General features: G+C 60.5%; 91 protein-coding genes and 4 pseudogenes (1 of these 95 only partly in view). 40 read left to right on the forward strand and 55 right to left on the reverse strand.

The window, feature by feature from the left end; translation table 11 throughout:
* From DOU54_RS23455 to DOU54_RS23465, 3 genes and pseudogenes are all read left to right on the forward strand, one after another.
* Positions 1 to 248, forward strand: partial view of a peptide ABC transporter substrate-binding protein gene (locus DOU54_RS23455; protein ID WP_113731868.1) — the final stretch only. 1,462 nt of this gene lie to the left of the window's left edge; the window shows 248 of its 1,710 coding nt (coding positions 1,463-1,710); its start codon lies off the left edge, out of view; its stop codon occupies positions 246 to 248.
* A gap of 142 nt (positions 249 to 390) precedes the next feature.
* Positions 391 to 1,401: an ABC transporter permease gene (locus DOU54_RS23460; RefSeq protein ID WP_004445267.1), complete on the forward strand. Its 1,011-nt coding sequence runs from the start codon at positions 391 to 393 to the stop codon at positions 1,399 to 1,401.
* Positions 1,394 to 1,930: pseudogene (locus DOU54_RS23465) on the forward strand (ABC transporter permease); the annotation flags it as partial. The gene DOU54_RS23460 and the pseudogene DOU54_RS23465, both read left to right, overlap by 8 nt.
* Before the next feature lie 61 nt (positions 1,931 to 1,991).
* On the opposite strand, the gene DOU54_RS23470 reads toward DOU54_RS23465, so the two are convergent.
* A protein-coding gene (locus tag DOU54_RS23470; protein ID WP_113731869.1) for an IS3 family transposase occupies positions 1,992 to 3,130 on the reverse strand; the annotation gives its coding sequence in 2 pieces (ribosomal slippage) (positions 1,992 to 2,872 and positions 2,872 to 3,130; 1,140 coding nt in all).
* 42 nt (positions 3,131 to 3,172) lie between these two features.
* Between DOU54_RS23470 and DOU54_RS23475 the strand changes: the two genes are divergently transcribed.
* The gene (locus DOU54_RS23475; protein WP_286079963.1) at positions 3,173 to 3,601 is read left to right on the forward strand and encodes an ABC transporter permease; all 429 of its coding nucleotides are present in this window, start codon (positions 3,173 to 3,175) and stop codon (positions 3,599 to 3,601) included.
* Between the two features lie 72 nt (positions 3,602 to 3,673).
* On the opposite strand, the gene DOU54_RS23480 is transcribed toward DOU54_RS23475, so the two are convergent.
* The 14 genes from DOU54_RS23480 to DOU54_RS23545 form a co-directional block, all read right to left on the reverse strand.
* Positions 3,674 to 4,024, reverse strand: coding sequence for a ribbon-helix-helix domain-containing protein (locus tag DOU54_RS23480; protein ID WP_065117712.1), 351 nt, complete (start codon positions 4,022 to 4,024; stop codon positions 3,674 to 3,676).
* Between the two features lie 69 nt (positions 4,025 to 4,093).
* Positions 4,094 to 4,660, reverse strand: a complete 567-nt coding sequence (locus DOU54_RS23485; protein WP_072493061.1) for a DJ-1/PfpI family protein — start codon at positions 4,658 to 4,660, stop codon at positions 4,094 to 4,096.
* Positions 4,661 to 4,757: 97 nt separating this feature from the next.
* Entirely contained in the window at positions 4,758 to 6,152 is a 1,395-nt protein-coding gene (locus DOU54_RS23490; protein WP_072493062.1) for an amidase, read from the reverse strand.
* A gap of 53 nt (positions 6,153 to 6,205) precedes the next feature.
* Positions 6,206 to 7,027, reverse strand: coding sequence for an ABC transporter permease (locus DOU54_RS23495; RefSeq protein ID WP_022562774.1), 822 nt, complete (start codon positions 7,025 to 7,027; stop codon positions 6,206 to 6,208).
* Positions 7,024 to 7,974 (reverse strand): ABC transporter permease, encoded by a 951-nt coding sequence (locus DOU54_RS23500; protein ID WP_113731870.1) that lies wholly within the window; start codon positions 7,972 to 7,974, stop codon positions 7,024 to 7,026. Before DOU54_RS23500 ends, DOU54_RS23495 begins: the two co-directional genes overlap by 4 nt.
* Before the next feature lie 194 nt (positions 7,975 to 8,168).
* Positions 8,169 to 9,704, reverse strand: coding sequence for an ABC transporter substrate-binding protein (locus DOU54_RS23505; RefSeq protein ID WP_035207069.1), 1,536 nt, complete (start codon positions 9,702 to 9,704; stop codon positions 8,169 to 8,171).
* A gap of 211 nt (positions 9,705 to 9,915) precedes the next feature.
* Complete coding sequence (locus tag DOU54_RS23510; protein WP_113731871.1) at positions 9,916 to 10,818, reverse strand: LysR family transcriptional regulator; 903 nt, start codon at positions 10,816 to 10,818, stop codon at positions 9,916 to 9,918.
* Positions 10,819 to 11,073: 255 nt separating this feature from the next.
* On the reverse strand, positions 11,074 to 11,823 hold the full coding sequence (locus tag DOU54_RS23515) for an ABC transporter ATP-binding protein (RefSeq protein WP_037091442.1): 750 nt from the start codon (positions 11,821 to 11,823) through the stop codon (positions 11,074 to 11,076).
* Positions 11,820 to 12,656 (reverse strand): ABC transporter ATP-binding protein, encoded by an 837-nt coding sequence (locus tag DOU54_RS23520; protein ID WP_034496847.1) that lies wholly within the window; start codon positions 12,654 to 12,656, stop codon positions 11,820 to 11,822. The genes DOU54_RS23515 and DOU54_RS23520 overlap by 4 nt, the downstream gene beginning before the upstream one ends.
* The gene (locus DOU54_RS23525) at positions 12,653 to 13,585 is read right to left on the reverse strand and encodes an ABC transporter permease (RefSeq protein WP_113731872.1); all 933 of its coding nucleotides are present in this window, start codon (positions 13,583 to 13,585) and stop codon (positions 12,653 to 12,655) included. Before DOU54_RS23525 ends, DOU54_RS23520 begins: the two co-directional genes overlap by 4 nt.
* Positions 13,582 to 14,649, reverse strand: coding sequence for an ABC transporter permease (locus tag DOU54_RS23530; protein WP_004445291.1), 1,068 nt, complete (start codon positions 14,647 to 14,649; stop codon positions 13,582 to 13,584). Before DOU54_RS23530 ends, DOU54_RS23525 begins: the two co-directional genes overlap by 4 nt.
* Positions 14,650 to 14,667: 18 nt before the next feature.
* Positions 14,668 to 16,308 carry an ABC transporter substrate-binding protein gene (locus DOU54_RS23535; RefSeq protein WP_113731873.1) on the reverse strand — a complete coding sequence of 547 codons (1,641 nt, stop codon included), beginning with the start codon at positions 16,306 to 16,308 and terminating at the stop codon, positions 14,668 to 14,670.
* Positions 16,309 to 16,358: 50 nt separating this feature from the next.
* Positions 16,359 to 17,414, reverse strand: coding sequence for a dipeptidase (locus DOU54_RS23540; RefSeq protein ID WP_004445294.1), 1,056 nt, complete (start codon positions 17,412 to 17,414; stop codon positions 16,359 to 16,361).
* Positions 17,415 to 17,618: 204 nt separating this feature from the next.
* Positions 17,619 to 18,329 (reverse strand): phosphoribosyltransferase, encoded by a 711-nt coding sequence (locus tag DOU54_RS23545; protein ID WP_113731874.1) that lies wholly within the window; start codon positions 18,327 to 18,329, stop codon positions 17,619 to 17,621.
* A 209-nt stretch (positions 18,330 to 18,538) separates the two neighbouring features.
* Between DOU54_RS23545 and DOU54_RS23550 the strand changes: the two genes are divergently transcribed.
* Positions 18,539 to 19,711 (forward strand): M20 aminoacylase family protein, encoded by a 1,173-nt coding sequence (locus tag DOU54_RS23550; protein WP_193603448.1) that lies wholly within the window; start codon positions 18,539 to 18,541, stop codon positions 19,709 to 19,711.
* Positions 19,712 to 19,927: 216 nt separating this feature from the next.
* Positions 19,928 to 20,629: a DNA helicase gene (locus tag DOU54_RS23555; protein WP_113731875.1), complete on the forward strand. Its 702-nt coding sequence runs from the start codon at positions 19,928 to 19,930 to the stop codon at positions 20,627 to 20,629.
* A gap of 45 nt (positions 20,630 to 20,674) precedes the next feature.
* On the opposite strand, the gene DOU54_RS23560 is transcribed toward DOU54_RS23555, so the two are convergent.
* The 8 genes from DOU54_RS23560 to DOU54_RS23595 all read right to left on the reverse strand — a co-directional run bounded on the left by DOU54_RS23560 (position 20,675) and on the right by DOU54_RS23595 (position 29,319).
* Complete coding sequence (locus DOU54_RS23560; RefSeq protein WP_113731876.1) at positions 20,675 to 22,471, reverse strand: adenine deaminase; 1,797 nt, start codon at positions 22,469 to 22,471, stop codon at positions 20,675 to 20,677.
* A complete protein-coding gene (locus tag DOU54_RS23565) occupies positions 22,468 to 23,388 on the reverse strand; it encodes a nucleoside hydrolase (RefSeq protein ID WP_113731877.1) in 921 nt (306 codons plus the stop codon). Before DOU54_RS23565 ends, DOU54_RS23560 begins: the two co-directional genes overlap by 4 nt.
* Positions 23,389 to 23,390: 2 nt before the next feature.
* Positions 23,391 to 24,416, reverse strand: coding sequence for an ABC transporter ATP-binding protein (locus tag DOU54_RS23570; RefSeq protein ID WP_004445301.1), 1,026 nt, complete (start codon positions 24,414 to 24,416; stop codon positions 23,391 to 23,393).
* Positions 24,409 to 25,188 carry an ABC transporter permease gene (locus tag DOU54_RS23575; protein WP_004445302.1) on the reverse strand — a complete coding sequence of 260 codons (780 nt, stop codon included), beginning with the start codon at positions 25,186 to 25,188 and terminating at the stop codon, positions 24,409 to 24,411. The genes DOU54_RS23570 and DOU54_RS23575 overlap by 8 nt, the downstream gene beginning before the upstream one ends.
* Positions 25,185 to 26,012, reverse strand: a complete 828-nt coding sequence (locus DOU54_RS23580) for an ABC transporter permease (RefSeq protein ID WP_004445303.1) — start codon at positions 26,010 to 26,012, stop codon at positions 25,185 to 25,187. Before DOU54_RS23580 ends, DOU54_RS23575 begins: the two co-directional genes overlap by 4 nt.
* A 172-nt stretch (positions 26,013 to 26,184) precedes the next feature.
* On the reverse strand, positions 26,185 to 27,207 hold the full coding sequence (locus DOU54_RS23585) for an ABC transporter substrate-binding protein (protein WP_113731878.1): 1,023 nt from the start codon (positions 27,205 to 27,207) through the stop codon (positions 26,185 to 26,187).
* Positions 27,204 to 28,265, reverse strand: a complete 1,062-nt coding sequence (locus tag DOU54_RS23590) for a LacI family DNA-binding transcriptional regulator (RefSeq protein ID WP_004445307.1) — start codon at positions 28,263 to 28,265, stop codon at positions 27,204 to 27,206. The genes DOU54_RS23585 and DOU54_RS23590 overlap by 4 nt, the downstream gene beginning before the upstream one ends.
* 133 nt (positions 28,266 to 28,398) lie before the next feature.
* Positions 28,399 to 29,319: a LysR family transcriptional regulator gene (locus tag DOU54_RS23595; RefSeq protein ID WP_022562789.1), complete on the reverse strand. Its 921-nt coding sequence runs from the start codon at positions 29,317 to 29,319 to the stop codon at positions 28,399 to 28,401.
* Positions 29,320 to 29,415: 96 nt separating this feature from the next.
* On the opposite strand from DOU54_RS23595, the gene DOU54_RS23600 reads away from it, so the two are divergent.
* On the forward strand, positions 29,416 to 30,603 hold the full coding sequence (locus DOU54_RS23600; protein ID WP_113731879.1) for an acyl-CoA dehydrogenase: 1,188 nt from the start codon (positions 29,416 to 29,418) through the stop codon (positions 30,601 to 30,603).
* A gap of 87 nt (positions 30,604 to 30,690) precedes the next feature.
* Here the strand turns inward: DOU54_RS23600 and DOU54_RS23605 are convergent, their stop codons facing one another.
* Positions 30,691 to 32,757, reverse strand: a complete 2,067-nt coding sequence (locus DOU54_RS23605; protein ID WP_113731880.1) for a TonB-dependent receptor — start codon at positions 32,755 to 32,757, stop codon at positions 30,691 to 30,693.
* 294 nt (positions 32,758 to 33,051) lie between these two features.
* On the opposite strand from DOU54_RS23605, the gene DOU54_RS23610 reads away from it, so the two are divergent.
* On the forward strand, positions 33,052 to 33,828 hold the full coding sequence (locus DOU54_RS23610) for an IclR family transcriptional regulator (RefSeq protein ID WP_113731881.1): 777 nt from the start codon (positions 33,052 to 33,054) through the stop codon (positions 33,826 to 33,828).
* Here DOU54_RS23610 and DOU54_RS23615 read toward each other — a convergent pair.
* Entirely contained in the window at positions 33,825 to 35,132 is a 1,308-nt protein-coding gene (locus DOU54_RS23615; protein ID WP_113731882.1) for an NtaA/DmoA family FMN-dependent monooxygenase, read from the reverse strand. The two genes, DOU54_RS23610 and DOU54_RS23615, sit on opposite strands and share 4 nt — an antisense overlap.
* Before the next feature lie 214 nt (positions 35,133 to 35,346).
* Here DOU54_RS23615 and DOU54_RS23620 point away from each other — a divergent pair, with 214 nt between their 5' ends.
* From DOU54_RS23620 to DOU54_RS23650, 7 genes are all read left to right on the forward strand, one after another.
* Positions 35,347 to 36,147 carry an ABC transporter ATP-binding protein gene (locus DOU54_RS23620; RefSeq protein ID WP_113731883.1) on the forward strand — a complete coding sequence of 267 codons (801 nt, stop codon included), beginning with the start codon at positions 35,347 to 35,349 and terminating at the stop codon, positions 36,145 to 36,147.
* On the forward strand, positions 36,144 to 37,157 hold the full coding sequence (locus DOU54_RS23625) for a FecCD family ABC transporter permease (protein WP_006698352.1): 1,014 nt from the start codon (positions 36,144 to 36,146) through the stop codon (positions 37,155 to 37,157). The genes DOU54_RS23620 and DOU54_RS23625 overlap by 4 nt, the downstream gene beginning before the upstream one ends.
* Entirely contained in the window at positions 37,154 to 38,218 is a 1,065-nt protein-coding gene (locus DOU54_RS23630) for a FecCD family ABC transporter permease (RefSeq protein ID WP_113731884.1), read from the forward strand. Before DOU54_RS23625 ends, DOU54_RS23630 begins: the two co-directional genes overlap by 4 nt.
* A gap of 22 nt (positions 38,219 to 38,240) precedes the next feature.
* Positions 38,241 to 39,194: an ABC transporter substrate-binding protein gene (locus tag DOU54_RS23635; protein ID WP_113731885.1), complete on the forward strand. Its 954-nt coding sequence runs from the start codon at positions 38,241 to 38,243 to the stop codon at positions 39,192 to 39,194.
* A 233-nt stretch (positions 39,195 to 39,427) separates the two neighbouring features.
* Positions 39,428 to 40,267, forward strand: a complete 840-nt coding sequence (locus DOU54_RS23640) for a siderophore-interacting protein (RefSeq protein ID WP_022562799.1) — start codon at positions 39,428 to 39,430, stop codon at positions 40,265 to 40,267.
* The gene (locus DOU54_RS23645; protein WP_034496885.1) at positions 40,260 to 40,538 is read left to right on the forward strand and encodes a phosphopantetheine-binding protein; all 279 of its coding nucleotides are present in this window, start codon (positions 40,260 to 40,262) and stop codon (positions 40,536 to 40,538) included. Before DOU54_RS23640 ends, DOU54_RS23645 begins: the two co-directional genes overlap by 8 nt.
* Positions 40,539 to 40,599: 61 nt before the next feature.
* Positions 40,600 to 43,434, forward strand: a complete 2,835-nt coding sequence (locus DOU54_RS23650) for a condensation domain-containing protein (protein ID WP_113731886.1) — start codon at positions 40,600 to 40,602, stop codon at positions 43,432 to 43,434.
* Positions 43,435 to 43,545: 111 nt separating this feature from the next.
* On the opposite strand, the gene DOU54_RS23655 is transcribed toward DOU54_RS23650, so the two are convergent.
* Together DOU54_RS23655 and DOU54_RS23660 are read right to left on the reverse strand one after the other, a co-directional pair.
* On the reverse strand, positions 43,546 to 44,892 hold the full coding sequence (locus DOU54_RS23655) for a condensation domain-containing protein (RefSeq protein WP_113731887.1): 1,347 nt from the start codon (positions 44,890 to 44,892) through the stop codon (positions 43,546 to 43,548).
* 15 nt (positions 44,893 to 44,907) lie between these two features.
* Complete coding sequence (locus DOU54_RS23660; protein WP_113731888.1) at positions 44,908 to 49,407, reverse strand: amino acid adenylation domain-containing protein; 4,500 nt, start codon at positions 49,405 to 49,407, stop codon at positions 44,908 to 44,910.
* A gap of 81 nt (positions 49,408 to 49,488) precedes the next feature.
* Between DOU54_RS23660 and DOU54_RS23665 the strand changes: the two genes are divergently transcribed.
* The 8 genes from DOU54_RS23665 (at position 49,489) to DOU54_RS23700 (ending at position 58,915) form a co-directional block, all read left to right on the forward strand.
* Positions 49,489 to 50,664 (forward strand): isochorismate synthase, encoded by a 1,176-nt coding sequence (locus tag DOU54_RS23665; RefSeq protein WP_113731889.1) that lies wholly within the window; start codon positions 49,489 to 49,491, stop codon positions 50,662 to 50,664.
* Between the two features lie 17 nt (positions 50,665 to 50,681).
* On the forward strand, positions 50,682 to 52,307 hold the full coding sequence (locus DOU54_RS23670) for a (2,3-dihydroxybenzoyl)adenylate synthase (RefSeq protein WP_113731890.1): 1,626 nt from the start codon (positions 50,682 to 50,684) through the stop codon (positions 52,305 to 52,307).
* Between the two features lie 91 nt (positions 52,308 to 52,398).
* Positions 52,399 to 53,268, forward strand: coding sequence for an isochorismatase (locus tag DOU54_RS23675; RefSeq protein WP_113731891.1), 870 nt, complete (start codon positions 52,399 to 52,401; stop codon positions 53,266 to 53,268).
* A gap of 13 nt (positions 53,269 to 53,281) precedes the next feature.
* Positions 53,282 to 54,037, forward strand: coding sequence for a 2,3-dihydro-2,3-dihydroxybenzoate dehydrogenase (gene dhbA / locus DOU54_RS23680; protein ID WP_113731892.1), 756 nt, complete (start codon positions 53,282 to 53,284; stop codon positions 54,035 to 54,037).
* Positions 54,038 to 54,067: 30 nt separating this feature from the next.
* A complete protein-coding gene (locus DOU54_RS23685; RefSeq protein WP_113731893.1) occupies positions 54,068 to 54,781 on the forward strand; it encodes a 4'-phosphopantetheinyl transferase family protein in 714 nt (237 codons plus the stop codon).
* A gap of 128 nt (positions 54,782 to 54,909) precedes the next feature.
* Positions 54,910 to 56,823 (forward strand): PhoX family protein, encoded by a 1,914-nt coding sequence (locus DOU54_RS23690; protein ID WP_113731894.1) that lies wholly within the window; start codon positions 54,910 to 54,912, stop codon positions 56,821 to 56,823.
* 225 nt (positions 56,824 to 57,048) lie between these two features.
* Entirely contained in the window at positions 57,049 to 57,990 is a 942-nt protein-coding gene (locus DOU54_RS23695) for a LysR family transcriptional regulator (protein ID WP_113731895.1), read from the forward strand.
* 169 nt (positions 57,991 to 58,159) lie between these two features.
* Entirely contained in the window at positions 58,160 to 58,915 is a 756-nt protein-coding gene (locus DOU54_RS23700; RefSeq protein WP_035206999.1) for an SDR family NAD(P)-dependent oxidoreductase, read from the forward strand.
* Between the two features lie 155 nt (positions 58,916 to 59,070).
* Here the strand turns inward: DOU54_RS23700 and DOU54_RS23705 are convergent, their stop codons facing one another.
* Complete coding sequence (locus DOU54_RS23705; protein WP_113731896.1) at positions 59,071 to 60,666, reverse strand: ABC-F family ATP-binding cassette domain-containing protein; 1,596 nt, start codon at positions 60,664 to 60,666, stop codon at positions 59,071 to 59,073.
* Positions 60,667 to 60,993: 327 nt separating this feature from the next.
* Between DOU54_RS23705 and DOU54_RS23710 the strand changes: the two are divergent.
* Both DOU54_RS23710 and DOU54_RS23715 read left to right on the forward strand, forming a co-directional pair.
* A pseudogene (locus tag DOU54_RS23710) lies at positions 60,994 to 61,467 on the forward strand (acyl-CoA dehydrogenase family protein); the annotation flags it as partial.
* Positions 61,468 to 61,518: 51 nt separating this feature from the next.
* Positions 61,519 to 62,079, forward strand: coding sequence for an NAD(P)H-dependent oxidoreductase (locus tag DOU54_RS23715; protein ID WP_034497585.1), 561 nt, complete (start codon positions 61,519 to 61,521; stop codon positions 62,077 to 62,079).
* Positions 62,080 to 62,437: 358 nt separating this feature from the next.
* Here the strand turns inward: DOU54_RS23715 and DOU54_RS23720 are convergent, their stop codons facing one another.
* On the reverse strand, positions 62,438 to 63,211 hold the full coding sequence (locus tag DOU54_RS23720) for an SDR family oxidoreductase (protein ID WP_113731897.1): 774 nt from the start codon (positions 63,209 to 63,211) through the stop codon (positions 62,438 to 62,440).
* A gap of 87 nt (positions 63,212 to 63,298) precedes the next feature.
* Between DOU54_RS23720 and DOU54_RS23725 the strand changes: the two genes are divergently transcribed.
* Entirely contained in the window at positions 63,299 to 63,916 is a 618-nt protein-coding gene (locus tag DOU54_RS23725; protein WP_006698382.1) for a TetR/AcrR family transcriptional regulator, read from the forward strand.
* Positions 63,917 to 64,030: 114 nt separating this feature from the next.
* On the opposite strand, the gene DOU54_RS23730 is transcribed toward DOU54_RS23725, so the two are convergent.
* Positions 64,031 to 64,483: a hypothetical protein gene (locus tag DOU54_RS23730; RefSeq protein WP_113731898.1), complete on the reverse strand. Its 453-nt coding sequence runs from the start codon at positions 64,481 to 64,483 to the stop codon at positions 64,031 to 64,033.
* 426 nt (positions 64,484 to 64,909) lie between these two features.
* Between DOU54_RS23730 and DOU54_RS23735 the strand changes: the two genes are divergently transcribed.
* Positions 64,910 to 65,632, forward strand: a complete 723-nt coding sequence (locus tag DOU54_RS23735; RefSeq protein ID WP_113731899.1) for a DUF72 domain-containing protein — start codon at positions 64,910 to 64,912, stop codon at positions 65,630 to 65,632.
* Between the two features lie 87 nt (positions 65,633 to 65,719).
* Here DOU54_RS23735 and DOU54_RS23740 read toward each other — a convergent pair whose 3' ends face one another.
* The 7 genes and pseudogenes from DOU54_RS23740 to DOU54_RS23770 all read right to left on the reverse strand — a co-directional run bounded on the left by DOU54_RS23740 (position 65,720) and on the right by DOU54_RS23770 (position 75,319).
* Complete coding sequence (locus tag DOU54_RS23740) at positions 65,720 to 66,019, reverse strand: hypothetical protein (RefSeq protein WP_004445373.1); 300 nt, start codon at positions 66,017 to 66,019, stop codon at positions 65,720 to 65,722.
* A 464-nt stretch (positions 66,020 to 66,483) separates the two neighbouring features.
* A pseudogene (locus DOU54_RS23745) lies at positions 66,484 to 67,784 on the reverse strand (HlyD family type I secretion periplasmic adaptor subunit).
* 2 nt (positions 67,785 to 67,786) lie between these two features.
* Positions 67,787 to 69,538, reverse strand: a complete 1,752-nt coding sequence (locus tag DOU54_RS23750; protein ID WP_108081655.1) for a type I secretion system permease/ATPase — start codon at positions 69,536 to 69,538, stop codon at positions 67,787 to 67,789.
* A 396-nt stretch (positions 69,539 to 69,934) separates the two neighbouring features.
* Positions 69,935 to 71,365, reverse strand: a complete 1,431-nt coding sequence (locus tag DOU54_RS23755; protein ID WP_279873460.1) for an NAD-dependent succinate-semialdehyde dehydrogenase — start codon at positions 71,363 to 71,365, stop codon at positions 69,935 to 69,937.
* Positions 71,366 to 71,867: 502 nt separating this feature from the next.
* Positions 71,868 to 72,872: pseudogene (locus tag DOU54_RS23760) on the reverse strand (amidohydrolase); the annotation flags it as partial.
* 78 nt (positions 72,873 to 72,950) lie between these two features.
* Positions 72,951 to 74,291 carry an LLM class flavin-dependent oxidoreductase gene (locus tag DOU54_RS23765; protein WP_113731901.1) on the reverse strand — a complete coding sequence of 447 codons (1,341 nt, stop codon included), beginning with the start codon at positions 74,289 to 74,291 and terminating at the stop codon, positions 72,951 to 72,953.
* A gap of 23 nt (positions 74,292 to 74,314) precedes the next feature.
* Positions 74,315 to 75,319 carry an LLM class flavin-dependent oxidoreductase gene (locus DOU54_RS23770; RefSeq protein ID WP_193603449.1) on the reverse strand — a complete coding sequence of 335 codons (1,005 nt, stop codon included), beginning with the start codon at positions 75,317 to 75,319 and terminating at the stop codon, positions 74,315 to 74,317.
* A 302-nt stretch (positions 75,320 to 75,621) separates the two neighbouring features.
* Between DOU54_RS23770 and DOU54_RS23775 the strand changes: the two genes are divergently transcribed.
* Positions 75,622 to 76,071 (forward strand): RrF2 family transcriptional regulator, encoded by a 450-nt coding sequence (locus tag DOU54_RS23775; RefSeq protein WP_004445456.1) that lies wholly within the window; start codon positions 75,622 to 75,624, stop codon positions 76,069 to 76,071.
* A 30-nt stretch (positions 76,072 to 76,101) separates the two neighbouring features.
* Here the strand turns inward: DOU54_RS23775 and DOU54_RS23780 are convergent, their stop codons facing one another.
* The 5 genes from DOU54_RS23780 to DOU54_RS23800 form a co-directional block, all read right to left on the reverse strand.
* Entirely contained in the window at positions 76,102 to 77,046 is a 945-nt protein-coding gene (locus DOU54_RS23780) for an acyl-CoA dehydrogenase family protein (protein WP_044459201.1), read from the reverse strand.
* Positions 77,047 to 77,094: 48 nt separating this feature from the next.
* On the reverse strand, positions 77,095 to 77,640 hold the full coding sequence (locus tag DOU54_RS23785; RefSeq protein ID WP_113731903.1) for a flavin reductase family protein: 546 nt from the start codon (positions 77,638 to 77,640) through the stop codon (positions 77,095 to 77,097).
* A 180-nt stretch (positions 77,641 to 77,820) separates the two neighbouring features.
* Positions 77,821 to 78,990 (reverse strand): FMNH2-dependent alkanesulfonate monooxygenase, encoded by a 1,170-nt coding sequence (gene ssuD, locus DOU54_RS23790; protein ID WP_113732090.1) that lies wholly within the window; start codon positions 78,988 to 78,990, stop codon positions 77,821 to 77,823.
* A 167-nt stretch (positions 78,991 to 79,157) separates the two neighbouring features.
* A complete protein-coding gene (locus DOU54_RS23795; RefSeq protein WP_004445462.1) occupies positions 79,158 to 79,355 on the reverse strand; it encodes a hypothetical protein in 198 nt (65 codons plus the stop codon).
* Positions 79,356 to 79,544: 189 nt separating this feature from the next.
* Positions 79,545 to 80,147 (reverse strand): alpha/beta hydrolase, encoded by a 603-nt coding sequence (locus tag DOU54_RS23800; RefSeq protein WP_064263464.1) that lies wholly within the window; start codon positions 80,145 to 80,147, stop codon positions 79,545 to 79,547.
* A gap of 396 nt (positions 80,148 to 80,543) precedes the next feature.
* Between DOU54_RS23800 and DOU54_RS23805 the strand changes: the two genes are divergently transcribed.
* A complete protein-coding gene (locus DOU54_RS23805; RefSeq protein ID WP_113731904.1) occupies positions 80,544 to 81,614 on the forward strand; it encodes an LLM class flavin-dependent oxidoreductase in 1,071 nt (356 codons plus the stop codon).
* A gap of 57 nt (positions 81,615 to 81,671) precedes the next feature.
* On the opposite strand, the gene DOU54_RS23810 is transcribed toward DOU54_RS23805, so the two are convergent.
* The 3 genes from DOU54_RS23810 to DOU54_RS23820 all read right to left on the reverse strand — a co-directional run bounded on the left by DOU54_RS23810 (position 81,672) and on the right by DOU54_RS23820 (position 85,595).
* On the reverse strand, positions 81,672 to 82,850 hold the full coding sequence (locus DOU54_RS23810) for an acyl-CoA dehydrogenase family protein (RefSeq protein WP_006698431.1): 1,179 nt from the start codon (positions 82,848 to 82,850) through the stop codon (positions 81,672 to 81,674).
* Positions 82,847 to 83,878 carry an ABC transporter substrate-binding protein gene (locus DOU54_RS23815; RefSeq protein ID WP_035206899.1) on the reverse strand — a complete coding sequence of 344 codons (1,032 nt, stop codon included), beginning with the start codon at positions 83,876 to 83,878 and terminating at the stop codon, positions 82,847 to 82,849. Before DOU54_RS23815 ends, DOU54_RS23810 begins: the two co-directional genes overlap by 4 nt.
* A 109-nt stretch (positions 83,879 to 83,987) precedes the next feature.
* A complete protein-coding gene (locus DOU54_RS23820) occupies positions 83,988 to 85,595 on the reverse strand; it encodes an ABC transporter substrate-binding protein (RefSeq protein WP_037091315.1) in 1,608 nt (535 codons plus the stop codon).
* A 269-nt stretch (positions 85,596 to 85,864) separates the two neighbouring features.
* Between DOU54_RS23820 and DOU54_RS23825 the strand changes: the two genes are divergently transcribed.
* From DOU54_RS23825 to DOU54_RS23855, 7 genes are all read left to right on the forward strand, one after another.
* Positions 85,865 to 86,854, forward strand: coding sequence for an ABC transporter permease (locus DOU54_RS23825; protein ID WP_004445474.1), 990 nt, complete (start codon positions 85,865 to 85,867; stop codon positions 86,852 to 86,854).
* The gene (locus DOU54_RS23830; protein WP_004445477.1) at positions 86,851 to 87,846 is read left to right on the forward strand and encodes an ABC transporter permease; all 996 of its coding nucleotides are present in this window, start codon (positions 86,851 to 86,853) and stop codon (positions 87,844 to 87,846) included. Before DOU54_RS23825 ends, DOU54_RS23830 begins: the two co-directional genes overlap by 4 nt.
* Positions 87,843 to 88,841 (forward strand): ABC transporter ATP-binding protein, encoded by a 999-nt coding sequence (locus tag DOU54_RS23835; RefSeq protein WP_006698434.1) that lies wholly within the window; start codon positions 87,843 to 87,845, stop codon positions 88,839 to 88,841. Before DOU54_RS23830 ends, DOU54_RS23835 begins: the two co-directional genes overlap by 4 nt.
* Positions 88,819 to 89,754: an ABC transporter ATP-binding protein gene (locus tag DOU54_RS23840; protein ID WP_006698435.1), complete on the forward strand. Its 936-nt coding sequence runs from the start codon at positions 88,819 to 88,821 to the stop codon at positions 89,752 to 89,754. The genes DOU54_RS23835 and DOU54_RS23840 overlap by 23 nt, the downstream gene beginning before the upstream one ends.
* Before the next feature lie 18 nt (positions 89,755 to 89,772).
* Entirely contained in the window at positions 89,773 to 90,828 is a 1,056-nt protein-coding gene (locus DOU54_RS23845) for an aldo/keto reductase (RefSeq protein WP_004445482.1), read from the forward strand.
* A gap of 68 nt (positions 90,829 to 90,896) precedes the next feature.
* Entirely contained in the window at positions 90,897 to 92,135 is a 1,239-nt protein-coding gene (locus DOU54_RS23850) for an acyl-CoA dehydrogenase family protein (RefSeq protein WP_113731905.1), read from the forward strand.
* A gap of 31 nt (positions 92,136 to 92,166) precedes the next feature.
* Positions 92,167 to 93,138: a LysR substrate-binding domain-containing protein gene (locus DOU54_RS23855; RefSeq protein WP_113731906.1), complete on the forward strand. Its 972-nt coding sequence runs from the start codon at positions 92,167 to 92,169 to the stop codon at positions 93,136 to 93,138.
* Positions 93,139 to 93,154: 16 nt separating this feature from the next.
* Here the strand turns inward: DOU54_RS23855 and DOU54_RS23860 are convergent, their stop codons facing one another.
* The 8 genes from DOU54_RS23860 to DOU54_RS23895 form a co-directional block, all read right to left on the reverse strand.
* Complete coding sequence (locus DOU54_RS23860) at positions 93,155 to 94,507, reverse strand: LLM class flavin-dependent oxidoreductase (RefSeq protein WP_064263473.1); 1,353 nt, start codon at positions 94,505 to 94,507, stop codon at positions 93,155 to 93,157.
* A 39-nt stretch (positions 94,508 to 94,546) separates the two neighbouring features.
* Entirely contained in the window at positions 94,547 to 96,142 is a 1,596-nt protein-coding gene (locus DOU54_RS23865; RefSeq protein WP_113731907.1) for an ABC transporter substrate-binding protein, read from the reverse strand.
* 38 nt (positions 96,143 to 96,180) lie between these two features.
* Positions 96,181 to 96,531 carry a DUF3088 domain-containing protein gene (locus DOU54_RS23870; protein WP_006698441.1) on the reverse strand — a complete coding sequence of 117 codons (351 nt, stop codon included), beginning with the start codon at positions 96,529 to 96,531 and terminating at the stop codon, positions 96,181 to 96,183.
* A 442-nt stretch (positions 96,532 to 96,973) separates the two neighbouring features.
* Positions 96,974 to 98,563, reverse strand: coding sequence for an ABC transporter substrate-binding protein (locus DOU54_RS23875; protein WP_113731908.1), 1,590 nt, complete (start codon positions 98,561 to 98,563; stop codon positions 96,974 to 96,976).
* 33 nt (positions 98,564 to 98,596) lie between these two features.
* Entirely contained in the window at positions 98,597 to 99,796 is a 1,200-nt protein-coding gene (locus tag DOU54_RS23880; RefSeq protein ID WP_113731909.1) for a M20 aminoacylase family protein, read from the reverse strand.
* Between the two features lie 90 nt (positions 99,797 to 99,886).
* On the reverse strand, positions 99,887 to 101,071 hold the full coding sequence (locus DOU54_RS23885) for an LLM class flavin-dependent oxidoreductase (RefSeq protein ID WP_035206880.1): 1,185 nt from the start codon (positions 101,069 to 101,071) through the stop codon (positions 99,887 to 99,889).
* Entirely contained in the window at positions 101,062 to 101,955 is an 894-nt protein-coding gene (locus tag DOU54_RS23890) for an NmrA family NAD(P)-binding protein (RefSeq protein WP_113731910.1), read from the reverse strand. Before DOU54_RS23890 ends, DOU54_RS23885 begins: the two co-directional genes overlap by 10 nt.
* Before the next feature lie 7 nt (positions 101,956 to 101,962).
* Entirely contained in the window at positions 101,963 to 103,030 is a 1,068-nt protein-coding gene (locus DOU54_RS23895; RefSeq protein WP_113731911.1) for an ABC transporter substrate-binding protein, read from the reverse strand.
* A 347-nt stretch (positions 103,031 to 103,377) separates the two neighbouring features.
* On the opposite strand from DOU54_RS23895, the gene DOU54_RS23905 reads away from it, so the two are divergent.
* The gene (locus tag DOU54_RS23905) at positions 103,378 to 104,685 is read left to right on the forward strand and encodes an NtaA/DmoA family FMN-dependent monooxygenase (RefSeq protein ID WP_113731913.1); all 1,308 of its coding nucleotides are present in this window, start codon (positions 103,378 to 103,380) and stop codon (positions 104,683 to 104,685) included.
* A gap of 77 nt (positions 104,686 to 104,762) precedes the next feature.
* Here the strand turns inward: DOU54_RS23905 and DOU54_RS23910 are convergent, their stop codons facing one another.
* Positions 104,763 to 105,791 (reverse strand): LLM class flavin-dependent oxidoreductase, encoded by a 1,029-nt coding sequence (locus DOU54_RS23910; protein WP_113731914.1) that lies wholly within the window; start codon positions 105,789 to 105,791, stop codon positions 104,763 to 104,765.
* Positions 105,792 to 106,204: 413 nt separating this feature from the next.
* On the opposite strand from DOU54_RS23910, the gene DOU54_RS23915 reads away from it, so the two are divergent.
* The 3 genes from DOU54_RS23915 to DOU54_RS23925 all read left to right on the forward strand — a co-directional run bounded on the left by DOU54_RS23915 (position 106,205) and on the right by DOU54_RS23925 (position 109,667).
* The gene (locus tag DOU54_RS23915) at positions 106,205 to 107,353 is read left to right on the forward strand and encodes a mandelate racemase family protein (protein WP_006698448.1); all 1,149 of its coding nucleotides are present in this window, start codon (positions 106,205 to 106,207) and stop codon (positions 107,351 to 107,353) included.
* Positions 107,354 to 107,358: 5 nt separating this feature from the next.
* Positions 107,359 to 107,988: an SGNH/GDSL hydrolase family protein gene (locus DOU54_RS23920; RefSeq protein ID WP_113731915.1), complete on the forward strand. Its 630-nt coding sequence runs from the start codon at positions 107,359 to 107,361 to the stop codon at positions 107,986 to 107,988.
* 80 nt (positions 107,989 to 108,068) lie between these two features.
* Positions 108,069 to 109,667 (forward strand): ABC transporter substrate-binding protein, encoded by a 1,599-nt coding sequence (locus tag DOU54_RS23925; RefSeq protein WP_004445506.1) that lies wholly within the window; start codon positions 108,069 to 108,071, stop codon positions 109,665 to 109,667.
* Between the two features lie 390 nt (positions 109,668 to 110,057).
* On the opposite strand, the gene DOU54_RS23930 is transcribed toward DOU54_RS23925, so the two are convergent.
* Positions 110,058 to 110,528, reverse strand: a 471-nt coding sequence (locus DOU54_RS23930; protein WP_286079955.1) for an ABC transporter ATP-binding protein, incomplete at its 5' end; no start/stop codon positions are given.

Consider the following 110,528-nt stretch of genomic DNA (forward strand, 5'->3'; position numbering starts at 1 on the left):
AGAATATTCCGCGTTACTGCAACCCGGAATTCGACAAGCTTGTGGGTGAACTCTCCAAGACCGCCGACCTTGCCAAGCGTGCGGAGATTTCCAAGCAGCTCAACGACATGCTGACGGAGGAAGGCGCGCATATTCCGCTCATCCACCGCGGCAGCGTTTCCTCGCATTCGCTGACGCTGGAAGGCGTGCGCATGAATGCCTGGGACTCGGAACTCTGGAACGTCGCGGACTGGTCCCGCGAGAAGTAACACGCAGATGCGCCGGCTTCTCCCCCGGAGAGGCCGGCCTTCTGCATGCCCCTGGACCATGTTCTGAAGACACATTTGCCGCGTTAAGGCGAAATAGCTCCCAATTTTCGCTCTGCCGCGCTCTGGGTCTGGAGAGTTTCAGATGTTTACCTTTACGCTCCGGCGGCTAGCCTTTGCCGTTCCGACGTTGCTCGTCATCAGCTTCGTCATCTTCGCGCTGCTTGATCTCGCGCCCAACGATCCGACCGGCGACCTTCCCCTCACCATCCCGCCTGAAGTGCGTGAGCAAATCCGCGCCTCGCTTGGCCTCGACCAGCCCTTCTTCATCCGTTACCTGATGTGGCTGCAGCAATTCTTCATCAACGAGCCGCTGAACCTCTTCGAAAAGCTGACCGGCTGGCAGATCGGCGATGGCAGCCGTATGCGGGTGCTTTCCTGGGCGACACGCAGCCCGGTGGTCGATCTCGTCATCCAGCGCATGCCGCAGACACTGTGGGTGGTGGGCCTTGCCTATCTCTTCGGTGCGCTGCTGGCGATCCCGATCGGAGTGATCTCCGCCTACAAGCAATATTCGATCTTCGACCAGATCGGCACTTTCGTCTCCATGGTCGGTTATTCGGTGCCGACCTTCTTCACCGGCGTGCTGCTGGTCGTCATCTTCAGCTCTTACCTGCAATGGTTCCCTTCAGTCTACGACACCAATCTGAGGGTCACGGACTGGGCGAGCTTCGTGGCGCAGGTGAAGCAGATGTTCCTGCCGGTGCTGGTCCTGACGCTCTATAACGTCTCGCAGATCAGCCGCTTCGTGCGCGCCTCCATGCTCGACAATCTGCATCAGGATTACGTGCGCACCGCACGCGCCAAGGGCGTGAAGGAAAAATCCGTGCTGCTCATCCACGTGCTGCGCAACAGCCTCATCCCGGTCGTAACGGTTATTGCGCTTGGGGTGCCGACCATCTTCTCCGGCGCCATCATCACCGAGCAGATTTTCCGCGTGAACGGGCTTGGCCAATTGCTGATAACAGCCGTTCAGGGGGCGGATATTCCGCTGGTTCAGACGCTGACCTTCATCTTTGCGGTGCTGATCGTGCTCTTCAACCTGATTGCCGACGTGCTTTACGGCATTCTCGACCCGAGGATCCGCTATGACTGACGCCACCATTACAGCGCCGACGGTTGCGGCCACCCCCACGCAATCCGCCCTTGCCGATATCTGGAAACAGTTTCGCGTTCACAAGGGCGGCGTGGCGGGGCTCTTGGTCTTTGTCTTCATCCTGCTCGCGGTCTATGTCGGGCCTTATATCCACACCGTTGCTCCGAACGCCATCAATGTGAAGGCGCGCAACCAGTGGCCGTCGCTGGCGCATCCCTTCGGCACCGATAATCTTGGCAAGGACATGCTGGCGCAGGTCCTGGCCGGCGGGCGCATTTCACTTGCCGTCGGCATCACCGCGATGCTGCTGGCTCTGTTCCTCGGCACGCTGGTGGGTGTTCTATCAGGTTATTTCCGCAGACTGGACGGACCCTTGATGCGCCTCACCGACCTGTTCCTGGCGCTACCGCTTTTGCCGCTGCTGCTCGTCATCCTGATGCTGTTTCGCGACACGCTGCGTGCGGCCTTTGGACCGGAGACTGGCATCTTCATCCTGATCGTCTTCGTGATCGGGATAACCAGCTGGATGAGAGGTGGCTCGGTTTGTCTGAACAGTTTCGGGCTTTTTGTTAAGTGGATTTCCGCCTCGATTATGCTGCCACCATCATTGGTGCCAGCGCGTTGAAGTAGGCCTGATCCGGCGTCTGCCGGTCAAGGGATGAATGTGGGCGTCGGCTATTGTAAAAGGTCAGATAGCGGCCGATGCCAGCGCGGGCCTCGGACACTGTTTTATAGGCATGGAGGTAGACTTCCTCGTATTTGATCGAACGCCAGAGCCGCTCGACGAACACGTTGTCCCGCCACGCACCCTTGCCATCCATTGAGATGGCGATTTCCGCCTTCTTCAGCACCGCCGTGAAGTCCACCGAGGTGAACTGCGATCCCTGGTCCGTATTGAATATGTCGGGTCTGCCATAACGGGCCAGCGCTTCCTCGACTGCTTCGATGCAGAAGGCTGCCTCCATCGTGATCGACAGCCGCCACGACAGAACCCTCCGACTGAACCAGTCCACAACGGCGCAGAGATAGACGAATCCGCGAGCCATCGGAACATAGGTCAGGTCCATCGCCCAGACCTGGTTGGGCCTTGTAACCGCCAGCTTGCGCAGGAGGTAGGGATAGATTTTGTGCCCAGGTGCCGGTTTCGACGTGTTCGGGCGACGGTAGATCGCCTCGATGCCCATCTTCTTCATCAGCGTGGCGACGTGCCGCCGCCCAGCCTCCAGCCCTTCTCCCCTCAGTAGCCCTTGCAACATCCGACTTCCGGCAAAGGGGTAGTCAATATGCAGTTCGTCGATCCGGCGCATCAGAGCCAGATCGCCCTCAGACACCGGACGAGGCAGATAATAGACACTGCCACGGCTGAAGCCGAGAAGCTTCGCTTGGCGCACGACGGATAGCTTATGCTGGCGGTCGATCATTTCTTTCCGCCCAGCAATCCCGCCTTGCCGAGCGCACCGGATAAAAAATCGTTCTCCAGTGTCAATTCGCCGATCTTGGCGTGCAGTGTTTTGACATCGACGGTTGGACCCGCCGGTTCCGCCTTCGCTTCATCACCGAAAACGCCTGTCGCCCCCTCAAGGAGCTGGTCTTTCCACTGTTTGATCTGGTTGGCGTGCACGTCAAACTGCTGGGACAACTCCACCAGCGTCTGTTCGCCTCGAATAGCGGCAAGCGCCACCTTTGCCTTGAAAGCCGGGCTGTGGTTCCGGCGCGGTCGTCTCGTCATGGTATCTCCTGTTCACGGCATCTAAGCCGAAGTCAGGCAGAAATTCCACTTATCCCCGCTGTTCAAATTTCCCGAGCCAGCTCTATGCATACAGCCCGCATCGTGCGCGGTGATGTGCTGACGATCAAAAGCCAGGAATTCATCATGGCTGCGAAATCGAGCGGCATGCGCGAATACCGCATCATCCTCAGGCATATTCTGCCGAATGTGCTGAGCTCGATCATGGTCTCCGCCACGCTCGGCATCGCTGCCGCCATCATCACGGAATCCGCCCTCTCCTTCCTCGGTCTCGGCTTCCCCTCCGACTTTCCGACCTGGGGACGGCTGCTGTTCGACGGCGCGAACTTCCTGCAACTGACGCCCTCGCGCGTGTTGTGGCCGGGGCTGGCGATTTCGCTGACGGTTCTGAGCGTGAATTACATCGGCGATGCCGTGCGCGATGCGCTTGATCCGCGGGCGCTGAAGAGCTAAACGCTTCCCTCATCCCTGTGCTAGTCACAGGGATGAGGTTGAGCGTATCGCGGCACAAAAGCGGGACGCGTCCTAGTGATAATTCACCTTTTCTGCATCCAGAATGCTGTCCGCATCCAGCGCCGCAATCGGAATATCTGTCCGCGCCGGAATATCTCCGGAAAGCTGAAGCGCGAGATAACGCCCGCAGCAGACCCGCAGGAATGAGGTGAAATTGCCGAGATCGTGCCCGGCATCGATCGATTCATTATAAAGCTTGGCGATGAGCTGCACGCTGTTCATGCCGTCGCGCCGCGCGATCTCGTCCAGCGTCGTCCAGAAAAAGTTCTCAAGCCGGACACTGGTGACCATGCCATCGATGCGGAGCGACCGCGTATGGCTTTCCCAGAGCGTCGGGTCTGCCTTGATGAAGAGCTTGCACATGGTTTCCTCCCTCACCACGCCTGAGATATAGGCGGAAAACAGGGCCGGAAAAAGCCCCGTTCGCCGGTCTTATTTACCGAGCACCGCCATGAACTGCGAAAGCCAGGCGGGATGGGCGGGCCATGCGGGTGCCGTCACCAGCTTCCCGTCGGTCACCGCCGCATCGATGGCGATATCGGCATAGGTGCCGCCTGCCAGCTCAACCTCCGGGCGGCAGGCGGGATAGGCCGAGCAGGTGCGGCCCTTGAGCACACCCGCAGCCGCCAGCAATTGCGCGCCATGGCAGACGGCCGCGACAGGCTTGTCTGCCTCGAAGAAATGTTTCACCGCCGCCAGCACGTCCGAATTGAGCCGCAGATATTCCGGCGCACGGCCACCCGGAATGACCAGCGCATCGTAATCCGCCGGTTTAATATCGGCGAAGGTGGCATTGAGCGCAAAATTATGGCCGCGTTTTTCCGAGTAGGTCTGGTCGCCCTCGAAATCGTGGATGGCCGTGGCGATGGTCTGGCCCGCCTTCTTGCCGGGGCAGACGGCGTGCACCGTGTGGCCGACAGCGAGCAGCGTCTGGAACGGCACCATGGTCTCGTAATCCTCGGCGAAATCACCGGTGATCATCAAAATCTTCTTCGGCATGTCTGCTCCTCCCGTTTTCGAATGCCTTTTGGCACCCTAACAGGAGGGATCGACGTGCGGGTATTATGGCAATACTACATGCCCGATAAAGGAGATATCAGCCGGCCGGCGGCTCCGGCCAGCGCCGGACGCCACCACCCCAATCCTCGAAAGACTTGGACAGTTTGAGCACGAATAGATCCTGGTAACGCGGACCGACGATCTGCAGGCCGATGGGCATGCCGGATGTGGAGAAGCCGCAATTGATCGAGGATGCGGGCTGCTCCGACATGTTCCACGGCACGGTAAAGGCGATATGTTCGAAGGGCCGTGCAGGATCGTTGGTGGGAGAAGCCCAGTCGGCAGGATAGGAGACGATGGGGTTAACGGGTGAAATCACCACATCAACGGACTGCATCAACCGCCCGCAAACTTTACGCATTTCCATGGTCTGGTTGAAACCGAAAACGGCACGCGCGCCGGAAACATCAGCACCCTTTTCCGCCCATTCGTGAATATAGGGAAGGATCGCGGCACGACGATCCGCGCTCAACGCCACCATGTCGCCCCAGAACTTCGCCCGCCAGAAATCATCCAGCCCGTCGAGCATCTCACGCGTCAGCACCGGCTCGACCGGGATGACAATGGCGCCGGCCGCCTCGAACAGTTTTGCAGCCGCGACAACGGCGTCGCGCACCTCTTCGTCCAGCGGCAGGCCGCAGCCCGCATCCAGCATCAGTCCGATTTTCAGGCCTTTCACATCAATATCGAGGTCCATCCAGTCGATGCTGTTCGGCGGCAGCGATGTGCCGTCGCGCCAGTCCGGCCGCGAAAGCGTTGCCATGGCATAAGCCGCATCAACGACCGTGCGCGTCATCGGCCCGGCACAGCGGCCGGTATAATAGGGATCAACCGGGATACGACCCTGGCTCGGCTTGAAGCCGAAGAGGCCCGTCCACCCCGCCGGCAATCTTACCGAGCCGCCAATATCCGTGCCGATATGCAAGGTGCCGTAACCCGCAGCACCGGCCGAAGCAGCACCGGCGCTGGAGCCGCCGGGATTCTGGCTCGGGTCCCACGGGTTGCGGCTGAGCTTATGGAAGCTGGAAAGGCCGGAAGAGAGCATGCCGTAATCCGGGCACGTCGTCTTGGCATAGATAATCGCACCATCCTCACGGCAACGGGCGGCCACCGGCGCGTCTTCAACCGCGGGCAAAAGCTCCACCGCCCTGGTGCCGAGCGGCACAGGATGGCCTTTCGTGGCGATGAGTTCCTTCAGCGAGACCGGAATTCCATCGAGGGCTCCCAGCGTTTCACCCTTTTGCCAGCGCTCCGTCGAGGCCAGCGCCTGCCTGCGCGCATCCTCCGGATCATAAGCGTAAAGGGCGTTCACGACAGGCTCGAATGCCTCGATACGCGCCTCCACCGCCTGCCAATATTCCGATGGCGAGAGTTTCTTTTCCCGGTAAAGCGCCAGAATTTCGAGCGTGTTGAGGTGTATGAGATCGGTCATGGCATCGTCTCGTCAGAAAAACAGGAAATAGGGGCGATATCGGCGTGAAGCGGTCAGCTTGTATCGCGCGGGTCCAGCAGGTCGCGCAGGCCATCGCCGAGAAGATTGAGGCCGAAGACGGCGAGCGCAATGGCAAGGCCGGGCATGATGGCAAGCCAGGGCGCCGCACCGAGATAGGTCTGGGCGTCGGCCAGCATCCGCCCCCAGGTGGCGGCGGGCGGCGGCATGCCGAGACCGAGGAAGGAAAGGCCTGCCTCCGTCAGTATTGCAAGACCCAGCTGGATCGTCACCTGCACGATGATCTGGTTGGAAATATTCGGCACGACGTGCAACATCGTGATCTTGGCGCGGTTCTGGCCAATGCTTGTGGCGGCGGTGATGTATTCCCGCGCCCAGATTTGTAAGGCCGCCCCCAGCGTCAGTCGCGCAAAGACCGGCACCATGAAGGTGGCGATGGCGATGATGGCGGTAAAGCGTCCCGTGCCGATGAAAGCGCCGAGCATCATGGCCGACAGGATGGGCGGCACGGCGAAGATGATATCGCAGATGCGCATGACGACGGTTTCGGTAAAGCCGCGCAGCGCCGCGACCGTGACGCCGATCGCCGTGCCGATAAAGGCGCCAATGGCGACGGCGGCAATGGCGGTGGAAAGCGAGTTCCACGCACCGGCCATCAGCATGGAGAGCACATCGCGGCCGAAATGGTCCGTGCCAAGACCGCCATAAACAAAAGGCGATTTCAGCTTTTGCACGATCTGCATCTTGGTGGGCGAAACCGGTGTCCAGACCAGCGACAACAGCGCGACGGCCACGAGGAAGGCCGTGACGGCAATACCGATAACGAAGGCCGGGCGGCGGCGGGTAAATCGCATCATCGCGCACCTGCCCGCAGTCTCGGGTCGATGAAGAGATAGGCTATATCGACCACGAAATTCATGATGATGACCAGCGCCGAGAAGAACAGCACGACGGACTGCATGACGACGATATCCCGCTGGGTCAGCGCCTGATAGGCAAGCCGGCCAAGGCCCGGCAGGTTGAAAACGTTTTCCACCAGCACCGCACCCGCAATGAGGAAGGTGAACTGCAGGCCGATCATGGTGACGACGGGGATCATCGCGTTCGGCACCGCATGCCGCCACAGCGCCACCCGCTCGCTCAGGCCCTTGGCCCGGGCGGTGCGGACGAAATCCTCGTTCATCACTTCAAGCACGGCGGAACGGCAGACGCGGGTGAGAACGCCGGCCTGCGACAGCGCAAGAGCGACCGCCGGCAGGATAAGCGCCGTGAGACCCGCTGCAAAGCTTGGCGACCAGCCGGGAAAACCGCCAGCCGGCATCCAGCCGAGCGTGGTGGAAAAGACGATGATGAGCAGCAACCCGACCCAGAAGCCCGGCACGGCAATGCCCACATGGGAAAACAGCCCGGCCGCGAAATCCAGCGCCCCGTTGCGGTTCCTCGCCGCCGCTACGCCGAGCGGGATGGCGATAGTGACGGACAGGCAGACGGCCAGCAGCGCAAGCGGCAGCGTCACGGCCAACCGCTCGACGATCAGGCCCGCCACCGGCACGCCATAGGTATAGGATTGTCCGAGATCGCCGTGGAAGACGCCAGCAAGCCAGTGGATGTAGCGCAGCAGCAGCGGCTGATCGAGACCCATCTGCTTTTGCAGCGCGGCCAGCGTATCCGGACTGGCCGAGGTTCCCAGCATGATGGCGGCCGGATCACCCGGCAACAGGCCCATGACAAGATAGATGATGAGCGAGACGGCAAACAGCGTGATGACGAGGCTTACGAGACGCCGGATGAGGATGGCTAACATCTGGCATCTGCTCCTTGCGATACTTTACGCGCGACGGCTGGGAAGCTCCACACTCTCCCGTCATGCCGGACTTGATCCGGCATCCAGCCGACGCGCGTCTGCGCGGCGGAGGGAGCCTTTTCAGCCCAAGGACTTGGGCTGGCAGGATGCCGGATCAAGTCCGGCATTACGGAAGACACGAGTATCGTCAAACGTCACTCTTCCCAATGCACATCCGTCAGCACATTCGAGGGAATGGGCTCGTTTTCCCACAGCCCTTTCACCTTCTTGTCCCAGACCCCGAGCTTCGGCATCACGAACAGGAACAGCGCCGGCACATCTTCGGCGAGGATTTTCTGGGCGTCGCCATAAAGCTTTTCCTGCTCTGCCGCATCCGCCGTCTTTTCGACACTGGCGATGACCTCGTTGAAGGCCGGGTTCTTGTAGTTGAAATAATAGGGATCACGGGAGTAGATATCGATATCCATCGGCTCGGCATGGGCGACAATGGTCATGTCGTAATCCGCACCCTTCAGGACGTCCGCCACCCATTTGGCCGGAAATTCCGTGGTCTCGATGGTCATGGTCACGCCGATTTCAGCCAGCATCGCCTGCAGGATTTGCGAGGTGCGCTGGGCATAGGCCATCTGCGGGGCCTTGATGGTGAAGCTGAAACCGTCCGCATACCCCGCTTCGGCAAGCAGCGCCTTGGCCTTATCGATATCATAGGGATGAACGCCCGTCGTATCGATGTATCCGCGATCATTCGGCGTATAGTGACTGCCGATGGCCGTTCCGAAACCGGACCATGCACCCTCGATGACGGTGCCACGATCCACCGCCATCATCAGCGCCTGGCGCACGCGCTTGTCGCTGAAGGGCTTGCGGGCGCTGTTCATGCCCGCCACGACCTTCAACTCGGTATTGCCGACGAAGGTGCCGAGGCGGGCATCGCCGTCAAACGAGCTCATCAATTCCGGCGCACCGAATTCCGGGAAGGCGTCGATATCGCCGGATTTCAGCGCCGCCGCCTGCGCCTGCGGATCGGAAACGAAACGGAACGTCGCCTTTTCCAGCTTTACCGACACGGCCTTGTCCCAATAGGCGGCGTTCTTCTGCAACTCCACCTTGTCGCCCTTGGCCCAGTTCACGAATTTGAACGGGCCGGTGCCGACGGGCGTGGTGCGGTTGGTCTCTGCGCTCTTGGGCGCGACCATGACGGAGGCCGGCCAGCCGAGCCAGTAGATGAGGCTGCCGGCGGGCTGCTTCAGCTTCAGCACCAGCGTGTCGGCATCCGGGGTCTCGATGCTGTCGATCGCCGCAAAGAAGCGTTTCTGCGGATTGACGGAGGCTTCGCCACGCGCCCGGTCCAGCGAGAACTTCGCGACGGAGGAATCGAACGCCTCGCCGTCATGGAAGGTGACACCCTTGCGCAGCTTGAAGGTGTAGGTCTTGCCATCAGGGGAAATTTCCCAGCTTTCGGCGAGCTGCGGCTTCACCTTGCCCTTGCTGTCGATGGTGACGAGACCTTCGAAAATATTCTGCCAGGTGACCTGACCGATGGCGACGGGAGCGGCAATGGTCGGATCGAGACCGGTCGGCTCCACCGTCATGCCGAGCGTCAAAGCGGTTTTCGCCGCAGCTTCGGCCTCAGCAATCGAGAGCGGCAGAAAGAGCGCCGTGCCGAGAGCAAGCGCCAGCGCGGTACGGCGCGAGAGCTTCGCCGCCTGCGAAAGATAGGTACGTGGCATCCTTTAGTCCCCTGTCTGGCGGCCGGGGCATTTTTGCCCTTCAAAAGACCACCCGTTGCAAAAAGAGTGTCATGTTGCAGGCGCACACACAATCATGATTTTTGTGTGCTCCGTGTAGCTAAAATGGCTACACGGGAATGCGGGTGAAAATCAACCTTGGTGGGCAATTCCGGGAACGTCTCCGGTTCCTCGCCCCGCCGAGGAGAAGAAACTATCCCGCAGTCGCCTCACGCATGAAACGCTCGATGAAATCGGCAAGCTTGGAAGCTGCGAAGGACAATTGCCTGTCGGGCGCTACACAGAGGTCAATCTGGGTGTGGATATCCTTCTTGCCGGAGAGCGGAACGGCGACCATCTGGCCGCTACGGATTTCGCGCGCCACCGAAAGCGCCGGCAGCAGCGTGGCCGCGGCGTGGCCCAGCACCAGCTCTTTCAGCATTTCCAGCGAACTGGTGATGAAAACGGGGTCAAGTTCGATATCCGCCTCGGCAAAAAGCGTATCGAAGGCCTGACGCGCGGCAAAACTCTTGTCCGGCAAGGCAAGTGGCAACCCGGCCAGTTCCTTCAGCGACACCTCCGGCTGACCGGCAAGGGCATGACCGGCGGGAAAGATCGCATCGTAATTGATGCGCGTGCGCGAGCGCACCTTGACCCCGGAAACCTTTGGCGCAAACAGGCTGACGACGAGGTCTGCTTCCGCAGCTCCCAGCGCTTCCATGGCTTGGCGCGCACTTGTGATATGGACCTCGAAACGCAGCTTCGGATATTTGAGGCTGAACTGCGCCAGCACCGGCGCCAGAAGGTTGGCCACTGTAGCGCCATTGGCGTAAATCGTCACCCGGCCGCGCTGCAGGCCTTTCAGATCGTCGATCAACTGGTGCACATGGTCGAGTTCGCGCAGCGTCTTGCCGGCGCGGGCGGCCAGCAGCTCGCCCGCCGCCGTCAACTTCACGCCACGGCTGGAACGCTCCACCAGGGGGGAGCCGAAATAATATTCGAGATTTTCGATCTGCCGGCTCACCGCCGTCGGCGCCACATTCAGGTTTTCCGCCGCGGCGCGCATGGAATTGGTGCGGACGAGTTCATCGAAATACATCAAGGCGCGCAATTGCATGGGTGGTACCTTGTTCGGATATGCGGGTTTGGCGGGCCAGCATATCACCGTGGCGCGATGAGAGAATACGTCACCGGAGAAGATCGCCTGTGTAACGAAAGATCGCCGCTTGTTTCTCCCGCCGGGGAGAAGGTGGCGCGCAGCGCCGGATGAGGGGGCCACGTCGGAGATTTACGGAGAGCTTACCCCCTCATCTGCCCCGTTCGGGGCATCTTCTCCCCCTCGGGGAGAAGAAAAGGAGGCACCCCTACCCCATTACGTCCGCTTGAAACCCTCGCTCGCCACCAGCAGCTGCCTCGTGTAATCCGCGCTGAACTCGCGGCTTTCCAGCGCCTCGGCCTCCAGCATTTCCACCACCTTGCCGCTTTTCATCACCGCCAGACGGTCGCACATGTGGCTGATTACGCCGAGATCGTGGCTGACCATGACGAAGGTGAGGTTACGATCCTTGCGGGCCTGTTCCAGGAGGTTCAGGATTTCAGCCTGAATAGACGCATCAAGCGCCGAGGTCGGCTCATCGAGCAGCAGGATTTTCGGCTCGACGATCAGTGCGCGGGCAATGGCGATGCGCTGGCGCTGGCCGCCGGACAGCTGGTGTGAATAACGGAAGCGGAAACCGGAACCGAGGCCGACTTCGTCCAAAGCGCGGGCAATGCGCTGTTCGCGATTGTCGAGACCATGGATGACCAGCGGCTCGAGCAGCAGCGCATCCACCGTCTGGCGCGGGTGCAGTGAACCGTACGGGTCCTGAAACACCATCTGCACATCGCGGTAAAAGCTCTTGTCGCGGTGCTTGCCCGAATAGGAGCGCCCGGCCACCATCAACGAACCTTCATCGAAATGGTTGAGGCCGGCGATGGCACGCAGCAGGGTCGATTTACCGGAACCGGATTCACCGACGATACCGAAGGATTCACCCTCGGCCACATCGACGCTGACGCTGTCGAGCGCGATGTAACCGTCGAAATCCACCACCATGTCTCTGATGGAAAGAACTGTGCTCATGCGCGCCACTCCGGCTTGCGTTCCAGAACGGGCAGCGGATGCCGGTGGCCACCAATTTGCGGCAGACAGTTCAACAGGCCCTGCGTATAGGGATGTTTCGCTTCCTTGAGGTTAGCGGAAGCAAGCTCTTCCACCACCTTGCCGGCATACATGACGAGAACCCGGTCGCAGAAAGAGGAAACGAGCCTGAGATCATGGCTGACGAAGATCAGCCCCATGCCGCGATCGCGCACCAGCTTGTCGAGAATGTCGAGCACTTCCAGCTGCACGGTCACATCGAGCGCCGAGGTCGGCTCGTCGGCGATCAGCAATTCCGGGCCGCAGACGAGCATCATGGCGATCATGACGCGCTGGCCCATGCCGCCGGAAACTTCGTGTGGAAAGAGATCGAAGACGCGCTCGGGATCACGGATCTGCACCGCCTCCAGCATGGCAAGCGTGCGCTGGCGCGCTTCGCTGGAGCCAATCTTTTCGTGGGTACGCAGCGTTTCCATGATCTGGCGGCCAATGGTCATGACCGGGTTCAGCGAATATTTCGGATCCTGCAGGATCATGGCCATACGCTTGCCGCGCATGAGCCGCCGCTCTTTTGCCGACGCCTTGAGCAGGTCGATATCGCCAAACCGCAGCGTATCGGCCTCGATCCGGGCATTTTTCGGCGTCAGACCCATGATGGCGCGGCCAGTCTGCGACTTTCCGGAGCCGGATTCGCCGACGATGCCGAGGCGCTCGCGCCCCAGCGTGAAGGACACGCCGCGCACCGCCTCCACCAACCCGGTGCGGGTCGGGAAGGAAACGCGCAGGTTCTCAACCGTCAGAAGAGACGCACTCATTGGCCCGCCTCCTTGGGATCAAGCGCATCGCGCAGACCATCTCCCAGAAGGTTGAAACCGAGGCTGACGATCAGGATCGCAATACCCGGCATGGCAGCCACCCACCATTGATCGAGAATGAAACGCCGTCCCGACGCGATCATGGCACCCCACTCCGGCAGCGGCGGCTGTGCGCCAAGGCCGAGGAAACCGAGGCCCGCAGCAGTGAGGATGATGCCGGCCATATCGAGCGTGACACGCACGATCAGCGACGACATGCAAAGCGGCATGACGTGTTTCAAGACGATGCGGAAGGGTGACGCGCCCATGAGCTTCACCGCGGCGATAAAATCGGAATTGCGGAAGGTCATGGTTTCAGCGCGGGCGATGCGCGCATAGGGCGGCCATGAGGTGACCGCGATGGCGAGCACCGCATTTTCAATGCCAGGCCCGAGCGCCGCAACCAGCGCCAGCGCCAGAACGAGCTTCGGAAAAGCGAGGAAAATATCGGTGATGCGCATCAGAACCGCATCCACCCAGCCGCCGGCATAACCCGAGACTGTGCCGACGATGAGCCCGATGGGTGCGGCGATGATGGCCACCAAAAGCACGACGAACAGGGTCAGGCGCGAACCGTGGATGAGGCGCGAGAGAATATCACGGCCCTGATCATCGGTGCCGAGCAGATAACCGGCAGTGCCGGGCGGCAGAAGCCGGGCATTGCGCAGATCGCCCTGCACCGGATTATGTGGCGCCAGCACATTGGCAAAAATCGCCACGAACAGCAGCGCGATGATGATGCCAAGGCCAAGCAGCGCCAGCCGGTTTTCCGAAAAGCGCCGCCAGATCACATAGGAGCGGCCAAGCCGTGCCTGCCTGCGCGAGGCCGGCCGGTCGGAGAGCAGCCATTCGCGGCTATAGGGTTTGAGTGTATCGGTCGAAATCGTCATCGGCTGCGCGTCCTTGGATCGAGCGTCCGGTAAAGCAGATCGGAGAAGAGATTGATGCCGACGAAGATGGCGCCGATCACGATCGTGCCGCCGAGAACGGCGTTCATATCCGCATTCTGCAGGGAATTGGTGATGTAGAGGCCAAGCCCCGGCCAGGCGAAGATGGTTTCGGTCAGCACCGAACCTTCCAGCAGACCGGCATAGGAGAGCGCAATCACGGTCACCAGCGGCACGGCGGCGTTGCGCAGTGCGTGGAACCAGATGATGCGCGTTTCCGAAAGCCCCTTGGCGCGGGCCGCGACGACATATTCCTGGGCGAGCTCGTTCAGCATGAAGGAGCGCGTCATGCGACTGATATAGGCCAGCGAGAAATAACCGAGCAGCGAGGCCGGCAGGATGATGTGGCGGAAAAGATCCCACAACACGTCCCATTGCCGCTGCCAGATGGCGTCGATCAGGAAGAAGCCAGTGACCGGCGTGAAGGTGAATTCATAGACGATGTCCATGCGCCCGGGATAAGCCACCCATTGCAGCCGGGCGTAAAACACCAGCAGCGCCAGCAGGCCGAGCCAGAAGATCGGCACGGAATAACCGATAAGGCCGATGACACGCACGACCTGGTCGGCGAAGCTGCCGCGCTTGACGGCCGCGAGAACGCCGAGCGGAATGCCGAAAACGGCGCCGATGATCGTGCCGATCGTGGCAAGTTCGATCGTCGCCGGGAACACCCGCTTGATGTCCTCCATCACAGGATTGGTGGTGAGGACGGAGGTGCCGAAATCGCCCGAAAGCGCCTGCTTCAGATAGATAAAGAACTGCTGCCAGAGCGGCAGGTTGAGGCCGAGCTGCTCACGGACGCGCTCGACCACATGCGCAGGCGCGCGGTCGCCGACGATCGCCAGTGCGGGATCGATCGGCACCACGCGGCCAATGAAAAATGTGACCGCCATCAGCCCCAGAAAGGTGGTGATGACGGTGACGGCGAAGCCGAGAATGGCCTTCGCGCGGGCGTTGGCACGGCGTTTGCCCTGCCTCGCCCGGCTGTTTGCTTCAACGATGCTCAAGAGACCGATCCTTCCGGATCATTCCTTGGAGATCGGATAGACATAGTTGGTGTCGAAGCTCGGTCCGAGCTTCAGGCCCTTGAGCTTGGCGGAATAACCGGCCACTTCCGTCTGCTGGAAGATGATGACGAAGGGACCCTTCGCCAGAACTTCCTTCTGCAGGTTTTCATAGATGGCGGCGCGCTTGGCGCTGTCCTTTTCCAAGAGAGCAGACTGGGTTTCCTTGGTCAGATCAGGAACATCCCAGGCATTACGCCAGGCCAGCGTCTTGTTCTTGCCTTCATCCGAATTGTCGTAGTTGATGGTGAAGGTTTCCGCATTCGAGTTCGGGTCGAAATAGTCCGAACCCCACTGGCCGATGTAGATATCGTGCGTGCGGGCGCGATATTTGGTCAGCGTCTGCTTACCGTCGCCGGGGATGATTTCGAGCTTGATGCCGGCCTGTGCCAGCGTCTGCTGCACGCTTTCGGCAATGCCCGTCACCGGCTGGGTGTTGCGCACATCCATGGTGACGGTGAAGCCGTCCTTCAGACCGGCCTTGGCGAGAAGTTCCTTGGCCTTGGCGACGTCAAGCTTGTAGGGGTTCTCATCAAGCGCGCCAAGCTGGCCCTTCGGCAGGAAGGTCTGATGGACTTCGCCAATGCCCTTGATGATCGTCGCGCCGATCGCGTCATAATCGACGAGATATTTGAACGCTTCGATGACCTCAGGCTTCTTCAGGTTCTCGTTCTTCTGGTTGAGGCTGAAATAATAAACGGTGCCCTTGGGCGCGGAGGTAACGGCAAGGCCTTCCTTCTTGGAAACGGCTTCCATATCGCCGGGCTCAAGGTTACGGGCAACATCGATATCGCCGTTTTCAAGCGCCAGACGCTGGCCGGAGCTTTCCTTCATGTGACGATAGACGACCCGCTTCAGCTTCGGCTTCTCACCGTAGTAGTTCGGGTTGGCCTCCAGAATGACGGCTTCGTTGGCCTTCCAGCCAAGGATCTTGTAAGGGCCGGAACCGGCATAACCGGTCTTCAGGAACTCGTTGCCGAAATCCGTGTCGTATTTGTAATCGGCGCTCGGCGTGACCGACTTCGCCTTTTCGGTGATGAGCTTCTTGTCCACCACCGAAGCGACGGTTGCGGTGAGCACGTTCAGCACGAAGCTCGGCGCATAGGGCTTGTCGACGGTCAGCACGAAGGTGTTCGCGTCCGTTGCCTTCGCCTTTTCGGTAACGTTGTCGCCCTTCAGGCCGAACTGCGTCAACAGGAATGCCGGCGACTTGTCGAGCTTGACGGCGCGTTCGAAGGAGAAGGCAACGTCATCAGCGGTGACCGGATTGCCGGAGGCGAATTTCAGGCCGGATTTCAGCTTGAACGTATAGGTCAGGCCATCCTCGGAGGTCGCCCAGCTTTCGGCGAGATCACCGACAACCTTGGACGTGTCGTTGAGATCGATGGAAACGAGCTTGCTATAGGTGTTGCCGGTGACTTCAGCGGCAGACAGTTCGAAAGCCTCACCCGGATCGAGCGTGATGATGTCGTCGATGGCGAAACCTTCCACCAGCGTATCGGCCGGCGTGGCGGCAAAAGCATGCGGGGCAGACAGCATCATCAGCGACAGGGCAGCGCTGGTGCTGAGGATACGCATGGATTTGTTGAGCGATTTGATCATAGGATCTCCCCTTTTGTTATGAGATTGATTTGGTTCGCTTAAACTGTTTATCAGGCCGCTTCGTGCCAAGCCTGGGACAAGACGCGCAGCCAGTTTTCCCGGCATATTTTAGCAAGTTCTCCATCACCGTAGCCCGCCGATTTCAGCGCCGCAACCAGATTGTGGTTGCCGCTGGCATCAGCAATTCCGACAGGTACCGTCGCACCGTCGAAATCCGATCCGAGCGCCACACAGTCGATGCCCATACGCTCCACCATATAGTCGATATGGCGCACCATATCGGAGAGCGGCGTATCCGCGATATCACGCGCATCGGCACGCAGCATGGTCACGGCGTAGTTGAGGCCAACCAGCCCGCCGCTTTCCTTGATGGCATCCATCTGTCTGTCAGTGAGATTGCGGGCGACCGGAGTGAGCGCATGCGCATTGGAATGGCTGGCGATCAGCGGCTGGTTGGTGGTCTTGGCCACATCCCAGAAGCCTTTTTCGGTGATATGCGCGAGATCGATGAGAATGCCGAGGCGGTTGCATTCCTTCACCAGCGCAAAACCGGCATCGGTAAGACCGGGCGCGGTATCGGGCGACATGGGATAGGAGAAAGGAACGCCATGGCCGAAAATATTGTGCCGGCTCCACACCGGGCCGAGCGAACGCAGACCGGCGGCGTAAAACACCTCCAGCGCATCGAGATCGGCGCCGATCGCCTCGCAGCCTTCCATATGCAGCACGGCGGCGAAGATATCCTCGGCAAAGGCCTTGCGGATATCCGCCGTGGAGCGGCAGAGCCGCCACGCTCCAGCGCGATCGAGCCTCAGCGCAATCGCCGCCTTTTCCATCGCGATATCGAGCGAAGGCAGTCGCTCGAGCGGCGTGGCGAGCGGCGTATCGTAATGGCCGTTCTCGTCCGGTTCCTGCAGAATCAGATCGCCGGACGGGATATAGATCGCGCAGATACCGCCGCCGAGCCCGCCTGCCCGTGCGCGCGGACCATCGATATGACCTTCCCGAGTGCCGTTCTTGAATTCGGCCACGGGATCAGCACCGGCCTTGCTGTTGCGCCACAACCGAAGCAGCACATCATTATGACCGTCAAACACTGCATGCATGGGAAGAAATTCCAGTCATCGAAACAATAAACGGGGCAGGCAGACGCCGGGATGACACCGCGCGAAAGCAAGCCGGCGCGTTATCAGCCGACCGCTATTGTCTGTCAGCCGCGATCTTAGGACGATCTATTCGAGCTTCGCAAGATACAAATTAGGCAGCGGTGAATTTATCACCACTTGCCTTTTGACGGAATTTGCGTTTCGTCAGGCGCGCCAGCCATCTTCCGCTTTGGTCAGCAGCGGCGTCCCGAAAACACCCCTCACCCGCTCCGGCCATTCCGGCCCGAAAGCGGCGATTTTTTCCCGCCAGCGATCCGATTGCAACATGGCTGCGCCGATGACGGCGGGGTTGATGCCGGAGGCGGTGAGTAGCGCAAGGCCCGACAGGATGGAACTGCCGCTGGAGATCACGTCATCCACCAGCGCCACCCGTCTAGCCTCGATGAGCGGCAGCATGCGCGGATCGACATAAAGCCTTTTTTCCTGCTTCGTGGTGATGGAGGACATCGGCACCGACAGCTCCTCCAGATACCAGAATTTGCGCGAGGTGCCGAGCGGCACGTAACGGGAATGGCCCAGATGGCGGGCAACGGCGGCCGCAAGCGTCAGGCCGAGCGTCGGCAGGCCGATAACGACATCCGGCTTGAAGGGAAGAAGCTTTGCGGCAAGATCGGCGGCCAGCGCCTCCAGAACCTCGAAGGAAGCCTGGTTGACGATGAGTGATGCGAGTGCGTGCTCTCCGTCCGCAAGCGGCCGTATGGGCAGACAGATCTGCCTTCCATCATCCAGTTCCGCCGGAAAAAATGTGGAATATGCGCCTGCTGTTTCGAAGCTCCGGGGCGGATGGATCTGCTGCCAGAACTCATGCGGCGCGGCGGGAGACGGGGCGATGGCGGGCGATGCTGGTGACGGCATCTGTTTTCCTTTCAGAACGGAGATGGCGCATGGCGGAGACGGTTTTCGGTCGCGCCAATCCCGTTCGGCAGATTTATCATTTTAGCAACCACAGAGACGCTGCGGGTTCATTTCATTGGCTTTTTCCGTTAGAAGAGAAAAAAGCAACAGGCATTTGGACAAACCCACCTATGACGCGGGTTTTTCCCACATTCAAGGACAAGCTTCCCATGAGACTGCTGGACCGGATCGGCGAGGACCTGCCATTCCTGACGGAACTCCGTCATGATCTGCACGCGCATCCGGAACTGGGTTTCGAAGAGGAAAGAACGAGCGCCATCGTCGCCGATCTGCTTGAGCGCGCCGGGCTGAAGGTGCACCGCGGTCTCGGCGGCACCGGCGTGGTCGGCACGCTGCAGGTGGGCAACGGCACGCGCAGCATTGGTCTTCGCGCAGACATGGATGCCCTTGCCATGCCTGAGGTCCCAGACCGCCCCTACAAATCGAAATTCCCCGGCAAGATGCATGCCTGCGGCCATGACGGCCACACCGCCATGCTGCTGGGTGCGGCGCGTTACCTCGCAAAGACCCGCGATTTTTCCGGCACCGTGCATTTCATCTTCCAGCCGGCCGAAGAAGGCCGTGGCGGCGCAAAAAAAATGGTCGAGGACGGGCTTTTCGAGCTGTTCCCCTGCGATGCGGTCTATGGCCTGCACAATATGCCGGGGCTGGGCATCGACGAAATGGCGGTGGTGGAAGGACCGCAGCTTGCCTCGTCGGACAGCTGGCGCGTCACCTTCAAGGGCGTCGGCACCCACGGCGCGAAGCCGCATCTTGGTCGCGATCCTGTAGCGGCGGCCGGCACCTTCCTCGCCTCGCTGCAAACTATCGTCGGCCGCGTGGTCGACCCATTGCAGCCGGCCGTGGTCAGTGCCTGTTCGGTGCAGGCAGGCGACCCCAAGGCACTCAATGTGATCCCAGATCTCGTCGAAATCGGCGGTACCGCGCGCGCCTATGCACCTCAAGTGCGAGACCAGCTGGAGGCGGAAATCGGCAGGCTGGCCAGGGGCACGGCGGCAATGTTCGGCATCGAGGCAAATTACGAATTCATCCGCCGCATTCCGCCCGTCATCAACGACACGGACGCGACGAAACGGGCGCTCCGGGCAGCCAAAACCGTCTTCGGCAACAAAGCGCGCACCGCCTTTCCGCCCTCGACCGCCGGCGACGATTTCGCCTTTTTCGCGGGCGAAGCCTCAGGCTGCTATGTCTGGCTCGGCAACGGCCCGGCGGTGGACGGCGCACTGCACCACAACACCTCCTACGACTTCAACGATGCGGCCATCGTGCCGGGCGCAGCTTTCTGGGCGACGCTGGTGGAGCAGGAACTGGCGGCGGAGTAAATCCATCTTGTTCCCTGCTGTTTTTCGACCGGCAACATCTCAGACACTTGTGGCGAATCATCGGGCGCGGTAGCTTTCAGACATAGGCTGGACCCACGCCTCCCCCCTCCTTTCGGGGAAGCATTCGACATGCCGGGTAATCTCATCATCGAACCATCTGTTCGGGCATTCGCATAAGGAGGGATTGCGTTTTGAACCCGCAATAGAGGTTTTGTGATGAAGCTTTCCACTCCGATTTTCCAATTGAAGCGACGGGCCAGACTTATGGTCCGGAATAATGCCATCCCCCTTCACGAAGCGCTGGACCAGATCGCGTGCGAGGAAGGATTTGCAGCCTGGAGCCTGCTTTCCGCTCACGTTGCGGCTGGCTCTTTGTCCAAAGACCTGTTCTCGCGCATCGTGAATGGCGACATGCTCCTGCTCGCCGGCCGCCCGGGCCAGGGCAAGACAGCGCTTGCTTTTGAGCTTCTGCGGGCGGCAGCCGAAGACGGACGGCAGTCCATTTTATTCACGCTCGAAATGACCGAGCAACAGGTACGAAAACGCACCGGGCAACACGCAGGCGCTCAGAGAGAAGTCGAGATCGTGACATCGGACGAGATATGCGCGGACTACATGATCCGTTACCTCTCGCCAGCCAGATCCGGCACCTTCGCCGTAATCGATTATCTGCAGTTACTCGACCAGCAGCGCCATAAGCCGGACCTGTCGCAACAAGTCACCGTTCTTGCAGAATTCGCAAAAAAGACTGGCGTTATTTTCGCGTTCATATCGCAGATTGACCGCTCATTTGATCCGCAAATCAAACGAGTTCCCGATATGCGCGATATCCGCCTTCCCAACCTGCTTGATCTGGGCCTCTTCACTAAAGCCTGCTTTCTGCATAACGGCGAAGCGCAACTTCACAATGTGAACTGAGACGCACGGGCTGCTGCGACGGTGCCGTCGCGGCAGGCCGTGGCGTTAGTACTTTAAAACCGCCATCACCGGGCTCTCCATCACCTGTCCCGTCAGCACGTCGGCGATGCCCATATCCGTCTGGTGCGGGCCGATATTGCAGGCGAGCGTGGCCCCGAAGCAGGCCTTGAAGACGAGATAGGGCGGCTGCCATTCCACCACCCTGCCAACGGCTTCGCGCAGTTCCTCGAAAGCCTTTGCAACTTCTTCAAGTGCCGCATCGGAAACGAGGCCGGAGAGCGGCAGCGGCAGAAGTGCAGTTACCTTACCTTCGGAGGCGACGGCCATACCACCGCCTGCCGCTATCACCGCATTGGCGGCGAGCGCCATGTCTTCTTCATTGCCGCCGAAAACGGTGAGGTTATGGCTGTCATGCGAGACCGTTGTGGCGAAGGCGCCGTTCCAGTCTCCCCAGCCGGTGAGGAAGCCAGTGCGGGTGACCGGTTCGGACTTGCCGTGGCGGTGGGTGACGGAGATCATCGTCGCACCTTCGGGCGGAACGACGAAACCATCTCTCACCTCGGCCTCCACCTCGCCCCATTGCGTGAAGCGCGGGCGGTCGATGGTGGCGAGGCGCACCCTCGCGCCTTCGGCAGCAACCCGAAAATCTTCGGTCACGCGCAGCGGCAGCTTCATCGAGCCTTCGAGCGCCGTCGTATCACAGGCGGGCACGTCCACAAGCATATGTCCGCCTTCCGCAACCGTCCTGCCCCCGGCGAGGACGTAACGGGCGGCGAAACCGCTCAGGTCCTCGAAGATAACGATATCGGCACGACGGCCGGCGGCGATGAGCCCGAGGTCAGGACGCCCAAGTCTTTGGGCGGCATTGAGCGTTGCGGCGCGCAGTGCCCATTCGGCTTTCAGGCCATAACGGACAAGGCGGCGCACCACATCATCCAGCCCGCCGCCATTAAACAGGTCATCCGGAAAGACATCGTCCGTGCACAGCGTCACGGTCTGCGGCAGGTGGCCCAGCGCGTTCAGCGCTTCCACGAATTCCGGCAGCAGGTGGTCATGCGAGCCGCGCAGCTCAATGGTCATGCCGGCCCGCAGTTTCGCCATGAGATCTTCGCCCGAGACCAGCTCGTGATCGGACGAGACGCCCGCCGCCATGAAGGCGTTGAGATCGGCGTCCTTGAGGCCGCGCGCATGGCCGCAGACCAGTTTCTCCGAGGCAAGCCCGGCCTGTACGATGCCGCTCATGCGCGGATCGCGCTCGATGACGCCGCGCATGTTCATGATTTCCGCGACACCGCCGACCTGGGGCCATGACAGGATATCGGCGAGAATGGCGGCGTCGAAATCAGCTCCGCCGCGTTCCAGCCCAGGCGCGGAAGGCACGCATGAGGGCGCCAGGAGAACGGCACGCAGCGGCAGGTTTTCGATTGCCTTCGCCGCCCAGCGCACCCCTTCGACGCCATGCACATTGCCGAACTCATGCGGATCCCACACGATGGTGGTAACGCCGCGGGCGACAACCGCTGCCGCATAGGCAGCCGGTGTGACCATCGAGCTCTCGATATGCATATGTGTGTCGATCAGACCCGGCGAGACATACCCGCCGGCCGCATCGATGATTTTTGCAGCATCTTTGCGGCTTGCCGGTTCGTGCACGCTGGCGATCAGCGCACCGACAATTCCGATATCGGCAGGGCGCAGCTCACCGGTTACCACATCCACCAATGTTGCACCGGTGATGAGGATGTCGAAAGGCGCATCGCCGCGCGCGGCGGCAACGGCGCGGGCGCGGAGCGCATCATCGCCGAGATCGGCAGGTTCGCATGCGGTGAGGTTCGCGTTCATCGGGCGGCCTCCCGGCGCAGCGCCTCAAGAATAACCGTCCTCGCACCGTCGGCATCCAGCGTGTCAGCAAAATGCGCGTTGAATGTTTGCGCTTTCTCCGCACGCGGCTCGACCACCGTTCTGCCCCGCGTCAGCGTCGCCTGAAGCTCGACATCTATCCGTGCGTGACGCCAGCCGATTAGGCCAGAGGCGAAGGCAACGGCAGCGACGGGATCGTAAAGTGCCATGCCTGGTCTGCCGCGACGGGTGGCGATGCCGATGAAACCATCAAGCAGATCGGCGATCAGCCCGGCATTCCTGCCGCCCGCATTGCGGATCGGCAGCACGTCGGCGGGCGAAGCGGTAACCTTGCGGCAGGCGTCCAGATCGACCATACGCAACGGCAGGCCATGGGAGAGCACGATGGCCAGCGCTTCCGGATCGGCAAAGGCGTTGAATTCGGCCGAGGCCGTGTGATTGCCGCTCGTCACGCCGCCACCCATCCAGGTGAGGTCGGAAATTCTCGCGGCAAGATCAGGCCGGGCGAGGCACAGGGCGGCAATATTGGTGAGCGGACCAAGCGCGAGAATGCGCCTCTCGCCCTCCCCCTCCAGCCAGGCGCAGAGAGCGGCGAAGGCATCGCTTTTCGGCAAGGCCGCGGCATCCGGCAGGCTTTGGCCGACGGTCGGGATGCCGTTTTCGCCCAGAATGCACTGCGCCGTTTCAAGTGCACCCAACACCGGCATGGCGCGGCCCTGATGGATCGGCATCGACCAGCCAAAAGCGGCAACCGCACCCGCGGCATTGTCGCAGACGGCCTGAAGCGTCGCATTGCCGAAGACCAGCGAGATGCCGTCTATGGCGAGACCCGACGATTGCACCACCAAGATGGCGGCGATATCGTCAAAGCCCATATCGGTATCGATCCAAACACCCATGATCAGTTGAATACCTTGAGGCTCGCCGCCTTTTCGACCGGCAGGTCGAAGGCAAGCGTATCGCCGATTGCGTGGGAGGTCAGGGCCGCGTCGGTTTCAGCCTTGATGGGCCCGAGCGGTGTGTCGAGCAGATATTCGCGGCTGTTGCCGGCGAAGGATGTGCCGCGCACGGTTCCCTGGAAAGGACCTGAACCGAGGGTGACCATGCGCGGCCGCCAGGCCAGTCCGGATGCTGAAAGGACTGGTCCGGGAAGCGGTGTTGTGCCGTTGGCGGTTTTCAAAGCCCCGCCTTGAAGGGCGAAGATGTTTTCGAAGCCGACGAAGTCGGCCACGAAGGCGGAAACCGGCGCGTTGTAAATCTCTTCCGGCGTGCCGATCTGCTCAATCTTGCCGCCCTTCATGACGACAATGCGGTCGGCAAGCGCGAGCGCCTCGATCTGGTCATGGGTGACGAAGATCATCGTGACACCCGTCTCCTTCTGCACGCGCTGCAGTTCGGTCCGCATTTCAAGACGCAGGCGGGCGTCGAGATTGGAGAGCGGCTCATCGAGAAGCAGCACTTTCGGCTCCATGACCATGGAGCGTGCCAATGCCACGCGTTGCTGCTGGCCGCCCGATAGTTCCGCCGGCTTGCGTGAGGCGAAATTGGACAGGCCGACCGACTTCAGGCCGGAGGCGACCTTGTCCTCCAGCGCCTTGCCGCTCATTCCCTTGAGTTTCAGGCCGAAGGCGACGTTTTCATAGACCGTCAGATGTGGGAAGAGCGCATAGGACTGGAACACCAGCCCGACGGCGCGTTTGTTGGCCGCAACGCGGGTAATATCGGCGCCATCGAGATTGATCCGCCCGGCAGCCACCGGCATCAGCCCGGCGATGGCGCGCATCGTCGTGGTCTTGCCGCAGCCGGAGGGCCCGAGAAGTGCGAGCAATTCGCCCTTGCGGATATCGAGATCGAGATCCTTGACGGCGACATTGCCGCCATAGGCGAGCGAGATTTTTTGCAGTGAAAGATAATTTGCGTCAGACATAACGGGAGAACCCCAGGAAACGTTCGGCCATGAAAACGATGCCGATGGAAAGGAAGGCGAGCAGCGAGGAAAGGGCGGCCACGGAAGGATCAAAGACGATTTCCATGTAGCCCAGCATGTCGATAGGCAGCGTGCGCACGCCGGGACCGGACAGGAACAGCGACACAGGCACCTGGTTGAAACTCGTCACGAAACCGAGAATGAAGGCCGACAGGATGCCGCCGCGGATATTCGGCAGCACAACGCGGAAAAATGCGCCAAGCCGCGACGAGCCGAGCAGCACCGCCGCCTCCTCGATATCGGAGCGCAGATTGTTGAGGCTGGCCGAAACCACGCGCACCGCATAGGGCAGGATGAGCGCGGTGTGGGCGAGAAACAAAGCAAGCGTGATGCCGATGCCGAAGGGCACGACGAAGTAACGCAGCAGCGCAAGACCCACGATAATGCCCGGCACGATGATCGGCGCGGACACGATGGTGCGCACCGTCTCGCTAAAGGGCAGTTTGTAGCGCGACATGGCGTAGGAAGCGGGAATGCCGAGAATGAGCGCCGTAAACGTGCCGCCGATGGCAAGGAACATCGACATCGCAAAGCTCTCGCGGAAGCTTTCGACCGTAAAGACCTTCGCGATCCACTTCAGCGAAAAGCCCTGCGGCGGAAAGGCGAGCGTATCCCCGGCCGAAAACGAGGCCGCAACGATGATGAGAAACGGCCCGATGAGGAAGCCGACGACAAGCAGAAGCGTGAGCGGAATGAAGAGCTGCCGGGTCATTTCTTGTTCCTCGCAGTGGCGATGCGCTTCAAGAGGATATTGGCGGCAAAGCTCATGACAATCAGGATGAAGGCGATGACGCTGGCGGCGACGAAATTATTGGAAACCGTGACCTGCTGGTAAAGCAGGGTTTCCAGCATCAGCACCTTGGACCCGCCGAGAATGGCGGGCGTGATATAGGCGGTCAGCGAACCGGTGAAGACCAGCGTGCCGCCGACGACGAGCCCTTCCCGGGTGAGCGGCAGGATGACCTTCCAGAACACCTGAAACCAGTTGGCGCCGAGAACGCGGGCAGCAGCGATCGTATCCTTCGGCATGTTCTCCAGCGCGCTGATGAGCGAGATGATCATCAATGGCAGGAACAGTTGCAGAAGGCCGATGAAGACGGCCGTTTCGGAAAACAGGATGCGGATTGGCCCGTCGCTGAGGCCCACCGCCTGCAGCGCCTGGTTGACGATGCCGGTTCTGCCGAGAATGACGATCCAGGCATAGGTGCGGGCGACCGGCGAAATCATCAGCGGCAGCACGACGAGGTTGACCACATGGCCCTTCCTGGCCGGCGACAGGTTGACGATGGCGAAAGCCGCCGCGTAGCCCACCACCGCCGAAACGACGGTGACGAGCGCGCCGAGCTTCAGCGTGCGCAGGAAAACCGTCTGGTTCAGCGGATCGGAAAAGAAAGCGCCATAGGCCGACAATGTCCAGCCGTCAGCGGTGCGAAAGCCTTCCGACAAAAGCATGAAGACCGGCACGAGAAAGACCGCCGCCGCGAAAATTGCGGCGGGCAAGGCAAGCGCCAGCGCTTCGGCCCGGTTCTGAAACATATGGCATTCTCCGGTCTTGAAATTCCGCCGGCTACTTTTGGCGGAGGACTTGTTCATTTGGCGTCAGTGGGTGCCGGCATATCGATCTCCCCCCTTGTGGGGGAGATGTCCGGCAGGACAGAGGGGGGTGACGTGCGCCAGCACGTAACCCATTCCCGCCCCTTCGAGCTTGTTACTGCCCCACCTTGGCGTTCCACTCCGACAGCCACTTGTCGCGGTTATCGAGCGTTACGTCGGAAGGAATGAGCTGCAGGCTGCGGGCGGTTTCATCGCCATAGGTGATGTTGTTCGCCACCTCGTCGGAAACCTTGACTTCCCTGTTGGTCGGGCTGTCCACCAGCTTTTCCGCCAGCGCCTTCTGGACGTCGGTCGAGAGCCAGAAATCCATGAATTGCAGCGCAAGGTCCTCGTTCTTCGTGCCCTTCGGTACAACGAGCACGTTCATGCCGCCGGTCTGGCCTTCCTTGGGCGTTGCCCAGGCGAGCGGCAGGTCGAGCTTGGTGAAAGGCGCCCAGGAGAAGCGGCCGATCGGCGCTGTCCAGATTTCCTCCTGCTGCATGAGCTGCACCAGCTGCGAGGACTTGACGTAGAAGGTGACGATATCGTCCTTCTTTTCGCCCACGGCCTCGATGGCGCCGGCAAGATCGGGCGTGTCCTTGCCGATGGCCTTGCCCAGCATGTAAAGCGCCGGCGGGCCCTGGTTGGTGGTGACATTCGGGAAGGCGACGTGGTCGACGATACCGTCCTTCAAAAGATCGGCCCAGCTGTCGATCTTCATCTTGTCGGTGCGGTAGACAATCGACGTGGCGTAGAAATTGACGCCGACGCTCATGCCATCGCCATTCGGGTCCTTGGCGATGTCATAGAGCTTTTCAATATTTGGAACCTTGGAAGCATCGATCTTCTGGATCAGGTCCTTGCGGGTGGCCGACAGCGCATCGGCCATGGAGACGATGGCGAGATCGACGACCGGGCTGGCCTTGTTGGCCTCCATCTTGGCCAGACGCTCGACGCTGTTGCCGGTCTCGACGACGAGCTTGCAGCCGCATTTCTGCTCGAAGGGCGTATAGACCAGTTCCTTGAATTCATCCTGCGCGAAGGCGTAGACCGAGATCGTCAACGTCTTGTCCTGGGCCTCAGCGGCTCCCATCGTCAGCATCAGGGCGGCGCCCGATGCGAGAATGATCTTTTTCATGGTGTGAGTTCTCCTGCTGTCGTGTTCTTGGCTTCAATCGCATCATGCTTTGTCTTGCCGGTGGAGCCGCGCATGATCAGCGCCATCGGTACTTTCGAAACATCCGCCGTGACGTCGACCGCGCCCCCGTTTTCTCCGGCGCCATCGATCGCGCGCAAAAGCGCGCCAACGGCGAGATCGGCGATGCGGCCCATATCCATGCGCATGGTCGTCAAGGGCGGGGTGACCACGGCAGAAAAGATAAGATCGTCGAAGCCGGTGACACTCGCCTCTTCCGGCACCTCGATTCCCGCGCGCTGCAATTCGGTCAGCACGCGCAGCGCGTGCAGATCGGATACGGCGGCAAAGGCCGTGAAACCTTCGGCAACTTTCTCCGCAAGGCCCAGCCGGCAGCCCGCGCCACCGGCCTTTTCAATGCCATCGATCCAGAGCGTCTGGGCCAGGCATGTTTTGCCGAGACCATCGCGAATGCCGCCGAGACGGTCATTCTGAACATTGGAATCCCTGTTCTTGCCGACCAGCACCACCTTGCGATGGCCGAGGCTCGCAAGATATTCACCCACCTGCCGGCCGCCATCCCAATGGTCGGCAGCAACGGTATTTCCCGGTGTCGACGGGCTGTCGATGACGGCCACCGGGCAATCAACGCCGGAAATGCGTGTGCCACGTCGGGGAACGACCACCATGCCGTCCACCCCGCGCTCGATCAGCCGGTCGATCGCATCCGTCTGCATGGCGATCTCACCGCGCGCATCGGCGATCAGCACGCCATAACCCGCGTTGACAGCCGCCTTCTCGATGGCCTGCGCAATTTGTGGAAAGAGAGGATTGGCAATATCGGGCAGGACGAGCCCGAGAACGCCCGACCTGCCGGTGCGAAGCGCCCTGCCCGCCGAACTCGGCACATAGCCCAGCTCGCTCGCCGTCTTGCGGATACGTTCCACCAGTTCGGGCGAAACGCGGCCCTTGCCGGACAGCGCATTGGACACGGTTGCCACCGACACGCCGAGTGCCGCTGCTATCGCGCTCAGATTGGTGGCAGGTCGTGACGACGCCATAATGGTCCGGAAGGGCTGATTAAACGTTTAATCACGATAATCGAGGCGCGAACCGCTGTCGAGTCCTGCGCTGGCAAAATAGGGCGAAAAGCTGGGCACAAAGGTTAAATGCCCGAAAAAAGAGCGATTATTTTTACGCGCTCTGGGTACTGGCTGCGCGATAAGCCTCCACCTGACGCACCAGCCAATCTCGAAACAGGACGACCGGGACGTGGTTGGCGCGTGAAAGCGGGGCCACCGCGTAATACGAGCTCGGGCTTCTGGCCTGATGATCGAAGGCTTTGACCAGCTGCTTCGATTTCAACTCGTTATCGATGAGGAAGAGCGGCATCAGCGCGACGCCGAGGCCGGCGATGCAGGCCTGCGCAACGCTGGAAAACTGTTCGAAGCGCATGCCCTGCGGCAAGACGAGTGACAGGCCGAGGCTTTCGAACCAGTGGCCCCATGCGCCCGGCCGCGAGGCCATGTGCAGCAATGGCAGGGCAGCGATGTCTTCTCCCTTTTCCACCGGATGAACGCTGAGGAACTGCGGGCTGCACACCGGCGCCACCATTTCATGCATCAGAAAGGTGCTTTCCGCGCCCGGCCAATCGGCCTGGCCGATATGGATTGCCATATCCAGCTGCTCACGCTCGAAATCGAACTGGCCGATGCGGGTCGCAAAATTGATGGTGATCTCCGGGTGGTTCGCCACGAAATCCGGTATACGCGGCAGAAGCCAACGGGTGCCGAAGGTGGGCAGCATGGCGAGGTTGAGCGTATTGCCATGCGTTTTGGTCATGATCTGCAGCGAAGCTGAGCGTATCTCGCCGAGCGCTGCCGCAATCGATTTTGCGTAGATCTGCCCCTCCGCCGTCAGCGCCACGCCGCGTGCGCCGCGGTCGAAGAGCCGCACGCCAAGCTGTTCTTCCAGTGACATAACCTGCCGGCTGATTGCCCCCTGCGTCAGCGCCAGCTCATCTGCGGCGGCGGAAAAGCTGCCGAGACGGGCAACGGAATCGAAAGCGGCAAGCGCACTTGTGGATGGCAGGAGTTTGCGGCTGAGAGATGTCATGAGCCATTACTATATGTAATGCAAAAATGAGTAAACATGGCTTGTGCCATCCGGGCTGAATACGAATAATCCTGCCAGCAAATCCGGAGGCATAAAGTGAGCGAACGCGTAGCATTCAATTGGCAGGATCCTTTCCTGCTCGAAGACCAACTGACTGACGACGAGCGGATGATACGCGACGCCGCGGCCGCCTTCGGCAAATCGGAGCTTCTGCCGCGTGTCTCCGAAGCCTATCTTTCTGAAACCACCGAGCCGGAACTGTTCCGCCTGATGGGCCGGCAAGGCCTTCTCGGCGTTACCCTGCCGGAAGAATATGGCGCGGCGAATGCGAGCTATGTGGCCTATGGTCTCGTGGCCCGCGAGGTGGAACGGATCGACAGCGGTTACCGCTCGATGATGAGTGTGCAGTCCTCGCTCGTCATTCACCCGATCTTCGCTTACGGTTCGGATGAGCAGAAGAAGAAATACCTGCCCGGCCTCGTCTCGGGCGAACTGATCGGCTGTTTCGGCCTCACCGAGCCGGATGCCGGCTCCGATCCGGGCGGCATGAAGACCCGTGCTGAAAAGATCGAGGGCGGTTATCGTCTGCGCGGTTCGAAAATGTGGATTTCCAACGCACCGATCGCCGATGTCTTCGTGGTCTGGGCCAAATCCGAAGCCCATGACAACCAGATCCGCGGTTTCGTGCTCGAAAAGGGCATGAAAGGCCTCTCAGCACCGAAAATCGGCGGCAAGCTTTCGCTGCGCGCCTCCATAACAGGCGAAATCGTCATGGATGGCGTCGAAGTCGGCGAAGACGCGCTGCTGCCCAACGTGTCCGGCCTGAAGGGCCCCTTCGGCTGCCTCAACCGCGCCCGCTACGGCATTTCCTGGGGCGTCATGGGCGCTGCCGAAGATTGCTGGTTCCGTGCCCTGCAATATGGTCTCGACCGCAAGCAGTTCGGCAAGCCGCTTGCCGGCATGCAGCTTTACCAGAAGAAGCTCGCCGACATGCAGACCGAGATCGCGCTCGGCCTTCAGGCATCGCTGCGCGTCGGCCAGCTGATGGACGAGCACAGGATGGCGCCGGAAATGATTTCCATCGTCAAGCGCAACAATTGCGGCAAGGCGCTGGATATCGCCCGCCAGGCCCGCGACATGCATGGCGGCAACGGCATCCAGATCGAATATCACGTCATGCGCCACGCGCAGAACCTCGAAACGGTCAACACGTATGAAGGTACGCATGACGTGCACGCGCTGATCCTCGGCCGGGCCCAGACGGGCATTCAGGCGTTTTTCTGAGGGTTATGGACCGTAGCGGTTCCGTCAAGAAAGAGGCCTCCGAAGATCGCTTCGAAGGCCTTTTTCTTTTCGAGCTCAGGTGACGGCTCAGAATGTGCCGCGCACCCCGATGCCGAACATGCGCGGTTCGGTCATGCTCGCCTCGATGCCGCCGATGCCGCGGTTTTCCTTCATAAGGGTCGGCGCGCGCTCGTCGAAGACGTTCTTGACGTAAGCGTAGAACTCGAGTTCGTCCTGGAACTTGTAGCTCGCCCGCACATCCGCGATCGTGTAGGGATCGATCGCATAGACGGCCTTGTTGTCCGTATCGGAATAATAGCCGTCGAGATGGCGGACCTGCCCGGACACGGTGAACTTGTCCGTCACGTCCCAGCTTGCGCCGACGGTGAAGCTGTATCCCGGCGACTTGGCGAACTCCTTGCCGACATAGGCGGCATTGCTGGAAATCTCGTCGATCTTCGTCTTCAGCAGACCGGCGCTGGCTTTCAGCGTGAGATTGTCGAGCACCCGATAATCCGCGCCAATTTCAAGACCATAGGCATGGGCTTCTTCTGCGTTAACGGTGTAGGATTCGCTGATGCCGGTGGAGACGACGACCGGTACGTTAAACTGGGCGTTCTTCATGTCCATGTAGAACAGATTGCCGTTTACCGTCAGTGTGTCATCGAGCAGGCTGGCGCGGGTGAACACTTCGTAGTTCCAGATGGTTTCCTTGTCGAAGCTCCGCCATTTGCTGGTGGTCAGGTCAAATGCGACGCCGCCGGGATTGTACCCGCGGCTGACAAGACCGCCGACAGTCCAATCATCATTGATGGCATAGGCGAGAGACGCCTTGGGAAGGATTTCAGAGAAGGTTTCGTCATAATTGACCGAACTTCTGCTGGTGGCGCTGTGCGTCCGGTAACCGGCGCGCTGAATCTGGTCCTGCTGGTAGCGCAGGCCACCCGTCAGGGTCCACTGGTCGGTCAGCCGATAGCTCAGCTCGCTGAAGAGGCCGAGATTGTCCTTGGTGTCGCTGAAGCGAGAGGTGCCGCGCAGATAAAGCACCTCGTCGGCTTTCGTGTGCGCATAAAAAATGCCGGCGACACCGCTCAGAACATCCTCCTGATCGCCGAAGGTGACGCGCGTTTCATGCGACGTGTTCCTGAGATCGACATCGGCGTCGCCGTTGTTGGCGATGCCGACCCGGCGTTTGGCGGTGGAGTCGGAAAACTGGGTCTGGTTGAACAGTTTCACGCCGTTCTCGAAATCGTAATTGATGTCGAGAATGCCCGTATTGGTATACTGGCTGAAATTCGGCATCGTCGTGGTGATGTGGTTGAGATCTTCGAAGGGACGCGACGCCGCTTCCTGGCTTGGCCGGTTGGAGGCGTTGTAGGAATAGGTCAGCTTTGTGGAAAGACCGGGAATTTCAGACGGTTCCCAAAGAAGCTTGAAGCGACCGTTGAATTCCTTGAAGTTTTGGTCCGTTCCCTCATGCGCAAAGGCGGAATTGATGTAATCGATGAAGGTATCGCGGCCGGAATAATCGATCGCCATGCGCGCCGCCAGCTCGTCTTCGATCAGCGGGCCGGAAAAGGCGAAGGAACCGCGCTTCTGGTGATAGTTGCCGATTTCCGCCTGATAGCTGGCTTCCGGCGTAAAGGTCGGGTCCTTGGTGTTGACAAGGATGGCGCCGGCAATGGCGTTGGCGCCCTGCGAGGTCGTCTGGGGCCCGCGGAACACCTCGATGGTGTCGACATCCCATATGGACGTCGCCCCGTAGATGAACTCGTTATACCCGAGATAGTGACCGTCCACATTGATCGTCGCGCGCGGCACCGTACCGGTGAAGAAGGCGATGGAGCCGGTATTCGGGCCCTGCGTGTCCTGTCCGCGAATGATGGGGGCACTGACATTGTCGGTGTAGACGACGTTCGGAATATCCTTGAGCGCTTCGGATACGGTCGGATCGCCGGTCTTTTCCTTTTTGATCTCCTCGGCGGTTTTGACTGACACCGACGAGGCCGTGTTCTTCATGTCGCGCGCCACTTTTTCACCGGTCACGACAATCGGCTTCAACACGGTCGTCCCTGCTGTATCAGCCTGCTGATCCTGACCGACAACCGGCGTCACGAACAATGTCGCCAACGTCAGAACACTGACCCCGCTCATCAAACGGCCGTTAGAGCTAAACCCCATCATACACCCCAACTAAACATGAGTATTAAAGTCATATTCAAGTAACGGAAGCGTTATCCGTTTCGCAATAGAGAATGCGTTCCGTATTGCGGATAAGCAGGCTTCCGTAACGGGATGTGCCATATTTACAACAAAGTTTAAGGGACCGCCTTTTCCGCCATGGCAGCCCGGCCAGAGAAGCTATTGAAAAGGCTGAAGACAGCCATTCCGATTTTCGTCGCAATGCGTTAGGCATTCTCGAAAGAGTGGGGCACGACCTTGAACGCCATGGATGACGAAACCGAAGAACGCCCGGAAAACGAAGGTGAAAAGCGCTCGCCGCTTATTCAATCCGTATCGATTGCGGCGCGGTTTCTTAATCTTCTCTCCAGGTCCGATACGGGGCTGGCGCTTGGCGAACTTGCTAAACGCGCCGGCACCGGTCGCTCCACCGCGCATCGTTACATGCAAAGCCTCGTGCGGGAGGGACTGGTGATACAGGACCCCGCAAGCGGCAGTTACGATCTCGGCCCCGCAGCGCTGGGCATCGGCATCAGCGCCCTCCGACGAATCAACCCGGTCGAAACCGCCGGACGTGAGATGAAGGCGCTTGCCGCGCAAATCGGCGCCAGCTGCGGCGTGGCGATCTGGACCGAGCGCGGCCCGACCGTGGTGCGGTGGGCGCGAAGCGCCAGCTTTTCCATCAGCACCGTCGCTCTTGGCGATGTTCTGCCGCTGGACAACAGCGCCTGCGGTCTGGTTTTTCAGGCTTATCTGCCACCAGACAGGGTGGCTGCCGTGCGCAGGCTGCAACCACCCGCCTTTCGCGGCTCTCCTCCTGCTGCCGGCATTCTCGAAACCATCCGCGAGACGGGCGGCGCCGAACTCAATGAACATCTGTTCTCCGCCCTGACGGGCAAGGCGGCGCCGGTTTTCGATGCCCAGGGCGAACTCTGTTGTGTCGTCACCACCGTCTCTTTCGTGGCTACCGCCGAAGCGGAACGGCATTTTTCGCGACTGATCGAGGCCGCCCGGCAGGCAACCGCCGAATCCGGCGGCGGCTAGACACCTTCGGCCAGATGCTCCGCAAGGGTGCGGCCGGAATAGGCGGTGCGGAAAAGCCCGGCATCGGCAAGTTTCGGCAACAGCCGCTCCAGCACCAGCCGCATGGATGCCACCGAGCCGCCGGGCACCGCGACAAAACCGTCGATTGCCCCTGCGGCCACCCATTCACGGATGCCCTTAAAGGCATCTTCAACGGTGCCGACGATCTGCCAATGGCCGGATCCCATTACCTCCGGCCGCCGCAGTAATTCCGCAACACTTAGCGTCTCCCGCTCTATCAGCCTGCGCAGCAGTCCGGCATGGGTGCGGCTTCGCGGTCTTTCGGGCGGCGGCGGCAGGTCGGAAGCGGTGACCACCCGCGTGAGCGGCCAGTCGGTGAGGTCGAGGCCCGTCATGTCGAGAACCGACGCCAGGGTTCGGGCGCGGTTGGCGCGGGCATGGGTCTCAGAAAAGAGTTCAAGCGCCTCCTTGCCGCTATCCGCCAGATATAGGCTGAGGCCCGGCATCAGCTTCACCCCGTCAGGCTCACGGCCATGTCCTTCGGCGCGCCGCCGTAAGTCCGCCCTCAGTTCGATGGCTGCCTGCATGTCCGGCGTGGAAGCAAAGACTGCGTCCGCCACCGAAGAGGCAAAATCGCGCCCCTCGGGAGACGCACCGGCCTGCACCAGCGGAATGCGGCTGGCGTGGGCTGGCAGGTTGAGCGGCCCTTTCACACTGAAATGCCTGCCCTCATGCGCTACCGGGCGCACCAGCGAGGAATCGGCAAATCGCCCGCTTTCCCTGTCGAGTTTAAGGGCTTCATTTGGAAAACTCGCCCAGAGCTGCTGCACGACCTGCGTGAATTCGGCGGCGCGTCCATAACGCTCCTGCGGTGACGGCATTTCTCTCAGGCCGAAATTTTCGTGCCCCTCCAGTGCCGTGACGATGTTCCACCCGGCCCTGCCATTGCTGAGCCAGTTCAACGACTGAAGCTGGCGGGCTACCACATAGGGCGGCAGAAATGTGGTCGATACGGTGGACAACAGGCCGACATGGCTCGTTTCCCGCGCAATGGCCGAAAGAAGCATGGTCGGGTCCATGCTGGCAAATCCGCCGCCGGTTTCCAGCCCCTCGGTGCGGAGGAAAAGCGTGTCCGGCCGGAACACGAAATCCACATGCGCAGCTTCCGCGCGCTGTGCCAGATCGACGAAATAATCGCTGGAAAATACCCGGTTTATATCGCTGTCGGCTCGACGCCATGCTTCGCCGCTGAGCCAGGTTGGGGCCAGCGACATGCCCACATGAAGTTTGGCTGCGACTGACATGATGCACCTCGACTGAAATATCCGGCAAGAAAACCGCGCGTTGAATCGGCAAATTTCGATTTGTGGAGAGTTTTACTATAGTTTAGTGTCGCTTCAAGACCAGAGTGTCGCGCCCGTCGGGGACGAGCCCGTCTCCCGAAGGTTCGATATTAAGATTCAAAGACTTATAATCCTCATGTGGCGTCTCGACGCATGAGCGCATGACTAACAGGAGTTGTATCCGGTGCTTGACGCCACGGACCTTCACGCCAGCTATGGCCACTTTCCCGTCCTGCGAGGGCTTTCTTGCCGCTTCCACAGCGGTCGCGTCACGGCGCTGGTTGGCCCCAATGGCTGTGGCAAGTCGACGCTGTTGAAAACCATCATGGGTTTCGTGCCTTTGTCATCGGGCGCGATAAGGCTTGGCGAGCGTTCGCTGGGCGACATCAGACGCAGGGATCTCGCGCGCCGCATCGCCTATCTGCCGCAGGAATGCCATTGCCCCGACTATATGACGCTCGGCGAGTTGATCGAGCTTGCCGGTTATGCACGCTACGGCCTTGCCGGCGGCCCGAGCGAGCGTGACCGGGCGCTTTTCGCCGGGGCGCTGAAGACAGTCGGGCTGGAGGACAAGGCGAGAGCGCAGGTCAACATGCTTTCCGGCGGGCAGCGCCAGCGCGCCTTCATCGCCATGGTGCTGGCGCAGGATACGGACGTGATCCTGATGGACGAGCCGGTCAACCATCTCGACATGAAATATCAATATGCCGTTCTTGGCCTTGTGCGCGAGCTGACCGACAGGCACGGCAAGACCGTTATCGTCGTGCTGCACGATCTCAACCTCGCCGCCACTTTCGCCGACGACGTCATCATGCTGAAGGCCGGGCAGGTTCTGGCATCAGGGCCGGTAGCAGACACGGTCACACCCGAAAATGTCGCCGAAATCTTCGACCTCGAAGCCGATATATTTTCCAGACTGGGGCGGCTCATCTGCGTGCCCCGGCTGGAACGACAGGAACAGGCCATTCCGGCATGATCGCGAAAATAACGCTGATCCTTGCCGCGGCGCTGTTGCTGGCCGCCATCCTCGCCGTCAATCTGTTCGTCATGTCCGGCGACATGCCGCCTGCCGAAGTCATGGCGACGCTCTGGCGCGGGGAGGCCGATAGCTATGAACAATCGGTGCTCCTCTATCAGCAAATTCCACGGTCGCTGATTGCCATCTATGTGGGCGCCACAACCGCCGTCAGCGGCTGCGTGCTGCAGGGGCTTGCCCGCAATCCCCTCGCCTCGCCCTCGACCCTTGGGCTGAATGCCGGAGCGACGCTTTTCGTGATCGCCGGCGCGCTGCTGTTCGATCTCTCTGCTGAGGCACAGGGCCTTGCCGCGCTTGCGGGCGCCGGCTTCGGTTTTGCCGCCTGCTTCGTTGTCGCGCGTCTCGCCGGGCGGGTGAACGATCCGCGCGGTCTGTCGCTCATCCTTTCCGGAGCGCTGGTTTCCATGCTGCTGATCGGCGTGACAAACGCCCTGCTTCTTTCCAACCCCACGCGTCGGGCCGAATTCCTGAGCTGGGTTGGCGGCAATATCAACCATGTCTATATCGAACGGCTCACCGATTTCTGGTGGATCGGCGCCATTGCAATGGTGATTTTGCTATCGGTCGCGCGGCCGCTGACGCTCGTTCTGCTGGGCGCGGAAAAAGCCGCTTCCGCAGGCGTGAATGTCACGCGTATTTCCCGGCTCGCACTGTTTGCCACCATGCTGGCGTCAGGCTCGGCGGTAGCGATCTGCGGCCCGATCGGGTTCGTCGGCCTTATCGTGCCACATATGATCCGGCCGCTGGTCGGCGTGAATTTCACGCTTGCTTTGCCGGCCTCCGCGCTTGTCGGCGCGAGCATCTGTGTGCTGGCCGATCTTGGCGCGCAAACCCTGTTTGCGCCCTACGTGGTCAATACCGGGCTGTTCATGGACCTGCTTGGCGGCCTCGTTTTCATCGTCATCGTCAAGCGCTTCTATCTGTCGCCTTCGGCAAGGGGGCTATCGTGAAACGGGATTTCGCCACAGACGGGAAAGCCGTTCTCAGGTTGCCCGGCGGGCTGCAGATCGGCATCGGCAATCTGACGGCCGGCCTGACGCTGGTTGCGCTGGCGTTGACGATCGCCGCCGTGTCCGTCAGCCTCGGCAATACCGAAACGGGCCTTATTGATCTCCTGCACGGGTTTGCCGGCGGGCATCTCGGCGATGATCAGGCCTATGCGCTGTGGACGGTACGGCTGCCGCGCATCCTGCTCGGCTTCATGGCTGGCTGGAGTGTGGCGCTGGCAGGCGCGATGCTGCAATCCGTCGCGCGCAATCCGCTCGCCGATCCCGGCCTGTTCGGGCTGAGCCAGGGGTCGATGACCACCATCATGCTGCTTCTGGTGCTGGTGCCGACGGCCCCCAAGACGCTGGTGGCTCTTGCGGCTGTCGGCGGAGGCCTGGCCGTGGCCTTCCTTTTGATCGCGCTTGTCGGGCGCGAACGCTCGAGCGGCCTTGCCATATTGCTGATGGGCATCGCAATTGAGTCGGCGCTTTCCACTGTCTCATCGGTGCTTCTGCTCTATACGCCAGCCGAGACCTCGCTTTCGCTGGCGGACTGGATGGCAGGTTCGCTGTTTCAGGCAAGCTGGCCGACCATCATCGTTTTTGCTCCCCTCTTTGCAGCAAGCCTTGCCGGCATTTTCCTCATTGGCCGGGCGCTTGCCGTCTTCGATCTTGGCAGCGAGATGGCCATGGCACTCGGAGAAACCGTCAGGCATTCGCGACCGCTCGTCATTGTGTTTGCGGTAATTCTAAGCGCCTCCTCCGTTACCGCCGTCGGCCCGCTGACATTTCTCGGCGTCATCGCCCCGCATCTCGCCACCTTCGTTTCGCCCGCCGTCGGCCGCGCCAGGCTTTTCCTGTCGGGGCTTACCGGCGGCATTCTGGTGGTCGCCGCCGATACGCTCTCGCGCGGGCTGGTGGCGGATGTGCCGATGCCGATTGGCCTTGCTCTGACGCTGATCGGCGTGCCGCTCTTCATCCTCACGCTGCGCCTGCAGGCGTTGCGCAGAACCAACGCTCACTAATATATCGAATAAAGGGAATGCCATGCGAATTGCCATCCTCGTCGCCGCACTTCTGGCCGCCGGAACGAGTCTCGCCGCCGAGCGCAGCGTGACCGATGCCGCCGGCCGCACCGTCTCCGTTCCGGAAAAGCCGCAGCGCATTGTCGTCATGCACGAGCCGCTTCTGGGCGTGCCGCTGATGGATCTTGGCGCTGATGTGGTCGGCGCCTATGGCCGCAACAGCGACGGCAAATTCGCAACCGCCGTCGATTTCGTTGATACCGTTCTTGGCGAAGGCCACGCGAAACCGAAGGGTTTCGGCGCTGTCGGCCAAATCGACCTCGAAAAGCTGCGGGCGCTGCAACCGGAACTCATCGTCGCCACGGAAATGGACAGCGGCAAGGCCGAACAGCTCTCCACAGTCGCACCGGTCTATCTGCAAAAGGCAAGCGCTGGCAAAGCCTATGGCTTCAGCGTGGAGGAAGACCTTGCAGGTCTGGTCGGGCGAAGCGATGTCTTCGCTGAGCGTCGGAAGATTTATGACACCAAGCTCGCCGCCGTCAAAAAGACGCTGGGTGAAGATATCAACGGCAAGACTTATCTCGCGATCCTGCTGACGGACCAGATCAACGCCGTGGGGAACATGTCCGGCGCGGTGCAGGCAATAGAGGATCTCGGTTATGTCAGGCTGAAGATCGACAGTACCGCCTCTTCGGGCGGAATGGGCTCGACCCTGATGATGCCGCTGAGCGCCGAAGCATTCGGCAAGCTCAATCCCGATCTGCTTGTGGTGATGAACAGCTATACCAGCCCAGCCCGCGGCGAGGCGGGAACCCGCGCCGCGCTTGGAAAGATCATTCCCGGCTGGGAGCGTTTCGTAAAACCGGCACGCGAGAAAAGGATTGTTTTCCTCGATTCCACCAGGGTGACGACGCCTTCAATTCCGAGCGCGCTCCATACATTGGATGAAGTGGAAAGCTGGGCGGGCCGCCGCTGACCACCTTTCTGCCCGACAAATCCCGGCACGATCACGTGCCGGGCATAAACTTGAGTTTTCGAAGAAACTTATATTGCCGGGGCGGAAACCGCCTGTTATGGTCCGCGCATCTTGACGCAACGACGCCGGAATATCGCGCCGGACGAGAACCCCAACGCGCGATCATCCGGCACGCCGACCCGGGACAGCGAGACCGCCGAACCCGTCGGCGTCATCCCAGGAAAGACAGCAGCATGAGCATGCCAGAAACCATGGATTCCGCCCTTCCGGACCGCACTCCCAAACGCCACCGCCACGCCGTGAAGCTGCGCGCGCTGGACGTGGCGCGGACCGAAAAACTCAGCCGGTCCATGGTACGCATCGTGCTGACCGGGCCGGAACTGGAGGGCTTTACGAGCCTCGGTTTTGACGACCACGTCAAAATGTTCTTCCCCCAGCCCGGCCAAACCGAACCGACCCTGCCGGTGATCGGCCCGAACGGCATTGAATTCCCGGAAGGCGCGCCGCGGCCGCTGGCGCGTGACTACACGCCGCGCAGCTTCGATGCCGAAAAAGGCGAACTCGCCATCGATTTCGCCACCCATCACGATGGCCCGGCCAGCAACTGGGCGAAGAGCGCGAAAGTTGGTGACAAGGCGTGGATCGCCGGCCCACGCGGTTCCTTCACCGTTCCCTTCACCTATGACTGGCACCTGCTGATCGCCGACGATACCGGCCTTCCCGCGCTGGCACGGCGACTGGAGGAGATGCCTGCCGGCACACCCGTCGTGGCGTTGATCGAAGTCGAGACGGAGGCGGACCGGCTGGAGCTCGTAACCAGGGCGGACGCATCGATAGTCTGGATAACGCAGAGGCCGGACAACGGAACCGACCAGGACGCATTAACGAGCGCCCTGCGCCAGCTCGAACTGCCAAAGGGCGATTTCTTCAGCTGGGTCGCCTGCGAATCGAAGACCGCAAAGGCGGTTCGCGCCCTTCTGGTCGAGGAATTTGGCGCCAACCCCAAATGGACCCGTGCTTCCGGCTACTGGCGGCGCGGCGCGAGCGGCGTTCACGATCATTTCGATGAGTAACCCGGCAATCACGACGGCTGCCATGCGGGATGCGGAAGCGATTATGACGCAACTCAGAGCCCTTCTCGCAAGGGTTCTGGAAGATGAAGTGCGCGATATCGAACCGGGGGACAACCTGTTCGGCTATGGACTTCATTCGCTTGCCCTCATGCGCCTGATGCAGCCGCTTTCACAGCTTGCGGGAGCGCGGCTCGCTTATGACGATCTGGCCCGGCGGCCAACGCTTGCCGCGTGGCAGGCACTCATCGAACGGTCGCGCGCGGGACATTGATCCCGCGAACCGGCACGTTTCGCGCCGGAGCGCGATTTCCGACTATACCAAGGAGAGGACCATGGCAGCAGACAACACACGTATGCTCGCACGTCGCATCGAAGAAGGCTTCGACAACGAAGGGGAGGCCCCGCCGAGCCAATATGAGGAACGGGTCTGGTTCGAACAGTTTCAGGATCCCGATCAGGTTTTTCGGCAGCTTCTCGCCTATCGGATCGGTGAAGAATGCGATCTGCTGCGTCTAACCTCGGCACTGAAGACGGTTTGTGAGGTCTGGCCCGAGCTTCGTGCGCGCTTTGCCTTTGGCGAGGACGGTACGCTTGCCAAGAGTATTGAGGCTCCATCCGCATCCATCGTGCAGCTGCTGCATGTCCCCTCGGCAGAGGAGGCACTGATTTTGCTGCACGACCTTCAGGGGAGGCCCTTTGATGCCGAGACCGACCCGCCTTTCCAGGCCGTCGTGCTTTTGAGCGAAGGTGAAATCCTGCTGGCATTTCTGGTCCATGCCCTGCTGGGCGAGGTCCTCTCGCCGCAGATCCTGCTGGACGGTATTACGGCGGCCTATGCCGGTGGAACGCCGAAACCGCTTTCGCCGCGTGCGGTCGAAAGTGACAGCGTCGACCCGCTTCCGCTTGGCTGGCTGCAACGTCCGGCCACCGGCTCGACCGTCGTGGCGCTGCGGCAGAACACAATTGACAGGCCTGCGAGCCATAGCCATGGCGTCGACCTTGCGGCTTCCCTGCTCGGCCTCCACAGCTCCACGGCTGCAAACGCGATCCTCGCGCGTGCCGGATCGCGTTTTGCACTTTTCCTGGCAAGAAACGGTGGCCCCGAAACAGTAACCCTTCGCCTGCGGCCCGGCCTCGGCACAGCCACACCGATTTCAGCCGAGGCCGTGGCGCGGATAGCGATCACCCGCGACCAATCGCCCGAACAGGCTGAAAATGCCGTGCTGTCAGGGCTGGAGCAACGAACCGACAATGGAGGCGCAAAGGTCACCTTAACGCTGCAGGCGCTTGCAACACCTGTTCAGGCCATATCGGAACATGGTCTTCACTTCGAGCACCTGCCCCTGCCCTCCCTGCAATCCGGCCTCGGCCTGACACTTGCCGTCGGGCCGACGGCCGCGGGCGAAATCCGCCTCGAATTGACGGGCGGCAGGGAAACATCGCCGCATGCGACGGCCTTCCTCCTGGAGCGCTTCGTCAGCCATCTTGAAGGCGGCACGGATTTTTCCGAGGTCGTCCCTCAAGACACCGCGGCAGCACCGCAGCAGGCAGCCCTTTCGCCCAGTGCGTCCGCTCAGAAGGACGACACCGTCGAAACGATCCTCGCCGAGTTCCGTGATGCGCTCGTCTCACCCGACATGGGGCCGGATGACGATTTCTTCGATTTCGGTGGCCATTCGCTGATCGCGACCCGCATCATCGGCCGCCTTCTCGCCAATCACGGCATCGAGCTGCGCTTCAACGATCTGTTCAGCTACCCGACCGCCGCCACGCTCGCAAAACAGGCGACGCGGCTCGCAACCGCTGCGCCTGCGCAGGCGGACGCGACGGCGAGCGGCTCGCTGACCGCGCCGCTTTCGCTGGCGCAGATGTCGCTCTGGAAAGCCTATGCCGCTTTCGGTTTCGGCGAAATCTTCAACATTCCCTTCGCGCTCGATTTCCTCGATCCCGTCGATGAGACCGCCTTCGAATGTGCCTTCCTCGACATAATCGAGCGCCATCCTGGCCTGCGGACCCATTTCTACGTCGAAAACGATATGGTTCTGCAGAGGATCGTGCCAATGCATGATCTGCCCGGTTACAAATGGTTCTGGACCAGCGAAGAAAGCGAAGGGGTGGACCGCCACGCCGAGGCTGGCTGGCGCTTCGATCTGGCGCGCGAACTGCCGATGCGGCTGCGCTTCCTGCGCGACCCCCACACCGGCCGTCAGGTGCTTTCCTTCCTCTTCCATCACATCGTGCTGGACGAATGGTCGGTGAACCTGATGATGGACGAGCTGACCGAGGCTTACCGGGCAAGGGCGACGGGCATGGCCCCGGTCTTTGCGACCAGACCAGCCCCGTTCCACGAATTTGCAAGACAACAGGTCGCGTCAGGCGTCAATTCCAGCCACCTTGCCTACTGGACCGATATGTTGCGGGATGCGCCGAAAGGCCTTACCCTCAACGGACAGGAAAGCACACCGCACGAGGCATCGCAGGACGAAGCACCGGCGGGCGGCTGGATCGAGTTCAAGCTGGAAAAACATGTCAGCGACGGGCTTTACGCCATTGCCAGGCAGAACAGCGCCTCGCTGTTCAACGTGGTCTATGCCGCGATTGCCGCATCGCTGCGCCATCTCGGCGGGCTGAGCGATCTCGTGGTCGGCACCTCGGCTTCGGGCCGCACCGACAGCAATTATTTCGATACGATCGGTTATTTCACCACGGTCGTCGCCCACCGCGTTCGTTTCACGGAAACGATGACCGTCGGCGAACTGATTTCCTCGGTGAAGAACACCATCAATGGCTCGCTGGAACACAGCGAAATCCCGATCGATCTCGTGGAGGAAGCACTGGGCATGACGCCGGGTCGCGACCATTTGTTCGAGGTCTTCATCCAGATCCACGCCAAGAACAAGCTGAACGGCGCCCTTGCGGGGCCGGATGGCAGGGCGGTGGAATTCCGCCAGATCGATCCGGACAAACACGAATCCATGCTGGGGCTGCAGTTCGAGGTAATGGAAGAGACGATCGGCGGCGATCGCTCCATTCGCGTGCTGATGAGCTACCGTTCGGACCGTTACGGACCTGAGGATGTCGAGCGGCTGCGCAGCACCACCAGCGGCATCTTCAGCCGTTTTGCGGAAACCGGCGCTTCGGACCGCGTGCTGACGACGCTCGCCTGAGCCGGACCTGCCAAGGAAAACCCGGCTTCGCCTGACGGAGCCGGGTTATTTGTCTTTGAACGCTGATGAGAATGTCCTGGCGCGGCCCCTGCATCCGCACGCCGTCATACCTCAGACCGCCAGGCGGAACGCCGTGGACGCCTCCACCGCCGCAAGCGCCAAGGCCTCCTCGCGCAGCATGGCATCGAGGAACAATGGCAGCTCTTTACGGTAGCGGGCGAAGTCTCCCGCTTGTGTCAGCGCCGAGTCCGCATCGATGTGCAGGTTCAGTTCGCTGCCGTCATCTTCACCACGGAAGGTAAGGTTGAACCCGTCGCCGGGACCATTCGCCAGAATGTGCCTGGCAACGGTGAGCCCGGCAAACACCGGCGCGCTGAACGGCAGGACATTGATGAGCGGCGAGAAGAAGAAGCGCCGGCCTTTCGGTATTTCCCGGTCGGCGGCGATCTGTTCAATACGGTAGCGGCCGTGCAGGCGCTGCTTCCGCAGATTGGCGGCGTTGCGCGTCAGAAATGCGCCGACGCCCTCTCCAGGCTCGATGGTGAGGTGGAACGGCAGGATGTTGACGAGCATGGCCGGCATATGCGCGCCGACACTGCCCCAGCGGCTCATGAAAGGCAGCCACAGTGTCAGGACATCACGATCCGGACGGGGCAGCACCCGGTGGAGATAAAGACCGGAAAGCAGCACCAGAAGATCGGGCCAGCCAATCTCCAGTGCGCCGGCCAGTCGTTGCAACCGCGTGCTGAAACCGGGCGGCAAGGCCGCATCCGCATGCAGGCCACCGCCGCCATAATCCTCGCAATCCTTGTCCAGCACCGGCAGATCGGCGGGTGCGGCGAGATAGGCTGTCCAAAAATCGCGATCCTTTTCGAAACGCCGGCTCCGCTTGTAGGCTTCCTCTTCCGCCAGGAAATCGCCGAAGGGGTGAAAATCCGGACCCGCTTCACCCTTGCCGCAATAGTGCCCGTAAAGCTGGCCGCAGCGCTGCTCCACCAGCGTCAGCCCATAACCATCAACGACGATATGATGAGCGCGGATATACCAAAGGTAACGATTATCGGCGATACGGTAGAGGAGCTGCGCCGAGAGCCTGTCGGCCGTGAGATCGAGCCGCGCTTCCACATCCGCGTTCATGCGCCGCAAAGCCTCCTCCAGCGGAGCGGGATTGCCGCGGAGATCGACAAGTTTCACAACCGGGGCATGGTTTGGGTCGCAGCATTGCTGCGGCGTCTCGCCATCATCGCCGACGCGGAAGCGGATAGACAGGACTTCTGATTCGCGTACGGTGCGTGTGATCGCCTGAAGGAGCGCGCTTTCATTCACCGCGCCGGAAAGATCGATGTAATGGGCGACGGTTGAAACCGGTTCGTCGGGATGGAAGGAAAACTCCTCCCAGAAATCGAGTTGCGGCTGCGTCAGTGGAAGCCAGCCGCCGGCGGGATCGATATGCGCCATCTGTTTTTCCTTGCACTATTTTCGTTGCCGGGCGCGACGTGCCACCCGAAATGATGGGATATACGCCGCCCGTACGGCCATGAGCGACGTCACCTGCCTGGCGTTGCGGCACCGCAAAAGCTGCTGCGGTGTCAGGTCAACACCGAAGACAGCGCGAATTTCGGCCGAGACGGTTTTCAGGTGCGACGGCAAAAGTCCGAGCGCCAGCAGGTCGCTGTCTGCATCCACATTTGCCGGCATTTTACCCAATACGCTGAGATAGATATCCAGCACCCGGCGGTCGCCGTGATCGACGTCGGGAACCACAGAGGCGGAGAATTTTGCCGGTTCCGCGTCAGCCGTTCCACCGGTCAAGAGTTCACGGGCGCGACGGCGGTCGGGCTTGCCATTTGCCGAAAGCGGCAGATCGTCAACCTTGAGAAACCGGCCGGGCACATGCGATTCCGGCAGATGCCGGCGGGCAAAGTCGCGCAGTTCGGCAGTGGTGAGTTCGAGGCCGGGTGCCGTGACATAAAGCACGCCGATGGCCGCCTCGCCCTTTTGCTCGGCACCGTAATCCACCACCAGAACCCTCTGGAGAGAAGGGTGGCGGATCAGCTCGTTTTCCACATCCGGCAGCGAGACGCGCACGCCCCGCACCTTGACGTAACCGTTGACACGGCTCGCGAACATGATCTTGCCATCCGGCCGGTAGCGGCCACGGTCCCCGGTTCGGAAGGCGCGCACGCTGTTTCCCTGCGGATCGGTAATCGTCACGAAATCCGTCTGGGTAATCGCGCCGTCTTCGAGATAGCCGATCGCGACATTCACGCCGGCCGTATGGATGCGGCCAACGACGCCCGCCGGGCAATGGCCGCCGTGATCGTTGAGGACGAAATAACGATTGGCGGGCAGCGGGTGGCCATAGGGCACGGCCGCCACATCTTCCGCAACAATCTCGTGCCAGATGCTCCAGATCGTCGTTTCCGTTGGCCCGCCGAGCGATATCAGCCGCAGGTCAGGCTTCAGCCGGCGAAGCTCTTCTATGATAACAGGCTTGATATAGTCCCCGCCCTGCGCGACAAGCCGGAGCGACGATAGCTGGGTACCACGGCGGCAGGCGAGAAGCATTTCGAGGATGGCAGGCACGGAGCACCACAGCGTGACACCATGTTCTGCGACCAGCTCGTTCCAGCGCACCGCATCCTTTTCCTCTCCGGGTTCCGGCAGCACCAGCGTCGCCCCTGCAACGAGCGCGCCGAAAACATCAAAGACCGACATGTCGTGATGCAGCGGGGTGACCGAGATGAATACGTCGCGTTCCGTCACCGCCCATTCCGCCAGCGTGCCGCCAATGACATTGACCGTGGCGCGGTTGGAAAGCACGACGCATTTCGGTTTGCCTGTCGTGCCAGACGTGTAAAGAAAATAGGCAGGCCCCTCGCTTCGGGAAAGCGCCGCTAACTCCGCCATGGAGACCGGTGCGCCAGCCGGAGCGGGTGTGGACAGAAGCACCGCCGGATCGACAGCTTGGAAACCTTGCGGAACGCGGCGGGCGACGATGAGCGCCGGGCGGCAATTGGTCAGCAGATACTGCAGGCGATCGTCGGGTGAACCGGCGTCGACCGGCACCCAGACCGCCCCCATCAGGGCCGCGGCGAGCGTGATCGCCGTGTGTTCGGGGCTACGCTGCAGGCAGATGGCCACGACATCGCCCCGACCGATGCCGCGCGCCCTTAGGCTCGTGATCACGCGCGCCACCATCTCGCCAAGCTCGCTATAGGCGATGCGCCGCTTGCCGCTGACAAGCGCGGTGCGTGACGGCTCTCCTTCGAAAAGACGGCCGGCGATCCGTTCCAGAAATGGCGGGCAGACGAAGTTTCCTTCATCGCCATTCAGCCGGTAATGGGACAGGTCGACAATATCGCGTCCGTTGAGGACGAAAGCGCCGCTATCCGCGATCCCCGCAATCGCGCGCTCGACGGCTGCGAGAATATCCGCCACCATCGCCGCATCGATCGCCTGCTCCGCATAGTCGATATCGAGGACGAGATCGCCCTCCGGATTTTGCGAAAAGCGAAAATCCAGCACGACCTGCGGCGTCTGCGTCAGACCGTCCGTCCAGCGCATGGCCGAATCCGGCGAAAGCGTCGGCCATGTGAGACCATTGGTAATCACCACAGGCAGGGCGAGCCCGCCCGCATTCGCATTGAGAAGCACGCGATTGAGATCGATGCCGGAAAAAGCCAGATGGTTCAGCCCTTCCAGCACATCCGTCTGCAGGCCTGCCGCCCGCACGTCAAAATCGTCTTTTGCCGCGTTCCATTGGACGGCGATGAAGCTGGAGCGGTTGGCGAAGGCCCCGTCCACCTGCGGCGCGACGGGAATGCCGACCACCAGCGCACCCTCGTTCAGCCAGAGCGACAGCACCTCGAGAATGACCGCCGTAAGCGCCGAATTCTTGAACAGGCGCTCTTTCGCACCGGCCCGCGCAAAGGCGGAGAAGCGCTGCTTTTCGACAATCAGACTCTGGCGGCTATATCGCGACGTCGGAATGGTTTCGAGCGGTGCTTTCCAGGGCAACTGCGAGGGCACTTCAGCTTCTTTCAGCTTCTCGGTCCAATAGGCCGCGTCCCCGGCACGGGCGGCTGCGATATCCTCTCCTGGCGTTTCAGCCGCAGCGGCGATTGCGACCGGCGGGACACCGTCGAAAAGTTCCGTTGCGAGGCTGGCTATCGCCCGCCCGTCAAGGATGAGAGCGTCAAAACGCAGGAACACCACGACATGATCAGCCTTTGCTTCGGACGCCGGCAGGCGGAAGACCGTGACCTGCCAGGGAGAGGCGGCGAGATCAAAATGGGCGTGGGAAAAATCCCGTCTGACGGCATCGATCCTCGCTTCCGCCGCCGCCGGGGAAATATCCGAGAGATCGATCATATCAAAGTTGATCTCCGCTTCCCCGGACACGATCTGCACGAGGCGCCGCTCGTCGATGCGGGTGCGCAGGCTTTCATGTCTCTCGACCATGGCAGAAAGGCGGGTCCGCAGCAGGGCGGGATCGATGCTGCCGCGATATTCGCGAAACTCCTGCATCGCCACGCCGCTGAGCGGCAGATGTGTGCCGCGACCGAGAAGATATGCCTTCTGCAGCGGCGAGAGCGGACGTTCCATGGCGTTTCCTTTTTTATCGGCCAGCTGTTCGGGCATCGCAGCACCAAATCGTTCCACGCTTTCCTCAACGAGGTCCGGGTGATCAGCGAGCCGGCGAAGGAGACCCACGTAGGTTTTAAACAGGGCGCGCAGCCATGGTTCAGGCAGCGCATCGAGCCGCACATCCCAGTTTATCAGCAGGCCGCCATCAAGCCTCGCGACCTGCGCGTCCAGCGCAACCCCCGGCCCTTGCGATACGGTGTGGACCAGGGAGCCGAACAGCTGCCCAACCCTTTGTGAAAACAGATCGCCGCCCGGCAGGTCGACACCGGCGGTAAAAACCACGGGCGAGGTCTGCAAACCGCCTCGCAGGCGAGAGAGGTCGCGCATGATGCTGACGCCCGGATAGGCCTGATGGGCAAGCAGGCCGTTCATGTCATCGAAAACCCGCCCGAGCAGGGCTTCGACGCTTTCAGCGGGTCTTATATCGACGCCGAGCACCAGCACGTTGGAAAACTCACCGACGATGGAATCAACCCCTTCAACCAGGGGTGCACGCCAGAAAGCCGGGACGGAGAGCCGGAACTTTTCGGAATCGAGCGCCCGCGACAGCGCCACGGCAAAAACACCGAGCAACAGGGTCGACATCGTTACCGAGCAACGCCGCGCAGCCCGTTCAAGACCGTCACGTTCAACGACCGTAAGCATCGTGGCAAAACGGTCCGTATGAACGGCGCGTGACGCATCCTGCGGTAAAAATGGAAGCGGCGGCGCGTCCGGAATATCCGCAATATGCTGCCGCCACCACGACCGGTCGTATTCCCGCACGCTCTTGAGGTCAGGATCGGCCGCAAGGCGTTTCGTCCAGTCGAAGAAGGATGGCTGCGCCGCCGGGGGACGCGCGGTCTCATCCTTATCCGCCTCGTCGTAAAGGCGGGCGAGGTCCTCCATCAATATCCGCACGCTGGCCGGATCGATGGCCAACATGTCCGTGTCCACATGCAGCCGGCTACGGCCATGCGGCAACAGGCTGAGCGCAATCGCCGCAGGCGGCGCAGTGCGAAGATCCGTCGCGCGATGGCTCCACGCGTGGCGCTTGATCTCGAGCCGGCGCGCAAGCGTCTCCGCATCAAGCGCCGTCATGTCCTCCACATCGAGATGCAGCGGGAGACCATCAGGATCGACGGATTGACGCCCTTCCGCATCGATCCTGAGGCTCAGCATCGGGTGGCGCCGGCAAAGCCTGCCGACTGCAACGGCCAGTTTTTCCAGCACCAGAGCTCGCCCCTCGAACTCGAGATAAAGATGGGGCGTAACTTTTACGAGTATCCCATCCGTCTCCCGACCGACCCAGTAGGCCACCTGCATCGGAGTTAAATTTAGCATGTGAATTTGCACCGATTGACAAAACATGATTATCATAATCAAGTATAAGCCATCGTCAACCACTCGAACAGGAGGCATCCCATGAAAACGGGAGCACTCAGGACGAATGACGTCGAATCCGACGAAATTGCTGATTTTAATAGAGATTTTCTTTTCACTTCCGGTACCGGGCAGTTGCGGGCCAAAGGAATTCGCGAAAGGATAACGCTTCCGGCCCGCGGCGGAGAAGATACGGGCAGCCCATTGCAGCAAGCGATTAAAGCCGCTTTCGAACGGGCCCGCCGGGCTGGTCAGGACAATCCGATCGCCATTGGGGCAATCCCCTTCGATGTCAGCGAACCCTCATGCCTTTATATACCGAACAACCATGAGTGGAGACCACGAGAAACCGCGCCGGTCGTCGCCGATTCGGCCATGCCCGCGCTCGTCGGCCAGAACAGCCTGCCGGACGAGACCGGCTTTAAACGCGCCGTAGAGCACGCCATCGTCAATTTCCGCCATTCCGATGTCCGTAAGGCGGTACTTTCCGTGATGCGCGAACTCACCTTCGCTTCCGAGGTCAATGTCGAGAGATTGCTGGCGAGTCTCGCCAAACAGAATCGCGAAGGTTACCAGTTCCGTATTCCGCTACCCGATGGCGGCGACCTCATCGGCGTCAGCCCGGAGCTCCTGATTCGCAAGCAGGGTGAGAACATCATCTCGAACCCGCTGGCGGGATCGGCAAAGCGGATGGTCGACCCCGCCGCGGACAAGGCCAACGCCGAGCGGCTATCGGCTTCGGAAAAGGACCACTACGAGCACAGCCTCGTTATCGATGATATCCGCTCCCTGCTTTCGCCGGTCTGCGCGGAACTCGATGTCCCTGAAAAACCCTCCCTCATCAACACGGCAGCCCTCTGGCATCTTTCGACCCGCATCGAAGGCCGCCTCGCCGACCCCGAAACCAATGCCCTGCAGCTTGCGTGCCTGTTGCACCCGACGCCAGCCGTCTGCGGTTTCCCCACCGAGCGCGCCCATCGCCTTATCCGCTTCGTCGAGCCTTTCGAGCGCGGCCTCTTCACCGGCATGGTCGGCTGGACGGATTTTGAGGGCAATGGCGAGTGGGTGGTGACGATCCGGTGCGGCACCGTGCAGCGAAAAACGGTGCGGCTCTTTGCCGGCGCCGGCATCGTTGAGGCATCGGAGCCCGAATCCGAATGGGCCGAGGTGCAGACCAAACTCAAGACCATGCTGAACGCCTGCGGTCTTTCTGCCTGATTTCCCGGGGACAAACCATGACAATCGAATTTCAACGCTGGCCCGACGATCTGACGCGCCGGTACCGCGAGCGCGGTTACTGGATCGACAGGCCGCTGAGCGGCATCCTCACCGAACAGATCGAGCGCCGGCCGGACGCGACGGCCCTGATCTGCGGCGACCGCCGCTTCACCTACGCGGATATCGACCGGCAATCCTCCAATCTGGCCGGACATCTCTCCGCCGCGGGCATCGGCAAGGGCGACACCGCGCTTGTGCAGTTGCCTAACATTGCCGAGTTCTATCTCGTGTTTTTCGCGCTGATGAAGATCGGCGCGGCCCCCGTCAACGCACTTTTCAGCCATCGCCGGCTGGAAATGACCTCATATGCGGAGCAGATCGCGCCGAAGCTGGTGATCGGCTCGCGCAGCCACGAGCTTTTCGCCAATGACACATTTTTGGAGGCGCTGAAGGCGGCTTCTCCCGGGCTTACCGTGACCCTTCTGCATGGCGAAACAGATCCGCGGTTGAGCCTGGAACGGCGGCTGGCGGCCCCTGCCGAAAACTCACCCGTTTACGCCCCTTCCGCCGCCGATGAAGTGGCGCTGTTCCAGCTTTCCGGTGGCAGCACCGGTACGCCAAAACTGATCCCCCGGACGCATAACGACTATGATTACAGCGTTCGGGCCAGTGCGGAAATCTGCGGCCTTTCGCCTGAGACCCGCTTCCTCTGCGCCATTCCCGTGGCGCATAATTACCCGATGAGTTCGCCCGGCGCGCTCGGTGTGTTCCACGCCGGCGGTGCGGTGGTCATGGCTGCCAATCCGGAACCACTTGCCTGCTTCGATCTCATCGAAAAACACGGCGTTAACATTGTGCCGCTGGTGCCGCCAGCCGTCGCGCTGTGGCTGCAGGCGGCTCCCGCCCATCGCGAAAGGCTGAAATCCCTCAAGCTCCTGCAGGTCGGCGGTGCAAGCTTCGCCGAGGCTTTGGCCCGCCAGGTGCCGGAAGTGCTGGGCTGCGATCTGCAACAGGTCTTCGGCATGGCGGAAGGTCTGGTGAACTACACCCGCTTCGGTGACCCCGACCATATCGTCTTCACCACGCAAGGCCGGCCGATCAGCCCGGATGACGAAATCCGCATCGTCGACGAGGACGGCAACGACGTGCCCGAGGGCGAAGCCGGCATGCTGGCAACGCGTGGCCCCTATACCTTCCGGGGCTATTACCGCGCGCCCGAACACAGCGCCCGGGTCTTCGACAAGGATGGCTTCTATTGCTCGGGCGACGTCGTGCAGCGCACGCCCGAAGGTTATCTCCGCGTCGTTGGCCGGGTGAAGGACCAGATCAATCGCGGCGGCGAAAAGGTCGCTTCGGAAGAGGTGGAAAACCTGATCCTGCGGCATCCGGATGTCACCCATGCGGCTCTGGTGGCGATGCAAGACGAACTTCTCGGCGAAAAAAGCTGCGTCTTCGTCGTGTCGCGCAATCCCGCTCTCAAGGCGCCGGCTATTCGCCAGCACCTCGCAGGCCTCGGCGTCGCGGATTACAAGCTGCCGGATCGTGTGCGCTTCATCGACGCCATGCCCCTCACCGCCGTCGGAAAAATCGACAAAAAACGCCTGCGCGATCTGCTGACGACCCCCGTCGCCGTCAGCGCCTGACATTCCGCACCCATCGAAAGGGACGCCAAAATGGCGTCCCCATGTTCCTAAATGCGCCAGCCCAGCCGGTGCCGCACAAACCGAGGTCATCATGACGATCCCCACCATTTCCGACTATCCCATGCCGGTCGCCGCGAGTTTTCCGGCCAACAAGACAAAATGGCAGCCCGATGCGAAACGCGCCGTCCTCCTCATCCACGACATGCAGCGTTATTTCCTGCGGTTCTACGAGGCCGACGGCAAGCTGATGACGACCCTCATCGACAATCTCGCGGAGGTGAAGACATGGGCCGTTCAGAACGGCGTCCCTGTCATTTACACCGCCCAGCCGCATAATCAGCCGCCTGGCGACCGCGCTCTTCTGAACGACATGTGGGGACCGGGTCTGACCGTCGTTGATCCCGAACTGCAGAAGGTGGTGGACAAGCTCGCCCCCACGCCTGACGACGTGGTGCTAACCAAATGGCGCTACAGCGCCTTCCAGCGCTCCGACCTTGCCGAACGTATGAAGGGCTGGAACCGTGATCAGATCATCGTCGGCGGCGTTTATGCCCATATAGGCTGCATGATGACGGCAGTGGAAGCCTTTATGAAGGACATCCAGCCGTTCATGATCGGTGATGGCGTTGCCGATTTTTCCGAGGCGGAGCATCGCATGGCGCTGCAATATGTGGCCACACGCTGCGGCGTGGTGATCGATGCCGCAAGCCTTGTCGGCGCGGGAAAGGGCGACGATATCAGCGAATGGCTGAAAGCCCGCGTCCTGCAGATGGTGGAGGATGAGAGCGATATCGACCCCGACGAAAACCTGATCTTCTACGGGCTGGATTCCCTGCAGGTGATGAAGCTTGCCGGAGAGTTGAAGGAACGCGGCGTCACCGTCGGCTTCGATGAGCTTGCGCGTGTGCCCACTCTCTCCGCCTGGTGGACGCTGATCGACCAAAAGCGGCTCGCGGCCTGAGCGGACAAAAAAGATGACGCAACAGAGATTTACCGGGCGGCGCGTGCTGGTAACGGGTACGGCTCAGGGCATCGGCCGCCGCATCGCCGAACGTTTCATCGAGGAAGGGGCCGATCTCATCGGCCTCGACCTCCAGGCCAGAACGGCGGAAGCGCCCTTCCGCCAGATCGCACTCGACATCACCGATGCGGCGGCGGTGGAGAGGGCCTCCAAGGCGATCGAGACCGAATGGGGCGGGCTCGACATTCTCGTCAATGCCGCCGGCATATTGCGGCTCGGCGACAGTGAAAGCCTGACGCCCGCAGACTGGAAGGCGTGCATGGATGTCAACGCTGCCGGGCCGTTCCATATGCTGAGACAGTGGAGCGCCACCTTCAAACGGCAGCGGCGCGGCGCAATCGTCAATATCGGCTCCAATGCCGCCGTCGTGCCGCGCATCGGCATGATGGCCTATTGCGCCTCCAAGGCAGCGCTGGTCAGCCTCAGCCATTGCGCCGCCCTCGAGCTTGCGCCCTATGGCGTGCGCTGCAACGTCGTTTCACCCGGCTCCACCGATACGCCGATGCTTGCCGGCATGTTGAGCGATCCCGCCGGCAAGGACCGGCTGGTCGCCGGCCTGCCCGAGCAGTTCAAGCTCGGCATTCCGCTCGGCAAGATCGCAAGGCCGGACGATATTGCCGATACCGTGCTGTTCCTCGCCTCCGATCAGGCCGGGCACGTGACGATGCAGCAGATCGTGGTTGATGGCGGTGCCACGCTTGCGGCTTGAATTCGAGCCGTTGGATTGAGAGTAAGGGACATGGACGTTGTAACTGCGTTTGATCGCGACACCATCTCCGGCGATCCACCCGAGGCCATCTGGCCTTGGCCGGACGACATATGCGGCTGCCATTGCCTTACCCTTCGTTTCAGCGCCGATGAGGGCTGCGGCGGCGAGGTCCCTCCCTTGCCGCCGCAGCTTTCAAGCGCCACGCAAAGACGCAAGGCGGAATTCATCGCGGGGCGCAGATGCGCTGCGGAAGCCATCCGCCGCCTGACCGGCCGTTCCATCTTTCCCGGTATGGGCGAGGACCGTGCGCCTCTCTGGCCCGAAGGGGTGATAGGCGCAATTTCCCACAGCGAGGGTACGGCGATTGCGCTTGTCGGCTGCTGTCGACGGTTTCGCGGTATCGGCGTCGATATCGAAAAAATGCTGACAGAGGAGGAGGCCCGCGATATCGCCCCACAACTCCTGACCGCAAATGAGCGCTACAACCTCGGCAACATTATCGATCCCTTCATCACCGGCTTGATTTTCTCGGCCAAGGAAAGCCTGTTCAAGGCGCTGTATCCCATGGTGGAAAAGCTGTTCTTTTTCGAGGCGGCCGAATTATCCCGCCTGGACGCAAATGGCTCGGGATCCTTGTGCCTGACGGCTGAACTCAGCGAGGAATGGCGGTATGGAACGGAGGTTCCTTTCCGTTTCTGCCGCTTCGAGGGCCAGCTTCTCACCCGCGTGCTCATCCCGCATTGAGGGAAAAACAGCAGATTCATAACCGCGACAATCATATTTTAAACCTGTCTTCCCGTCATCCGAGTGAAACACTCGGAAGGTACGCAGCCTGTGGAATGATTCCAAACATTGAACGGTGGAGACACGATATGACCGACATCGATACGAGCAAATTGTCCTGGGACGAGTGGGACGAACTGCAGAACCCGCCGCCGACCGAAACCGATTTCGACCGCGTCGTCGAAACCGCGATTTCCCGCCGCGGCTTTCTGGGCGGCGTGCTCGCCTTCGGTTCGGCCGCAGCCGCCATGGGCACGCTCGGCAACCTGATGAGCAGCACCTCGGCCGAAGCGCAGGAAGCCGCCGTCGGCCGTTTCCCCTTCAAGCCGGTTGCCGCCGCCACCGACCACACCATCCATGTGCCGGAAGGCTATAACTGGAAGCCGCTGGCGAAATGGGGCCAGCCGCTGTTCTCCAACGTTCCTGATCTCGACCCCGCAAAGGGCGTCAGCGTTGAAAATTCCGACAAGGTCTTCGGCGAAAATACCGACGGCATGGAACTCTTCGTGGTGGGCAACCACCAGCTGATCGCCGTCAATCATGAATATGTGAACCCGGAAACCAACCTGCCGCACGCCGAAAAAGGCAACCCGAAGACGGCCGACGACGTGAAGATCCTGCAGAACATGCAGGGCGTCACCGTCATGGAAGTCGCGGAAGACAAGGACGGCTGGAAAATCGTTCTCGACAGCCCTTTCAACCGCCGTATCCACCACAACACGCCGATGAAGCTTTCCGGCCCGGCCGCAGGCTCCGATCTCGTCAAGACCGCCGCCGACCCCAAGGGTGTCGACTGTCTCGGCACCTTCAACAATTGCGGCGCAGGCCGCACGCCCTGGGGCACCTACCTCACCTGCGAAGAGAACTTCAACGGCTATTTCGGCACCACCGACGCCGCCTTCAAGCTGCCTGACGATTACAAGCGTTACGGCATCGTCGCCGAGACCCGCTACGCCTATGAGAAGTTCGACGCCCGTTTCGACGTTGCCAAGAACCCCAATGAACCACGCCGCGCCGGTTACGTGGTCGAGATCGATCCCTCGGACGCCAAGTCCACGCCGATCAAGCGCACCGCGCTTGGCCGCATCAAGCATGAAAACGCCGCCGTGGTGATCGCCCGTGACGGCCGTGTCGTCGTTTACATGGGTGACGACGAGCGCGGCGAGTTCCTTTACAAATTCGTCTCCAGCGGCATCTACGTGCCGGGCGGCGACACCTCCAAGCTGCTGGACGAAGGCACGCTTTACGTCGCGAAGTTCTCCGATGACGGTGCCGGCGAGTGGCTTGCCCTGACGCCGGAAACCACGGGCATGAAGATCGACGAAATCTGCGTCTTCACCCGCCAGGCTGCTTCCAAGGTTGGCGCGACGACCATGGACCGCCCGGAATGGGTCGCCATCAACCCCGTCGCCATCGAAGCCTATTGCGCGCTGACCAACAACAGCCGCCGCGGCGAAATGAAGGACGGCAAGCTGCGCGCCAATGCCGGCGGCGACGCCATGGCGATCAATGCCGCCAACCCGCGCGAGAAGAACGAATACGGCCAGATCGTGCGCTGGTATCCGGAAAATGACGACCATGCGGACGGCAAGTTCAAGTGGGACCTGTTCTGCATGGCCGGTAACCCCGCCGTCCACAAGGACGCCTATGCCGGCTCCCCGAACATCAACGAACGCAACATGTTCAATTCGCCTGACGGCATGATGTTCGACTCGACCGGCCTGCTCTGGATCCAGACCGATGGCGAGGACACTAATGAAGGCAACTTCGCCGGCCAGGGCAACAACCAGATGCTGGCGGGCGACCCGGCCACTGGCCGCATTGAGCGCTTCCTGACTGCGCCGAAGGGTTCCGAAGTCACCGGCCAGACCTGGTCCGCCGACAAGCGCACCCACTTCGTCGGCATCCAGCACCCCGACGCCCCCTTCCCGGACGGCGAAGGCAAGCTGCCCCGCTCGACCGTCATCGCCATCAAGCGCGACGACAATGTGAAGATCGGCTGACGCACAGGCATGAACGGAACCGGATCGCGAGGGAATTGCCATCCGGTTTCACGATAAATCGCCGCGTGCCCGAAAGGACACGCGGCGTTTTGCCTGTGTTGGTGAATGAACGTTCGGATATCGTCGTATGGCGCAGATTTATCCACCTTTCGCAAGAACCTGCATGGCAGGGCTCGCCGGCCAAGTGTAGATGTAGATTATCTCCACCTGCTTGTTGGGCCTCTCTTGGATCAGATACTCGCCATTCGAACATTTCTCCGCGTCGCCGAAGCCGGGTCCTTCGCCAAGGCGGCGGATATGCTGAACCTTCCTCGGTCCTCAGTCAGCAAGCTGGTGCAGGATCTCGAGGCACATCTCGGAACAAAGCTCGTGGAGCGCACCACGCGGTCGGTCACGATGACCACGGAGGGCGTCGCTTATCACGAACGCGCGCTGAAGCTCCTCGCCGATCTCGATGACATGGACGGCACTATTGCCGGCTCCCGCAGCACACCCAAAGGAAAGCTGCGCGTCGACATCGGATCTGTGCTGGCAAACCAGATCCTCATCCCGGCACTTTCGGATTTTCAGCGCCATTATCCAGAAATCGATCTCATGCTCGGTGTCAGCGATCGCCCCGCAGATCTCGTCAGTGAGGGTATCGATTGCGTCATTCGCGGCGGGGCGCTGGGTGACTCATCGATGAAGGCGCGGAAGCTGTGCGAGCTGGACTACGTCATTTGCGCATCGCCCACTTATCTGGCTGGTCTGCAGTTGCCGGAGCGACCTGACGATATCGAGAAGCATCGGATCGTCTCCTACTTCTCCGCGTCATCTGGAAAGAGATTTCCATTGCGTTTTCAGCGCGGCGAAGAGCGAAGCGAGTATCTCCCGGCCTCTGGCGGCGTTTCCGTCAACGAGAGTACCGCGCATCTGAACGCGCTGCTGTCGGGACTGGGAATTGGCCAAAGCTTCGGATTTCTCGCGCGGCCCCATTTCAAGAGCGGGGCGCTGGTTGAACTTCTGCCCGACTGGAAGCCGGACAATCATCCCCTTCATCTCGTCTATCCCGCTGATCGTTTCCCAAATCCGCGGCTACGCGCCTTCACGGAATGGGCAGCGAAGGTGTTCGAAGCGGTCGACGCACGGCGCGATGTGACGAAGACGACTATCCATCCAGATGGATAATGTCTCCATCCTGAGCTGCTTCTCTCCACCGGGCTGACGAACTAACTTCTCCTCATCGGACGGTGACGAGGCCAACGGCCAGCGCCACATCCCGAGCAAATTCAGAACTTCACAAGGCCGTGCATTCGGGCTGAACCATTTCGCGCGCCCAAGCATCAGGAGAGTTAACATGGCCAACAGGCTTCAAAACAAGATCGCCGTCATCACCGGAGCAACCAGCGGCATCGGTCTTTCGACGGCCAAGTTGTTCGCTGCCGAAGGCGCACGCGTCTATATCACAGGCCGCCGCAAGGCCGCTCTGGACAAGGCGGTGGCAGAAATAGGACAGGGCGCGGTCGGCGTACAGGCGGACTCCTCGAGCAACGCTGACCTCGACAAGCTGTTCGCCCAGGTGAAGGCGGAACAGGGCGGCCTTGACGCCCTCATCGTCAATGCCGGTGGCGGCACCATGCTGCCGCTCGGCCAGATCACCGAGGAGCAGATTGACGACACCTTCGGCCGCAACGTGAAAGCTGTGATCCTGACCGTGCAGGCGGCACTTCCGCTGATGGGCAAGGGCTCGTCCATCGTGCTGACGGGTTCGACTGCCGGCACCGAAGGCACGGCTGCCTTTTCCGTCTATTCCGCTTCCAAGGCCGCGGTGCGCAACCTGGCTCGTTCCTGGGCTCTCGACCTCAAGGGCACGGGCATCCGCGTCAACGTCATCTCGCCCGGCGCCACGCGCACACCAGGCCTCGTCGAACTTGCAGGCGACGACAAGGAACAGCAGCAGGGCCTGCTCGACTATCTCGCCTCTCGCATCCCTCTCGGTCGCGTCGGCGAAGCCGAGGAAATCGCCAAGGCGACGCTGTTCCTCGCCTCCGATGATGCGAGCTTCGTCAACGGCGCCGAGCTCTTCGCGGACGGCGGCCAGGCACAGGTTTAACGCTGAATCGCAGTGGCGGGTGGCCTCCGTTTCGAAACAAGAAACAAGATGCGTGCTGCTGTCAATCGCCTGCACAGAGAGCCTCAGGACGTTCTTCAGGCCTTCGAGCTGGCTTCTCGAATGACCAAATGCCGCGCTAAAATGCGCGGCGTTGCTCATGTTTGACGGCGTCCATGAAGCTCAAACCGCCGGGACACGCCGATCCCCTCCAGAAACGCCTCGTCGTGGCTGACGACCAGAATTGCGCCGTCATACGCTTCCAGGCCGGCCTCCACGATCGCGACGGAATCAAGATCGAGGTGATTGGTGGGTTCATCGAGTATGAGAAGCTGCGGCGGCTTCTGGTTGCCAAGGACGCAGGCAAGGCCGGCGCGCAGCATCTGGCCGCCAGACAGATGCCGCACATCCTGCAAACCGGCGTCGCCGCGAAACAGGAAGCGGGCAAGAGCGGCCCTGCAGGCGTTATCACTGGACCGCGGGTTGAGACGCATGAAATTGTCCCGGATGGATAGCCCGGGTCGCAGCAAGCTGACCTTCTGGTCCAGCAACGCGCAAGCAACCTCAACCCGGACCGAACCAGAAAATGGCGCGAGAGACCCGGTGATGACGGAAAGCAGCGTCGTCTTTCCCGAACCGTTCGGCCCCGCCACCGCAATCCGTTCCGGACCTGTAATCGCAAGCGACAGATCGGACAGGACAGGCGCATTGCGTTCGTAACCCGCAGTTACGTCTTCCAGCCGCAGAACCGTCTTTGACGCCACCAGTCCGGTGGACGGTATGGACAGCATGAATGGTTCAAGTACCTCAATGCGCCCTCGCGCCTCTGCGACGTCTGCCTTGGCCTCCCCCGTCATTCGGCGCGCCGTGGCGGCGTTGTCACCGCCTGTCTGCTCCGCCCGCATGGCGCGCCCTCCGGCCGAAATTCTCGGTATTCCTCCTTCCGCCGCCTTCCTTTTGCCTGCACCATCGCGACGAGCCTGCCGCTCGGCCGTCTCCTGCGCCTTGCGCTCGACGGCGCTGAGCCGCTTCTCGGCCTCGGCCAGTTCATGCCTGGCATTGTCAAGCTCCAGTGCCTTGCGATCGCTGTAGTGGTTCCAGTTTCCGCCATAACGGCTGATACCGAGCGATGTCAGTTCAGCAATGCTGTCGACCGTTTCAAGCAATTCACGATCATGGCTGACAATGATTGCGCCGTGACGCCAGCCGCTCACAAGTTCGATCACTGCAGTCCGACCGTCACGATCGAGGTTGTTCGTGGGTTCGTCGAGGATCAGGAACTCCGGTGCATGATAGATTTGAGCGGCAAGCGCTGCACGGGTGCGCTGCCCGCCGGAGAGTCGGGCGAGCAGTGTCGTCGCGGGCATGGACAGGCCGAAGCGCGCGAGTGCCGCCTCGATATTCGTCTCAAGCATCCAATCAATATCGGCCAGTTCCTCCAACGTCGCGCCACCCGCCTGCGCCCGTTCAAGCACAGCGAGCGCATCACGCGCGCCAAAGAGATCGGCAATCGTCTCATCTTCGGCCACCTGGACGCTTTGACGCAGGATGTGGATACCCGACGGTGCAGAGACAGAACCCGAAGATGGTGTCAATTCGCCGGCGATCAGCTTCAAGAGCGTCGTCTTGCCGGCGCCGTTACGACCGACAAGCCCGACACGCTCCGGGCCGAACACAATATTCAGATTGGTGAAAAGCGAACGACCGTCAGGCGTGAACCAGGACAGATTGGAGAGTGTGATAAAGTGGGTCATGGACAAGGTTTTCCCGCATGGCAAGGCAAAGTGGCGTTGCTATCGGGTTGAAATCCATTGTCGACCATCCTGTTGTTGCTGCGGACCGATGGAATGTAGCGTTTGAAAATGGGACATTCAAGGCCGCTTCAATAACGGCCTGCACTCTTTTCAAGCATCGGCGGCTGACGGTCTTGTGTTCGCTCCACATCCGGCGTCAGAGGGCAATGATTTCGCCGACATGGTCATTCACGGGCACAGTTCAAACTTCTCCGGGGCCGCGAACCATGCGAGCAGACTTTTCAGTCAGGGGCATCAAAAAGCGAAAGATAGCGCTCGCCACTATCCGCGGCAATGACGCTTGCACTCACCGCCATCTATCTGGGCGCGGCCGAAGCCGCCCAAGAAGCGTTCATCCGCTTCGCGCATGAGCGCGTGCCGGCTAATCTTGGCCGCCCGATTGCGCAAACGGAACGTTTCGTTGAGCTCTCGGGTGAAATCGACCTTCTGGTTGCCGGCGCCCGCCAGATCATCTTTGGCGCGCTCGCAAACCATATTGGCGATGCCGAACACCTGATAAGGGCCCGCCTTCTCGCCGGGAGGCAAATCCGCGACGCTGTCCAGCTGGCGGTCCGCGGCATCGGCAACCCCGATCTCGGGCTCGAGCGTCATTTCCGGGATATCCAGTCAGTCCTCGTCCATGCACCTCAGGAAGACACGTCCGTCGCCATTCTCGGACGCGCCGCCTTTGAGAAGTGGAAGACCGGCGAGAATGATCGATCGGCACATCCGGCCGGGCTGTCAATTCTCAAGACGGCCTAGGGCGCGCAGACAGAAACCGCATTTATGCAGGATCACCCGAAAGAAAGTTCAATGAGCAACAATCTGATCGTCGGTTTCTCCGGCAACACATCGCGGCCATCAAGCACAAAACGCTTCGTCGAAAGCGTCAGCGAGGCGCTGGCCGGCCAACTGGGCCTGCAACATCAGGTTTTCGACGTTGAGGATCTCGGCCCCTCCCTAAGCTCGGCACGATCCGTAGCAGACCTGGAAGTCAGCGCGCGGCAGGTCGTTCAGACCATCATCGACGCTGAAGCTCTGGTGATCGGTTCACCGACTTACAAGGGAAGCTATACCGGCCTCTTCAAACACGTCATCGATCTTCTCGATCCCGCCGACCTCAGGGGCAAACCTGTCATCTTGACGGCGACAGGCGGCGGGGACCGGCACTCGCTTGTGGTGGAACACCAACTCAGGCCGCTATTTGCCTTTTTCGAAGCCTTCGTGACGCCGACCGCAATCTACACCTCCGGCCGGGATTACGTGGAAGGGCAGGTTTCTCCCGTGGTGAACGCCCGGGTAAATCAGGCAATCGCAGAAGCCGCGCTTCTCGTCAAAGCTCGTTTCGGAAACGTAACAATCGCCGCAGAATAATTTAGAAATGGACGGCTTTTGCCAAGGCAGGCTGCAGGCGCGACAGAACACTATCGGAATTTGGCTGAACCCGCCGCGACAGCGCCGGTGGCTTTGCCTTGGGCTGCATCCCGCTGGGGTAGTGCAAAGCGTTTAGACGGCGTGCCGGCAGGATCAATCTGCAGGGATCGGCGCGTCACATGTCCGCGACCACGTTTGCGCGTAGCTCGGCGGCACCGCACAAGGGGATAACGACGCCACGGACACGCGTAGCGCCCGTGGATGTGATGATAAACGACAAGCAAGCTGAACTTAATCAGACTCTCCTCGTGGGCTGCTTTTGCTTGAACAGCTTTAGCTAAAGCAAGAGCAACGTACCCTAGATGCGGGCGCCGCCCGTTGCATCGATCATCTGGCCCGTGGTCCAGCGGGCATCGCTGGATGCGAGGAAGGTAATCACGTCGGCGATATCCTCCGCCTTTCCGACGCGCGAAAATACAGAGAGGGCTTCGGCGCCAGCGCGCGCTTCCGGAGACGACAGCCACTCTGCATTCATGTCGGTTTCCGTGACACCCGGCAGCACGGCATTGACTGTGATACCGCGCGTAGCAAACTCCGGTGCCAGCGCCAATGTCAACGGTTCCAGCGCGCCCTTGGACGCGGCGTAAGCGGGATGAGTCGGCGCTGCGATGCGCGTAAACCCGGTCGAGACGTTGATAATACGGCCGTTTTCACGGATGTGGTCGGCCACGGCCTGGATCAGGAAAAACGGCGCCTTGTAGTTGATCGTCATCACCTCATCGAACGCGGCTTCGCTCGTCTGCGTCAATGGCAGTGCGGGCGCGATACCGGCATTGTTCACGAGAATGTCAAGAGCGGTCGAGCCCGTCTCGATCTGCGCTGCTTCGCTGAACTGCGCCCACAGGCTGTCGGCCGCGTCCTTGCCCTGTCTGAGATCGGCCTTCACGGCGACGGCCTTGACGCCGAGCCCTTCGATCTCGCGCACCGTGGCATTGGCCGCATCCGCGTTGGCGGCATAATGCACGCCAATCAGCGCGGCACCCTCCCTGGCAAAGGCAAGGGCAACCGCCCGGCCGATCCCGCGTGAACCTCCAGTGATAAGGGCTGTCTTGTCTGCAAGTCGCCTGGACATTGATCACTCCGTTGCCAAAATAAATAGTGACCCCTATAATAATGAGCGAAGCGCATCTGTCAACAATATAATAGGGATCACTATTTTATGGAGACACCAGTCCGCAGACGAGGCAGACCCCGCCTGCTCGATCGCGACGTTGGGCTCGACATCGCGGCACGGCTGTTTTGGGAGCGCGGCTACGAAGGAACCTCAACCGCCGATCTGACGAAAGCGATGGGCATCAATCCGCCGACGCTCTATTCGATGTTTGGATCGAAGGAGGAGTTGTACCGCCAGGCGCTGGATTTCAGCATTGCTCGTGAAAACAGCCGTCGATCCGACATATTGCAGTCCGATCTGCCGCTTTACGAAGCTCTGAGGCTTTACCTCTACGATATTGCCGATGGAGACACCCAGCCGGACAAGCCGCGCGGATGCATGGTCTCCACGGCCGTCCTGCAGCATGCGGAAGAAAATGCGTCCGTAGCGCGTCTGACGGCGACATTGCGCGAGGCATCAATGCAGGCCCTCAAGACCCGCTTCGACCGTGCAGTCGACGAAGGGGAACTGCCGGCGGGAACCGATACCGACACGCTTGCCCGCTTTTATGGTGCAATCATCCAGGGCATGTCCGCCCAAGCCTGCGATGGCGCCTGCAACGCCTTGCTGAAGCGGCTGATCGACCTTGCCCTCGCAGCTTGGCCCGGAACGCGTATCCCCTGACGGGAGCAGGCCCGCCGGGTGAGCTGACGATCATATCGTTACCCAGATCGGAGCTGATAACTGAAAGCCTGCGGCAGAACGGAGAATTCCGCAGCCCTTCGGGTCGGCACGTTCTCAGATCTGCACTGGCTTGATGGTGTCTATACGGACATCGCCGTTCATCACCCCTCGCGTCAGACCCTGTCGACCGTGTTCCACTTCGATCACCGTATAGAGTTTTTCATCTCTAAAGGCGCTTGCATTCAACGTCGACACGTCTTCAGCGGGAAGGGCGTCGATCTCCATGAAATCGAGTTCCGCACCTGCAGCGACAACCCGTGCATCACCCGCCGTCCGCGCTGCGACGACCACGGTTCCGTGGGCAGGCGCATTCTGCCAGCGTGGGTCGTCCGGCGCCGCAACAGGTTCAAGGCGATAAACATTGAGGGTTTCGCCGGCGGCCGTTCCGCGCGCTATCTCGGTGGCATCGTCAAACTGAGCCTGGCTTTCAAGCGAGTAGCCGAACCGATTGTCGGTCGTACCCGTGTTTTCGGCGTAATCGCCATCCGTGGATTTTGAGTTAGACATGATATCTCCTCTCTTTTCCGCCTTGACCCTTGGTACAAACCGCGGACCTTGTCGAAGTGTTCCAAGCCCGGTCGGAACTCAGCCATTAGCCAACTGGTAGCAGCGGAAATTTCAATCATCGGTCAGTCTCGGCTCCCGGGTCATTGTCCGGTTTCATCGCTACTTTCATGGGAAGACGCAGACGCCAACATCCGACGCTGTGTAACGGGAATACTATTCGAGCACCCGGATCCGTCTCGATGCTGCAACCGGCTATTTACCAGCAAGCGACGCTGAAAAGAGCCGGCTGGACCCCCAACCGAATCACCGTCGCGGAACCTTGTCAGCCGACGAGGTTTTAAGACGAACTTGGCTGGAGCAAATTCTTGAGCTGAAGTCGAGCTTTAAAGAGTTGAACTGGATCCGGTGAGGTGAAGGAGACACGATTTGCCAATCATTGCCACTGCGGCCTGGTCCATCCCGAGAAAGGTGGCCGACCGGTTCCCGGCCGAGGGGAGCGGCCTTCAACGTTACGCCTCGGTCTTTGATGGAGTCGAAATCAACTCCACATTCTACCGTCGGCACAAGGCGTCCACCTTCGCGCGGTGGGCTGAATCAGTGCCCGACACCTTCCGTTTCTCTGCAAAGATGCCCAAAGAGATTTCGCATACGCGCAGAATGAACGATATAGCCGAGCCGTTTGAAACTTTCATAAAAGACCTTGCGCCACTGGGTCGAAAGCGTGGACCGCTTCTGTGTCAGCTTCCGCCATCGCTTGCCTTTGATTTCCGGACGTCAGACAGGGCGTTCGAGGCGATGCGTGGGTCTGATAAAGGGCAGATTGTCATTGAAGCCCGGCACGAGAGCTGGGCGTCGCAGGACGCGATTGATTTGCTGAAAACATACAAGATTGACCGCGTTTTCGCCGATCCGGCGCTCGTGTGGCCTGCGGAAACCTTCAACGAACCCCCGCAATATGTTCGCCTGCACGGAAAACCAAAGATCTATTATTCCACTTATAGCGACGATGAGATCAGGCACTTTTGCGAACTCGTTGCGCCTGACGGTTGGTGCGTCTTCGACAACACCGCCTCAGGCGCTGCAATCGAGAATGCTCTGAGCATGACATCCATGCCCGCACGCGATCCTGCGCGCATGGCATCAGGATGATGCAGCCGCACTTGCGATATCAGTTCCGCGGACGAGGCAGGGATGATACACCGCGATATTCCCGCAAATTCACTGCAATTCCACCCATCATATTCCGGATCCGAAAAGCTCGCGGTCATCATCCCCTTCCCAGGGAGATGGCGCCGATAGCCCACCGGTATTCGCCGCCGGAACCGGCATCCAGCACTTCAGCTCCGGTTCCGCATATTCAATTATCCGACCCGGTGAGGAATCCGAAGCTCGCCAGCCTTCTGCTCCGAGCCGGTCGCCATTGGACCAATAAACAAGATCCACCTGTGCCGGGCCTTGCTCCGACGAGCGGATCGTCACGAGAATCCGGGTACCGTCTTTCGGTGCGCTTGTCATGTGACGCCACGGCTGGTCCATTTTTGCTCTCCCTTGCCAATGCCCCAAGTTTTGCCTCGCCGTGAGAGGCGGTCAATTCAAACTTTTTGAAACTCACACAATGCAAACGCTTCGCTTCCAGTCCCGGCTTCAACACGGCCGTTCAATTTCTCCGGAAAGCAAAAACACGGCACAGCATGAGCTGCCTGTCCCAGGTTGGACCTGCCTCGATGAACGCGATGCGGTTGCAAAGGGAAGCTACCCCCTGGAGGCTTTGTCGGACAACGATTAGCGGAGGGGGCGTTACGAACATACTGTCCGCTTCATGGAACGACACCGGGCCACATCACACGGAATAGTTACGCCCAAATCACGCCGCTTGGCGGCCCAACCGCTCAGAATTCCGAGCGCCCTATGAAAACTGCAACGCCACGCGCCAATTAAAGCGCATGACATCGCAGAATTGAGCAAACCATTTCGCTAGCTACGCCCCTCGCCCATTGCCTTCAAGCCTCTCTGAAGGTGCGGTTCGCCTGATCAATCAACGGCTTGAGGAAATAGGACAAGACGCTTCGGTCACCTGTCGTGATGAAAGCTTCCACCGGCATGCCGGGCATGAGGCTGAATTCGCCAAGACGCTTTATCTGCTCTTGCGACCTGGCAACACGTACCAGATAAAAACTGGTGCCCGTTCGCTGATCCACCGTCACATCAGCGGAGATACGTTCCACCGTTCCGGTTATTTCCGGCGTCGTTTTCTGGTTGAAGGCGGAGAAGCGCAGGTTGGTCAGCTGTCCGTAATAGATCTGGTCGATATCCTGCGGCGCGACCTTGACCTCGACCACCAGTTTGTCGACTTCCGGCACGATCATCATGATCTGCTCGCCGGGCGCCACAACACCACCGATGGTGTGCACTGAAAGCTGGTGCACCACCCCATCCTGCGGCGCCAGGATATCGACGCGTTTCAGCTGGTCTTCGGCCGCCACCCGGCGCTCGACATATTCACCGATGCGCGCATCCATTTCGCGCAGATCGGAACCCACCTCTTCCGACCATTGTTCGTCGATTTGCAGGATTTGCAGCGAGGTTTCGCTGATCTTCGCTTCGACCCCGGCAATGCCGGCCATCAGCCGGCCAATATCACCGTCGATATCCGTGGCCTGACGCTCCAGTGTGCTGAGGCGGCTTTTTTCCATCAGCCCCCTTTCATGCAGGGAGCGAAAGCGAATGAGCTCTTCATCGACCATGCCCTGCTCGCGTAAATTCGCCGCGCGCTCGGCTTCCATGCCGCTTATCTCATCGCGAAGCTGTCGCACGCGTTGTTCGAGCTGGCGTTTTTTACTTTCGCGAACCGCCTTGCGGTTTTCATACAGGCGCTGTTCGGCATTCATCATGGCCAGAACCTCGCCATCGCCGGCGCGATCGAGCAGCGTTTGCGGAAAAATCACCCACCCGGCCCGATCACGCTCGCTCTCCAGCCGCGCCTTGCGGGCGGTGAATTGATCGAGGCTCTTGACGATGATGGCGAGATTGGCCTTGGTCATCGTCGCATCGATACGCATGACCACATCGCCTGCCTTAACGCGGTCTCCGTCCCGCACGGCCAGTTCGCTGACAACGCCGCCCACGGGATGACTTTCTTCAGGCTGGTTTCCACCACCAGAGAACCCTGCGCGATGACCGCACCCACAATCTCGGTACCGACGGCCCAGCCGCCGAAGACGCCGACGAGGGTTAGAAAACCCAATCCACCAACGAAAATATGGTTGCGGATCGAGCGTCTGAGTGTCTGCCATTCATCCATATTCAGATCTTTCCTGCTTCCGTGGCCTGCACGACCTTGAGGGCGCCTGCCGCACCACCGACCGGACGCAGCACCTTGGCGAGTACTTCCTCCTTGGCGCCGAAGGCCTGCTGCCGTCCGTCAGCGAGCATGAGCACCTTGTCCACGGCCAGAAGCGCGCTTGGACGATGGGCGATGATGACGGCCACGCCGCCACGCTCGCGAATGCCGAGAATGGCAGCCGTCAGCGCCTCTTCGCCTTCGGAATCGAGGTTGGAATTGGGTTCGTCGAGCACAACGAAAAACGGCTCGCCATAAAGGGCACGCGCCAGCGCTATTCTCTGTTTTTGCCCCGCCGACAATTGCCGGCCGGTTTCGCCTACCAGAGTGGAATAGCCATCGGGCAGGCTCACAACGAGGTCGTGGATGCGCGCAGCACGGGCGGCCGCGATGATTTTTTCCGAACTCGCCTGCCGGTCGAAAGAGGCGATGTTTTCCGCAATGGTGCCGTCCAGCAAGTCGATTGCCTGCGGCATGTAGCCGATGTGGCGCGCCAGCGCCTCTGCCGGCCATTGGTCCAGCGTTGCGCCATCCAGCCGGATCGAGCCTTTGAGCGGGCGCCAGAGGCCGACCAGCAACCGTGCGAGCGAACTTTTCCCCGAACCGCTCGCGCCGATCACGCCAAGGGCGCTTCCGGCCGCCAGCGTGAAGGCGACATCCTGCAGAACCGGCTCGGTCGCTTCCGGTGGAATGGCGCCGACACGTTCGACGGAGAGAAGGGAGCGGGGCGCCGGAAGGTCCATGCGCATGGCGGCATCCGGCAACAGCGCAAGCGTCTTTTCGAGACGGCGGCGGCTCTGCCGGGCAGCGATGAAGCCCTTCCAGTTGGCGATGGCGAGATCCACCGGCGCGAGCGCCCGCGCCGACAGGATGGAGCCGGCGATGATGATGCCGGGTGTCGCCTGCTCATTGATGACCAGCCACGCCCCAACCGCCAGAATGCCGGATTGCAGCAGCATGCGCAGCACCTTGCTTGCCACGCCGAAACCGGAGGCTATATCGCTTGCAGCGCGCTGTTCGCGCACATAAGCGCGGTTGCCCGTCTGCCAGCGATCGCGCAGGGGCGGAACCATACCCATGACGGCGACGATGTCGGCGTTCCGGCGCACGCTTTCAATCAACCGATTGCGCTGGGAGGCGTGTCGCGCGGCCTCCTCGACGGGGCGTCTGGAGACAAGCTCGGTCATCAGCGTGAACGCGGTGAGAATTGCGGCGCCGGCAAGCGCGGTGGCGCCGAGCCAGAAATGAAAGGCAAAACAGATGGCAATATAAAAAGGCAGCCAGGGCAGGTCGAACAAGGCCGTCGGCCCGCTTCCCGACAGGAAAGAGCGGATTGTATCGAGATCACGAAGCGGCTGTGCCTGGGCGCCGCTGACCGGCAGGCGCAATTGCAATCCGATCACCGCCTCGTAGACCCTCGAGGAAAGGACCTGATCGAGACGATCGGAGATGCGCACCAGAAGACGCCCGCGCAGGGCATCGAACAGACCCTGAAATACGTAAAGCGCCACCACGATGGCGAACAGCGCCACCAGCGTCGGCAGGCTGCGGCTGGGCAGGACGCGGTCATAGACCTCCATCATGAACAGCGAGCCGGTGAGATAAAGAATATTGACCAGGGCGCTCATGAGGCCGACGCCGATGAAAGCGACGGCGCAGCCCGCAAATACACCCTTGATCTCACGAACATTACTATTGGCGGATTGGAAACGCATTTTACTGTCCATTGAAATCGCGGCGGCGGGATCAGCTGGCGGCAATACGCCTGTGACAATCTTCCGCGAACGGGAAAAAGCGCATCGCGAGCGGGCCGGCGATCATGTTTGAAGAGGTCGTCATCTCCTGCCCTTCCTTCGCGACACGGGAGTGGCCCGAGAGCCATGTCGGCACGCCTAGCGGCAAAGGCTAACGTGCGGATGACGGAGACCTGAAAAATCGTAAACGCGCCATAGGGATTTCCCATGGCGGCCTTCGGTTTCGTAAAGGGCTGCTGCTTCACCAGCCCACCCTGCGTTTCTCGTTGATGAAGGACAGGCTGATCGCAGCCAGCGTCGCTGGCGCACAAATGTTACTGAGGGCGATGATCCACGGGAACCCGTGACGGCCGGCCGCTATATGCCGCCCATGCAGAGATATTTCATTTCAAGATAATCCTCCATGCCGTGGCGCGAGCCTTCGCGGCCGATGCCGGATTGTTTGACACCACCGAAAGGAGCTGCTTCCGACGACATGCGGCCGGTATTGATACCGACCATGCCATATTCCAGGGCTTCGGCAACACGCCACACGCGCTTGAGATTGGAGGCGTAGAAATAGGCAGCCAGACCGTAGATCGTGTCATTGGCTTCACGAACAACCTGCTCCGCATCGTCGAAACGGATGATCGGCGCTAAAGGTCCGAAAGTCTCTTCCTGCGCCACCCGCATCGCGCTGGTGACGCCGGTGAGGACCGTTGGTTCGAAAAAGGTTCCGCCATTGCCGACACGCTTGCCGCCGCACCTTATTGAGCCGCCTCTTGCGCTGGCGTCGGCCAGATGTGCCTCGATCTTGTCGATGGCGTGGCTGTCGATCATCGGACCGATGGTCACCTCGGGATCGAAGCCGTCGCCAACCTTCAATTCTGCCACCCGCGCAACGAATTTTTCCGAAAACTCATCGTGAACCGCCGACTGGACATAGATGCGGTTGGCCGAAACACAGGTTTGGCCGCCATTGCGGAATTTCGCCTGAATGGCGCCTTCCACGGCTTCATCAATATCGGCATCGTCAAAAACGATGAAGGGTGCATTGCCGCCCAATTCGAGGTTGAGCTTCTTTATCTGCGGCGCGCATTGGCTCATCAGCAGCCGCCCGACTTCGGTTGAGCCGGTGAAGCTGATCTTGCGTATCCTGGCATTGGTACACAATTCCGCACCGACATCGGCGCCCTGACTGGCATAGATAAGGTTAAGCGCCCCTTCCGGAAAACCGGCAAGCCGCGCGAGCACGAACATTGCCCCTGCCACCAGCGGCGTCTGTTCCGCTGGTTTCAATACGATGGCACAGCCGGCGGCAAGTGCGGGCGACATCTTCCGGGCGACCATGGATGCTGGGAAATTCCACGGCGTGATGGTGCCGACCACGCCCACCGGCTGCTTGATAACCAGCATCCGCCGATCGTTGGAAGGGGCGGAAATCGTTTCGCCATAGATGCGGTTCGCCTCCTCGGCATACCATTGCACGTAAGCAGCGGCATGGGCGACTTCGGATTTTGCTTCCGTCAGCGGTTTACCCATTTCTGCCGTCAGGATCGTTGCGAGATCGTCCGAATGGAGAACAATCAGTTGGTGCCAGCGGCGCATCACCGCGCTCTTATCCTTGGCCGGCAGGCTCTGCCACACGCCCTGTGCTTCAGCCGCGCGGTCGATCGCGTCCCGGGTTTCCAAGGGCCCCATATCCGGCAGCCGCGCAAGCAGCGCACCGGTCGAAGGATTTAAAACATCGAATTCCGCGCCCGACCAAGCCTTGCCGCCGAGAGCGATGCCTGCAAGATCGGAAAACAGATCGGGCTGGGCAAGCCTGCCGAGGAGAACAGGATAAAGCGACAAGGACGGTTCCCCCTTTGACACGACAACCCGAGCACGCCGACCAGCCGCTATTTCAGCGAATGACCGTCGGCTGACGGGCACCGGCACAGGTGGTAGCGCCGCACCGGAAAAACGTCAATCTTGCGCGTGCATTTGCGACAATCGATCAAGAAAATTCATGAGTCATCACACGCATCGGCGATGAAAACCGCCCTCCCCTACATCGATTATGATTTGAGATATCCCCCCGCAGCTGGTTCGACGCTGGCCGTCCAACAGGTCGCCGTCCGAATATGGGCGATCCCGTCCAGCGCCAGCGCCGGTCAGCACGTCCGCTGCAGCAATATTGGCGACAGCGTGCTCTCCGGCCCCCGGGGGCCAATGACGAAGACGGTTTCTTACTTCATCTTTGCCGACAGGGTGGGCCACTCATACCAGGCTCCCTCAAGCACAAACCCGCCGAAATCGGCGGGTTTGGCGCGATTTGAAGGGCACCCGGATGGATGCGCCCTTGTGATTTACGCGAAGCGGAAGTCGTCTGAACGGCATGATTGATGACGGGCGGAAAACCCCGTGCATAAGCAACCTCGGCCTTTGCGCCAAAGCTTTCCGCCTGCGCCTTTGCCAGCGCCGGAAGCCGCTCCTCCAGCCTGTCGCGCACGACCGGCGAGAAGGCGCGTGCAGTGATCTGCAGTTCGACGCTCTCGGGAATGACATTCGAAGCCGTCCCGCCATGAATGGAGCCAACCGTCAGCACCGCCATCTCGCGCGGATCGACATTGCGTGAAACGATGCTTTGCAGCGCGGTGACGAAGCTTGCCGAGGCGAGAACCGGGTCGACCGTTTCGTGCGGCGCTGCCCCGTGTCCGCCCCTTCCGACAATCCGCACCTTCGCCTTGTCGACGGAGGCCATGGCAGGACCTTCGACGAAACCGAACTGGCCCGCCTCGACACCCGGCCAGTTATGCAGGCCAAAGACGGCGTCGACCGGAAAGCGTTCGAACAGCCGGTCCTTTATCATCGCCCTCGCGCCGGCGCCGATTTCCTCGGCGGGCTGGAAGATCAGTGTCAACGTGCCGGAAAAACTCGAGGTTTCGGCAAGATAACGGGCTGCTGCGAGCAGGATGGTCGTATGGCCGTCGTGACCGCAGGCATGCATGACACCCGGCGTGTCGCTGGCATAGGCAAGGCCGGTTTCCTCGGCAATGGGCAGCGCGTCGATATCGGCGCGAATACCGAGGCGTTTTTCGCCATGGCCGCGCTTGAGGGTCGCCACAACGCCATGGCCGCCGACGCCCTCCGTCACCTCATATCCGAAAGACAGAAGATAACGGGCGATGAGAGCGGCCGTGCGTTTCTCCTTCAGCGAGAGCTCCGGATGCCGGTGGAGATCGCGCCGGATGGCGATGCTCTCTTCGATGAAGGCAAGGATTCCCCGTTCGGCGTCGTCCTGCGGACGCGCGCCGTCAATGTGGATGTTCATGGTTCTATCTCCTGCACGACCCTTTACGCGCCGCGTCCTGAAAGTCTGCGCCGGCCGGGTCGCCCTCCGGCCGCGATCTTATGCGATGGCCTTGTCTGAACCGCTTTCGCCGCGGGCGTAGACACTTTCCCGGAAAGGCAGCCCGAGATGGTCGCGCAGCGTCGCCCCGTCCAGATGCGGATCGAAATAACCCCGCCGCTGCAGCACAGGAATGACAAGGCGGATGAAATCATCCAGCCCTTCGGCGATCACGGGAAAACCGAGAATGAAGCCGTCCGCAGCGTCGTGCTCCACCCAGCGGATGATTTCGTCAGCCACCTTGTCCGGTGTACCGATGAAGCCTTCACGCGGGGTCGCCGCCTCCAGTGCAGCCTCGCGCAGCGTCTGGTTCTTTTCCTTGGCGCGACGCTTGATGCGGTCGGTCGTTGAACGGAAACTGTTCTTGCCGATATCGCCCAGGTCAGGGAAAGGATCATCCAGCGGATAGACGCTGAAATCATGATGATCGAAGAAGCGGCCGAGATAGGCGAGCGCCTCCTCGATTGTGATGAGGTTGCGGATAACGTCGTATTTCGCCTCCGCTTCTTCCTGGGTTTCGCCGACAATCGGTCCGATACCTGGGAAGATCTTCACATCGGCAGCGGACCTGCCCTGCGCGACGGCACTCTGCTTGACTCGCTTCAGGAAGGTCTGGTTTTCCTCAAGTGAAGCGGAATTGGTGAAGACCGCATCAGCGTGCTTGCCCGCAAGACCGATGCCGGCATCGGATGAGCCGGCCTGAAACACTACCGGCTGCCCCTGCGGCGAACGCTGGATGTTTAAGGGGCCTTCCACCTGGAAAAACCGGCCCTTATGGCCGAGGGTGTGAAGTTTGGTGCGGTCGAAAAATTGCCCCGTCTCACGGTTGCGCACAAAGGCATCATCGTCCCAGCTGTCCCACAGACCCTTGATGACTTCGAGATATTCGTCGGCAATCTCATAACGCAGCGCATGTTCAGGATGATTGCGGCTGTAGTTCTTCGCCGTGCCTTCGAGAGGTGTCGTCACCGCATTCCATCCGGCGCGGCCACCGCTCAGGAGATCGAGCGAAGCAAACTGGCGGGCGATGGTGAAGGGGTCGCTATAGGAGGTCGAAACGGTTCCGGCGAGACCGATCTTCGAGGTCACCGCGGCCAGCGCTGAAAGGATCGTCAGCGGCTCGAACCGGTTAAGGAAATGAGGGATCGACTTTTCGTTGATGTAAAGCCCGTCCGCCACGAAAGCGAAGGCGATACCGGCCGCCTCCGCCTTCAACGCATTCTTCCTGAAAAACTCGAAATTGACGCTAGCGTCAACTGGGCTTTTGGGATGCCGCCAGGCGTTCATATGCCCGCCGGGGCCCTGAAGCATGATGCCGAAACGGATTTTCTTTCTCGTCATGTCATTTCCTCCTGAGGACTAAATCACGCCGCCCGGGAAAGGCGGTGCGTGGCCAAGAGTTCGATCGAGGCAAGCCGCTGATCGGCCCCGACATGCGGCGGCTCGATGATGAATTCCTCGATGCCGTGCTCTTCGGAAAGCGCGGGAAGCGCCTTGTGAATATCCTCCGGCCTGCCATGCAGGACATTGGGCTTGCGCTCCTCGATGCGGTAATCGGCATCGCCGGACTGGCGGGCAAATTCCTCCGCCTGTTCACGCCGGCCCAGATTGAAGGCCCTGCCATCACTGAGGAACACCCGGTAAATGCGCTGACCTTCGACCTGCCGCGCGGCATGGGCGGGGTCGCTGGCAGCAAACGCTGACAGTGCAAGGACCGGGGCAACTCCGCCGCTTTCTTCACGGAAAGCCGAAAGGCTGCGGCGGAGAACCTCCACGTCGCCATTGAGATGGCCGGCAAAAACGAAATTCCACCCGCGTGAAGCGGCAAGCCTTGCGCTTTCCGGGCTGGCGCCGAGCAGGAATCGTTCCGCAGCGACCGGCGGTACGGGAGTTGCCCGCAATCCGGCCTGCGCGTGTTCGTGCGGCGCGGCGCCGGACAGGAATGTGGTAAGCTCGCCGAAGGCCGCTTCAAAATCCGGTTTGCGGGCAGGATCATAGGCCTGCTGCAAGGCTGACGTCGCGAGCGGCAGCCCGCCCGGTGTCTTACCGATGCCGAGATCAACCCGGCCAGGAGCGAGCGACGACAAAACGTTGAAAACCTCGGCAACCTTGTAAGGGCTGTAGTGCTGCAGCATGACACCGCCTGAGCCTACGCGGATATGGGAGGTCTTCGCCAATATCCACGCAACCAGCGCTTCCGGCGCGGACCCGGCTAGTTCCGGCGAATTGTGATGCTCGGCCACCCAGAAACGGCGGTAGCCCAGCTCTTCGGCACGTCTCGCGAGATTGATAGTGTCGCGGAACGCACTCGCCGCGTCCTCACCCGTTGGAACAGGGCTCTTGTCCAGCAAACTGAGCGTATACATCATCACCTCGCGTGTCTTTGATGCATACTTTGTCTACGGATTTTATATACTAATAAAGGATGATCGTTCCACGTTGCGGCGCGATGAGAGAAAATATTGTTTTCAGTGGTGTCGCGGAAAGCCGGCGCAGGCGCGAGCCATCCGCAACGCGGAGGGTCACCTTAAAATAACGTTGCAACTGGCCGCTTTCAGCACCAACGAAGGCGAAACGGGCTTGCGCCGAAATTCGGTAAAAACTACTTAGTAACTCAGGAATAATATGGCGAGGCGCTGTAAAATGTGCCGTCTCTCTTTCGGATCATGTGATGTTGACCAAAAAAGGCAAATACGGACTAAAGGCACTTGTCGATCTGGCGCGGTTGCCCCAGGGCGAAACCGCCTTCGTGACAGAGATTGCGAGCCGTAACAACATCCCGAAAAAATTTCTCGACACCATTCTTCTGGAACTGCGCAATAGCGGGATCCTGCGCTCCAAGAAGGGGCCCAATGGCGGTTATTCACTGTCGAAAATGCCGTCGGAAATCATGATCGGCCAGGTTATCCGCACGCTGGACGGTCCTCTGGCGCCCATCCGCTGCGCAAGTCGCACAGCCTTTGAAGCCTGTGACGACTGCGATGATCCGGAGACCTGTCAGGTCAGACTTTCGATGACGGACGTGCGTGACGCCATCGCAACGATTCTGGACAATATGACGCTTGCGCAATTCGTGGAGAAGGACGGGCAGGACGCCCACGCCATTCCGGCCGGTCAATAGATTTCGAACGGTCGGTCATTCGCGATCTACTCATTGCCTGCGCAGATCGTCCTCCAGCGAAGCGATCAATCCGTCTTCGCTGACGCCTTCGACAAGACCGAGGCGCGCCATCAGGATTTGAAGCGTGATGGCATTGTTGCGAACCGAGCGAAAGGTGACGTTTTCTGCACCAACCTGTGCCGCATCGATATTGGCCGCAAGGCTTGCTATCTGCGCCCTCAGGAGTTCGATGGCGAGAAATACTTCCCCTATGACGGGTCGTGCCGCACCCTTATCCGCCAGCCTGTCGATCAGCAGGGACGAAAGCTCACCCTGCTTTTGTCCTAACGCCACTGCGGCCCTCAAAAGAGTTGAAACGGAAGTGGCCAGATTTCCGGCGCCCTGAGCCAGGAACACAACCTGATCGGCACGCAACAGACCCTCCCACGACGTATTGGGGCGATTGCGCAAGACGATAAGCAAGGGCTGCCCGGACGTATTGACCGCTGGCACGACGATCCAGTCCGCGTCGCCCCTCACCGACCCAACAACGTCGTCGGGAAGCCGCAGGGCGTAGTCGTCTTCCGTCACCGTAACCGCTTGGTCCAGATTCGCGGCAGACGTTGCCAGTCCGAATGTCTCGCCAAGATCGAGACGGGCGAAAAGCGCCCTGCGCTGCTCTTCGCTGCCCGCATTCCTGATGAACTCAAGGGCAGTGAAATGTTCAACGAGGCCCTGCGCCGCCTCGGCATCGGCTGCTGAAATAATGGCAAGCGCCTGTGACAGAATGTCATTGGTGATATCCGCTCCACCGAGCTCCGTTGGAACGGAAAGAGCGAGAAGGCCGGAACGGGCAATCCGAGCGTGGATGTGTCCTGGACTTTCAACCCCGCAGTTCGCGGCGATTGCCCGTGCGACGGTCAGCACATCGATATCCGCGCCAAGGCGTGGAGGAACGAAACGAAGTCTTTCGCCGAGAGGCGTGACGGATCCCATGCTCAACTCCCTCAAACAATGACAAAGTAACGCGCCGGCGGCCGACGCTTAACCCAGCGAATGATAACGCCCGTTCTGATAGACCAGCGAGTAGCCGGAGCCGACGCGGATCGCCTCCACCTTGCCGATCACGATGACATGGCTATGCCGTTCGATCGCTTCCTCAATGGTGCAGTCGATCGCCGCGACAGCATCCTCGAGAATGGGCGCGCCGCTCGCCAGCCGGGTCCATTCAGTACCGCGATAACGATCCGCACCCTTTAGGCCGCCGATGCCGGCGAACTGGTTGGCGATGAACTGATGGTTTGGGCCGATGATGTTCACGGCGAGATGACCGAAACGCTGCACGACCGGCCATGTGGACGAGGAGCGATTGAGCGCGACAAGGATTCTGGGGGGATCGACCGACAGCGCCGTGGCCGAGGTTACGGTCGCACCCGTTCGGGCCTCCCCTTCCCCCGCCGTGATCACGCTGACGCCGCCGCCCAGTGTTCTCAGCGCCGCCTTGAGGCTGTCGGCATCCGGAGCCTTGCCGGCAACGGGGTCACGGAGATTGATGAATTGTTGATCCTTGGCCGCATATTGCAATGTCATCGGTGGCTCCTGAAAAAGCTGATTTGTTCAATAGCTAACAGCGGCGATAGGGTGGGAAACAGGCACCTTTTTCCATAATGACAAAATTCTATAGAAATAATGTTTTATATGCTTCTGCGCCGTTGCAGCCTGCCGCAGGATACGAGGCAGAAGGAGAATGGCCTGCCTTTCGCAGGCCATTCAGGACCCGGATACAAGCTTGACGTTGCCGCCATGGCCACCGCCGCCAAAGACCTGCTTCGTTCCGAATGACGAGCGGATCTGATCGCGCGGTCCGCCGAGCCCGATTTCCGGGAACAACAGTTCGGAAACGCGATAGGCTTCCTCAAGATGAGGATAACCGGACGCAATGACGGTATCGATGCCGAGCGCCTGATATTCCCGCAGTCTCGCCGCAACCGTCTTAGGCGAACCGACCAGCGCCGTGCCGGCGCCCGAACGGACGAGCCCGATGCCCGCCCACAGGTTCGGGGAAACCTCGAGCCGGTCGCGTCGGCCATTGTGCAACGCCTGCATCCGCGCTTGCCCGACGGAATCCGACGCTTTGGAGAATACTTCCTGAGCAGACGCAATGGTCTCGTCGGAGAGCTTCGAAATCAGCCTGTCGGCATCGGCCCAGGCCTCCTCGTCGGTTTCACGCACGATGAAATGCAGGCGAATGCCGAAGGTTACCTCGCGGCCCTTTTGGGCGGCGGCCGCACGTACCTTGGCGATTTTTTCAGCGACTTGTGCCGGAAGCTCGCCCCAGGTGAGATATTTGTCGGTGATACCAGCCGAAAACTCGATGCCGGCATCGGAAGAGCCGCCGAAATAAAGCGGCGGGCGCGGCTCCTGTACCGGCGGCAGGCCGAGCCTTGCGTCCACCGCCTTGATATATTTGCCGTCCAGGCTCCCCTTGCCGGTTTCGATCAGTGAATTGAAAACCTGGAAGAACTCGTCGGCGTGGTCGTAACGTTCGTCATGCGGCAGGAAAATGCCGTCGCCGCCCAGTTCCTGCGCGCTGCCGCCAACCACGATGTTGAGAAGCAGCCGTCCATGGGAAACACGATCAAGCGTGGAGGCCAGCCGGGCATAATAGGCGGGTGACGCGACGCCCGGACGGATGGCAACGAGGAATTTCAGCTTCTCGGTATAAGCCGCAAGATTGGCCGCGAGAATGAAGGATTCCTCGCAGGCGACGCCGGTTGGAATGAGCACGCCGGAATAACCCAGCCGATCGGCAGCCTGCGCGATTTCGCGAAAATAGCCGGGATCGGCAGGACGCGCGAGATCGTCGGAGCCCAGATAACTACCGTCGCCCGACGAGGGAATGAACCAAAGAAAATCGAGGGGTTTGTCGGCTGTGCTCATCGGCTGGTCCTTTGCAATCCGCCCTTCGGGCAATGCGTTTTGATGATAAAGGGTAGCCAATTCCCCGGCGCGTTTAAGAAATTTTGTTCCAATTTCCATTCGGCATGGAGAGTTTCTCTCCCGGATAACCCGCCCTGCGAAGCGAAACGAAGCCTTCGCCAATCGCGTCAGAAGACCGGGTAAAGGCCGAGCATTGCAAAATTCATTTCGCAGATTTCTTCCCGCTCGAGTTCGAGATCGCTTTTTTCTCGCCTGATACGTCCGGAATGGTCCAAGGGATGAAGGCTGACCTGTTCCTCGTCACGCGGCTGACGCCGGGTCAAACCGAACAGATCGAAAGTAAACGCATGAAGTCCCTGTGGCATGTGCGCCTCCTTTGCTCTACTCACTCCATCCTCAGGCGATCATCCAAAATCGTCAATATTTTCGATAAAATTACTATTCTATAATTAGAGGATCATCGGCAAATGTGGACCAAGCTTGCGGCGTGAGGGAAAAAATCCGTTTCCGACGGCCAATGGCAGTACATGGACCGCAAACGGCCACTCTTCTCTTCAAAAATACGCATCACTGAGCGCACTCAGTGTGTTCGACCTCGATCGGGTCCCCGCCTTTGCGGGTGCGTTACCCATCTTCAGCCGTTCGAGCAGAGCATAACCCTCGGGCCATCGTCCGTAGCCGCTGGCAATATTGATATGCCCGACGGCGCCGAGATTGATGAGATCGCTCCCCCACAGGCTGGCACTGCGCGAGAGCTCTTCGGCATCCATGTAGGGATCGTTCATACTGCCCACGACGAGGCTCGGAAAAGCAAGCGGCTGCTGCGGAAATGCGCCGAACCGCACAATACAGGGATGCATCGCCTCCACGCGGTCGAGATGAGCGGGTGCAACCAGAAGCGCGCCCCTGATCTTTGCGGCGGAGGGTCGAGACGCCATATTCGCCACCAACAGGCAACCGAGGCTGTGGGCGACGATATAAGCACTTTCGACGGTCGCCAGCGCTGCCTCCAGACGGTCAAGCCAGTCGTCGAGAACCGGGCATTGCCAATTGTCCTGATCAACCAGTTGGGCATCGGGATCATCCAGCAACCAATGTCGCTGCCAGTGCCCTTCATCCGAACCATTCAGGCCAGGAACAATCAAGGTGGTACACATGCCTGCTCCGTAGGTTGTGTGCGAGTGCACCAAGCATGGTGAATTTTATGATTCCAGTCGACTATGGCCTTGCTCACCTTTTGGATGCACGAGGAAAAACGATCCAGACAAATCCGATAGTTCAGAAAATACGTTCTCGGTCCCCAAGATAATGTCCGTCAGAGGAAATCATTTCCTCAAATTTTTTATATAGAAAATATGTGCAATTTAGGCTTCCCAGACGGAAAGCTTTTCCTCTGCCGGACAACAAAAGAAACGTCGCTGCTTCGCCGGGCCGTCGCCGCTTTGCCATTCTCGCACGTGGGTAGGCTTGCGCTTCCCGTAGCCCAAGTGGCAGAGGCCGGGCTTTCGCAGAGCCGCTCCGCCGCACCACAAACGAAAATTCAGGCGGATAATGTGAGCAGCACGAGCGAATTTCTCTGGTACATCCCCAATGACGTCAAACCCGGTCACCGTGGCGATGCCGTCAGCGATAATCACAACAGTCTCGACACGTTGACGGGCCATGCCAGGGCGCTTGAAACCCATGGCTGGAAAGGCGCGCTGGTCGGCACGGGTTGGGGAAGACCCGACACGTTCACGGTGGCGGCGGCGCTTACTGCGCGCACCACCACATTCGAACCGCTGATCGCCATCCGCCCCGGCTACTGGAAACCGGCCAACCTCGCATCGGCAGCCGCCACTCTCGACCAGCTTTCGGGTGGCAGGGTCAGGATCAACATCGTCTCCGGCAGGGATGAGCTTGCGGCCTATGGCGACGAAGAAGGCGATCAGGCGCAGCGTTATGCCCGCACGAAAGAATTCATGCGGCTGGTGCGGCGCCTCTGGACGGAGGAAAACGTCTCATTCGAAGGTGAGCATTTCCGGGTGAAGAACTCCACTGTCCTGCCGCGCATCGTGCCGCGCGAAGGCAGGCCGCATCCCAAACTCTATTTCGGCGGCGCTTCCGAAGCAGCCGAGCAGGTTGCCGCAACCGAGGCCGACGTGCAGCTTTTCTGGGGAGAGCCGCTCGCCGGTGTGCGTGAGCGGATAGAACGGCTCAGGTACCTCAGTGAAACGCTCGGCCGCGATCTGCCGCCGCTGCAATTCGGCCTGCGGATCACCACCCTGGTGCGCGAAACGACCGCCGAGGCGTGGCGCGATGCGGAAGCAAAGGTTGCCGAGATGGCCGCAAACAATGGCGTGCGCTGGAACGACCATCTTCAGGCAGTCGCAGTCGGCCAGCGCCGCCTTCTGGACTTGCACCGGCAGAGCGACGTGCTGGACGACAATCTTTACACCGCTCCGGGCAAATTCGGTGGCGGCGGCGCCGGGACGACCTGGCTTGTAGGATCAGCGGAAGATGTCGCAACGTCGCTCAAGAAGTATCGTGCGTTGGGGATCACCCATTTCGTGCTGTCCGATACGCCCTATCTGAAAGAAATTGAGCGGCAGGGCGACAGGCTGCTGCCGCTGCTGCGGGATTGATGCGGTGACGCTGCCGGGCGACCCTGCTAAAACAGGACCGCCCAATGCCTTCTCCGGTCAGCCGCCGGCTGCCTTGATGCTCTGGCGGCCAAGGATCGTGCGGATCATATGGCTCTGCGGCGCATGCGCCCGTGCCGTGATGGCATCGCGGTGATGGCGCTCAAGATTGTAGTCCCGGCGCAGGCCGCGGTTGCCGCCCAGTTCCAAAGCCAGATCCGTCACCGCCACCGCATTGTCAATCACGACATGGCGAACGGCCAGTGCATCGGTTCCCACTCTCTCCCCGACATCGATATCCCGGGCGACGGACGCAAGCAGGCGTCTGTTCGCCGCCAGCAATACTTCGATCTGACCGAGACCTTCCTGAATGCGGGGGATGGAGGACAGCGGTGCCCCGAGACTCGCCGGAACATGGCCATTAAGATGGCGCAGCAGATCGTCCCGCGCCGAGAGCGCGACGCCGTGATAGACGGAAGCCAGCAGCACGAAGAAATTGTAACCGTCCACTTCATCGCGCCGCAGCGGCTCATCCGCCGGTTGCTCGGCCACGATATCGGCAAGTGGCACCCTGACGTCCTCCAACACCAGATCATGACTGGCGGTGGCGTACATGCCGGTCGCTTCCCATGCCTTTTCCTGGGTGATTCCAGTCGCGTCGAGAGGAACCAGAAGCTGGATGAGGCGCGGCGTCTCTTCCGTCGTCACGGCAAGCACGATCGCCCATTTCAGGCCCGGCAGGCCAGTCACGAAGCTCTTGCGGCCGTTGACGACCCAGACGTCGCCCTCAATTCGCGCCGTTGTTTCCGGCAGGCCGCCATGGGCCGGCGAACCGACACCCGGCTCTGCCTGCGCGTTGTTGAGGAGTGCCAATTCCCGGCCATTGGCGGCCAGCACCCTTGCGGCCAGTGCCGCCGGCCACTTGCCGCGCCGGATCGCGGCATGGACACTATAATGCATGGCGAGGATGAGAGCGGTCGATGGATCGCCCTTGGCGATGGTTGTGATGACGGCATGGGTCGTTTCCATGCCCTCGCCCCAGCCGCCATCCTTTTCAGCCGTGACAAGACCGAGCAGGCCTGATCTGAAAAGCGCCTCGAAATTACCCGCAGCGAATTCACCGCTCTTGTCGTGGTCCGCAGCCGTCAGGCTGAAATCTTCGGCCAGCGCGGTTGCCACGGCGACCGGATCGGCGGGCTGCGCCGACGCGTTCGGAACGGCGGAAAGTGCGACGCTCATGCCACCGCCCTTTCATTCGCCGTAACGAAACGATCATCGATCCAGTCCTCAAGATTGAAGTCGTTTTCGAGAAAGCCCCACTGGTGCAGGAAGTCTTTGTAATGGCCCACGGCACCGACAAGCTCGGCATCGAGGCCAAGGCCAAGATGGCGGTGAACCTCCGCGCCGTTGGCGGCCAGAACCTGTTCTTCCGTCGCCCCAGCCTCACGCGCGATGAAACGGCGCGTCTCCTCTGGGTGCTGCTCCGCCCAGAGCGAGGCTTTGCCGATGGCGGCAACCAGCCGCTCCACCAGATCGGGACGCTCATCGGCAAGCCGCCCATCCACCGTCAACACCCGGGGTGAACCGGAATTGATGCGTATCTTCGGATCGGGGTGAAAACCGAACTCCGCAACCTGCACCGCACCGATCAGGTTCGCGGCGGCGATGCCAGCCGTTCCCTTGACAAAAATCGCATCGACCTCGCCCCGCAGGAGCGCGATGATCTCCTCGCCGAAGGATTGCCGGCGCTTCAGGCCGAACAGCGACGGCCCTTCCTGCGAGGCGAGCACCGAATCCTTGATGACAATATCTGTGAGTTCGATATCCCCGACCTTCAGCCCTTCCAGCGAGAGCGCCGAAACGATGCCCTTCAGCGCCGTCGCCCGCATGAAATCGACGATGCCCTCCGGCCGGCGCGGCACGCCGAAACGGCGACCGACGAGATCGGCAAGCGAACGGATACCGGTTTCCGGCAGGGTAATGATCGCCTGAAACTCATCCGTCCACGTCACCCCGATGAGACGCGTATTGCGCCCTTCCGAGCGGGCACGGATAGGCGGCACATTGCCGCCATGGCGGAACGACCATTCCAGCGTGTGGTTGAAATGGCTCTGGCGAACGGAGCGGTCAGGTGAGTCGATGATGGATTTCAGCGCTATGCCGGCCTCTTTGAAGGTCTGCTCGAGATAACCCAGCTGCGCCGCGAGCCCCACTGGCGTGGGCACCGGGCAGCGTGTGTACCAGATTTCAGAAAGTGACGTGCTCATGGAATGGCCTCAATGAAACGATGGCACCGGAAAGCGAAGCTGCGGCGCCCGTCGGCTGAAGGGAGACATCCCGGCCCGCCGCAGGGGCGAGCCGGGTCTGGTGAGACGATCAGGATGCGGCGATATGCGCGAAGGCGAGGCTTCCCGCCACACCTTCGGCACCGATGGTGTGATCGGCGATACGCTTGTTGTAGATGGTGATTTCAGGTGCTGCGACGATGTCGATGGCCGGCACATCCTCGACGAGGATCTGCTGGATCTCCTTCCATTGCGCAACGCGCTTGTCGGGATCGATCTCGATGGCGGCCGCTTCAAGAAGTGCATCCACCTTGGGATTGCTGTAAGCCGCGCCATTGGAGAAAGGCACGCCCTTCTTGAAGTTCTTTGACCAATAAAGCCGCTGCACACCCACGGTCGGATCGAAGAGATTGCTCATGCCCTCATAGGCAAAATCGAAGTCGCGATCCGTGTAGATACGCTTGGTGTAGGTGGCGAAGTCCTGCGTGCGCACTGTCACATCAACGCCGACTTTCGCCAGCGCCTGGCGAATATAATCTGCGCCGCGCGGATAGGCCTCGGTGCTCGGCACGTAATCCAAATTGAGCTTGAAACGGATGCCATCGGCACCACGCTTGTATCCGGCCTCATCGAGCAGCGCTTCGGCGGCCTTCAGATCGATCGGATAGGTCTTCAGATCATCCACGAACCATTTCGTGAGCTTCGGATTGATCGGCCCGGTGATCGTCGCGCCGTAACCATAGTTGACGGTGTTGAAGATGACGTTGCGGTCGATGACATGCGCGAAAGCGCGGCGCACGCGAACGTCCTTGAAGACATCCTTTTCAAGGTTGAACTCCACGCGGCTGATCGAGTTGGTATATTGATAGCCATTGGTCTCGAAGCCGAGGCTCGGAAGCTCCTTCAAACGGTCGAGATCGCTATAGGCAACCGGGGTGCTGGGCGCGAGATCGATTTCGCCTGTTTCAATGGCAATCGCGCGGGCGGAAGCATCAGGAATGAAGCGTACGATGAGCTTGTCGAGATAAGGGCGCGGCGCATCCCAATAATCGGCATTGCGCTCGAAAACGATATGGCTGCCGCGTACCCATTCCTTGAACTTGAACGGGCCGGTGCCAACGGGTGCGAGATTGACCGGGTTTTCGGTCACTTTCGTCCCTTCATAGAGGTGTTTCGGCACGATCGGCGTTTCAGCGGCGGCGAGCGCCGTAATGAGGTAGGGCGCGGGCTTGGAAAGCACCAGCACCGCCGTCAGCTCGTCCGGCGTCTCGACGGCAGTCAGATTGAGGAATGTGTTGCGGCCGCGCGGATGCACTTCCTTGATGGCGTTGATGGAGAACGCCACATCGGCGGATGTGAAGGGCTTGCCGTCATGCCATTTAACGCCGGGTCTCAGCTTGAAGGTGTAACGCAGGCCATCCGCGCTCACATCCCATGATTTTGCCAGCAGCGGCTTGGGATTGAGATCGAAATCATAGGTCAGCAGACCCTCGGTGACCTTCGGTGATATATAGACGGAATTATAGGCCGTGTGCGCAATCGTCGTCAGCACCGGCGGTTCCGACGAGATAAGCAACGTGGCTGTTCCGCCACTGGCAGGCTCTGCCGCGCGAAGCTTCAGCCCAGGCAAAGACACCACGCCAAGGGCGACCGACGCCAGCAGAAATCCCCGCCGCGTCGTCTGGTTGAAAACAGTCATGCGATACCCTCTCCTTGATTGAACCGGCAAAAAACCGGCGAAACTGAACTCTTGCGCTTGGGAAGAAGTTTGTTCCTCGGACGAGAACGAGATTGGGATAGTGAACCAACCATTCTCAATAATGGGAATTATCTTTTCTTTATGGCGCTATTTTCCGTAAATTTCAGAAAATAATTCTATTACTCTTTGACAAATTCCATAAAATTAGTCAACTAATGTTCGTGCCTTCACCAGCGGATTTATGTTTTAACGATTGCGGACTGGAGCCGATGTCAAATTCGAAAAGGATTTTATCGCAGGCGAAACGGGTGGCCATTCAGGCCGTCCCGACGGTTCTCGGTATCGTCATTCTGAACTTCTTCCTGCTGCAGTTAGCGCCGGGCGATGCCGCAGATGTGCTGGCTGCGGAAGCGGGTTCGGCGACCGTCGAAACCATGGCGGAAATCCGCAATCGTTTCGGGCTGGACCTGCCGGTCCTGCACCAGCTGATGAATTATCTCGGCAATCTCGCCCAGTTCAGCCTCGGATTTTCGCCGCGCTACGGCATGCCGGTGGCTGATCTCATCGGTCAGCGCCTGCCGGGCACGCTTGCCTTGATGGGCGCGGCGCTCGGCATTGCGATTTTCGTCGGCGTGTTTCTCGGCTCCATCATGGCGCTTTTCTCCGGCAAGCTGCCTGATCGGATCATTTCCATCGGCTCGTTGATCTTTTATTCCGTACCGGGTTTCTGGATCGGGTTGATGCTGATCCTTACCTTTTCGGTGAAGCTCGGCTGGCTTCCCTCGGGTGGCGACAGCACCATTGGCAGCAGCCTCACCGGGTTTTCCGCCCTGCTGGACCGGCTGCGCTATATTGTCCTCCCCGCCCTGTCGCTGGCACTTTATTTTCTGGCGATCTACGCCCGCCTCACTCGCGCGGCGATGCTGGAGGTGAAGTCGCAGGACTATGTGCGCACCGCTCGTGCCAAGGGCGTTTCACCGATCAGGCTGACCACACGCCACATTCTGCGCAATGCGCTGATCCCCATCACAACCATGGCCGGCATGCATATTGGCGGCCTGCTTGGTGGTGCTGTCGTGGTCGAAACCGTATTCAGCTGGCCCGGCCTTGGCCGCCTTGCTTTCGAAGCCGTCATGGCGCGGGATTTCAGCGTTCTGCTCGGCATTCTGCTTCTCTCCTCCCTCGTCGTTATCATCGTCAATGCAGCCGTGGACCTGTTGCAGGCATGGCTTGACCCCCGCATTGGAGAAAGCCGATGAATTCCTCCCATACATCAGCGGTTCTCGACACGGCCGAACTCGGCGCTGAAGAAACCAGCCCCAAACCGAAGAAGCCCGAAGAAAAGACCTGGCCCTATATCCATGCGCCGGATGCGCTCTCGGCCCGCTCCGTTTCCGTGCCCCGGCGCGGCCTGCGGCGGGAACTGAAAATCTTCCTCACCAATCCCAACGCCATCGTAGGGCTGCTGTTTCTCGCGACCGTCATCGTTACCGCGCTGATCGCCCCCTTGATCTATCCCGGCGATCCCCTGGAAATGGTGGCCCGCCCGTTCCTGTGGCCCGGCCAGAACGCGGCCTATCCGCTTGGCACAGATTCAATGGGCCGGGATGTTCTGGCAGGCATCGTGCATGGTGCGCGCATCTCACTCACCGTCGGTGTCGTGGCGACACTGATCGGGCTCACCATCGGCATCGCGGTTGGTGCTTTCGCCGGTTATTTCGGCGGCATCATTGACGATATCCTCGTCAAGCTCATCGAAATCTTCCAGACCTTGCCGAATTTCGTGCTGCTGGTCGTGCTCGTCGCCATCGCCCAGCCTTCAGTCACCACGGTCACCTCGGCGATCGGCATCATCACCTGGCCACTGGTGGCACGCCTCACCCGCGCGGAATTCCGCGCCATCCGCGAGAAGGACTACGTGCTTGCCGCGCGCAGCCTCGGTTACGGCCATGCGCGCATCGTGTTTCAGGAAATCCTGCCCAACGCGCTGCCGCCGATCATCGTCACCTCCTCGGTCATGGTAGCGGGCGCAATCCTCATGGAAGCAGCACTTTCCTTCATGGGCCTTGGTGACCCCAACCGCGTTTCCTGGGGTTCGATGATCGGGTCTGGCCGCGATGTCATCCGCACCGCCTGGTATCTGACCGCCCTTCCCGGCCTCGCCATCGTCTTCACCGTCATTTCGCTTAACCTCATCAGCGATGGCCTCAACGATGCGCTCAACCCCCGTTTTTCGGAAGAACGCCGATGAGCAAACTGATTGAAGTCCATGATCTCTCCGTCAGCTTCGGCTCTGCCCAGCCCGTCAAAGGCGTCAGTTTCGATGTCAGCCCCGGTGAAATGCTGGCGATCGTCGGAGAGAGCGGCTCGGGCAAATCCCTGACGGCGCTCGGCCTGATCGGCCTCCTGCCCTCCCACGCCAAGACGGGCGGGCGGGTTCTGCTCGAAGGGCGCGATCTGCTGCCGCTTTCGGAAAAACAATGGCGCGGCATTCGCGGTCGCGATATCGGCATGATCTTTCAGGAGCCTATGACCTCGCTGAACCCGGTTCTGACCGTTGGCGAACAGATCATCGAGGTGCTGCGCATCCATGAGAAGATCGACCGGCATCAGGCCCGCAAACGGGCCATTGAGCTCCTAGACCTCGTCAACATTCCCGATGCCAGCCGTAGAGTGGATGATTATCCGCACCAGCTGTCCGGCGGTATGCGTCAGCGCGTGATGATCGCCATCGGCGTTGCCTGCAATCCGAAACTGCTGATTGCCGACGAGGCAACGACGGCGCTCGACGTGACGATACAGGCGCAGATACTCCAGCTGCTCGACAATCTGCGCCGTGATCTCAACATGGCCGTCATCCTCATCACCCACGATCTCGGCATCGTGGCGCAATGGGCGGACCGGGTGATGGTGATGTATGCCGGACGCAAGGTGGAGGAAGGGCTGCCGGAACCGGTTTTCTCCAATCCCTACCACCCCTATACGCGTGGCCTGCTTGCCGCCTCGCCGCGCGCCGAAGACGGCCAGCATTATCGCGATGGGCCGCTCATCGAAATTCCCGGCTCCATCGTTTCCGCCACGGGGGAACGCGGCTGCGCCTTCCGGCCGCGCTGTCCGAGCGCCCGCGGTTTCTGCGGGCAATATGTACCACCGCTGAGGCAGATTTCAGACGGCCGTTACGCCGCCTGCCCCTTCGTTGCTCCAACATCTCAGGAGATACCCAATGGCGCTCTTGTCGGTGCATAGTCTTTCCACCCATTATACGGGCGGACGCGGCACGGTGCGCGCCGTCGATGACGTGTCGCTTGATATCGAGGCGGGTGAAACCGTTGCCCTGGTGGGCGAATCCGGTTGCGGCAAGTCTTCGCTCGGCAAGTCCCTGATGCGACTGGTCGAACCGTCTTCCGGCAGGATCACCTTCAAGGGTGCGGATGTGACCGCAATGACATCGTCCGAACTGCGCGGCATTCGCCGCCGCATCCAGATGATCTTTCAGGATCCTTTTGCCTCGCTCAATCCCCGCCAGACGGTGCGCACCATCCTTACCGGGCCGTTGAAGGTGCACGGCATAGGAGACCGGGCGCGCCAGCGGGAGATCGTTGAAGCCATCGTCGCGCAGGTGGGCCTGCCGGCGGATTCACTCGACCGTTATCCGCATGAATTCTCGGGCGGCCAGCGCCAGCGTATCGGCATTGCCCGCGCACTTGTTCTGGAACCGGAACTGGTCGTCTGTGACGAGCCGGTCTCGGCGCTCGATCTTTCGATACAGGCGCAGATTCTCAATCTTCTGGTGGAGATGAAGAAGCGGCTTTCGCTGTCCTATCTCTTCGTCTCGCACGACCTTTCCGTGGTGCGTTATTTTTCCGATCGTGTGCTGGTCATGTATCTTGGCAAGATCGTCGAAAGCGCGCCCACATCGGAACTCTGGGCATCCCCGAAACACCCCTATACCCGCGCGCTTCTCGCCGCCGTTCCGGATCCCGCCCGCCGCAAGCAGGCGGCCCCCATTTCGGGCGATCTGCCGAGCCCGCACAATCCGCCATCCGGCTGCCGGTTCCATACACGCTGCCCGCTCGCCACCGATCTCTGTCGCGAAAAAGCACCTGACTATACCCTTTTCGGCAAGAACCACGCCGTGGCCTGCCACCATGCCCAATAAACTGAAGGAGCAACCATAATGGTCGACTATCGCTATCTCGGACGCAGCGCGCTGAAAGTTTCACCGCTGAGCCTCGGCACGATGATGTTCGGAGGCCCGACGCCGGATGACGTGGCCTTCCGCATCATCGACAAGGCTCGCGAACAGGGCATCAATTTCATCGACACGGCCGATGTCTATCATGATGGAAAGTCGGAAGAGGTCGTGGGGCGCGGCATCAAGGCCACGCGCGATCACTGGGTTCTGGCCACGAAATTCGTCAACTCCCATACCAAGGGCCCGAACCTTGGCGGCCATTCGCGCAAATGGGTGATCGAAACGGTCGAAAATTCGCTGCGCCGCCTCAACACCGATTACATTGACATCCTCTATTTCCACCGCGCCGTGTTCGATGCGCCGCTGGAAGAGCCGGTGCGCGCCATTGCAGACCTCATCCGCGCCGGCAAGCTGCGCTATTTCGGCGTGTCGAATTTCCGCGGCTGGCGCATTGCCGAAATTTCGCATCTGGCCGACCAGCTCGGCATCGACCGGCCGGTTGCCAGTCAGCCGCTCTATAACATCGTCAACCGCACGGCCGAAGCCGAGCAGCTGCCGGCGGCCAATCATTATGGCCTTGGCGTGGTCTCCTATTCGCCGCTCGCCCGCGGTGTGCTGACCGGCAAATACCAGCCGGGCGAACAGCCGGGCGCCGATACCCGCGTCGGCCGTGGCGACAAGCGCGTTTTGGAAACCGAATGGCGTCCGGAATCGGTCGAGATCGCCCAGAAGGTCGCAGCGCATGCCGCTTCGAAGGGTGTTTCGGCAGCCGATTTTGCACTCGCCTGGGTGCTGAACAACAAGTTCGTCACCGCCGCCATCACTGGCCCGCGCACCGAAGAGCATTGGGACGGATATATTCGCGCACTCGATGTGAAGATCGATGCGGAAGATGAAGCGCTGGTCGACAGCCTCGTCACGACAGGCCATCCCTCCACACCCGGTTTCAACGATCCGAGCCACCCCGTTGAAGGCCGTGTGCCGCGCAATCTTGAAGCCGCGCACCGCCCGGCGCTCAAGCCGCGCGCGGTCGCCTGATCGTCCAGAAGACCATGCCTGCGGCGCGCTGTGCCGCAGGCCCTCACATCCGCTCAGGGAAAACCGCAATGTCCACTCCGAAACTGCAGACAACCACCACCGACAATTCCGGCGTACCGAGCCGTGACGAGATTCTGGCCCGGGCCAGGGACATTGCGGCTGTTGCGGCAAAGGATGCCGCCCGCCGGGAACGCCAGCGGGAACTTCCTTACGATATCTTCGCCCTCATCAAAGAGGCGAAGATCGGCACCTTGCGTATTCCCGAAGCCAAGGGCGGACCCGGCGGCTCGATTGCGGACTATATCGAGGTGCTGATGATCCTCGGCGAAGCCGACAGCAATATTCCGCACGCGCTTCGCAGCCATTTCAATTTTACCGAAAACCTCGCTCTCACACCCATCGAGCTGGAAGACCGGCGGCATCTTGAACACGTGCTCGCCGGCAAGCTTTTCGCTGGCGCCAGCACCGAACAGGGCACCAAGCGCCCCGGCGAAATCACCACACGGCTCAGCGCCGAGGGCGACCGTTACCGGCTGAACGGTCGCAAATGGTATGCAACCGGCACCGCCTTTGCCGATTTTGGCACTTTCAGCGCTATCGGCGATGACGAGCAACCAATCGGCGTGCTCATTCCGCTTGATCGCCAGGGTATCACCATCCTCGATGACTGGGACAGCATGGGCCAGCGCATGACAGCGAGCGGCGGTGTTCTGCTCGAGAATGTCGAGGTGCTGCCGCATGAATTGACGACCCGTAAGCTCGGCAGCCAGATTGGCCGGCACAGTTCGGCCATGCGGCAGCTGCACCTCGCCGCTTCGGCCGCTGGCGCCGTTCAGGGCGCGCTGAATGATGGCGTGGAGTATGTTTTGCGCCAGGCGCGCACCACGCTTCACAGCAGCGCCGAAACCGCCAATCAGGACCCCTTCGTGCAGAAGATGCTCGGCGAAATCAGCGCCGGCGCCTTCGCGGTGAAAACCCTTATCCGCGAAGCAGCCCGAACGCTCGACCGTACCGCGGCCGCCTTCGCCACCGGCAATGAAGAGGCGATCGAGGCGGCGTTGCTGGAAGGCTCGCTCGCCACCGCCCGCACCCAGATCATTGCCTCGCAGCTGTCGCTGACCGTTGCCACCAACCTTTATGAACTGGGGGGCGGTTCGGCGACATCCACCGACCGGAATTTCGACCGTCACTGGCGCAATATCCGCACCGTCTACAATCACAATCCGCTTGCCCACAAGGCGCGGGTGATCGGTGATTATTATCTCAACGGCACCACGACACATCTCAGGGAAGGCCGGGTGTTCTGACTGTGCGGAAGCCGCCAAAGGAGAAGCAGCAATGAGAACGGAGTTTGTCGCTCCCGCCGGCGGCCGGACAGCTTTTCGCCTGCCCACGCTTTCCCGCCTGCCGCCGCTGACGGCCCTGCGCGCCTTTGTCGTGGCTGCGCGCCACGCCAGCTTCTCACGCGCGGCGGAGGAGCTGCATGTTTCGACCGCTGCCATCGGCCAGCAGGTCCGAATTCTCGAAACCCACCTCGGCCAGCCGCTTTTCAGCCGCCAGCGCGGTGAATTGGTGCTGACCGATGCCGGCAGCGCACTTTATCCCGGTCTGGCGGACGCTTTCGAGACCATGATCGGCAGTCTTTCCGACCTGATGGTTTTGAATGCACGGCCGCAGTTGAAAGTTCTGGCGGAAGGTTGCTTTGCCGCCCGCTGGCTGGCGCCGCGGCTGGGAAGCATCGTTCCGGCTCTCGGAGACGTCGAACTTTCGATCGAATCCATCGAGGGCGATACCGTCGATCTCACCCATTTTGATGCCGATTGCGCCATCGTCGCCACCGCCGCCCAAATTCCCGGCTTCATTCATGAGCCGCTATTTCCCGATACCGTCAGCGCCGTCTGCACCCCCGATTTTGCAGCCCGCCATGGCCTTGCGGACGAACCGGAGCGGTTGCGTGATATCGGCTTTGCGCTGCTGCGTGGTAATGGCCTTGACCCGGCGTTTGAGTGGGCGAACTGGCTTCGCGCCTGCCGCATTCCGCTCAGGCTTTCCGCAACTGGTCCGCGTTTTTCACGCCAGACCGCGCTGATAGAAGCGATCTCATCCGGGCACGGCATAGGCCTGGTGCGTCATTCGCTGATTTCGGAAGAACTGAAAAGCGGCCGCCTGATCGCTCCTTTTGGCTCGCCGCAGCCGACCGCCAGCCGCTATCACCTCCTGACCAGTCCTGACAGGCGGCGGCTGCCGGAGGTCGCATCTCTACTCGCTCTGTTGCGCGAGGATATGCGCGCTCTTGAGGCCGCCGCCTGAACACGCCCGTCCCACCTCAGGCGCGTTCCTTTTGCGGCTCTTTCGCCACGTAAATATTGTCAGGTCGTGGCAGACCGTAGTGATCACGCAACGTGTCGCCCTCATAATCCTCACGGAAGAGGCCTCGTTGTTTGAGGATCGGCACCACCTCGTCCACGAAGAGATCAAACCCGCCATTCAGCCATGGCGGCATGATATTGAATCCGTCGGCAGCACCCTCGCGAAACCAGGTCTCTATCCAGTCCGCTACCTGTTCCGGTGTGCCTGATATGACCTTGTGACCACGCCCGCCGGCAAGCCGGTGAAGCAATTGCCGGATCGTCGGGTTTTCCCGGTCGATGACGTCGAGAACCAGCTGATGGCGGCTGCTGTTCGCCTGCGCGCGCGTCGCTTCCACGGCCTCCTGCGGCAGCGGCCGGTCGAGATCGGCCGATGACAGGTCTATGCCCGTGATGCGCTGCAATTGCCCAAGCGAAAATGCCGGCTGGATGAGATCGTTGAAGGAGGCCTCAAGGTTTCGTGCCTCCTCTTCGGTTGATGCGATGAAGGGGCTGATGCCGGGTAAGATTTTCACATGGGCGGGATTGCGCCCCGTGGCTGCCACACGCCGCTTGATGTCGGAATAAAAAGACCGCGCACTCTCCAGAGTCTGATGCGCGGTAAAGATTGCCTCAGCATAATGGGCGGCAAAACCGCGGCCTTCCTCCGAGGAGCCTGCCTGAACATAGACTGGCCGTCCCTGCGGTGAACGAGGCACATTCAATGCGCCCCGCACCCGATAAAATTCGCCATCGTGATTGGCGGGATGGATGCGATCTGTTTCGGCAAACAGTCCGCTTTCCTTGTCGGCGACGATGGCATCGTCTTCCCAGCTGTCCCAGAGCTTTGTCACCACATCGACGAACTCGATGGCCTGACGGTAACGATCGGCATGCGGCGGGTGCTTCTGGAGGTTGAAATTGCCGGCCGCTGCATCCGCCGAGGTCGTAACGATGTTCCAGCCCACACGGCCGCCGCTGATATGATCAACAGAGGCAAACAGCCGGGCGAGATTATAAGGCTCATAATAGGTGGTCGACGCCGTGGCGATGAAGCCGATCTTTTCGGTGACGGCGGCGAGCGCCGCCAGCATGGTGATCGGCTCCAGCCGGTGGCGGGCGGCATAGCGGATATTGGCATCCAGCACCGGCGCATCGGCAAAGAAGATCGCATCCAGCTTCGCCGCCTCGGCCTTGCGGGCGATATCCTGATAAAGCCTGATATCGGTGACGCGGTGCGGCTCCGAATCCGGATGCCGCCAGGCCGCTTCGTGATGTCCGCCCGGATAGATGAAGGCGTTGAGAACAAGCTTTTCGGATTTTCTGCTCATGGAAATGACCTCACTGCTCTAAGAACCAACTGCGGCGGCTCACGCCTCCTTCGTCAGCCATGCCCTGGCCAGATTGCCGCCGAGACCTTCGGCCCCCGTCGCATAATCCTTGATGCGCACGCTGCCGACGACCGGCTGGATGGGTGCGACGAGATTGATGACGGGAAGATCTTTCGCGACAACGGCCTGAAATTCCTTGAAGAAGGCAGCGCGTTTCTCGATGTCAGGCTCCACGGCCGCCGCTTCCAGCAGCCGGTCCACCTCCGGATTGGCGTAGTGGCTGGCATTTGAGAATGGCAGGCCGATCTTGAAGTTCTTGCTCCAGTAGACGCGCTGGACGCCGGCCGTCGGATCGAAAGTGTTGGACAGGGATTCCACCGAAAGGTCCCAGGCGCGGTCAGTGTAGACCACCTTCACATAGGTGCCGAAATCGAATTTCTGGATATCGGCCTCAATCCCGATCTTCGACAGCGCCTGCGCGATGAAATCCGAATAGGTCTGCGGATTGAACGGGTTGGTGGTGACGCGGAGCTTGAAACGCTTGCCGCCCTCCTTGCGCGGGAAACCGGCCTCATCCAGCAATTTTTCCGCCTGCTCGACGTCGAACTTGGCAAAACCGATATCGGGATTGTGGAACTTTGCAAGACCGGGGCTGATCGGCGTCGGCGATGGCACGGCGTAACCGTAAAGCACGGTATCGATGAGCGCCGGAACATCGATGGCGTGGGCAATGGCCTGCCTGACCTTCAGTTCCTTCAGATATTCGTTCTCAAGATTGATGACCAGCTGGTTCTGCTGGCCGGCATAGGCATAGATGCGGTCATCCACCTTCAACGTCGGGATTGCTTTCAGCCGCTCCAGGTCGGCGAGCGCCACAGGGTTGGGGCCAATATCCCCTTCCCCGGTTTCCAGCGCCGCCGCGCGGGCGCCCGCATCGTTGATGAGGCGAATGATTACGCGCTCCAGATAGGGGCGCGGCGCATCCCAGTAGTCGGCATTTTTCTCCAGCAGGATATGGCTTCCGGGCACCCATTCCTTCAGCACGAAGGGGCCGCTGCCGATGATCTGGGCAGGCTTGGGATTGTCGGTCGGTTTGAAGGTTTCGAAGATGTGCTTCGGCACGATGGGCGATTCAGAGGACGCAAGCGCGGTAATCAGGCCCGGCGCCGGCTTGGAGAGCTTCACCTTTGCAACCAGCGGATTGGAAGTATCGACGCTCTCGACATTCGCAAACGTCGCCCGACCGCGCGGATGGGCCTCTTTCAGCCGCAGAATGGAAAATTCCACATCCGCCGATGTTACCGGTTTGCCGTCATGGAATTTGGCCTTCGGCTGGAGGTAGAAAACATATTCCAGTCCGTCCGCCGAAACGCTCCATTCCCTCGCGAGGCTCGGCTTCGGCGAAAGCTCATAGTCATAGGTCAGAAGCCCATCATAAATCTTCGAGCCGATGAACTGCGGTCCGCCCGCGCTTGTATTGATGGCCACCAGCTGGGTCGGCTCAGGAAAATAAACGATCTTGAGCGTGCCGCCCGAAACCGGCTCTTCGGCCGCGGCGAAAGAACCGCCCGGGAGCGCCACGAATGCGCCGGCAGCAAGTGCGATCTTATGAAACTGGCGTCTGGAAATGGTCATGTCTGTCTCCGAAAAATCCGATATGCGGGGGCGGCAACTCAATGAAGCTGCGGGAACCCGTGGCGCTCGGCGAGGATTTGCAAAATGCGTTTGGTGTCCTGAATGAAATGCGTCTCGCCCTTGACCGTGACGTCGGCAGGCGCGTCGCCGGCGAAGATGAACAGCGGCAGCGACTGATTTTCCTCCCCCACTACGGCGATAACCGCCTCACGTGGGCGCTGGAACCCGACGCGGTGGACGTCGATCCCAGCGGCAAGGTCAGGAAACGCGGCGAGCAGACCCTCGATCTGGTTACAATGCGGGCAGACGAACCGGACACCGGGGTGCTTGGGGTCTTCAAAACCGGGAGCGATCAAAAAAAGCGTATCCTTGGCCATGGCATCCATCATGTGAGGGTGAGGTTTCCAGCTCACAGTGCAGGCGGCCATAGCGCGGGTCCAGAAAGCAATTCTTGCTTGGAAACGAAGAAAAGCTTTGCGCTAAATTATTGATGAAATTGATTTTTTCGAAATTTTCGTGGATGGTATCGCTGTTTCACCCGATCTGTCTCATGCGCAAAGTTTTTCCCTGAAACAGGCTTGCCGCGCGAAGGTGCAAACAGGATGGAGGGTGGGTTTCGCCAATAAAAAACCCGGCAGAATTGCCGGGTTCAGGTGAGATGCTGTTGGCGTAAAACCTCTCCTTCGTCATGCTCCGGCCTGTCCCGAGCATCTGCGATCTACAAGGCGTAGGATGCCTTGGGAGATCCTCGGTGCAAGACCGAGGATGACGTTGAATGCGGAGAAAAGTTCGTCATAACTTTCGCGCCGCAGGGTGATCGGATTTCTGTCCTCACTCGCTTTTCCAGGCCGTCGCCAGATCGCCATAGGCAATGTCGATGGTCGTCACGAGCGATTTCAGGCTGGTGTTGCGTAGAATGACGGTCGGCAAAGCAACGATCGAAAAATTCGGCAGGTCATCGCCGACGACTTTCTGGATCTCATGGAACTGCCCGGCCCGCTTCGTTTCATCAACCTCGATGGCGGCCGCCCGGAAAAGATTGTCCACCGTAGGATTGTTATAGTGGGCGGCGTTGACATAAGGCGCGGGGTTCTTGATGCCATCGGACCAATAAAGACGCTGCACGCCCGCTGTCGGATCGAACAACCGGCTGATGCCGTTCACCGTCAGGTCGAAACCGCGCTCGGTATAAACGCGCTTGATGAAGGTGGCGAGATCGCCTTCGACGATATCCACCTTCACGCCGAGTTTGCCGAAGGATGAGCGGAGATATTCGGACGTTTTACGGAAGACGTCGGACGGCAGAAAGGCGAGCCGCAGCGAAAAGCGGGTGCCATCCGCGCCCTTCGGATAACCGGCCTTGTCCAGCAACTCATTCGCCTTGGCGAGATCGAAGGGATAGGTGAAAGGCTTTTCGTCGTTATAGGCGGTGAAGACTGCCGGGATGTTGGAACCGGCAGGTTTCGCCGTCCCGAAGAAGATGGCGTCATTGATGAAATCGCGATCGATGGCATGGGCCAGCGCGTGACGCACCTCCTTCTTCGCCAGAATTGGGTTCTCCAGATTGAACTCGAACACGGCCGCATTGTTGAGATAAGCGTCGGTATAGACCTCCACAGCCAGTTTCGGATTTTGCCGCAGGCGCTCAAGGTCGCTGTAGGAGACGTCGGCGGTGTAATCCGCCTCACCCGTCTCCACGGAAATGGTGGTGGAAGCCGCATCGGCGACGAACCGTGCCACGAAACCGTCAAGGTAAGGCAGATCGGCCTGCCAGTAATCCGGGTTCTTCTTCAGCTTCACATAGCTTCCGCGTTTCCATTCCTCGAACACGAAGGGGCCTGTGCCGATTGGCGCATTGCCGTTCGGGCTTTCATTGTAGTTTTCCGAAGCATAGGCATGGGCCGGCAATATGGGCGTTTCGCCACCCGTCAGCGCGCGCAGAAGATAAGGCGCGGGTTTGGAAAGCACCACCACGGCCGTCAGCGGATCAGGCGTTTCGATATCGGCAACATTGGCGAAGGTGATGCGCCCCCGTGGTCCGACCTTCTTGAAGGCAAGCAACGAAAACTTGACGTCCTGCGACGTGAAATCCTTGCCATCATGCCATTTGACGCCCCTGCGCAGCTTGAAAGTGTAGCGCAGCCCGTCGGCCGATGTTTCCCAGCTTTCCGCCAGAACCGGATGCGGTTTGAACTCGCTGTCGAACCGCACCAGCCCCTCCAGGATTTTCGTGGAAATGGCTCGGGTGCGCGTATTGGAATCGGAAAGCGGCACCAACGTCGTCGGCTCGCCGAGACCCGCAAGAGTGACGATGCCGCCCTTTTTCGGCGTTTCCGCGGCCAGCGCCGGCAGGGATGGCAGCAACGTGGCTCCGGCCAGGGCGGCACTCAGAAGCAATGTCTTACGTCTTGTAATATCCATGGATGTTTCCTCTTACAGACTTGTTTTTAAATTTCAGGCAGGTTTCAGCCGAGTTTCCACCAGCCGCGCGAACAGGGTCGCACCGACGGGCAGGATGTCGTCGTCAACGATGAAACCGGGATTGTGGGCAGGTACCGTGCCGGAATGGCCAAGGGTGAAAAACGCACCTGGTGCGTGTTTCAAAAGATCGGCAAAATCCTCGCTGCCCATGAAGCGGCCGGGCTCGGTAGAAACGCGTTCATCTCCCAGAACCTCGCGCGCCACGCCGGCAACGATTTCCACTGACACGTCATCATTGGTAAGGACCGAGAAGATGTCGCGAATATCCACCTCAGCAGTCAGGCCGTAGGCAGCAGCGATGTGATCCGAGATGGTGCGGATGCGGCCCCTTATGGTTTCGCGCACGCTGTCGGAGAAGGCTCGCACTGTTCCGGCAATCGCGGCCGTTTCGGGAATGACATTATAGGCTGATCCAGCTTCGATCCGCGTGATCGACAGCACGGCGGGATCGGTGGGCGATACGTTGCGGCTGACGATGGTCTGCAGCGCCTGGATCAGCTCACCCGTTGCCGGCACCGGGTCGCGGGAGACATCGGGATGCGCGGCGTGAGCACCCCGGCCCTTGAGCCGGATGTCAAAGAAATCCGCACCAGCCAGAATGGTGCCCGGCGAAACCTTGAGGTGATTGGGCGCGGCACGGGTGGAATTGTGGAGCCCGTAAATCTCGTCGACCGGAAAATCCTTGAACAGCCCATCGGCAATCATGGCGCGCGCGCCGCCCAGCCCCTCTTCGGCAGGCTGGAAAATGAACACCACCGTGCCGGCGAAATCGCGGGTTTCCGCCAGATAACGGGCGGTGCCGAGCAGGATGGTGGTGTGCACATCATGCCCGCAGCCATGGAACTTTCCGGGGTAGACGGACGCATAGGGCAGACCGGTTTCCTCGGGCATCGGCAGGGCATCCATATCGGCCCGGAGCCCGATGGAGCGATTGCCCGCATGACGGCCGCGTAGCACGCCAACCACGCCGGTCTTGCCATAACCGCGATGAACCTCGATGCCCCAGGAAGCAAGCTTTTCAGCGACGATGCCTGACGTGCGAACCTCCTCGAAGCCGATTTCGGGATGCTGGTGCAGGTCGTGGCGGATGGAGACGAGCTCGGGAACAAACGTCCCGATCCGGTCGATGATTTTAGGGGCGGGTGTTTTAACGGGATCGACGGCGATATTCACGGTATCTCCTCAGGACAAAAAATATCGTTCTCGCAATCGGACGATTGCGAAGGATTGGCTTCGGATAGGAAAATCAGGGCTGGAAAGGCGTCAGAGCCTCAGGCCCGCCTCCTTCATCAAGGGCAGAATACGCTCGGCGAAATAATCGAGGTCTTCGCGGAAATCGTAGAAATTCAGCTGAACGCCATCGATCCCCGCCTTCTTCAGGCCGACAAGCTGCTCGACCACCTGTTCCGGCGAGCCGATGATTTCGATATTGCCACCTAGATTGCGGCCCTGCTTGTGGCGTGCATCACCGCGTCCGCGCCAGGCATGGGCGTCGCTGTCGTAATTGTTGGTGGCGAAAGCACGCGTGCCGGGCTGCGGCTTTCCGGCCTCGATGGCATCGGCATAGGCGATCGCCTCCTTCTCCGTATCGCGACTGACAATGATCGGATTGATGATCGTCTTCACCTGCCGGCCATAGGCTTTGGCGCGGTTCTTGATGGTGGCGACATGATCGGGAAGCGTTTCGAGCGCACTGTCTATATGCGCACCGCCCGGCGAAGTGACGAAAACCAGATCGGAATGACGGGCGGCGAAATCGATACCGGCGGGAGAACCCGTCGCTGTCACCAGCGGGGGGCGGCCGAAGGCGGGCTTCGGCGTGATCCAGCCATTGTTGATCGCCCACGGGTTGAGCTTGCCTTCATAAGTGAAGTTTTCGGTTTCTCCCCAAAGGCGGTGGAGCACATCGAACAATTCCCCCGCCATGTCATAACGCTTGTCATGATCGATCCGCTGCCAGCCGAACATTTCATGTTCGATGGCACGGTGGCCGGTGACGATGTTGATGCCCCAGCGCCCTTTGGCGATATGATCCAGCGTCGCGCCATATTTGGCGAGATGCAGCGGATGCAGGGGGCCGTAAAGAACGTGGATGGTGGAGATCAGCAATATGCTCTTCGTCACCGCCGCCATCGCGCCAAGCGCAATGAAACTGTCAAGCGAGGATTCACCGTCATAACCACCCTTCGGCAGCCATTGCGTGCGACTAAAGGCGATTTCGAAACCGAGCTCTTCGGCACGCTTCACCAGCTCGACATTGTAATCGAAGGTCCAGCTGTTGCTGGTCGGCAAGCTGGAGAAATTGATATCCTGCAGATTGAGGAACAGACCGAGCATCAGGGGCTGCTTTATGGCGCGACTGAGCGGGCTGTTGTCGAAATCAGCCGGGCCTTTCAGCTCAAGACCTTTGAGCTCAGAATCTTCGGGTAATGGAACAGTCAGCGCCATGTCTTTTCTCCCTCGGAATGATCGCCCTGTGGGGCAGTCGCCAGCCGCGCGCGCAGATAATCTTCGACACTGCGGGGCTGGCGGCCGGTGATATGGTAGATGGCGTCGGTGATGGATGCGGCGAAACCTTCGCGGATGAGTTCTCCGAATTCACCGATCGCCGTCTGTTCGAAAGCGCCGATATGCGGCGGAAAGACGGGGGCAGCATGGTGCGAAACGCCAACGGGCCGATGCAGGATACGGGCCGCAATGCGGGCAATTTCCAGCGCCGTCAGCGCTTCGCGTCCGGTCAGCACCAATGGGCCGACGAGCGGTGCGCTTGAAGCCAGAGCCTGTACAGCGACATCGGCAATATCGTCGGCATCGATGAAGGAGACCGCCGCATCGCCGAAACGGGCCGGCACGTCCTCGCCCTTGCGAAGCGCGGCGACAACAGGCTCCAGCGCAACCTGCATCCAGGCGTTCGGCCGCAACATCGTATGCGCGATGCCGCTTGCCGCCAGATATTGTTCCACCTCGCCATGCGCCGCTCCCGAAATCGAGCGTGCAGCATTTCCAATAGTCCAGTCGGAACCGGATATTTTCACGATCCGCGATATACCGGCGGAGAGAGCGGCATCGATGACCGTCTTCTGGTCTGCCGCCAGCGTCTCCCCGATGGGCGAAAGCAGAAACACCCTGTCGGTCCCCTGCGCTGCCGCCTTCAGGCTGGCCCGATCGGAAAAATTACCCTCCGCAATCTCGACCCTGTCGCCCCACAGCTTCAGCGCGTCTTCGCGCCGGCGGGTCAATACCCGAACCTCCGCCTGACGTTGCAAAAGACGGCTGACGACCCTTTGCCCGAGCTTGCCCGTTGCACCCGTTACAAGAATGATGGCTGCCATGATGTTATCATCTCCCAACAATATGGTGCGCGGTATCCTGCGGTGCAGAAAGGGCGCGTGGATCGGCCCAGTCCTGGACATCGAAATCTTCGGGAATGAATTTCCATTGCAGCAGGAAATCCTTGAAGTGACTGAGCGCATCCAGCTCAGCCGGATCGAGATCGAGTCTCAGATTGCGATATACGTCCGGGCCATTCGCAGCGAGAACCGCCTCCTCGCTGACGCCGATCTCGCGAGCGATGAAACGCACGGCCTCCCCCGGATTGTCATTTGCCCAATCCGCAACGCGCTGAACCGTGGCCACCAGTTCCGCTACCAGATCCGGACGCTCATCGGCAAAAGTGGCGTCCACGGTCAGGGGACGCGGCGTACCGTTATTGATGCGGATCTTCGGAGCAGGGTGAAAACCCGTCGATACCACGACCTGCGCGGCGATGAGATTGGCGACAGTGACGCCTTCCGCGCCCTTGACGAAAAATGCATCGATTTGGCCCCGGTGTAATGCTGCGATTTCCTCGCCATAGGGAAGCCGCCGGCGCAGACCGTGGAACCGTTCCTCCGTCGGGCCGAGCAGCACGGGTTCTTTGGCAGCAAGCTCGACAAGCTCGACATCTGCGATGGAAAGCCCCGAGACCGTCAATGCCGACACGATGCCCTTGAGCGACGTGGCACGCTGGAAATCGATGATCTCGTCCGGGCGCTTCGGCAGACCGATGCGCCGCCCCTTCAGGTCGCTTCCCTTACTTATGCCACTTGCGGGCAAGGCAATGACGGCCTGGAACTCGTCGGTTCTTGTCAGCCCCACCAGCCGTGTTTTCCGGCCACCGGATTTCGCCCAGATCGGCGGGATGTTGCCGCCCTGACGGAATGACCAGTCCAGCCGATGATCAAAATGACTCTGGCGAATGGCTGGATCGGCCGCATCGCGAATGGAGGAAACGGAGATGCCTTGGTTGGCAAAACTCTGCTCAATCCAGCCCAGTTGCGTTGCGATGGAAAGCGGCGTGGGCGCCGGGCAGCGTGTATACCACACCGTTACGGGTTGGGTTCCCTGGCGAAGAGCGGCGTTGGCCATGGCGTTCGTCCTCGAAATTGCGATCTGGACGGCACGCTACACGCAATAAAACATTTTCTATAGATAAAGTGTACTATTTCAAACGCGATTGAGGAAATTCGTTTCCATCTTACCAGCTCATGCGCCGCGTGGCGGAATATCCTTTCGATAAAAGCAGGATTTCGCCGGGATTTTTGTCGGGCATCGATCAGATCGACCACGCGTGGGTGAAACTGGAGACGAAAGTTTTTCTTCTCCGCACAGCAAGGATTTTTAACTCGCGACCGGCCCCCCGGCTGTTACGCTTCCCGCAGTTGCGCGGCCATACAGGCCGATAATCCAACAGACCCGAAAGAAAAAGTGGCAGCATGAGCAAGACCAAACGCCGGCTCAATCTCAACGTCGGCATCAACACGACAGGATATCTCGCCAATGCCTGGAAATATCGGAGCGGAGACCGGCACGATATAAACGATATCGGATATTACCGACGACTGACGGAACTGGCGCATAAGGGCCGGTTCGACGCCGTTTTCCTTTCCGACCACCCGGCACTGCTGACCGACCCGGCAAGCCGGCCGTTCCACACCATTGATCCGCTCATCCTCTCGACATCGCTTGCCGCACAGGTGCCGGATATCGGCTTTGTGGCAACCGTGTCCTCCACCTACAATTCGCCCTATAATTTCGCCAGACGAACTCAATCCATCGATCTCGTCACCGGCGGCCGGCTGATCGTCAATATCGTTTCTTCCTTTAATCCCAATGTTGCCGCCAATTTTGGCAACGACCCGCTGCCGCCGCGCAGCGAACGTTATGCCAAGGCTACCGAATTCCTGGATGTCGCAAAAAAGCTCTGGTCTAGCTGGGACCCCCGCCGCGAGAGCGACGTGCCGGAGAACCGCTTCTGGGATGCGGCGACAGCCGAAACCATCGATCATGAGGGGCAATATTTCCATGTCAAAGGCCCCCTCAACGTTCCGCGCGGGCCGCAGGGGCATCCCGTTATCGCGCAGGCCGGCGCCTCCGAAGGCGGCATTGATCTCGCGGCACGCCATGGCGAGATCATCTATTGCAATATTCTGTCACGTCCCGCAGGGCAGGCCTTTTGCAAGAAGGTCCGCGACCGCGCCGTCTCCCTCGGGCGCGATCCCTCTGGCATCCGCATCGTTCCCGGCCTCGTCGTCATTCTCGGCGAAACCCGGCAGGAAGCCTTGCGTAAACATGAACTCTACAGCGGCGCCGGTTCGGAAGACGGTCTTCTGGCACGTTTCGCCAGAGAAAACGGCATAGAGCCTCGCGAGTTCGACCCCGACGCAAAACTCGATGCCGAACGTTTCATCCCCGATCAGAACCGGCAATGGGCGGTAGGCATGGGCCTTGGCCTTTCCGATCTTCTGACCCATGAAAAACTGACTGCCCGCGAGGCCGTACGCCGCTCGGAAGGACACCACCGGCTGCTGCTCGGCACGGCGGAAGAGGTAGCGGACGGCATTATCGACCTCTGGCAGGATGGCACAGTGGACGGCTACACATTACAGCCGCCACGGGCGCCCGATGATATCGCTGAATTCGTCGAACAAGTTGTTCCGGTACTGCAGGATCGTGGGGTTTACCCGCGCGAATATGAAGCCGCGACGATCCGCGACCGATATGGCCTGCCATACCCCGATTGAAGGACGGATGCAGCAATGTCGCTCAGTCGACCTCCCGCCGGCTTCCATTGAAAGTCGAATGGCGGGAGGTGGCGATGTTATTGCCCCATCGCCACTTTCAAAACCGGCCTTTCGCCGGAAAGCTGCGGCAGGACAGAGGCGAAATCCGTCACGATCTGGCGATAATCGTCCGGCTGGAATTCATAGGGAAGTTCGAGGCGGAATTCCGAGACAAACGGCAGAACGGGGTCGCTCGACAATCTTTCCAGAATCTCATGCGTCGTCCCGACGATATCCGGCAGGAAAAGCGTGCGGCGCGCCCCATGCGGCGAGGTCGTGCGCTTGTCCCGCTCGGCAACGAATTCGTGGTAACGGCGGCGCGTGGCGGGGCTTGCGCTATCGGTTGGCAGGATCACGCGGCCAAGAGCGACACGCGGTTCGCGCTCATGCGCCCAATCCTGCCGGAAGCGAGCAACGAGAGCCGCCTGCGCGGTCAGAAAATCATCGGTATTTTCGCCGCTGACAATATTGCCCGTCAGAAGATTGAACCCTGCCCTGCCAGCCCAGCGCGCAGAGTTCTGCGATCCACCGCCATACCATAACCGGTCCGTCAGCCCCTTGGCGACTGGCCTAAGCCGCGGCACTTGCGCACCGGCCGCATTGCCCGCCTCCGTCTCGTTCGACAGCGGCTCCGATCGCAGCGCCCTCGCCAGCTTCTCAGCGCGCGCGTGGCTGTAGTCCGCTTCGATAACCGTATCAACATAGTCGGAAATAAGATGGGCGAAGGGCGGTGCGCCCACCGAAACCCCCACATTCAGCCGTCCGCGCGACAGGACATCCACGGTGGCCAGATCCTCCGCCAGCCTGAATGGGTTCTCGTAACCGAGTTGAATAACGGCGGTGCCTAACCCGATCCGTCTGGTTCGTTGCGAAGCCGCAGCGAGGAAAGTCGCCGCAGAGGAGACACCCCGCTCCAGATGGCGCTGGCGGACCCAGGCGCTATGATAACCCAGCGCCTCTCCTGCTTCGAAAAGCTGCAGTGTTTCTTCCAGCCCCTGTCCCGGATCATCGTCATGATAGTTGCCCGGGACAAGAAAGGCGAAATGGGAGATGTGGGAAAGGGGCATGGGCGCGCATCCGGAAACGAGTTGAAACTCAGCGACGCAAATGCAGCCATCCTGGTTGGGAACGACCGCCCGATGCGACGCATGCTCACACAGCATGCATGATGAAGGCGGCAACTGGCGCGGCATGTTCGTTTATAGTCCCGGCCATTGTTGAAAGATCGTTGCGCGATTCAATAATACACTAAAATTGTGGACTATCCCTCCACACAGGTCGCCCTCACGCTTCCTCGGGTCTCTTTTGGACTGAGGCAAATTCGCCAAAGGCTGTTCCTCACCGCCGACCTGCGCAGCGTCGAGCACAAATGACCTTGATTTCTCCCTCCAACATGTAATACAGATTATCATACATGTTGCGCACATGTATGACATTGCGGCGACCAACAACGCCGAGATACCTGAATGAGGGAGGAATTATGATCATTACCGACGTCGAGGTCCGTGTTTTCCGCACGACGACCCGTCGGCACTCGGACAGTGCCGGCCACGCGCATCCGGGTCCGGCGCATCAGGTGGAACAGGCCATGCTGACGATCCGGACAGAGGACGGCCACGAGGGCCATTCTTTTACCGCGCCAGAGATCGTTCGCCCGCATGTCATCGAAAAATTCGTCAAGAAAGTCCTGATCGGTGAGGACCATCGAGACCGCGAACGGCTGTGGCAGGACCTTGCCCACTGGCAGCGCGGTTCGGCCGCCCAACTGACTGACCGCACGCTGGCGGTGGTTGACTGCGCGCTATGGGACCTTGCCGGCCGCTCCCTCAACCAACCTGTATACAAGTTGATCGGCGGTTATCGCGACAAGGTGCTCGCCTATGGCTCCATCATGTGCGGTGACGAACTGGAAGGCGGGCTGGCGACACCGGACGACTACGGCCGCTTTGCCGAAACACTGGTGAAGCGCGGCTACAAGGGCATCAAGCTGCACACGTGGATGCCGCCCGTCAGCTGGGCGCCGGATGTGAAGATGGACCTCAAGGCCTGCGCGGCCGTGCGCGAGGCGGTCGGCCCCGATATCCGCCTGATGATTGACGCCTTCCACTGGTACTCCCGCACCGATGCGCTGGCGCTGGGCCGTGGCCTCGAAAAACTCGGTTTCGACTGGATCGAGGAGCCGATGGATGAACAGTCGCTGTCCTCCTACAAGTGGCTTTCCGACAATCTCGATATTCCGGTCGTCGGCCCGGAAAGTGCGGCCGGCAAACACTGGCACCGTGCCGAATGGATCAAGGCCGGCGCCTGCGACATTCTGCGCACCGGCGTCAACGATGTCGGCGGCATCACACCGGCGCTGAAGACGATGCATCTGGCCGAAGCCTTCGGTATGGAGTGCGAAGTGCATGGAAATACCGCCATGAACCTGCATGTGGTTGCCGCCACCAAGAATTGCCGCTGGTATGAGCGTGGCCTGCTACATCCCTTCCTCGAATATGATGACGGCCACGACTATCTGAAGTCTCTGTCCGATCCGATGGACCGGGATGGCTTTGTCCACGTTCCCGACCGGCCGGGCCTTGGCGAGGACATCGATTTTACCTTCATCGACAACAACCGGGTGAGGTAACGGCGATGAAAACGGTGCTCGCCTTCGGCGACAGCCTCACCTGGGGCGCGGACCCGGCAACGGGCCTAAGGCACCCCGCCGCATATCGCTGGCCGGAGGTTCTGGAAATCGAGCTTGCCGGCATGGCGAAAGTTTACCCGGAAGGTCTTGGCGGACGAACCACCTGCTACGACGACCACGCCGGTCCGGCCTGCCGCAACGGCGTGCGGGCGCTGGAAATAGCGCTCTCGTGCCATATGCCGCTTGACCTCGTCATAATCATGCTCGGCACCAATGACATCAAACCGGTGCATGGCGGACGCGCGGAAGCCGCCGTTTCCGGCATGCGCCGGTTAGCGCAGATCGTCGAGACCTTCATCTACAAGCCGCGAGAAGCGGTACCGAAACTGCTGATCGTTGCCCCACCGCACTGCGTTGCAGGCCCGGGTGGAGAACCGGCGGGAGGGCGGGATGTCGGGCAATCGCTCAGGCTTGCGCCGCTTTACCAAAAACTCGCTACCGAACTCGGACATCACTTCTTCGACGCCGGTTCGGTCGCCAGTGCTTCGCCGATGGACGGCGTGCATCTGGACGCGCCGGCGACAGCGGCGATCGGCCGGGCCCTGGCCACACCAGTCAATGATATTCTTGGTTGATCACACGCCGCCCGAGGAGGAACCGGGCACGTGGATCGAAACGTGGAAGGCCGTATGAAGCGGCCGTATTGGGAGGAAAGATGAAACATTTTCTTGCAACAGCAGCACTTGGCGCCCTGCTGATCGGCGCCATGCCGCTCAGCACTTTTGCCGAGACGCCAAAGGACCAGCTCATTGTCGCCACGACCATGAGCAATATCCTCACACTCGACCCCGCCGCCATCACCGGCCGCGAGACCGTGCAGGTTCTGAACAATATCTATGACACCCTGATCGTGCTTTCGCCTGAGGACCGCAGCGTCCAGCCGCGCCTTGCCGAACGCTGGGAAATAGCCGAAGACCGGAAGTCGATCCGTTTCCATCTGCGTGCCGATGCCAAGTTCGCTTCCGGCAATGCCGTGACGGCAAAGGATGTGGCATGGAGCCTCAAACGGCTGCTCGCCCGCAATCTGGCGCAATCATCCTTTCTGAAAACCCGCGGTTTCAAGCTCGAAGAGGCCGACAAGCTTTTCGTTGCCGAAAGCGATCAGATCTTCGTGCTGAATATCCCCAAGCCCGACGATCCCAACCTTCTCCTGATGATCCTTGCCCAGAACGGTCCCGGCTCGATCATCGACAGCCAGACCGCGCTTGAGAATGAGAAGGATGGCGATCTCGGCGGCGCATGGCTGACGCTGAATTCCGCCGGCTCCGGCCCCTTCAAGCTGACCCAGTGGAAATCCAACGAATACATCATCCTCACCCGCAACGACGATTATTGGGGTGAAAAGGCCAAGATGAAGCGTATCCTGATGCGCCATCTGCCGGAATCGCAGTCGCAGCGGCTCATGCTGGAAAAGGGCGATATCGACGTTGCCTATTCCCTGCAGGCTCCGGATCTGAAATCACTTGAGGCCGACAAGGCCGTCACCATCGAATCCACACCGGGCTCCGGTTTCTATTACCTCAGCGTTTCGATGAAGGATGAGAAATTCGCGAACAAGAAGGTGCGCGAGGCCTTGCGTTACCTGATTGATTACGATGGTCTCGACAAGGCGGTCATGCCCTATTACGGCAAGCTGCATCAGCGCTCCCTCAGCACCGGCGTCATGGGTGCGCTGCCGGACCAGGGCTACAAGCTCGATATTGAAAAAGCCAAGGCGCTTCTGGCCGAGGCCGGTTATCCTGATGGGTTCAAGACAACGCTGCGCGTGCTTTCGGAAGACCCGTTCATGAAAGCCGCAACGGCGATCCAGAACACGTTGGCGCAGGCAGGCATTCAGGCCGAGCTGATCAGCGGCTCCGGCGACCAGATCTATGGTGCGATGCGCGAGCGCAACTTCGAATTGCTGCTCGGCCGCGGTGGCGGCGGCCAGCAGCCGCACCCGGACAACAACCTGCGCTCGATTGCCTACAATCCCAATAATGCCGATGACGCCAAGCTCACGAATTACCAGAGCTGGCGCACCAGCTTCTTCGACGAAAAGCTGAACAAGATGATCGAGGAAGCGCTTGTTGAGCGCGATGCGGCAAAACAGACGAAGCTTTATGAAGACCTGCAGGGTTATATGGATGAAATCGTCATGTCCATTCAGCCATTCTCCGAAGTGGTCGACACCGCAGCCTTCCGCAGCGACGTCAAGGGCATGATCGTCAGCCCCTGGCTCTCGAGGTTTGAAGTGGTGAGCAAGGAGCGATAATCGGCCGCCATATCTGCGAGTAAGAAAAGGCGCGGCTAACCCCGCGCTTTTTTTGCTGCCGACGAGGCCTTACAAAGCCGAAATATTCCCCAAAAGTGAGGCATCCGCACTCCGTCACCCCGGACTAAATCCGGGGTCCAGACCGATCAAGTACTTGATCTCGTAAGACTCCTCTTATGGCGCAGACACGCCGTAGCTGGATGCCGGATCTAGTCCGGCATGACGGCGGAGAGGCTCCGTTTGTCAGCAGCCCAAGGCCCGATTACCACCGGTCTTTTCTATCTTCGGCCTGCCTCCCCCAAAAAAATGCCCGGCGGGGAGGCCGGGCAAGGAAGGAGGCTGTTATCATCCGTGGCGCCCCGGAGGAGGACGGTCACGTTCTTGGTGTCGTCACGCGCCTTCATATTCCAGCGAGGCACCGATCAGTTCGCGCGCATAAGGATGCGTTGCATCGTTGCCAGCAATGGCCTCGCGCGGCAGGATTTCGGTGATTTCGCCACGCAGCATCACGGCGAAGCGATCGCACATGTGATCGACCACGGCGAGATCATGGGTCACCATGATATAGGTGAAACCGCGCTCTTCCCGCAGCCGCTGCAAGAGGTTGAGGATTTCTGCCTGCACCGAGACATCGAGCGCCGAGGTCGGCTCATCGAGCAGCAGCAGCGACGGTTCCAGGATCAGCGCCCTCGCAATCGCCACGCGCTGCCGTTGGCCGCCGGAGAGTTGGTGCGGGAAACGGTCGAGGAAAGACACCGGCAGGCCGACATCAGTGATGACCTTGCGCATGCGCTCCTCACGGTCGCCGAGCTTGTGGATCGCAAGCGATTCACCAAGCACGGTGCGCACCGACTGGCGGGG

The organism is Agrobacterium sp. MS2, assembly GCF_003261015.1.
Lineage (GTDB): Bacteria > Pseudomonadota > Alphaproteobacteria > Rhizobiales > Rhizobiaceae > Agrobacterium > Agrobacterium pusense.

Bases quoted from the DNA above. Each gene is read 5' to 3' on its own strand.
- DOU54_RS23460 (WP_004445267.1), top strand. From the start codon at position 391: ATGTTTACCTTTACGCTCCGGCGGCTAGCCTTTGCCGTTCCGACGTTG.
- DOU54_RS23480 (WP_065117712.1), bottom strand. From the start codon at position 4,024: ATGTGCAAGCTCTTCATCAAGGCAGACCCGACGCTCTGGGAAAGCCAT.
- DOU54_RS23485 (WP_072493061.1), bottom strand. From the start codon at position 4,660: ATGCCGAAGAAGATTTTGATGATCACCGGTGATTTCGCCGAGGATTAC.
- DOU54_RS23490 (WP_072493062.1), bottom strand. From the start codon at position 6,152: ATGACCGATCTCATACACCTCAACACGCTCGAAATTCTGGCGCTTTAC.
- DOU54_RS23495 (WP_022562774.1), bottom strand. From the start codon at position 7,027: ATGATGCGATTTACCCGCCGCCGCCCGGCCTTCGTTATCGGTATTGCC.
- DOU54_RS23500 (WP_113731870.1), bottom strand. From the start codon at position 7,974: ATGTTAGCCATCCTCATCCGGCGTCTCGTAAGCCTCGTCATCACGCTG.
- DOU54_RS23505 (WP_035207069.1), bottom strand. From the start codon at position 9,704: ATGCCACGTACCTATCTTTCGCAGGCGGCGAAGCTCTCGCGCCGTACC.
- DOU54_RS23510 (WP_113731871.1), bottom strand. From the start codon at position 10,818: ATGCAATTGCGCGCCTTGATGTATTTCGATGAACTCGTCCGCACCAAT.
- DOU54_RS23515 (WP_037091442.1), bottom strand. From the start codon at position 11,823: ATGAGCACAGTTCTTTCCATCAGAGACATGGTGGTGGATTTCGACGGT.
- DOU54_RS23520 (WP_034496847.1), bottom strand. From the start codon at position 12,656: ATGAGTGCGTCTCTTCTGACGGTTGAGAACCTGCGCGTTTCCTTCCCG.
- DOU54_RS23525 (WP_113731872.1), bottom strand. From the start codon at position 13,585: ATGACGATTTCGACCGATACACTCAAACCCTATAGCCGCGAATGGCTG.
- DOU54_RS23535 (WP_113731873.1), bottom strand. From the start codon at position 16,308: ATGATCAAATCGCTCAACAAATCCATGCGTATCCTCAGCACCAGCGCT.
- DOU54_RS23540 (WP_004445294.1), bottom strand. From the start codon at position 17,414: ATGCATGCAGTGTTTGACGGTCATAATGATGTGCTGCTTCGGTTGTGG.
- DOU54_RS23545 (WP_113731874.1), bottom strand. From the start codon at position 18,329: ATGCCGTCACCAGCATCGCCCGCCATCGCCCCGTCTCCCGCCGCGCCG.
- DOU54_RS23550 (WP_193603448.1), top strand. From the start codon at position 18,539: ATGAGACTGCTGGACCGGATCGGCGAGGACCTGCCATTCCTGACGGAA.
- DOU54_RS23555 (WP_113731875.1), top strand. From the start codon at position 19,928: ATGAAGCTTTCCACTCCGATTTTCCAATTGAAGCGACGGGCCAGACTT.
- DOU54_RS23560 (WP_113731876.1), bottom strand. From the start codon at position 22,471: ATGAACGCGAACCTCACCGCATGCGAACCTGCCGATCTCGGCGATGAT.
- DOU54_RS23565 (WP_113731877.1), bottom strand. From the start codon at position 23,388: ATGGGTGTTTGGATCGATACCGATATGGGCTTTGACGATATCGCCGCC.
- DOU54_RS23570 (WP_004445301.1), bottom strand. From the start codon at position 24,416: ATGTCTGACGCAAATTATCTTTCACTGCAAAAAATCTCGCTCGCCTAT.
- DOU54_RS23575 (WP_004445302.1), bottom strand. From the start codon at position 25,188: ATGACCCGGCAGCTCTTCATTCCGCTCACGCTTCTGCTTGTCGTCGGC.
- DOU54_RS23580 (WP_004445303.1), bottom strand. From the start codon at position 26,012: ATGTTTCAGAACCGGGCCGAAGCGCTGGCGCTTGCCTTGCCCGCCGCA.
- DOU54_RS23585 (WP_113731878.1), bottom strand. From the start codon at position 27,207: ATGAAAAAGATCATTCTCGCATCGGGCGCCGCCCTGATGCTGACGATG.
- DOU54_RS23590 (WP_004445307.1), bottom strand. From the start codon at position 28,265: ATGGCGTCGTCACGACCTGCCACCAATCTGAGCGCGATAGCAGCGGCA.
- DOU54_RS23595 (WP_022562789.1), bottom strand. From the start codon at position 29,319: ATGACATCTCTCAGCCGCAAACTCCTGCCATCCACAAGTGCGCTTGCC.
- DOU54_RS23605 (WP_113731880.1), bottom strand. From the start codon at position 32,757: ATGAGCGGGGTCAGTGTTCTGACGTTGGCGACATTGTTCGTGACGCCG.
- DOU54_RS23610 (WP_113731881.1), top strand. From the start codon at position 33,052: ATGGATGACGAAACCGAAGAACGCCCGGAAAACGAAGGTGAAAAGCGC.
- DOU54_RS23615 (WP_113731882.1), bottom strand. From the start codon at position 35,132: ATGTCAGTCGCAGCCAAACTTCATGTGGGCATGTCGCTGGCCCCAACC.
- DOU54_RS23625 (WP_006698352.1), top strand. From the start codon at position 36,144: ATGATCGCGAAAATAACGCTGATCCTTGCCGCGGCGCTGTTGCTGGCC.
- DOU54_RS23635 (WP_113731885.1), top strand. From the start codon at position 38,241: ATGCGAATTGCCATCCTCGTCGCCGCACTTCTGGCCGCCGGAACGAGT.
- DOU54_RS23640 (WP_022562799.1), top strand. From the start codon at position 39,428: ATGAGCATGCCAGAAACCATGGATTCCGCCCTTCCGGACCGCACTCCC.
- DOU54_RS23645 (WP_034496885.1), top strand. From the start codon at position 40,260: ATGAGTAACCCGGCAATCACGACGGCTGCCATGCGGGATGCGGAAGCG.
- DOU54_RS23650 (WP_113731886.1), top strand. From the start codon at position 40,600: ATGGCAGCAGACAACACACGTATGCTCGCACGTCGCATCGAAGAAGGC.
- DOU54_RS23655 (WP_113731887.1), bottom strand. From the start codon at position 44,892: ATGGCGCATATCGATCCCGCCGGCGGCTGGCTTCCACTGACGCAGCCG.
- DOU54_RS23660 (WP_113731888.1), bottom strand. From the start codon at position 49,407: ATGCTAAATTTAACTCCGATGCAGGTGGCCTACTGGGTCGGTCGGGAG.
- DOU54_RS23665 (WP_113731889.1), top strand. From the start codon at position 49,489: ATGAAAACGGGAGCACTCAGGACGAATGACGTCGAATCCGACGAAATT.
- DOU54_RS23670 (WP_113731890.1), top strand. From the start codon at position 50,682: ATGACAATCGAATTTCAACGCTGGCCCGACGATCTGACGCGCCGGTAC.
- DOU54_RS23675 (WP_113731891.1), top strand. From the start codon at position 52,399: ATGACGATCCCCACCATTTCCGACTATCCCATGCCGGTCGCCGCGAGT.
- dhbA (WP_113731892.1), top strand. From the start codon at position 53,282: ATGACGCAACAGAGATTTACCGGGCGGCGCGTGCTGGTAACGGGTACG.
- DOU54_RS23685 (WP_113731893.1), top strand. From the start codon at position 54,068: ATGGACGTTGTAACTGCGTTTGATCGCGACACCATCTCCGGCGATCCA.
- DOU54_RS23690 (WP_113731894.1), top strand. From the start codon at position 54,910: ATGACCGACATCGATACGAGCAAATTGTCCTGGGACGAGTGGGACGAA.
- DOU54_RS23700 (WP_035206999.1), top strand. From the start codon at position 58,160: ATGGCCAACAGGCTTCAAAACAAGATCGCCGTCATCACCGGAGCAACC.
- DOU54_RS23705 (WP_113731896.1), bottom strand. From the start codon at position 60,666: ATGACCCACTTTATCACACTCTCCAATCTGTCCTGGTTCACGCCTGAC.
- DOU54_RS23715 (WP_034497585.1), top strand. From the start codon at position 61,519: ATGAGCAACAATCTGATCGTCGGTTTCTCCGGCAACACATCGCGGCCA.
- DOU54_RS23720 (WP_113731897.1), bottom strand. From the start codon at position 63,211: ATGTCCAGGCGACTTGCAGACAAGACAGCCCTTATCACTGGAGGTTCA.
- DOU54_RS23725 (WP_006698382.1), top strand. From the start codon at position 63,299: ATGGAGACACCAGTCCGCAGACGAGGCAGACCCCGCCTGCTCGATCGC.
- DOU54_RS23730 (WP_113731898.1), bottom strand. From the start codon at position 64,483: ATGTCTAACTCAAAATCCACGGATGGCGATTACGCCGAAAACACGGGT.
- DOU54_RS23740 (WP_004445373.1), bottom strand. From the start codon at position 66,019: ATGGACCAGCCGTGGCGTCACATGACAAGCGCACCGAAAGACGGTACC.
- DOU54_RS23750 (WP_108081655.1), bottom strand. From the start codon at position 69,538: ATGCGTTTCCAATCCGCCAATAGTAATGTTCGTGAGATCAAGGGTGTA.
- DOU54_RS23765 (WP_113731901.1), bottom strand. From the start codon at position 74,291: ATGACGAGAAAGAAAATCCGTTTCGGCATCATGCTTCAGGGCCCCGGC.
- DOU54_RS23770 (WP_193603449.1), bottom strand. From the start codon at position 75,319: ATGATGTATACGCTCAGTTTGCTGGACAAGAGCCCTGTTCCAACGGGT.
- DOU54_RS23775 (WP_004445456.1), top strand. From the start codon at position 75,622: ATGTTGACCAAAAAAGGCAAATACGGACTAAAGGCACTTGTCGATCTG.
- DOU54_RS23780 (WP_044459201.1), bottom strand. From the start codon at position 77,046: ATGGGATCCGTCACGCCTCTCGGCGAAAGACTTCGTTTCGTTCCTCCA.
- DOU54_RS23785 (WP_113731903.1), bottom strand. From the start codon at position 77,640: ATGACATTGCAATATGCGGCCAAGGATCAACAATTCATCAATCTCCGT.
- ssuD (WP_113732090.1), bottom strand. From the start codon at position 78,990: ATGAGCACAGCCGACAAACCCCTCGATTTTCTTTGGTTCATTCCCTCG.
- DOU54_RS23795 (WP_004445462.1), bottom strand. From the start codon at position 79,355: ATGCCACAGGGACTTCATGCGTTTACTTTCGATCTGTTCGGTTTGACC.
- DOU54_RS23800 (WP_064263464.1), bottom strand. From the start codon at position 80,147: ATGTGTACCACCTTGATTGTTCCTGGCCTGAATGGTTCGGATGAAGGG.
- DOU54_RS23810 (WP_006698431.1), bottom strand. From the start codon at position 82,850: ATGAGCGTCGCACTTTCCGCCGTTCCGAACGCGTCGGCGCAGCCCGCC.
- DOU54_RS23815 (WP_035206899.1), bottom strand. From the start codon at position 83,878: ATGAGCACGTCACTTTCTGAAATCTGGTACACACGCTGCCCGGTGCCC.
- DOU54_RS23820 (WP_037091315.1), bottom strand. From the start codon at position 85,595: ATGACTGTTTTCAACCAGACGACGCGGCGGGGATTTCTGCTGGCGTCG.
- DOU54_RS23825 (WP_004445474.1), top strand. From the start codon at position 85,865: ATGTCAAATTCGAAAAGGATTTTATCGCAGGCGAAACGGGTGGCCATT.
- DOU54_RS23830 (WP_004445477.1), top strand. From the start codon at position 86,851: ATGAATTCCTCCCATACATCAGCGGTTCTCGACACGGCCGAACTCGGC.
- DOU54_RS23835 (WP_006698434.1), top strand. From the start codon at position 87,843: ATGAGCAAACTGATTGAAGTCCATGATCTCTCCGTCAGCTTCGGCTCT.
- DOU54_RS23840 (WP_006698435.1), top strand. From the start codon at position 88,819: ATGGCGCTCTTGTCGGTGCATAGTCTTTCCACCCATTATACGGGCGGA.
- DOU54_RS23845 (WP_004445482.1), top strand. From the start codon at position 89,773: ATGGTCGACTATCGCTATCTCGGACGCAGCGCGCTGAAAGTTTCACCG.
- DOU54_RS23850 (WP_113731905.1), top strand. From the start codon at position 90,897: ATGTCCACTCCGAAACTGCAGACAACCACCACCGACAATTCCGGCGTA.
- DOU54_RS23855 (WP_113731906.1), top strand. From the start codon at position 92,167: ATGAGAACGGAGTTTGTCGCTCCCGCCGGCGGCCGGACAGCTTTTCGC.
- DOU54_RS23860 (WP_064263473.1), bottom strand. From the start codon at position 94,507: ATGAGCAGAAAATCCGAAAAGCTTGTTCTCAACGCCTTCATCTATCCG.
- DOU54_RS23865 (WP_113731907.1), bottom strand. From the start codon at position 96,142: ATGACCATTTCCAGACGCCAGTTTCATAAGATCGCACTTGCTGCCGGC.
- DOU54_RS23870 (WP_006698441.1), bottom strand. From the start codon at position 96,531: ATGATGGATGCCATGGCCAAGGATACGCTTTTTTTGATCGCTCCCGGT.
- DOU54_RS23875 (WP_113731908.1), bottom strand. From the start codon at position 98,563: ATGGATATTACAAGACGTAAGACATTGCTTCTGAGTGCCGCCCTGGCC.
- DOU54_RS23885 (WP_035206880.1), bottom strand. From the start codon at position 101,071: ATGGCGCTGACTGTTCCATTACCCGAAGATTCTGAGCTCAAAGGTCTT.
- DOU54_RS23890 (WP_113731910.1), bottom strand. From the start codon at position 101,955: ATGGCAGCCATCATTCTTGTAACGGGTGCAACGGGCAAGCTCGGGCAA.
- DOU54_RS23895 (WP_113731911.1), bottom strand. From the start codon at position 103,030: ATGGCCAACGCCGCTCTTCGCCAGGGAACCCAACCCGTAACGGTGTGG.
- DOU54_RS23905 (WP_113731913.1), top strand. From the start codon at position 103,378: ATGAGCAAGACCAAACGCCGGCTCAATCTCAACGTCGGCATCAACACG.
- DOU54_RS23910 (WP_113731914.1), bottom strand. From the start codon at position 105,791: ATGCCCCTTTCCCACATCTCCCATTTCGCCTTTCTTGTCCCGGGCAAC.
- DOU54_RS23915 (WP_006698448.1), top strand. From the start codon at position 106,205: ATGATCATTACCGACGTCGAGGTCCGTGTTTTCCGCACGACGACCCGT.
- DOU54_RS23920 (WP_113731915.1), top strand. From the start codon at position 107,359: ATGAAAACGGTGCTCGCCTTCGGCGACAGCCTCACCTGGGGCGCGGAC.
- DOU54_RS23925 (WP_004445506.1), top strand. From the start codon at position 108,069: ATGAAACATTTTCTTGCAACAGCAGCACTTGGCGCCCTGCTGATCGGC.